The sequence below is a fragment of the Actinosynnema sp. NPDC004786 genome (genome assembly GCF_053601135.1).
Window position 1 is genome coordinate 114,720 of the sequence record NZ_JBSGBG010000009.1, and the last position, 107,726, is coordinate 222,445.

Sequence of the window (107,726 nt, forward strand, 5' to 3'; positions counted from 1 at the left end):
GGTTTCGGCACGCTCGCCGAGGCGATGAGCGGCTTCGCCCACCTCACCGGCCAGCCCGACGGCCCGCCCACGCTGCCCGCGTTCGGCCTCGCCGACAGCATCTGCGGCATCGCGGCGGCCTCCGCGGTCGCCATGGCCCTGTTCGCCCGCGACCGCAACGGCGGCCGGGGCGAGGTCATCGACATCAACCTGCTGGAGCCGATCATGACCGCCGTCGGCCCCGGCCCGATGGTCTACCAGCAACTGGGCGTCGTCGGTCAGCGGCACGGCAACCGGTCCGCCAACAACGCCCCGCGCAACACCTACCGCACCAAGGACGGCCGCTGGGTCGCCGTCTCCACCAGCGCCCAGCGCATCGCCGAGCGCGTGCTGGAGCTGGTCGGGCACCCGGAGGTGATCGACGAGCCGTGGTTCGCCACCGGGCACGGCCGCGCCGCGCACGCCGACCTGCTCGACGCCCACGTCGGCGGCTGGATCGCCGAGCGGACCGAGGCCGAGGTCAGCGCCGCGTTCGCCGAGGCGGGCGCCGCCGTCGCCCCGGTCTACACCGCGCGCGACCTGGTCGAGGACGAGCACGTCCGGCAGACCGGGATGCTCACCACCGTGCCGGACGAGGACTTCGGCGACCTGCTGATGCACAACGTGCTGTGGCGGGCGGCCACCGCGCCCGGCCGCGTCCGGTTCACCGGGCGGCCCCTCGGCGCCGACACCGACGAGATCCTGTCCGAGCTGGGCGTGGACGCCGCCGAGACCGCCCGGCTGCGCGCCGAGCAGGTGGTCGCGTGACCGCCGCCCCGACCACCCGGAGGACTTCCATGACACCGACCGCGACCACCGCGGCGCTGCTCGACGCCGTGGCAGGCGGCCTGGTCGTGCACGACCTGGGCAGACCGCTCACCGTGGGCATGGCCCAGTCGCCCAACCACCCGCCGTACTGGCACGCGCTGCCGCGCCGGCACGGCGACACCGTGCGCGCCGACGGCGGTTCGGCGGCCAACGACATCATCACCATGGGCACCCACGTCGGCACCCACATCGACGCGTTCGCCCACGTCTCGCACGACGGCAAGCTGCTCGACGGCTCCGACGCCGCCGAGGCCGGGCGCGGCGGGCGCTTCGTGGAGCTGGGCGCGCACACCATCGCGCCGATGGTGCGGCGCGGCGTGCTGCTGGACGTGCCCGCCGCGCTCGGCGACCCGACCGGCCTCCCGGCGGGCTACGAGATCACCCCGGACGACCTCGCCGCGGCCGAGCGCGCCCAGGGCACCGAGGTCCGCCCGGGCGACGTGGTGCTGGTGCGCAGCGGCTGGGGGCGGCACTTCGCCGACCGCACCCTCTACCAGGGCCAGGAGTCCGGTGTGCCGGGCGTGGGCGCGGCCGGGGCGACGTGGCTCGCCGACCGGGGCGCGCACGCCGCGGGCGCCGACACCATCGCGTTCGAGTGCCTGCCGCCGGGCAGCGGCCACAGCGTGCTGCCCGCGCACCGGGTGCTGCTGGTCGAGCGCGGCGTCTACATCGTCGAGACCCTGGAGCTGGACGCCCTGGCCGCGGCCGGCGCGCACGAGTTCCTGTTCGTGCTCTCGCCGCTGAAGCTGTTCGGCGCGACCGGTTCCCCGGTGCGCCCGCTGGCGGTGGTCGGCGCATGAGCACCCTGGCCGAAGAGCTGGCCTCCTTCGCCGCCGCCGCGCTGAAGGAGGGCGTGCCCGAGGACGTGTCCGCGTCCGTGCGGCGGCGGGTGCTGGACGTGCTCGGGCTGTGCGTGGCCGCGCACCGGCTGCCGACCAGCGCGGCGGCCGTCGAGCACGTCGCCGACCAGGGCGGGCGGCCGGAGGCGACCGTGATCGGCCTGGCCCGGCAGGTGCCCGCGGCCGCCGCGGCGTTCGCCAACGGCGTGCTCGCGCACTCGCTGGACTACGACGACACCCACCTGCCCTCGGTGCTGCACCCCAGCGCCGGCGTGGTGCCCGCCGCGCTGGCCGCCGGGCAGGCCGCGGGCGCGCACGGCCGCGACGTCGTCGCCGCCATCGCCGTGGGGCTGGAGGTGACCGTCCGGCTCGGCATGGCGGGCTACGACCGCGAGCTGGGCAACTCGGTGTTCTTCGAGCACGGCCAGCACGCCACCTCGATCTGCGGCGCGATGGGTGCGGCCGCGGCCGCCGCCCTGCTGTACGGGCTGGGCGAGCAGGGCGTGCTGGACGCGCTCGGCGTCACCGCGTCGTTCGCGGGCGGCGTGATCGAGGCCAACCGGACCGGCGGGACGGTCAAGCGGCTGCACTGCGGCTGGGCGGCCCAGTCCGGGGTCGCCGCCGCGCAACTGGTGCGGCGCGGCTTCACCGGTCCGCCGACCGTGCTGGAGGGCCGGTTCGGCTTCTTCCAGGCGTTCCTGCGCGGCCAGGCGGACCTCGCCGCCGTCACCGACGGGCTCGGCTCGCGGTGGGCCGCGCCGGGCATCTTCTTCAAGCCCTACCCGGCCAACCACTTCGTGCACACCGCGATCGACGCGGGGGCGCGGCTGCGCGCGGACGGCGCGCCCGCCGACCCCGACCGCATCGCCTCGATCGAGCTGCGCGTGCCCGCCGCGGTGATCCGGACGATCGGCGAGCCGATCGGGGTCAAGCGCGCCCCGGCCACCGGCTACCAGGCGCAGTTCAGCGGGCCGTACGCGGTGGCGACCGGCCTGCTCGGCGGCACGGGGCTGGGCGCGGGACTGGCGGACTTCACCGACGAGCTGGCCGCCGACCCCGTCCGCCGGGCGATCATGGCCAGGGTCGAGGTCGTGCCGGACGCCGCCTGCGACGCGATCTTCCCCCACCAGTTCCCCGCCACCGTCGTGGTGCGCGACGTCGAAGGCCGCGAGTGGCGCGCCGAGGTGACCGCGAACCGGGGCGGCCCGCAACGCCCGCTCACCGACGACGAGCTGGGAGTGAAGTTCACCGACAACACCAGGGGACGGTTGAGCGCCGAGACCGCCGAGGACGTGCGCGCCGCCGCGCTGTCACTCGACGCGCTGACCGACGTCGGCGCACTCCTGCGCCCCCTCGCCGCATTCACCGCCTGACAGGAGCGACCGCGATGGCACTCGACCTGCTAGTCACCAACGTCCGCGTGGTCCGCCACGACCGGCCGGAAGCCGAGCGCGCCGACATCGGCGTGGCGGACGGCCGCATCGTGCGGGTCGCTCCCGGCATCGACCCCGCCGAGGCGACGACGGTGGTGGACGGCGGCGGCAAGCTCGCCTTCCCCGGCGTGGTGGACGCCCACCAGCACTGGGGCATCTACAACCCGCTCACCGTCGACGCGGGCACCGAGAGCCGCGCCTGCGCCCAGGGCGGCGTGACGACCGCGTTGAACTACATCCGCACCGGCCAGTACTACCTGAACCGCGGCGGCGACTACGCCGAGGTGTTCCCGGAGATCCTGGCGGCGACGGAGGGGCGGTCCTACGTGGACTACGCCTACCACCTGGCCCCGATGTCCAAGCGCCACCTGGAGGAGATCCCGCGGCTCGTCACCGAGCACGGCGTGACCTCGTTCAAGGTGTTCATGTTCTACGGCAGCCACGGCCTGCACGGCCGCAGCGCCGACCAGAGCAGGTTCCTCATGATCCCCGAGGACGAGCGCTACGACATCGCCCACTTCGAGTTCGTCATGCGCGCCGTGCAGGCGGTGCGCGAGGAGCACCCCGAGCTGGCCGACGAGATCTCGCTGTCGCTGCACTGCGAGACCGCCGAGATCATGACCGCCTACACCAGGATGGTCGAGGAGGAGGGGAAGCTCACCGGCCTCGCCGCCTACAGCGCCTCCCGGCCGCAGCACTCCGAGGGACTGGCGGTGTCGATCGCGTCCTACCTGGCGCACGAGACCGGGTTGCCCACCATCAACCTGCTGCACCTCAGCTCGGCCAAGGCGATGGACGCCGCGCTGCGGATGGCCAGGGCGTTCCCGCACATCCGGTTCCGGCGCGAGGTCACGGTCGGGCACCTGCTCGCCGACATCGACACCGCCTCCGGCATCGGCGCGAAGGTGAACCCGCCGATCCGGCCGCGGGCCGACGTCGAGGCGCTGTGGGAGCACGTGCTGGCCGGGGAGGTCGACTGGGTCGTCTCCGACCACGCGTGCTGCCGGGACGAGCAGAAGTTCGGCGACCCGCGCGACGACGTGTTCCTGGCGAAGTCGGGCTTCGGCGGCGCGGAGTACCTGCTGCCGGGCATGGTGACCGAGGGCGTCAAGCGCGGCCTGTCGCTGGGCGACATCGCCAAGCTGACGTCGTGGAACCCGGCCACCCGCTACGGCCTGCGCACCAAGGGCGCGATCGGCGTCGGCTTCGACGCGGACTTCTGCCTGGTGGACCCGGACACCACGTGGACCGTGCGCGCGGCGGACTCGGAGTCGACCCAGGAGTACACGCCGTTCGAGGGCTTCGAGCTGACCGCCGCCGTGACCGACACGTTCGTGCGCGGCCACCGGGTGCTCGAAGCGGGCAAGGTCGTCGGCGACCCGGTCGGCCGGTACCTGAAGCGCCCGACCGGCGCATGATCCCGCGCAGCTACCTGTACGTGCCCGGCGACCAACCGGCCAAGCTGGCCAAGGCCGCCGGGCGCGGCGCGGACGCGCTCATCGTGGACCTGGAGGACGCGGTGGCCCTCCGGGCCAAGGGCGCGGCCCGCGAGGCCGCCACCGCGTACCTGGCCGGCGGCCGGGCGTGGGTCCGCGTCAACGCCGACGCCCTGGCCGAGGACGTCGCGGCGGTCGCGGACGCGCCCGGCCTGGCCGGCCTGGTGGTCCCCAAGGCCGAGCCGGCGCTGCTGGCCGAGGTGGACCGGCTGCTGGGCCGGCGGCCCGTGCCGGTGGTGGCGCTGCTGGAGACGGCCCGGGGGATCCGCGACGTGGACGCCGTGGCGAGCGCGCCCCGGGTCGTGCGGCTGGGCGTGGGGGAGGCGGATTTGGCCGCCGAACTGGGCCTGCGGCCGGACGACCGGCGCACCGAGATGTGGCCGTTGCGCTCGGCGATCGTCGTCGCCTCCGCCGCGGCAGGGCTGCCGGCCCCGATCGGGCCGGTGGAGACGGCGGTGCGCGACGAGGCGCGGCTGCGCGCGGGGACGGAACTCCTGCTGCGCCAGGGCTTCCGCGCGCGCACGGTGCTCACCCCGGCCCAGCTGCCGGTCGTCAACGCCGTGTTCAGCCCGTCCCCGGAGGAGGTGGCGGCGGCGCGGCGCGTGGTCGCCCTGCTGGCGGAGGCGGGGTCCGGGGTCGCGGTGGACGAGCACGGCCGTTTCATCGACGCCGCCGTGGCCCGCTCGGCGCGTGAGGTGCTCGACCGCGCGGACGCGTGCCGGCCGGCGGGCTGACCCGGCGGGCTGACTCATCGGGCTGACCCGGCGGGCGCGTCGCGCTCCGCGGCGACGGGGACCGACCGGTGCCGTCCCGCGATGTCCGCGCCGCGGTGTCGCCGGCGGGCTGGTCGGTTGATGCCCCGCGCCCTCGGTGTGAGGCGCCGCGTCCCCGGTGCGGTGCGAGGGCCGGGACGCGGCGGTGTGGTCACGACGGGGTGCGGCCTTGGAGCACCGCGCGGCGGAAGAACTCGTGCAGGCCGTCGAACACCGGACCGGTGATCGCCAGCACCTCGTCGTCGGAGCACACCATGGACAGCCCGCGCAGCACCACGTCCAGGCCCCGCGCCTCGGGCGCGTCGAACAGCTCGTCCTCCAGGTCCGCCTCGTGCACGGCCTCGGCGATGCGCCACAGCACCGGGTCCACCAGGTCGTAGCGCCGCAGGACGGTTTCGAACGTGCAGTCGTCGCCGTGGTGGGTCAGGTCGACGCCGCGCATGTCGAACGGGATCGCGTCGGCGGGCACCTCGGCCGGGTCGTCGACGAAGACGAACTCCGCGTCGGGGTCGATGAACCGCCGGATCAGCCACGCGCAGGCGGCCCGGTCGATGTGCACGCCGCGGCGGGTCGCCCACCTCACGCCGGCTCCCGCGCGTCCTGGTGGCGTTCGCCGGCCAGGTCCGCCACGGCGGCGCGGGCCCGCTCGCGCTCGGGCGGCGGGAAGTAGTCGCGCCGGTGGATGCGGTGCAGCTCCTGGCGCAACCGGCGCGCGGCGGCGCGACGCCCCGCCTGGTCCAGCCCGAGCGATCCCGTCGCCTCCGCGACGACGTCCAGGTACTCCGCGGCACGTGCCGCGGCGAGCGACGCCGCCAGCTCCTCCTCGGCGGACGCCGCCGTCGGCCGGCCCACCCACACCATCGCGGTGCCGCCGGCCTGCACGACCTCCTCCGCCAGCCACTCCAGCTGCTCCCGGGTGCGCGCGTCGTGCGGCAGCGCGGCCAGCCCGTCGCCGAGCTGCGCCACGCCCAGGCGCTTGAGCTTGCGCCACACCGAGATCCGGGGCGTGGACGGCTCGCGGGGCAGCCGGTAGGACAGCAGGACCCAGCCGGAGCCGTGCTCCGACCCCTCGCCGCCGGCCATGCCGGCCATGCTAGCCGCCCACCCCCGCCGACGTGGTCACGCGACCGGGAGCCCGACCAGCGCGGCGACGACGCCGAGGCCCGCGCAGGCGATCAACACGCGCGGCATCGACCAGCGCACGCCCAGGACCAGGACGAGCGCGACCGCGGTGATCACCGCCTGGACCGGGCGGAAGGTCGAGAGGTCGGGCAGCGCCAGGCGGAGGGGCCCGAAGCGGTGGACCGCGGTGGCGTGGAAGAGGGTGTTGAGGGCGAAGTAGAGCGCGAGGTTCGCGATCACGCCGACGACGGCCGCGGTGATGCCGGTCAGCGCGGCGGAGAGGGCGCGGTTGTGCCGCAGGCGTTCGACGTAGGGCGCGCCGAGGAGGATGAACAGGAAGCACGGCACGAAGGTGACCCACGTCGTCAGCAGTGCGCCGAGCACGCCCGCCACCCACGGGTCGAGGCCGCCGGGGTGGTTGTATGCGCCCAGGAACGCGACGAACTGCACCACCATGATCAGCGGGCCCGGCGTGGACTCGGCCAGCGCCAGGCCGCGCACCATGTCGCCCGCGGACAGCCAGCCGTAGACCTCGACCGCGCGTTGGGCGACGTAGGCCAGCACGGCGTACGCCCCGCCGAAGGTGATCACGGCGGTGCCGGAGAAGAACAGGCCCTGGGCGGTGAGGGTGCTGCCGATCCCGGTGAGCAGCGCGACCGCGACGACCGGCGCGGCCCACACGACGAGGCCGACGCCGAGCACGGCCGCCGCCCGACGCGCCGACGGCCCCTCGTGGTGCAAGGCGTCGTCGGCGATCAGCGGGGCGGGCCCGTCGTCGGCCCCGCCGTGCCCGCCGCGCGGCTCCGTGACGCCCGGCGCGAAGCGGCCCAGCACCCACCCGACCGCGGCGGCGGCCGCGATGACGACGGGGAACGGGATCGCGAACAGCGCCAGCGCCGCGAACGCGCCGGCGGCGATGGCCACGAGCGCGGGGTGGTGCAGGGCGCGCTTGCCGACGCGGAACACCGCCTGCGCCACGATGGCCACCACGGCGGGCGCGATCCCGGCGAAGAGGGCGTTGACGGCGGTGGTGTCGCCGAACGCCACGTAGATCGCCGACAGCGCGAGCAGGGCGAGCATGCCGGGGAGCACGAACAGGGTGCCGGCGATCAGCCCGCCGCGGCGGCCGTTGAGCAGCCAGCCGACGTAGATCGCGAGCTGCTGGGCCTCCGGGCCGGGCAGCAGCATGCAGTAGTTCAACGCGTGCAGGAACCGCTGCCTGCCGATCCAGCGCTTCTCCTCCACGAGCGTGCGCTGCATGACCGCGATCTGGCCCGCCGGGCCGCCGAAGGTCTGCAACGAGATCAGGAACCACGCCTTGGTCGCCGTGCGCAGCGGGATCACGTCCCCGCTCCTCGTGTCCGGCATGAGTCGACCTCCCCGACCGTCGTGCACCGGGGGGAATGTAACCACGGTTGCACCGCGAGGGGCGCGCGTCCCGGATGGTGGGCGGTCTAGCAGGGCGAGGTGGCGTGCGCGTTCTGGTCGGACACGCGCAGCACCGCCTGGTCCACGACGAACAGCGACGTGCCCGCGTTGCCGCCCAGCCGCAGGGCGCAGCCCGAGGCCGGCAGCGGTTTCGCCGGGTCCGCCGGCGCCAGCCGCACCGGCGTCACCCGGATCACCGACATGCCCAGGACGCCGAACTCGACCGGGACGCCCGCGCGCACGTCGTCCGCGAAGCGGTCGGCCAGGCGGAACGGCAGCACGGCCAGGAACACCACCGCGAACCCGACCAGCGCGCCCGCCAGGCCGCGCGCCCAGTGCCGCCCGCGCAGGGGCAGCCGCACCACGAGCGACCGCACCCCGGTGCCCACCGACACGACGACGTCCGCCGACCCCGCCGACGCGGCCCGCTCCTGCAACCACCGCACGGCCAGGACCAGGACCAACGCCACGATCCCGACCAGGAACGCCCGCGCGACCAACCACGTGAACGTGATCCCGGCGTCCTCCGGCTCCACCCCCAGCGCCCAGTAGAAGCGCGCCGTCAGCACCCACCCGAACGCGTAGGACAGCCCGGCGACGCCCGTGGTGACCTTCGCCGCCTGCTCGGCCCACTCCGAGAGCCCGGCCAGGGCCGCCCGCATCACACGAACCTCGCCAGCAGGAGGATCGCGACGCACGCGCCCAGCAGCAGCCCCAGCGCGAACGACACCCGGTCGGCCCGGCGCACCGCGGCCGGGTCGCCCGCCGCCTCCGGCTCGACCACCGCGCCCCGGGTCTGCGGCAGCGCCCGGTCCAGCGCCCGGCCCCACTCCGCCAACGACGGCCGGTCGCCCGCGGCGCCCGCGGCCCTGGCGACCAGCGGCGCCAGCGCGGCCGGGAGCCGGTCGGCCGGCAGGTCGTCACCGGGGTGCCAGTAGGGCGAGACGAGGGTCCGCGCGGCCAGCAGCCCCAGCACGTACGACGTGGACGCCCGGTCGGGCCGGCCGACCTCGCCGGACAGCACGCGCGGGTCGGTCCAGTCGACGGTGGTGTAGAGCGGCTGGTCGCCCGGCTCCGCCACCGCCCGCAGCGAGTCGCAGTCCAGCACGAACACCGACGGCGGGTCCAGCGCCCACAGCACGTTGTGCGCGGCCAGGTCCTCGTGCACGAAGCCCCGGTCGTCCAGCCACGACAACGCCTCGACCAGCCGGTCCAGCAGCTCGACCTTCTGCCGGTCGGTGGCCCGGCGCACCCCCAACCGCTCCGCCCGCTTCTCGTACAGCAGGAAGTTCAGGTCCCGGACCCGGGTCCGCCCGTCCGGCAGCGCGACGTGGAACGCCGGACCGGCGCGCACGACCAGCGCGCCGACCACGTCCTCGCCGTCGCGCACCACCGCCACCGGCCACGCCAACCGTTCGCGCACGGAGGCGGCGGCCGCGTCGTCCAGCCCGGCGTAGACCTCCACCAGCCGGTCGAGGTCCGCGCCGCCGTGCCGCTCGTGGTACTTCTTGTAGAGCAGCGACCTGCGCTCGCCGGGCACGGCGAACACCCGGGCGGAGCCGCCCTGCGCCACCTGCTCCCCGTACCCGACCTCGGCTTCGGCGAGCCGCCGGGGCATCGCGGGCCACGGGTTCGCGGTCACCCGTCCTCCGGGCGGACGATCATGCGCGAGGTCGTCAGCGCGTCCAGGTGGTTCGAGAGCAGCGACCGGACCTGCGCGGCCAGCGGCTGGTCCGCCGTGTCGTCGAGCACCCGCACGTCGGAGGCCAGCAGCAGGCCGCCCAGCTCGTGCGCCCGCGCCGGGTCGAGCCCGACGGCGACCAGCAGGGTGCGCGGGTGGCTGCCCTGGTAGAACCGGTCGAACGACCGCTGCCAGCCCCGGTCCAGCGGCACGCCGTCGGTGATCAGGACGACCAGCGGCCGGTCGAACGTGATGCCGGACGCCACGTGCGCCGACGCGTCCGCCCCGATCAGCTTGCCGAGCAGGTCGAACACGGGCGCGAACAGCGTCCTGCGGCCGGCGGTGAGCGGGGGCCGGGGGAAGCCCTCGGTCAGGTCGGACAGCGGCAGCACGCAGCGGGCCGTGTCGGAGAACGTGACCAGGCACAGCCGGACCCGTTCGCCCAGCAGCGGCGAGTACAGCAGCTCGTCGGCCAGGGCGTCGAGCAGCTGCCCGACCTCGGGCAGCCGGCCCGCCATCGACGGCGACGAGTTGACCGCCAGGTAGATCGGCATGACCCTGCGCATGGCGCCTCCCTGCCCGGGTATCTCCGCCTGGACCGCTCCGGCGTTACCGCCGGCAGTCGAGCCGGTCGGGGGGACGGGTGCCCACGTACCGCCGCCACTCGTCGGCGGTGAGGTCGCGCCCGGCCGAGGCGCACGCGGCCCGCACCCAGTCCCGCTCGTCCAGGCTCCAGCGGGTCAGGCGCCCGCCGCCGGGTTCGGCGGTCAGCAGGTGCCGCCCGTCGGTGGTGACGGCGACCGCGGTGAGCTGGGGCATCCCCTGCGTGGCGGGCGCGAGCGGGATCGCGCCCAGCTCGCCGCCGGACTCCAGGTCGGTCAGCACGAGCACGTGGTCGGCGCGGATCCGGGCGGCCAGCCGGCCGTCCGGGGTGGTGGTCAGGCCGGGCGTCCACACCCCGGTGGACGGCACGGACCGGACCAGCCCGGTCCCGTCGCGGTCCCACACCTCGATCGCGGTCCGCCGCTGCACCAGCAGGTGCCCGTCGGTGTGGTGCACCGAGGTCGCGGGGCCGCCCGGCAGCTCGCGGGTCGTGCCCGCGGCGACGTCGACCAGCACCACCGCGTCCGTCCCCGACACCGCGACCCGCAGGCCGTCGGCGCTGATCGAGGCCCGGTCGGCCTGCACGGGCCTGCTGAACAGGGACGTGTCGACACCGGTCGCCACCACCGCCCGCTCCTCGCCGGTGGCCGCGTCCAGCACGTGCACCCGGCCGTCCTGGTCGACCACCACCAGCCGCGTCCCGTCGGCGGACGCGCGGGCGGCCATCACGTCCTCCACCCCCGGCACGGCGGGCCACCGGTCGACCACCTCGTCGCCGTCGTGGACGTGGACGGTCCCGCTCGGCGACGACAGCACCAGCAACCGCGAGCCGTCCGCGCTCCACACCGGCACGGTGTGGTAGTCGTTCACCCGCTCGTCCTCGAACCCGCCGGTGACGCCGTCGTCGGTCTCCACCTGGACGCGTCCCAGCGCGGCGACCGCGACCCGTCCCGGCGCCGTGACCAGCCACGGCGCGCGGCACGCCCGGCAGGTGAAGGGCACCTCGGTGCGCAGCGGCGCGCCGAGCCGGGTGTTGCGGGTCAGGTCCCACAGCACCAGGGCGTCGTCGGTGCCCGACACCAGGTGGTCGGAGTCGCCCGCGAACGCGAGCGCGCCGACCGGGACGCTGTTGCCCGGCAGCCGCCACCGCTCGCCCTGGTCGGCCCCGGAGGTGTCCACGACGTGCACGACGCCCGCGTGGCCGACCGCGACGCGCCCGCCGTCCGGGCTGACGGCGAGCGACTCGGGGTTGGGCTCGCCCACGGCCAGGCTCGCGTCCGCCGTGTCGTAGTCCGCCGCCTGGACGCCCTCGGTGCGCCACTGCCAGGTCTCGCCGTCCCGCATCCAGGCGAAGTGGCCGCCGTCGGGCGAGTAGCCCACGGCGAACCCGCCGTCCGCGGGCATCACCGACACCGGCACGGACCTCCGCACGGCCAGGTCGGCGACCGAGCGGACCTGCCACTCCGTGCTCCCCAGCACCGCGAGTTCGTCGTCGGAGCGCAGCGCGACCTTGTCCGGCCAGTTGTGCGCGACGGACTCGGTGGTCCGCCCGGTGCGCCGGTCGTGCGCGACCAGCCTGCCGCTGGAGTCGCGGGTGTCACCGGGGTCGAGGTGGTGGGTGGTGAACGCGACGACGTCGCCGGACGGCGAGATCGCCGCGCTGCCCCGGTTGTGCCCGGCGGGCACCTCGACGTCGGTGAGGGAGTCCCGGCCGTCCCAGCGCACCGCGCGGCCCTCGGCCAGCACGGCCGCCGTCACGCCGTCGGCGTCCACCGCGACGTCGACCACCGGGTGCTCGACGGAGACCTCGGTCCGGGCGTCGCCGTGCAGGTCCCACCGCACCACGCGGCCGTCCGCGGTGCCCGCCACGGCGACCCGGCCGTCCCGCGAGACCGCGACCGCGGTGACCGGCGACCCGACGTGCAGGTACCGGTCGAGCCGGGGGCTCGCGGCCAGCACCTGGAACAGCACCGACCGGGTCACCGGCTGCGGGTCGGTCCGGTACGCCTCCACGGCGAGCAGCTGCGCGAGGTCCAGCCGGGTGTCGACGTTCGCCAGCGCGGCCGACGCCAGGCCGCGGGCGGTCGCGATCCGCGCCTCGGTGCGGGCGTTGTCCCGCTGCACGACCGCCACCACCGCGCCGACCACGGCGAGCACCGCGAGCAGCGCCAACGCCACCACCGCGGCGCGGGCCAGGCGCAGCGTCGTGCGGTGCCGGCGCACGTCCTCGCCGACGAGGGCGTCCTTGGGCACGCCGCGCACGGCCGCGGCGACGTCGGCGACGCAGTCGCGGAAGCGGGCGTCGGCCTGGTCGACGCGGTCGGCGTCCCGCAGCCACCGCAGGTCCACCCAGCGCGGCTCGACGGCCATCGCGGCGCGCAACGGCGGCGGCAGCGCCGTCCGCTCGTGGTCGGGGTCGGGCTCGCCGTCGGTCACCACCAGCAGGATGCGGTCGGCGGACCGGTGGGTCAGCCACCACTCGACCTCCCGCGCCACCCACACCGAGCGCGCGGCGTCGACGGAGGCCATGAGCACCAGCCACCGCGAGGCCGCCAGCGCCCGTTCGATCGACCCCCACAGGTCCGGGTCGGCCGACAGGCTCGCGTTGTCCAGGAACACGCGCATCGCCCGCAGCCGGTACCAGGGCTTGGCCATGCGCTGGAGCCCGGTGCGCAGCGCGGGACCCGTCAGCCGGTCCTGCCTGTGGCTGTAGCTGATGAACGCGTCGTACTCCGCCCCGTCCGGCAACCCCCCACCCCCGGTCAGTCGACCACGTCCCATGGTCGGGCCGCCGGGGGTGGGGGAGGACGCACTATTGCGGAGAGGGGTCAGCCCCGGAACTCCGGCTGCACCCAGTAGGTGCTGTCGTGCCAGGCGTCGGTCGGGAAGCCGCCGCCGGTCCCGTAGTGGTAGACGCCCGCGCCGTGCGTGCCGTCGTGCGGTGCGGTGAACGGCGCGTGCACCACCGTGCCGGTGAAGTGGTTCTCGGAGGAGGCGTAGCCGCCCTGCGGGGTGTAGTAGGAGACGACGTAGTCGCGGCCGGCCTCGACCGGGACCGGGGCCGGGAAGTCGATCTCGGCCATCCGGCCGGGGTGGTCCCACTCCCGCTCGGCCAGCAGCACGCCGTCGTCGGACCACATGCGCAGGGTGATCGGCCCCCGGTACGCGCCGCGCAGCAGGGACGCGCCCAGGATCACGCCCGGCCGGTCGAGCCGCACCCGCACGCCCACCTCGACCGGCTGCGCGTCGGGGTCGTCCACCTCGGGCGCGTAGGGCGAGGTGAACTCGCAGCGGACCGCGCAGTTCACCGGCTGGGGCGTGGTCGTGCCGCCGACGTGCACCGTCACCGCGGGCCCGGCCGCGCCCGCGCCCGTCCCGGTCACCGCGCGGGCGGCGATGGCGAGGTCGCCCGCGGCCGGCGGCGTGTAGGTGTGCCGCCAGTCCGCGCGCCAACCGGCCAGCACGCGCACCGTCTCCGCGGCGACCCACGTCGCGCCGCCGTCGAAGGTCAGTTCGGTGGTGACGGCTTCGGGGGTGGCGCTGAACGAGCTGCCGGTGATCAGCAGCGGCACGCCGACCTCGACGCCCGCGCCGGTCGTCGGGGTCGTGACGGTGGCCGAGGGCACGTCCTGCGCGTGGGCCGGGACGGCGAGGAGCAGGGCGGCGGCGGCCACCGCCGTGAGCAAGCGGGGTGAACGGGACACGCGGTCCTCCTGGGTGAGCGGGACTCCACCGGCGTGATCGCTCCCACCCGACCGGCCGCTACGCCCGCACAACCGACCACTACGCCCGAACCCCCGCCCCCCACGCCGCTCATGCCCGCCTGCCGCCGCCCGCTCCCGCCCGCTCTCACCGGCCGCTCGCTCCCGCCCGCTCTCGCCCGCCGCTCGCTCCCACCCGCCGCTCGCCGCCGCCCGCTCTCGCCCGCTCCCGCCCGCTCCCGCCTGCCGCCGCCCGCTCCTGCCTGCCGCCTGCCCGCCGCCTGCCGCCCGCTCCCGCCGGCTCCCGCCCGCTGCCGCCGGCTCCCGCCTGCCGCTCGCCGCCGCCCGTTCCCGCCCGCACCGCCGGGCCGCTACCCCCTGCGGCCCCGAGGTGCGCCGTGGCGCGGATCGGCGGGGTCGGCCCCCGCCGATCCGCGTCCCGTCAGGAGCCGTCGCGGTCGAACCGGTCGCCGTTCCGGTCGGGGCGTTGGTCCTCGCGCGGGTCGAGGCGCGTCGACTCGATGGCGCGGATCGGCGCGCGGTGCTCCAGCACCCCCGGATCGCCCTCCGTCCGGGCCCACTCCCGGAGCCTGCGGTCCCGTCGCCTGCGCTCCTCGGTGATCCAGCCCGGCCCCTCGGCCGCCACCGCCTCCAGGATGTACAGCGCCGACGTCACCCCGGACGAGCCGAGCGCCAGCTCCTCCAGGTGGCCCCGGTCCTCGACCTCCTGGTCGCTCAGCCCTTCGAAGTTCTCGATCACCAGGTTGATGTCGTGGCTGTTCTTGAGCGACAGGCACAGCGCCCGGCTCACCACCATCCCCTCCCGGGGGTCCGTGACGGCCGCGATGTCGTTGTCCTTGAACACCACGATGTGCCTGCGCTCGCCCGCGAACCGGATGCCGACCTCGGTCACCTGCGCGAGCACGAGCGCGTCGTACCGGAACGACGCCCGCCGCTCGTTGCGCACCGAGCCGTCCTCGAACCCCAGGTCCACCCGGAACTCGCGGACGCCGTTGTCGGTCAGCAGGAACACCAGCACCAGGTACGACGAGTAGCGCGGCGGCCCGTAGATGTACCTCGCCCGCTTCGCGTGCGGCAGCCCCTCGGTCAGCACGACGTGCGCCACGACGTCGCGGTTGGTCAGCCGGGCCCGCCGCATCGCCTCGATCTTCAGGTGCGCCTTGTCGAAGTCCAGCCACCGCGCCATCTCGGCGTCGGTCGGGCGGTCGGCCAACCGCTCGCGCCACCGCCGGTACTCGGCCCGCTCCTCCTCCAGCACGGCGGCGCGGTCGGCCTCCTCCAGCCGCACCGCGAAGGACGTCCCGAGCACCTGCGCGCCACCCGCGGCCAGCGCCGCCGCGCCCGCGAGCACCAGCAGCACGATCCCGGCGCCCGCCGCCGTGCCGCCGCTCGCCGCGAGCATCCCGTACCCCCCGAGCACGGCGACCGCGCCGGACACCGCGACCAGCCCGCCCCACAGCACCTCCCGGGCGTTCGTGCCGGTGTGCTCGAACAGCGTCCCGGCCTCCCACCGCCGCGCCCAGTCCCGCACGTGCATCCGGATCAGCCACTTGAGCGTGCCCGCGCGGACCTCCCGCTTGACGGCGCGGCGGTACTCGTCCTCGTCGTCGGGCATGGGCGTGCCGTAGGTGCGGACGATGGTCAGGAACAACGCCCAGGACGCCTGCCGGACGGCCTCGTGCCACTCCTGCCGGTCCTTCGACGCCGACGGCTGCCGCCGGCGCACCTCGGCCTCGATCAGCCGGTGGACGGCGTCGCGGAAGTCCGGGCTGCCGGTGCGGGTCAGCTCGTCCCGGCCGGTGACCTGGCCCGGAGCGCCGATCTCGTGGTCCAGCCGCCGCCTGCGGCCCCGCAACGCGGTCCGCCGCGCGCCGCAGTGCACCACCGCGGCGACGCCGGCCAGCAGCAGCACCGCCCACCCGGCGAACCCGCCCCCGGTCACGACGTCGTCCGCGCCGCCGAGCAGCACGAACCCGCCGAGGACGGCCAGCGCGCCCGGCACGGCCTTGAACCAGCCCGGCCCGGTCGGGCGCGGCGTGACGTGCGCCGGCACCAGGCGGGGCTCCTCCGGCTCCGGCTCGAAGAACTTCCACGCCCGGTCCGCGCGGCCGTGCGACGTGCGGGCCTGGGCGATGGCGACGGCGGTGACCTTGTCGAGCTGGTCCTGCACCGCGCCGCCGATGATCATGTCGAGGTGCCGGGTGATCTCCTCGCGCTGCTCGTCGGGCAGCCGGGAGAACTCGGCGAGCACCTGGTCCAGGGCGTCGAAGTCCGGCTCGGGGCGGCGTTCCTGGTCGATCACGGCCTGCATGAGGCCGCCGATGACGTGCAGCGCGTCGCTCCAGGAGTCGCGCGGGAACCGGCCGGCGATGTTCAGCGCGTCCTGGATCTGCCGGTACTCGACCGGCGTCAGCTCGTTGATGGACCGCTCGCTGAGCGTGGCGAGGGCGAAGTGGTAGGCGACCGAGGTGGATAACAGGTCCGACCTGACCACCTCGGCGAGCAGTTCCTCGGCCAACCGCGGCGACCCGCCGGCCAGGTGGTTGCGCGCCACCTCGTACTTGCGCTGCGGCGGGTCCTCGCGCGTGACCTGGTAGAAGCTGGTGTCGCCGTGGAAGACCGCGCCGCCGTTGACCACGCCGACCTGCACGGTGTTGTTGTTGTCGCCCCTGACCTCGTTGTTCATCACGGTGTCGGTCACGCCGCACCCCCGGCGAGGACGGCCGCGACCAGGCCGCGCAGGTCGGGGTGGTCGCGGAACATCACGTCGAGCACGCGGGCGTTCGCGGTGACGGCCGCGGCGTCGCCCTCGGCGGTGGTGCGCAGGTCGTCCAGGCGCAGCATCGCGTGGTCGTAGACCTCCCGGGACAACCGTCCCGCCCGGTGCGCCTCGGCCACGGCGGTGGTGAGCCGGGCCACGGCCTCGCCGCGGTCGGGCCGCCGGTGGCCCTGGCCGCCCAGCCAGAGGCCGCCGTTGATGGTGCCCGCCTGCACGGCCACGTTGGCGTTGCCGGAGAGCGTGTTGTTGACGGTCATGTGCGTCTTCCGTTCCTCGGAGGTGGCGGCTTCGCCGTCGGCGTGCGGTAGCTCGGCGACGAGCGCGGCGGCGAACAGCGCCGCGTTGCGCGCCGCCCGCCGCTGCGACCCGCCCCGGTCGGCGGCGTCCTTCCCGCCGTCCGCGAAGTCGCTGATGGCGCGGACGGTGATGGTCGGCAGTGACTCGTGCATGTGGCCGGACTGCGCCACCCCGGCGCTCTCCGTCTCGATCGCGGCGGCGTCGTTGTAGTGGTGGTCGAGGTGCCGCGCGGTGTAGGACTCGCGGTTGTTCAGCACGACCTCGCCGGACGCGATCGGTTCGAAGTGGACGGTGGGCTCCTCGCCGGGCGGCAGCGCCGCCCGCCACGCCGGGGTCCGCGCGAGCACGCGGGCCGCCGTGGTCAGGGCGTACGACGACTCGTAGGCGCGCGGTCGGGCGTGGTCGCCGTCCCGGTCGCTGCGCACCCCGTGGTAGGCGTACACGCGGGTGGCGACGACGACGTCCCCGATCGCCAGCCACTCGCGCAACCCTCCCGCCACACCCACGAACAGCACGGCGGTCGGCCGGAACGCGCCGATCGCGCGCTCGGTGATGATCGCCGCGGCCCCGGTGCCCGCGCCGGTCAGCCCGACGGCGACCTCCCGGCCGTGCAGCGAGCCGACGTCGAACACCTCCCCGGTGGGCACGCGGCGGGTGCGGACGCCCGTCAAGAGGGCCACGACGGCGGAGCGTTCCACCTCGAGCGCCGTGAGGATCACGATCATCCGTGACTCCTGTTCAGGTGTGCGGAGTTGCCGTCAGAGTGACGGTAATGGTGGGCGATGGTTTTCGTCAACATGACGCTTACTCGTTGTCGTCGCAACGACGAGAAGTTAGGGTGGCGGGATGAACGACTCGTGGACCATCCCGCTGGTGGCTATCGCCGTCGACCTCGCCGTCCTCACCATCAGGGACGGCCGGCTCCAGGTCCTGCTGGTCAACCGGGGCGTCGAGCCGTACCAGGGCCGTCTCGCGCTACCCGGCGGCTTCCTGTCCAGCGAGGACGAGGACATCGACGTCGCCGCGGCGCGGGAGCTGGCCGAGGAGACCGGGCTCGACGCGGGCACCCTGCACCTCGAACAGCTCCGCACCTACGGCGCGCCCGGTCGGGACCCGCGCGGCCGCGTGGTGACCATCTGCTACCTGGCCGTCGTGCCCGACCTGCCCACGCCCACGGCCGGGGGGGACGCGGACAAGGCCAAGTGGGTGCCCGTGGACCGCGTGCTGGGCCGCAAGCGGCTGCTCGCGTTCGACCACGCCCGGATCATCGCCGACGCCGTCGACCGCGCCCGCGCGAAGCTCGAGTACACGACCCTCGCGGCGGCGTTCTGCGGTCCCGAGTTCACCATCTCCGAGCTGCGCCGCGTCTACGAGATCGTGTGGTCCGAGGAGCTGGACCCGCGCAACTTCCACCGCAAGGTGACCGGTGTGGACGGCTTCCTGGTCCCGACGGGGGAGCGGACCACCGGCAACGGCGGCCGCCCGGCGGCCATCTACCGGCGCGGCCCGGCTGTCGTCATGCACCCCCCGATCCTCCGCGGCTGACGCCGCGGTGCTCGTCCGGACTCCCGACTCACCGCGTACATCGCCGGCCGGCCGGACGCCGTGACGGGCGTGTGCCGAATCGTGACCCCAGGGCGTTCTTCGAGCCGTTTTCCATTGGAGCGCAAAGGGAATCCGCTGGGTCAGCGGCGTCGGCCGCCCGTGCGGCCCGGTCGCGCGGCGTCGCGAGCGCGACCGCCGCGCGACGCCGGACGGGCGGCGACCGGCGAGGCGGTCGCACGCGACGGGAGCACCACGGCGTTCCCGACCCGCCGACCGCCCACCCGGCCCTCCGGCGGTCGGGGCCTGCCGCGCGACACCGCGACGCCGACCAGGCACAGCGCGCCGCCCGCCAACGCGATCGGCCCCGGCACCTCGTCCAACACCGCCCACGACAGCAGCACGACGATCGCCGGCACCAGGTACGTGGTCGCACCGAGCTTGCCGGTCGTCATGTGGGACAGCGCGTACGCCCACGTGTAGAACGCCAGCGCGGTCGGCAGCAACCCCAGGTACACCACCGCCAGCGTCGCGCTCGCGGGCGCGGCACGCAGGTCGGCGACGAGCTGCCCGCCGAACGGCAGGCACGCGACCGCGCCGACCACGCAGCCGAACGTCGTGGCCTGCAGGGCGGACGCGTGCCGCAGGGCCGGCTTCTGCGCCACCACCCCGACCGCGTACCCGGCCGCCGCGACCACGCACAGCACCACGCCCAGGGCGGTGGTCGAGCCGCCACCGCCGGCCAGCCCGACCGCCGCGACGCCCGCGAACGCGATCCCGAGCCCGACCAGCAGCCTGACCGGGAACCCCTCGCGCAGCAGCCACCCGGCCAGGAACGCCACCAGGATCGGGCCGACCCCGACCACCAGCGCCGCCGTGCCCGCGTCCGCGTGCCGCTCACCCCAGTTCAACGCCACCATGTAGAGCGCGAACCAGAACACGCCGGAGCCGATGATCCCCGGCCACGCCGCCCGCGGCGGCACCCTCATGCCGCGCGCCGCGGCGACCGCGCCCAGCGCGACCGCGCCGACCAGCAACCGGCCCAGCGCCAGCGAGCCCGGCTGGAAGTGCCCGCCCGCGTACCGGATGCCGACGAACGCCGACGCCCACAGCACCATCGTGACCAGGACCGCCGCGGCGGCCTTCCCGTTGAGCGCGTCCCGTTCCACGGCTCACCCTCCCGCCATCGCGCGGACGTCGCGTCGGCGCAGCTTCCCCGTCGGCGTGCGCGGCAGCTCGGGCGCGAACACCACGTCCTCCGGGACCTTGTACCAGGTCAGGGCCTCGTGAGCGGCGGCGAGCAGCTCGGCCCGCAGCTCCTCCGGCGACGCGCCCTCCGCCGGCACGACCCACGCGCGCAGGGTCGTGACCCCGCTCTCGCGCCGCACCGAGCACACCGCGGCCTCGCGCACCCCCGGGTGCCGCAGCAGCAGGTCCTCGATCTCCGCCGGGTGCACGTTCTGGCCGCCGACGATCTCCACGTCGTCCAACCGGCCGTGCAGCCGCACGTACCCGTCCTCGTCCGCGGTGGCCGCGTCACCGGTGGCGTACCAGGAGTCCCCGGCCCGCGCCGGCGGGTCACCGCCCCGCCGCACGCCGGGCGCGATCGACGGACCCGCCACCTCCAGCGCGCCCGGCACGTGCGGTGGCACCGGAGCGCCCGCCTCGTCCACGATCCGCATCCGGTACGGCGGCAGGATCCGCCCGATCGTGCCGTCACGCCGGTGGCCGACCGCGTTGGCCACCAGCGCGTGCCCGATCTCCGTGGTGCCGAAGATGTTCAGCAGCCGGTCGCCGAGGACGTCCTTGAGCCGCGCCTCCAACGCCTCCGGCAGCACCTCGCCGGCGACCAGCGCCAACCGGAGCCCGGACAGCGGCCGGTGGTCGGGGTGGCGCAGCAACCGCGCGTAGAAGCTCGGCTGGCCGTAGAACACCGTCACGCCGTAGGTCTTGATGATGCGCAACGCGTCGTCCTCGGTCGCGCGCTCGCGCGACAACACCGCCGCGCCGCCCCGGTGCAGCGGGAAGAACAGCGAGTTGCCGAGCCCGTAGGCGAAGTACATCCGCGACACCGAGAACGTGACGTCGTCCGGCGTGATGCCGACGACCGACCCGATGGCCTGCTCGAACACTTCCGGGTCGCCGTGCGTGTGGAAGCACAGCTTGGGCTCGCCCGTGGTGCCCGACGTGAACACCGCGTACGCCGGCGTGCCCGCGGTGGCCGGGGCGTACGGCGCGCCGCCGTCCACTCCCAAGTCTTCCGGCCCGCCGCCGCCCGCCCGCAGCTCCTCCGGCGCGCCGCTGTCCGCCCGCAGGTCTTCCGGCGCGATGCGCTCGACGCGCGGGCCGCCCGGGTCCTCCTCGCACACGACCGCGTGCGGCTCCGCGATCCCGATCGCGCGCCGCACCTCGCCGGGGTGCATGGTCGAGTTCACCGGCACCGCGACCGCGCCGATGCGCACCGCGCCGAGGAACGCCCACACCAGGTCGATGCCGTCCGGCAGCACGAGCGCGATCCGGCTGCCCGCGCCGAGACCTCGCGCGGCGTACGCGGCGGCGGCCCGGCCTGCGCCCTCGTAGACGTCGGCGTACCGGTAGGTCTCCACACCGACGTGGAAGGCGGGCCGGTCCAGCCAGCCCTGCTCGCGCGCGAGGTCGTGGAGTCGTTGGACGAGGTTGCCCGACATGATTCCCCCATCATCACGTCGAAGACGATGGCCACGACTTCCCCCGGTCGTCGCCGTGGTCGAGGGTTGGACGCACCGTCGGGGATGTCAAGGTGCGATGCCCGTGGCCGTGCCTGCAATTCACGCCATCGAGTGAGCCCGACCATCCCCACCCGCCCACGCCCGAACCGCCCGCTCGCTGCCGCCGCCGACGCCCCGCCGCCGACGCCCCGCCACGGACGCCCCGAACCGCCTGGCCCGACCGCTCCGGAACCCGCCGCTCCGGAACCAGCCGGCGACCCCCGGCCCGATCGCTCCGCAACCCGCCGAACCCGTCGGCGACCCCCGGTCCGGCTGCTCCGGACCTGCCGCACACCGCCGGCGACACTCGGCCCGGACACCTTGGTCCGCCTGACCGCGCACGCCGGGGACGTCGGTCGGCCTCCCGCTTAAGGTGACCGGTATGGCGACCTACCTGGTGACCGGTGCCGCGGGCTTCATCGGGGCCAACTACGTGCACTTCCTGGTGGACCGGGAGCCGGGCGCGAGGGTGGTCGCGGTCGACTACCTCGGGTTCGCCGCCAACCTGCCCAACCTGGACCCCGTGCGCGACCGGGTCGAATTCCGTCAGGTCGACATCGCCGACCTGGAGCGGATGGAGGCGTTGTACCGGGAGGTCCGCCCGGACTACGTGGTGAACTTCGCCGCCGAGAGCCACAACGACCGCGCGATCCTCGACCCGACGGCGTTCGTCCACGCCAACGCCCTGGGCGCGCAGGCCCTGCTGGAGTGCAGCCGGCGGGTGGGCGTCACCGCGCACCTGCACGTGTCCACCATCGAGGTGTATGGCGAACTGCCCGCCGACCGCGACGCGTTCACCGAGGCCAGCCCGCTGAACGCCAAGACGCCGTACAGCGCCGCCAAGGCCGCCGGCGACGTGCTGGTGCGCGCCTACATGCAGACGTACCCGGAGATGGACATCCGGATGACGCACTGCGCCAACAACTACGGGCCCTACCAGCTGCCCGAGAAGCTGATCCCGCTGATGATCACCAACGTGCTGCGCGGCCGCAAGGCGCCCGTCTACGGCGACGGCCGGCAACTGCGGGACTGGCTGCACGTCCTGGACCACTGCGAGGCCGTCCACACCGTGCTGCACGCCGACCTCGGCCCGATCCCGGCCGAGGCGGCGACCGACCCGGCGCTGCTGCCGATCTTCGACATCAGCGCCCGGCACGAGGTGTCCAACCTGGCGATCGTCCACGCGGTGCTGCGCCACCTCGACCGCGACCCCGAGGAGTGGGTCGAGCACGTGGCCGACCGCCCGAACCACGACCGCCGCTACCTCATCGACCCGGCCAAGCTGGAACGCGAGCTGGGGTGGAAGCCGAGGATCGACTTCGAGTCCGGGCTGGCCGGGACCGTGCGGTGGTACGTCGAGCACGAGGACTGGTGGCGGACCGTGCTGGCCGAGAAGGGCGAGCTGCGGGTCGACTGGTCGAAGTGACCGCCGGTCGGGCGCGGCGAGCCGGCCGCGGAGTGGTGCCGCCCGCCCGCAGGACGCCTCCTACCTCGCCGTGTGCTCCACCCTCGCCCGGCGGGCAGTCCCGAGCGGGAGCGGTGTGGGCGTCCCCGGTCGGGCGGGGCCCGGAGCGGAGCGTCCCCGCAGCGCCCGACCGCCCGGTGATCCGCCGCGCGGAGGTCAGGCGATGCCCGCCGCGATGAGCTGCCGCCAGATCTCGCCCTGGTCCACCACCTCGACGCCCAGCTTCTCCGCCTTGGTCAGCTTGCTCGCGCCGACGTCGGCCCCGGTGATCAGGTAGTCCGTGTTCGCCGACACCGACGACGCGGTGGTCGCGCCGGCCTTCTCGCACAGCCGCTGGAACGTCGGCCGGGGCACCTTCTCGCCCGAACGCGGGTCGCTGATCGCCCCGGTGACCACGACCGTCTTGCCCGCCAGCGGCGCGTCGGACGCGATCACGGGCGGCAGGTCCTCCTCCCGCACGTCCAGCGACACCCCGTGCTCCCGCAGCCGCTCCAGTTCCGGCCGCAGCCGGGCGAGGTGCTCGGTCAGCGAGGCCGCCACCTTCGGCCCGATGTCCTCGACCGCCACCAGGCGCTCCTCGTCCGCGTCGGCGACCTCCTCCAGCGAGCCGAACCCCGCGCGGCACAGCCGGGCGGCGGTGCCCTCCGATGCCATCGGGATGGCCAGGCCGATCAACGCCCGGCGCAGGCCCACGGCCCGGCTCGCGGCGATCGACTCGATCATGCGGGTGGCCGAGGTCTCGCCGATCCGGTCGAACTCCAGCAACTGCTCCCTGGTCAGCCGGTAGAAGTCCGACGGCCGCTCCAGCAGCCCGGCCTCGGCCAGCCGCTCGATCCACACCGGACCGACCGCCTCGATGTCCGCCGCCGCCCGCGACGCCCAGTGGATCAGCCGGCGCACGGTCTGCGCGGGGCACGACACGTTGGTGCAGAACAACTCCCGGCTGTTGCCCTGCTCGGTCAACGCCTGCCCGCACGACGGGCACGTGGTGGGCGGCACGATCTCCCGCTCCTCGCCCGTGCGCTTCGACTCGTCCAGCACCCCGGCCACGAACGGGATCACGTCACCCGCCCGGCGCACCAGCACCGTGTCGCCGATCCGGATGCCCTTGGCCCGGATCACCTCCTGGTTCGCGAGCGTCGCGCGGGTGACCGTGGTGCCGCCCACGAACACCGGTTCGAGCTGGGCCACCGGGGCGATCTTGCCCGTCTTGCCCACGTCCCACACCACGTCCGCCAGGACGGTCGTCTTCTCCTCGGCCGCGAACTTGAACGCCAGCGCGCCGCGCGGCGAGTTCGACCGGGTGCCCGCCGCGGCGAACGCGTTGCGGTCGGCCAACCGCAGCACCGCGCCGTCCAGGTCGTAGTCCAGGTCGTTGCGGCCCTCCTCGATCGCCCGGATGGCCGCCTGCGCCTGCTCGGCGTCCGAGCAGTGGCGCATGTCGGCGGCGGCGAACCCGAGGGTGCGCAACCCGCGCTCCAGGTCGGCCGCCGCGCCGCCCTCGGAGGTGTCGAGGTCGAAGCCGAAGAACGTCAGCCGCCGCTCCGCGACCGTGGCCGCGTCCTTCGCCCGCAACGTGCCCGCCGCCGCGTTGCGCGGGTTGATCAACGGCTTGTCCGGGTGCGCGGTGTTGTAGGCGGCGAACGTGGACCGCAGCATCACCGCCTCGCCGCGCACCTCCACCCGACCGGGTGCCTCGACCCGCTCCGGCACGCCGTCGACCAGCGCCCGCACCAGCGGCGTCACGTCGTCGCCCGTCGTGCCGTCACCCCGGGTGACCGCCCGCGCCAGCCGGCCCTCCTCGTACACCAGCGCGAGCGAGAGGCCGTCCAGCTTCGGCATGACCACCACCGGCTGGCCCGGGAAGCGGTCGAAGAACGCGGCGACCTGCTCCGGCCTGGTCGCCTTCTCCAGCGACAGCATCGGCCGCGAGTGCCGCACCGGGGCGTGCAGCACCGCCGGCGCGCCCACCTGCTCCAGCGGGTTCGGGTCCGGCGCCAGCTCCGGGTGCGCCTCGACCAGGGCCCGCAGCTCGTCCTCGATCGCGTCGTACTCCGCGTCCGCCACCAGCGGCGAGCCCCGGTAGTAGGCGTCGCGCAGCGACACGACCTGGTCGGCCAGTTCCCGGATCCGCTCCTCAACGTTCACGGTGCGAACGCTACCGGGGAGCACCGACAAAAGCGGGCCACGCGGGCCGCCGGCGGAAAACCGGGTCGCCGGGTCACCCGATCACGCCCTAACTTCTCCGGGTGAGCAGAGGAGAACCGTGGAGCACATCAGCAAGCGACTGGTGAACTGGGCGTCCATCCTGGACGCGGGCGCGCGCGAGCAGGCCGAGAAGACCTCGCGCATGCCGTTCATCCACCCCCACCTGGCGCTCATGCCCGACGCGCACCTCGGGAAGGGGGCGACGGTCGGCAGCGTCATCCCCACCCTGGGCGCGATCATCCCCGCCGCGGTCGGCGTGGACATCGGCTGCGGCATGATCGCCGTGCGCACCCAGTTCACCCGGGACGACTTCGCCTCGCGCCCGCTCGCCCCGCTGCGCCGGGCGATCGAACGCGCCGTGCCGCTGTCGGCGGGCAAGTACAACACCGCGCTGACGGGCACGGCCCGTGAGCGGGTCGAGCGGCTCGCCGAGCGGGCCGCCGAGGCCGGCTTCGACCCCGGCTCGTACGCGGGCAACTGGCAGCTCCAGCTCGGCACGCTCGGCAGCGGCAACCACTTCATCGAGGTCACGCTGGACGAGGCCGACCGGGTGTGGCTGTTCCTGCACTCGGGGTCGCGCGGCGTGGGCAACAAGATCGCCCAGACGCACATCCGGGTGGCGCGCGAGCAGTGCGCGCGGCGGTGGATCGACCTGCCCGACCCGGACCTGGCCTACCTGGTCGAGGGCGAGGACGAGTTCTGGCGCTACATCCGCGAGATGCGCTGGGCCCAGGAGTTCGCGTGGCTCAACCGCGAGGAGATGATGGACCGCGTCGTGTCCTGCGTGGCGGAGTGGACCGGCCACGACGTGGAGCGGCGGGAAGTCGTGAACTGTCACCACAATTACACGGAGCGTGAGACGCACTTCGGCAAGGAGGTCTGGTTGTCCCGCAAGGGGGCGATCAACGCCGAGGCGGGGCGGGCCGGGCTGATCCCCGGCTCGATGGGCACCGCGTCGTACGTCGTGGTCGGCAAGGGCAACCGGATGGCGCTCAACTCCTCGCCGCACGGCGCGGGCCGGGAGTACTCGCGGTCGGCCGCGCGCCGGGCGTTCGGCCGGGAGGACCTGCGCAAGGCGATGGTCGGCATCGAGTACCGCGACACCGACGCGTTCATCGACGAGATCCCGGCGGCCTACAAGGACATCGACGTCGTGATGCGGGACGCGGAGGACCTGGTCGAGGTGCGCCACACGCTGCGGCAGATCGTGAACGTGAAGGGCGACTGACGGCGGCTCGGGTCGGGGGTGCGCGACACCCCCGGCCCGAGCCGCCTGGGCCTCGAAGACCCGCCGCCGGCCTTCCGACCTGCGGTGATGTCATCCGGAGGGGTCGCGCGGGACCACCGTGAAGGAACTTGCCACCCCCGGCTATGCATGGTCATGCAGCGTCGTGCATACTTCTGATGTGTCCAAGGTGCTCACATACCTCCCCGCCGGCGAACACGTCGGCATCGCGTTCTCCGGTGGTCTCGATACGTCCGTGGCGGTCGCCTGGATGCGTGAGAAGGGCGCGGTGCCGTGCACGTACACCGCGGACATCGGGCAGTACGACGAGCCCGACATCGCATCGGTCCCCGGCCGCGCCACGCAGTACGGCGCCGAGATCGCCCGGCTGGTCGACTGCCGGGCCGCCCTGGTGGAGGAAGGTCTCGCGGCGCTGGCCTGCGGGGCGTTCCACATCCGCTCCGGCGGCCGGGCGTACTTCAACACCACGCCGCTCGGGCGGGCCGTGACGGGCACCATGCTCGTGCGCGCCATGCTGGACGACGACGTGCAGATCTGGGGCGACGGCTCCACCTACAAGGGCAACGACATCGAGCGGTTCTACCGCTACGGCCTGCTGGCCAACCCCTCGCTGCGGATCTACAAGCCGTGGCTGGACGCCGAGTTCGTCGGCGAGCTGGGCGGCCGCACGGAGATGTCGGAGTGGTTGCAGGCCCGCGGCCTGCCGTACCGGGCGAGCACGGAGAAGGCGTACTCGACCGACGCGAACATCTGGGGCGCGACGCACGAGGCCAAGGCGCTGGAGCACCTCGACGCGGGCATCGAGATCGTCGAGCCGATCATGGGCGTGCGGTTCTGGGACCCGGCGGTGGAGATCGCCACCGAGGACGTCACGATCGGCTTCGACCAGGGCCGCCCGGTGACGATCAACGGCAAGGAGTTCTCCTCCGCGGTCGACCTCGTGCTGGAGGCCAACGCCATCGGCGGCCGGCACGGCCTGGGCATGTCCGACCAGATCGAGAACCGGGTCATCGAGGCCAAGAGCCGCGGCATCTACGAGGCGCCGGGCATGGCGCTGCTGCACGCCGCCTACGAGCGGCTGGTCAACGCGATCCACAACGAGGACACCCTGGCCGCCTACCACACCGAGGGCCGCAAGCTCGGCCGGCTGCTCTACGAGGGCCGCTGGCTGGACCCGCAGGCGCTGATGGTGCGCGAGTCGCTGCAGCGCTGGGTCGGCATGGCGGTCACCGGCGAGGTGACGCTGCGCCTGCGCCGCGGTGACGACTACTCGATCCTGGACACCACGGGCCCGTCGTTCAGCTACCACCCGGACAAGCTGTCCATGGAGCGGACCGAGGACTCGGCGTTCGGGCCGGTCGACCGCATCGGCCAGCTCACCATGCGCAACCTCGACATCGCCGACTCGCGCGCCAAGCTGGAGCAGTACGCCGGGCTGGGCATGGTCGGCAGCCAGTCGACGCTGATCAGCGCGGCCCGGGTGACCCCGACCGAGCTGATCGGCGCGATGCCCGAGGGCGGCGCGGAGGTCATCGCGTCCCGCGGTCGGGTCGCGGACGACGAGCTGCTCGACCACGCCGCCCTAGAGGCGGGCAACGACTGACCGCTTCGTGCACGCGCGTGCGCCGCTCCCCGTGGGCGGCGCACGCGCGTGGACGTACCCGGCATTCGGGTCGACCCGCCCCCGGACACCCTGAACGGACGTGAACGGCAACGGCGGAGAAGTAGCGGGCCGCGCGCCGGTGTGAGACTCCCTGTACCTCGCAGCCGAGCGGAAGGCAGGGCGGCATGAGCAACTCCACGGTTCTCCTCCTGTTCCCGATCACCGTGGCCGTCATCATGCTCGGGCTCGGCCTCACGCTGACCCTGGAGGACTTCCGCCGCGTGGTGAGGTACCCGCGCGCGATGGTGGTCTGCCTGGTCGGCCAGATGCTGGTGCTGCCGGCGATCTGCCTGGGCCTGGTGGTCGCGTTCGACCTGCGGCCGGAGTTGGCGATCGGCATGATGCTGCTGGCCGCGTCCCCCGGCGGCAGCACGGCGAGCCTCTACAGCCACCTGTTCAAGGGCGACGTGGCGTTGAACATCTCGCTGACCGCGGTCAACTCGGTGCTGGCCATGTTCACCCTGCCGCTGATCGTGAACCTGTCGGTGGCGGGCTTCCTCGGCGCGGACAGCTCGATCGGCCTGCAGTTCGACAAGGTCGTCCAGGTCTTCTCCATCGTGCTGATCCCGATCGCCGTGGGCATGGCGTTGCGGGCGAGGTTCACCTCGTTCGCCGTCCGCATGGAGCGCCCGGTGAAGGTCCTGTCGGTGGTCGTGCTGGTCATGATGATCGCCAGCGTGCTCAGCGGCCTGGGGGAGGAGGTCTTCCGGATCCTGGGGGACATCATCGCGGTGGTCGTGCTGTTCAACCTGTTCGGCATGGCGGTCGGCTACTTCGGCCCGCGCCTGTTCCGGGTCGGCCGGCGCGAGTCGATCGCGTCGGCGTTCGAGATCGGCCTGCACAACGCGCCGCTGTCGATCGCCATCGCGATGAGCCCGACCCTGCTCGACAGCACCGAGATGGCGATGCCCTCGGTGACCTACGGCTTCGTCATGTTCTTCACCGCCCTGGTGTTCGGCTTCGCCGTGGCCCGTCGCGCGCGGGCGTCGGCGGCGGACCCGGCGGTGACGACCACCCGGCCGTGACGGGCCGCGCCTCCCGCACCGGTCCGCGGCCGGTGCGGGAGGCGTCGTGCGGCGGGGTCACAGGCCGTGCCGGCGGTCGCCCGCGACCAGCTCGGCGACGCGGGCCTCGGCGGCGAACGGGTCGCGCCGGGCGGCGACGGCCAGCCGGGTCTCCTCCGCGACCAGGTCGGCGTTGATCTGCGCGCCGGCCGCGGCGCCGGCCGCGGCGGACGCGCCCACCTGCGCGGACAGGTCGGTGACGTTGCCCGCGGCCCACACGCCCGGCACGTCGGTGCGCCCGGTCGCGTCCACGGCGAGGTGCTCGCCCATCCCCGACGGGTGCGGCACGGGCCGCAGGCCCAGCGACGCGAGGAACCCGGCGCGGGCCACCATCCGCGGCGCGACCGCCACCGCCTCGCGGGCGACCGAACGGCCGTCGGCCAGCCGCACGGCGACGATCCGGTCCCCGGCGACCTCCACCGACGCGACCGGGCCCCGCACCACGTCGATGTCGCGCGCGGCCAGCTGCTCGGCCTGCTCGTCGGTCAGCGCCACGTCGCCCGCGAAGACCGTGACGTCGGCGGTCAGCTGCCGGAACAGCAACGCCTGGTGCACGGACATCGGCCCGGTCGCCAGCACGCCGACGGCCCGGTCGCGGACCTCCCACCCGTGGCAGTACGGGCAGTGCAGCACGTCCCGGCCCCAGCGCTCACGCAGCCCCGGCACGTCCGGCAGCTCGTCCACCAGGCCCGTCGTCACGAGCACGCGGCGCGCCCGCACCGCACGGCCGTCGGCCAGGGTCACCACGAACCGGTCGTCGTCCGCGCGCGTCACGGTCGCCACCTCGCCGGTCACCACGTGCCCGCCGTAACCGCGCACCTCGGCCCGCCCGCGGTCGAGCAGTTCGGCGGGCGGCGTGCCCTCCCGGCCCAGCAGACCGTGCACGCCCTCGGCCGGCGCGTTGCGGGGCGACCCGGCGTCGACCACCACGACGGACCGCCGTGACCGGGCGAGCATGAGCGCCCCGTTCAACCCGGCCGCGCCACCGCCGACCACCACCACGTCACAACCGGCACCCAACTCAAAGGTCATCGTGACCACCTCCGCGACCCACCCTGCGCGCGTGCCCGGCGGATTGGCAAAGAACGTTGCCGTTTTGGCAACCCGGTCGCGCCGGGAGAGGCCGGCCCCCGGCTCCCACCGGGCCGGCCTCCCGTCAGGCGGTCGGAACCGCACGAGCCGGTCCTGTCCGGTCCGGTCGCCGTGCGTTGGGCAGGCGGTCAGGACCGCGCGGCCGATCCGGACCTGGTGGCCGTGCCGCGGGCAGGTGATCAGGACCGCGGCGCGGCCGAACCGCGTGCGTTTCGGCAGGCGGTCAGAACCGCACGGTGGCGCAGCCGAGCCTGGGGCCCGCGGTGCCGGCCCTGCCCGGCTCGGTGGCCGTGCGCTCGGCGTGGATCACGACCGAGCCCGCCCGGCGGTCGGCGAACCGCCAGGGCACGACCGTGCCGACGACGGCGCGGCCCCGGTCGTCGGTGGTGAAGTCGAGCCAGATCTCGTTGTCGGGGTTGGCGTACGCCGGGTCGACCGACGGCTGCACGGGGTCCACCACGTGCTGGTGGTGCGCGCCCGCGTCGGTGGGCAGCGCGCCGCACGGCCGCTGGTGGGCGTGCGCGCCGTAGGTGCGGTTGGGCACCAGGCCGTACACGGTGAGCAGGGCCTTGGTGGAGCGCCGCAGCGGGGTGGCCACGACGACCACCGCCGCGCCGGGCGCGATCAGCGCCGGGTCGTAGGTGTACGCCTTGGTCGCGGTGTCGGGGGTGGCGAAGCGGGCCACCGTCACCGCGACCCCGGTGGCGCTCGGGGTGTCGGCCGCCGCCGCGGGCGTCGGCACCGCCGCGCACAGGCCGCCGATGACCAGGGGAACCAGACGTTTCACACTTCTGCCTTTCCGTTCCGGGGAAGGCGGCGGCTGCCACCGAAGCTAGCACCGCCGGCGCGGTCCGGCGTTCACGGTGAAATTCGGGGGCGGTCGGCGGCGGCGCTCCTCCACACTGGCGTCGTGCTGCTCACCCTCACCACGACCCACCGCCCGGCCACCGACCTCGGTCACCTGCTGCACAAACACCCCGACCGGGCGCAGTCGTTCCGCACCTCCTCCGGCACCGCGCACGTGTTCTACCCGCGCGCGGACGAGGAGGAGTGCACGGTCGCCCTCCTGCTGGAGGTCGATCCCGTCGCGCTGGTGCGCGGGCCCGGCAGCACGCTCACCCAGTACGTCAACGACCGCCCGTACGTGGCCGGCTCGCTGCTGACCGTCGCGCTCGGGTCCGTGTTCCGCACCGCGATGAACGGTCGCAGCCGCAGCCGCGCGGAGGTGGCCGCGACCCCGATCCCGCTCACCGTCCGCGTCCCGGTCCTGCCGCACCGGCTGGTCGAGCGCCTGTTCACGCCGCTGGGCTGGACCGCCCGCGTCACCCCGATCCCCTTGGGCGACGGCGAGGACTCCCGGTACGCCGACGTCACGCTCACCGGCACGCTCACGCTCGCCGAGGCGTTGAAGCACCTCTACGTGCTGCTGCCGGTGCTCGACGGCGACAAGCACTACTGGGTCTCCGAGGACGAGGTGGACAAGCTGCTGCGCGCGGGGGAGGGCTGGCTCGGCGCGCACCCGGACCGGGAGCTGATCACCACGCGCTACCTGATGCGCCGCCGGCCCCTGGTGCAGTCGGCGTTGTCGCGCCTGGCCGAGGTGGAGGAGGTCGAGCCGGAGGAGCTGGACAACGCGCTCGCCGAGCCGAAGGTGTCGCTGGCCGTGCAGCGCCGGGACGTGATCGTCGACCAGCTCAAGCAGGTCGGCGCGCGCAGCGTGCTGGACCTGGGCTGCGGTGGCGGCGCGTTGCTGCGCGCCCTGCTGGAGGATCCGGACTTCGCCCGCGTCCAGGGCGTGGACGTGTCGGCGGGCGCCCTGGCGACCGCCGCCCGCCGGCTGCGCCTGGACCGCATGTCGGAGCGGCAGCGGGCCCGGATCACGTTGCGCCAGTCGTCGCTCACCTACGCCGACCCGGAGCTGAAGGGCTACGACGCGGCCGTGCTGATGGAGGTCGTGGAGCACCTCGACCCCGACCGCCTGCCCGCGCTGGAGCACTCGGTGTTCGGCGTCGCCCGTCCCCGCACGGTCCTGGTCACCACGCCGAACGTCGAGTACAACGCCCTGTTCGAGACCCTGCCGGAGGGGCGGCGCCGGCACTCGGACCACCGCTTCGAGTGGACCCGCGCCGAGTTCGCGGAGTGGGCGGCCGGGGTCGCGCGGCGGCGCGGCTACACCGTGCGCCACCTGCCGATCGGGCCGGTGGACGCCGAGCGCGGCGCGCCGACCCAGCTCGCCGCCTTCACCCTGGGGGACGACTGATGGAACTCGGGATCCCGGACCTGTGCCTGGTGGTGCTGGTCGGCGCGTCCGGCTCGGGCAAGTCCACGTTCGCGCGCCGGCACTTCGCGCCGACGCAGGTCTTGTCCGGCGACTTCTTCCGCGGCCTGGTCGCCGACGACGAGAACGACCAGTCCGCGTCGGCCGCCGCGTTCGAGGCGCTGCACTTCGTGGCGGGCAAGCGGCTGGCGGCGGGGCGCACGACCGTCGTGGACGCGACGAACGTGCAGCGGGCCGACCGGGCGCACCTGGTCGAGCTGGCCCGCGCGCACGACGTGCTGCCGGTCGCGATCGTCCTGGACCCTCCGGAGGAGGTCTGCCTCGCCCGCAACGCCGCCCGCCCGGACCGCGACTTCGGCCCGCACGTGGTGCGGCGGCACCGCGCCGCGCTGCGCAAGTCGCTGAAGCACCTGGGCAAGGAGGGCTTCCGCCGGGTGCACGTGCTGCGCTCGCAGTCCGAAGTGGACGAAGCGGTGATCGTGCCCGAGCCGTTGCTCAACGACCGGCGGGGGGAGACCGGGCCGTTCGACGTGATCGGCGACGTGCACGGCTGCCGCGCCGAGCTGGAGGAGCTGCTGGTCGGGCTGGGCTACGCGCTGGTCCGCGACGCCGAGGGCCGTCCGGTGGACGCCGTTCCGCCGGCGGGACGGCGGGCCGCGTTCGTCGGCGACCTGGTCGACCGCGGCCCGGACACGCCCGGCGTGCTGCGCCTGGTCATGGGCATGGTCGAGGCCGGGCACGCGCTCGCCGTGTGCGGCAACCACGAGCAGAAGCTGGCGCGTGCCCTGCGGGGCCGCGACGTGCAGGTCAAGCACGGCCTGGCGGAGTCGCTGGCCCAGCTCGCGGCCGAGCCGGAGGAGTTCCGCGAGCGCGTGGCGCGGTTCTGCGACGGGCTGGTGGCGCACTACGTGCTCGACGGCGGCGACCTGGTCATCGCGCACGCGGGCCTGCCGGAGAAGTTCCACGGCCGCGCGTCGGCGCGGGTGCGCGCCTTCGCGCTGTACGGCGACACCACCGGCGAGACGGACGAGTACGGCCTGCCCGTGCGCTACCCGTGGGCCACCGAGTACCGCGGCCGGGCCACCGTGCTCTACGGGCACACGCCGACGCCCGAGGCGGAGTGGGTGAACAACACCCTGTGCCTGGACACCGGTGTGGTGTTCGGCGGCAAGCTGACCGCGCTGCGCTACCCGGAGCGCGAGATCGTGTCGGTCGCGGCCCACCGGGTCTGGTACGAGCCGGTGCGCCCGCTCGTCGCGCCGGAGGCGGACCGCGAGCCGGACGTGCTCGCGCTGTCCGACGTCACCGGCCGCCGGTTCGTCGAGACGGCCCACCGCGGTCGGATCGGCGTGCGCCCCGAGCAGGCCGCGTCGGCGCTGGAGGTGATGAGCCGCTTCGCGATCGACCCGCGCTCGCTGCTGTACCTGCCGCCGACGATGGCGCCGACCGCGACCTCGCGGCGGCCCGACGTGCTGGAGCACCCGGAGGACGCCTTCGCGGAGTACCGCGCCGCGGGCGTGCGCGAGGTGATCTGCGAGGAGAAGCACATGGGGTCGCGGGCGGTGGTCCTGGTGCGCGCGGACGGCGGAGGGGTGGTCCACACCCGGACCGGGCGGGCGTTCTTCGAGCCGCCGTTGCGCGACGAGCTGCTGGCGCGCGTGCGCGAGGAGGTCACCGCGGCCGGCCTGTGGGACGAGTTCGACACCGACTGGCTGCTGCTGGACGCCGAGCTGCTGCCGTGGAACGCCAAGGCGGCCGGGCTGATCCGGGAGCAGTACGCGTCGGTCGGCGCGGCGGCCACGGTCGCGCTCGGCGTGGCGGTGGACGTGCTGGCGCGCACCGCCGCGCGCGGCGTGGACGTCGGCGGGCTGATGGCCCGCACGGAGAGCCGGCTGGCGAACGCGACCGGCTACCGCGACGCCTACCTGCGGTACGTGCGGCCGACCGACGGGCTGGCCGGCGTGACGCTCGCGCCGTTCCAGCTCCTGGCCGCGCGCGGCCGGACGTTCCACGACCGGGACCACCGGTGGCACCTCGACGTGCTCGGCCGCCTGCGGGGCGGGCTGTTCACCCCGACCCGCCACCTCGTGGTGGACACGGCGGACGACGAGCAGGTCGCCGCGGGCGTGCGCTGGTGGGAGGAGCTGACGGCGGCGGGCGGCGAGGGGATGGTGGTCAAGCCGCTGGCGAACCTGGTGCGCGGCGACCGCGGCCTGGTGCAGCCGGGCGTGAAGGTGCGCGGTCGGGAGTACCTGCGGATCATCTACGGCCCCGACTACACCGAGCCGGAGAACCTGGAGCGGCTGCGCAAGCGCGGTCTGGGCGCGAAGCGCTCGCTCGCGATCCGGGAGTACGCGCTCGGGCTGGAGGCGTTGGAGCGGGCCGTCCGCGGCGAGCCGCTGTGGCGCGTGCACGAGTGCGTGTTCGCGGTGCTGGCGCTGGAGTCCGAGCCGGTGGACCCGCGGCTCTAACGGGGGACCGCGTCGCGCGCCTCGGTGCGCGCGGCGCGGACCACCGGGTACCCGGCCGCGACCAGGAGCGACAGGGCCGGCAGCGGCACGCCGAGCAGCGCCTGGCCGAGCGCGTAGTCGAACGCCGGCACGGCCAGGCACAGCGCGAACGCCCACGGCGGCGCGGTCCTCGGCTTGGTCCGCCCGGCCCACGGCGTGCGCGGGAACGGCTTGGCCACCGACAACCACACCTGGCACGCCAGCGCCGAGGCCATCAGCAGCGAGCCGACGCGCAGCAGCAGCGGCGACCCGTCCGGGTGCAGGTTCGGGCTGAGCACGAAGATCCCCGCGCACAGCTGGCTGACCGTGATCGCGAACTTCGCCACCACCCACCAGTGCCGGAAGTAGCCCCACGCGGTGAGGCCGGACAGCATCAGCCCGCTGAACGCCGACGTGGTGCCCATGAACTGCAACACCTGCACGTCGAGCAGCGTCGCCACCTCGAACACCGACCGGCGTCCCGGCGCGGACAGCGCGTGGTCCACCACCACGAACAGGGCCAGCGCCATGCACATCCAGCCCGTGGACGAGACGACGTGCAACCAGACCAGCAGCTTCCGGCCCATGACCCACCCCTCATAAGTAGCCTCGCTACACATAGTACGGCTACTGCCGAAGTGTCCGCGCCGCGCCTGCCGGGGGCCGGGGGCGACCGGGCCGGTTACCGGCCGGCGAATTGTGCGTGGACAATTCGTCGGGGAATCGGGTCGGCGATTCACCCATTTCCGATCCGGCACCGCCCCAATGGCTCACCGGGGCGTTCCGGTGGGTGACCGGCAACCGCCTCACGTCCCCCGACGGGCGAACCCCTGGCCCCATCCGGGCCGGTCAGACCGGGTGCGTCGTTCACCTCCCGGCCACCCGCGCACCACGGGGAATTCGCCCACCCCGTCACCCAGGTCTCAGTCCGACCACCGTCCTTGACAACCGCGCGCGGCGTCGCGAATCCTCCGCTTGGCCGAACATTCCCGGTCCGCGCGAAGAATTCCGTCACCCCAGGAAGGCCCTCCCGTGAAGCACACCCGAGTCCTGCGGTCGGCGGGCGTCGGCATCACCGCGCTGGCGCTGGTCGCCGCCTGCGGCACGCCGCCGCCCAAGGACGGCGCCGCGAGCGGCACGCCGGCGGCCACCGCCGAGTCCGCCGCCGAGTTCGGCGGGCTGGACCAGCTCGTCGCCGCCGCGAAGGAGGAGGGCCGGCTCAACGTCATCGCGCTGCCGCCGGACTGGGCCAACTACGGCGAGCTGATCTCCGCGTTCGAGGCCGAGTACGGCATCGAGGTCGACAGCGCCCAGCCCGACGCGTCCAGCCAGGACGAGATCAACGCCGCCGAGCAGCTCAAGGGCGGCGACCGCGCGCCCGACGTGTTCGACCTCGGCCTGAACGTGGCCCTGGCCAACACCGACGTGTTCGCCCCGTACCGGGTGCGGACCTGGGCGGACATCCCCGAGGAGTTGAAGGAGCCGTCCGGGCTGTACTACGCCGACTACGGCGGTTTCATGTCCATCGGCTACGACGCCGCCAAGGTGCCCGCGCCGACCTCGGTCAAGGACCTGCTCAAGCCCGAGTACCAGGGCAAGGTCGCGCTCAACGGCGACCCGACCCAGGCCGGCGCGGCGTTCTCCGGCGTGGTCATGGCGTCCCTGGGCAACGGCGGGTCGGCCGACGACATCGCGCCCGGCGTCGAGTTCTTCCGGCAGCTCAAGGCCGCGGGCAACTTCCTGCCGGTCGACCCGTCGCCCGCGACCATCGAGTCCGGCCAGACGCCCGTCGTGATCGACTGGGACTACACCAACGCCGCGCAGACCGCGAAGCTCGCGGGCAAGGTCGACTGGAAGGTCGTCGTCCCGTCCGGCGCGCAGGTCGGCGCGTACTACAACCAGGCGATCAACAAGGACGCGCCGCACCCGGCCGCCGCGCGCCTGTGGCAGGAGTTCCTGTACTCCGACAAGGGCCAGAACCTCTACCTCAAGGGCCTGTCGCGGCCGGTGCGGATGGACGCGATGACCAAGGCGGGCACGATCGACGCGGAGGCGGCGGCGAAGCTGCCCGAGACCTCCGGCGAGCAGGTGTTCCTGACCCAGGAGCAGTCGGACGCGGCCAAGCAGGTGCTGTCCTCGACCTGGGCGCAGGCGGTGGGCTGACCGGTGGTCGCACCCGTCACCACCGCGGTCCTCGGCGCGGACCCGGCGTCGCCGCGCCGGCCGGGCCGCGGACCGTCCTCGACGTCCCTGCTCGCGTGGCTGGTCGTCGCGCCGTTCCTGGCCTACGTCGGCACGTTCCTGGTCTACCCGACGGTGCTCGTGCTCGCCGGGTCGTTCCAGGACCAGGACGGCGCGTTCACGCTCGCCAACCTGGCCGACCTGACCCGCGGCCCGTACCTGCGGGCGTTCCTGCGCAGCGTGGAGCTGTCCGCCCTCACCGCGCTGCTCGGCGCGGTGTTCGGCGGGCTGCTGGCGTGGGCCGTGGCGGCGGGCCGGCCGGACGGGCCGCTGCGCCGCGTGGTGGTGGCGGCTTCCGGTGTGCTGGCCCAGTTCGGCGGCGTGCCGCTGGCGTTCGCGTTCCTCGCCGCGGTCGGCTTCCAGGGTCTGGTCACGCGGTTCCTGCGGGACTCGTTCGGGCTGGACCTGTTCGCCGGCGGCGCGTGGCTGTTCGAGCTGCCCGGCCTCGCGCTGGTCTACACGTTCTTCCAGATCCCGCTGATGGTCATCGTGTTCCTGCCCGCGCTGGACGGCCTGCGCCCGCAGTGGCGGGAGGCGGTGGCGAGCCTCGGCGGCTCGTCGTGGACCTACTGGCGGCACGTCGGCGGCCCGGTGCTGCTGCCCGCGTTCCTCGGGTCGCTGCTGCTGCTGTTCGCCAACGCGTTCTCCGCCTACGCCACGGCGGCGGCGCTGGTGTCGCAGGGCAGCCCGATCGTGCCGTTGCAGATCCGCGGCTTCCTGACCGGCGAGGTGCTGCTGGGCCGGGAGAACCTCGGCAAGGCGCTCGGCCTGGGCATGGTCGTGGTCGTCGGCGTGGCGATGGGCCTGTACGCGTTGGTGCAGCGGAGGTACGCCCGATGGCGGCGGTGACCGGGCGCGGGGTCGCGCGGTCGGCGGTCCTGGTGGTGCTCGGGGTCTACTTCCTGGTGCCGCTGGTGGCGATGGCGGAGTTCTCGACCCGCGGCGCGGGCGGCACGCGCAGCCTCGCGTCGTGGTCGGGGATCGTGGAGGACCGCGACCTGGTCGCGGCGATCCTGGTGTCCGTGCAGCTCGCGGTGCTCAGCTCGCTGCTCGTGCTGCTGCTGTTGGTGCCGACCATGACGTGGACCCGGCTGCGGCTGCCCCGGTTGGGCCGGCTGGTGGAGTTCCTGTGCCTGCTGCCGATCGCGATCCCGGCGATCGTGCTGGTGGTGGGCATGGCCCCGCTGTACGCGTGGGTGAACTACTTCCTCGGCGACTCGCCGTTGACGCTGACGTTCGCCTACGCGGTGCTGGCGCTGCCGTTCGCCTACCGGGCGATCGACGCGGGCCTGTCCTCGATCGACCTCAGGACGCTGGCGGAGGCGGCCCGCGGGCTCGGCGCGTCCTGGGGCACGGTGCTGCTGCGGGTCGTGGTGCCCAACATCCGCACCGCGCTGCTCGGCGCGTCGCTGCTGTCGGTCGCGTTGGTGCTGGGGGAGTTCACCATCGCGTCGCTGCTGAACTTCGACACCCTCCAGGTGCGGGTCAACCTGCTCGGCAAGCGGGACGCGGGCGTGTCGATCGCGGTGTCGCTGCTGAGCCTGCTGTTCGCGTTCGTGCTGTTGTTCCTGCTCTCGTTCATCGGCGGGCGGCGTCGTGGTTCCGCCGCCGAGGAAGGCTGACATGGGTTACCTGCGCCTGGAGGGGCTGCGCAAGGCGTTCGGCGGCCAGACCGCGCTCGACGGGCTCGACCTGGAACTGGCCGAGGGCGAGCTGGTCAGCCTCCTCGGGCCGAGCGGCTGCGGCAAGACGACGGCGTTGCGCATCGTCGCGGGGTTCGAGGCGGCCGACGCGGGCCGGGTGCTGGTGGCCGGCCGCGACATCACCCGCGTGCCCGCGAACAAGCGCGACATGGGCATGGTGTTCCAGGCGTACAGCCTGTTCCCGAACCTGACCGCGAGCCAGAACGTCGCGTTCGGCCTGCGGCTGCGCAAGGCCCCGCACCGGGACCGGCGGGTCGCCGAGCTGCTGGAGCTGGTCGGGCTCGCCCACCTCGGCAAGCGGTACCCGCACCAGCTCTCCGGCGGTCAGCAGCAACGCGTCGCGCTCGCCCGCGCGCTGGCCGTCCAGCCGCGCGTGCTGCTGCTGGACGAGCCGCTGTCCGCGCTGGACGCCAAGGTGCGGGTGGCGCTGCGGGACGAGATCCGGCGCATCCAGACCGAGCTGGGCATGACCACGCTGTTCGTCACGCACGACCAGGAGGAGGCGCTGGCCGTCTCCGACCGGGTCGGCGTGCTGTCGCACGGCCGGTTGGAACAGCTCGACACGCCCGCGGCGGTGTACCGCGAGCCCGCGTCGGCGTTCGTGGCGGAGTTCGTCGGTGTGACGAACGCGGTCTACGGCGTCGCCGAGGCGGGCGGCGTCCGGCTGGGCGCGTTCCGGTTCGACACCGACGCGGCGGCCGGGCTGACCGGCGAGGTCAAGGTGATCGTGCGGCCGGAGGACATCGGCATCGCCCCGCACCGCGGGCCGGCCGACGGCGCGCTGACCGGGAACGTGGTCACGCACAGCTTCCTCGGCCCGGTGACGCGGCTGTCCGTGCGGCTCGACGGCGGCGAGCAGGTGGTGCGGGTCGACCAGCCGTCCTCCCGCGCGGGCGACTTCCCGCCCGGCGCGACCGTGGCGCTGGACCTCGGGGCGGGCCGGGTGATGGTGGTGGAGACCTGACGGCCCGGCCCGGCGGTCGTGGTGGACCTGGACGCGGTCCGGGTGACGGTGGTGAAGACCTGACGATCCGGGGCGACGGCGACGGCGGTGGGGCGGACCTGGACGCGGACCGGGCGGTGGTGTTCGGGCGGTGGTGTTCGGGCGCGACGGCTCGGTGCGGCGTGGGCTTGGTGGTCCGGGTCAGGGTCGGCGCAATTTCGTCAGTTTCACCCGTTCCGCGTCGGACAGCGCCGAATCGACCAAAACGCGTATGCCACGTGCGCCGATCGGCTGACCGTTGACGGACGTCACCCACGTGGTCGGCACGTCGGTGAACAACGTGACTTCCGGCGTGCCCGCGAAATGCCCGTAACCCAATACCGTCGACCGGCTCACGCTCGGCCCGTTCAGCACCACGTAATCCTGGTCTGCCGGTGTCGGGTCGGTCACCCACGGCACCTCCTCGCCCAGGGTCCAGCCGCCCACCCCGCCGTAGCGCAGCAGGAACGTGCGCGCGTGGTGGATGGTGACCACGTAGTGGTGGGCGGACTCCGACCGCACCGGGTCGGGCACGCGGGTGAAGGTCAGGCCGTGTGAGACGCCCGCCGCGCGCAGCGAGCGGGAGAACGCCGCCAGGTCGCCGCCGCCGGTGCTGATCGCGCGGGAGAGCGCGGACCACGCGCCGGTGGCGGTCTGGTTCGGCAGCCGCGCGCCCGGCCAGGGGTCGAGGATCGTCATGCCGCCCCAGATGAGGCGCACCGCCGGGTCCGGCCAGACATTGTGCCGCTCACCCCGGTAGAGGGTCATGTCCGGCATGGGAATACTCCTCGCGAGGAATTCGTGAAGAGGAATCGGGGCCGATACTACGCCGAGTCGGCCCCGGTGCGGACGAATTCACCGCCAAGGAGTACCGGTGAGCGCTATTCCGGTGAACCCGGGGGAAATATGCAATGTTGGCGTTGGTCGGAACGGGTGGAGGGGCCCGCCGCGGGTGCGACGGGCCCCTCCGGGTCCGGACGTGGTCAGGCCGTTCGGGCTAGCGCGGGAACAGGTCCCGGTACGAGCCCTGCGTCTGGACGTTCAGCTCGCCGACGCGGACGAGCTTCGCCGTCGCCGTCCGCGGGTCGCGGATGTCGAGCACGTCGAGGCCCTTGGCCATGTCGGACGAGAAGATGTAGCCGTTGTAGTAGTACGCGGACCACGAGCCGCCGCCGGCGCCGTTGGGCAGCGGACCGCGCTCGAACCAGCCGATCTCCTTGGGGTTGCGGGAGTCGGTGAAGTCCCAGATCGAGATGCCGCCCTGGTACCACGCCTGCACCATGATGTCGCGGCCCTGCACCGGGATCAGCGAACCGTTGTGCGCCACGCAGTTCTCGGTCTCGCCCTGGATCCGGGAGATCTTGTAGTACGAGCGGAACTCCAGCTTGCGCTTGTCGCCGCGGCCGGTGATGTCGTAGATGCCGTCCGCGCCGCGCGTCTTGGCGATCGTCTCGTTGCACGTCGGCGCGCCGCCGCCACCCAGCTCGTCGGTGAAGACGACCTTGGTGCCCTCGTTGTTGAAGGTGGCCGAGTGCCAGAACGCGAAGTTCACGTCGTCCTGCACGCGGCTGATCTCGCGGGGCCGCTCGCGGTCGGAGATGTCCCACAGCACGCCGTCGCCCATGCAGGCGCCGGCCGCGAGGTCCTTGGCCGGGTACACGGTGATGTCGTGGCAACCGGAGGTGGCGCGGACGTAGCCCTCCTCGATCGTGCCGTCACGACCGGGGTTGCCGCCGTCCGGGAACAGCACCGTCTCGGACAGCAGCGAGGCCGCCGCCGGGTTCTTCAGCGGCACCTTCACGATGGAGATCAGGTCGTGCGGCGGCTGGCAGTCGGGGAAGGAGGCGTTCGGCCCGTACGACGAAACGTACAGGTAGACGTCCTTGCCCCGCTTGTCCGGCACCATCGTGTGGGTGTGGGAACCGCACTTGGTCTCGACCGCGGCGACGTACTTCGGGTTCTTCTTGTCGCTGATGTCGAAGATCTTGATGCCCTCCCACGCGTCCTTGTTGGTCGCGGAGAGCGGCGTGCTGGCACAGGAGTTGTCGCTGCGGGACGAGTCGGTGGACAGGAAGAGCAGGTTGTCCTTGACCGAGATGTCGTTCTGCGAGCCGGGGCACCAGACCGTGCTCACGATGGACGGCTTGCGCGGGTTGCGCACGTCGTAGATGACGAAGCCGTCGTAGTTGCCGTCGAACGCGTAACCGTCCTGGAACGCCAGGTCGGTCCACGTCGAGCCGGCGCCGAACGGCGCGGGCTTCGGCAGGTTCGCCAAGTGCTTGACGTTGCGGCTGTTGCGGATCTCGTCGACGCCGGGGATGCCGGCGGCCGGCTGCTCCTGGCTCGACAGTTGGGTCTCGGACAGTCCGGCCAGGTCGGCGTCGTCCGGGGCCGCGGTCGCCTGGGGCGCCCAGGCCACGACCGACAGGCTCAGCGCGAACGCTCCCAGGACCGCGGCCGGCGTTCTGCGCCGGCGGGTCGAATCGCGTACATCCACTTCAGGTTCCCCTTCCAACCCAAGTGCAGGGCCCGCAGTATCACCCGTTCGCAACGCTAAGGACCAGACCCATTCGTCGGGAATTTTCCGCACTTCCGACATGTGGGGTCGCCGGGTACGTTGGCGGCCGACCGGAGGGCTAGGGGGTAGCGGGATGCGAATGGTGTTCGTCGCGGTGCTGGTGGCCGTCCTCGCGGGCTGCACGTCGCAATCGGTCGACCAGCCCCCGATCATCGCGCCACAGGGGCCGGGTGAGCAAGCGCAAACCCTTGCGCCGGAGGACTTCGGCACGGACCGCTGGGTCGCGCCGAGCCAGGCGGACCTGACCTACGTCGCCCGGATGATCGTGCACCACCGGCAGGCGCTGGAGATGACCGCGCTCGCCCCGGAGCGGGCGCGAAACGAGACGGTGCGCGGGCTGGCGTCGCGGATCCACGACACGCAGGGCCCGGAGATCGCCGCCATGGAGCAGTGGCAGCGGCAGTACGCGGAGAACGCGCCCGCGCACGGCCACAGCGCCGACCTGCCCGAGGTGGACCACGACTCGATGCCCGGCATGGCGACCGAGCAGCAGCTGGCCGAGCTGCGCGCGGCCACCGGCTCGGACTTCGACCGGCTGTTCCTGCGGCTGATGATCGCCCACCACGAGGGCGCGATCAGCATGGCGGTCGAGCTGCTGTCCTCGGGCACCGACGTGCGGGTCGAGGACATGGCCAACGACGTGGTCGCCTCCCAGACCGACGAGATCGAACGCATGAAGGCCATCACCATCCCCTGACCCCCGCGCGTGTCCTACGTTCAGAACGCGTGTGTCCTACGTTCAGGACCCGTGAGTCGTACGTTCAGGACCCCTGAATTCAACGCTCGGGCGTGACCCCGGGCCGAAAATCGGGTGCGGCGGACCGCCGCCGCGGTGTGTGATCGGCGGATGGCGATCGTGTTGCGCGAGCCGGCGGTCCACGACCCGGACGAGGCGGTCGCGGTGCTGCGCGAGTGGCAGCACGACGGCGCGCCGATGCAGCTGCACCCCGGTGACCTGGGTTGGTTCCGGCGGTTCGGCGCGGACGCGACGGCCGCGGCGGTCCGGACGTGGAGCCGGGACGGGAGGGTCGTCGCCGTCGGCCTCCTGGACGGCCCCGGCCTGCTCCGGCTGACGACCGCGCCGGACGTCCGGCGCGACGAGGAGCTGGCCCGGCGGCTGGTCGAGGACGCCACCGAGCCGGCACGCGGCCTGCTGCCCGAGGGCACGGCCGGCCTCGACGCCCCGGCGGACGCGCTGCTCCACGACCTGCTGCCCGACGCGGGCTGGACCGCCGACGAGCCGTGGACGCCGCTGATCCGCGACCTGTCCGACCCGGTGCCGGAACCGGGCGTGCGCATCGAGGTCGTCGGACCGGACCGGGCGCACGTGCGGACCGCCGTGCAGCGCGCGGCGTTCGACCGGTCCACGTTCACCGACGAGGCGTGGCGCGCGATGGCCGCCGGGCCGGCCTACGCCGACGCCCGGTGCCTGGTCGCCCACGACCGGGGTGAGGCGGTCGCGGCGGTGACGGTGTGGTCGGCCGGTCCGGGCAGGCCCGGCCTGCTGGAACCGATGGGCGTGCACCGGGACCACCGCGGCCGCGGCCACGGCCGGGCGATCACCCTCGCCGCGGCGGCCGCGCTGCGGGAGATGGGCGCGTCCAGCGCGGTCGTCTGCACCCCGAGCGCCAACGCGGGCGCGGTCGCCACCTACCGGTCGGCCGGCTTCCGGCAGCTCCCCGGGATCCGGGACTGGCGCCGCCGGTCCACCGGCACGCCGCGCACGACCTAGTAGTCCACCCGGTCCGCGTGCTCCAGCCAGGCGCTGAACGGCGCGGTGTCCTCGCCCGTCGGCACGTGGTGCACCGGCAGGCTCCACGTCTCCCGCGGCCGGCCGAACAGGTCGTGGAACTCCCGGTCGTCGAACCCGGCCGCCGCCGCGTCGTGCCGGTCGGCGGCGTAGACGACCCGGTCCACCCGCGCCCACAGCGCGGCGGACAGGCACAGCGGGCACGGCTCGCAGGACGACACCAGCACGCACCCGGTGAGCCGGAAGTCGCCGAGCGCCCGGCAGGCCGCGCGGATGGCGACCACCTCGGCGTGCGCGGTCGGGTCGAGCGTCGGCGTGACCTGGTTCGTGCCGGTCGCGATCACCTCGCCCGCCCGGACGACCACCGCGCCGAACGGGCCGCCGCCCTCGGCGACGTTGCGGGTGGCGAGGTCGATCGACGCGCGCAGCCAGGCGTGGTCGGGCGACACGGACGTGGTCATGGGTGCTCCTCGGTGCGGGGGATCAGACGCCGGTGATGTGCTCGGGGCGCACGGGCACCCGGGTCAGGGCGAGGCCGGTGGCGGCGCGGATGGCCGCGACGATCGCCGGCGTGGACGAGATCGTGGGCGGCTCGCCGACGCCGCGCACCCCGTACGGGGCGTTCGGGTCGGCCAGCTCCAGCACGTCGATGCTCATCGGGGGCATGTCGAGCACGGTCGGGATGAGGTAGTCGGTGAACGACGGGTTGCGCACCCGACCGCCCTCGACCTGGATCTCCTCCATCACCGCGAGGCCGAGGCCCTGCGCCGACCCGCCCTGGATCTGCCCCAGCACGGCCTGCGGGTTGATCGCCTTGCCGACGTCCTGCGCGCAGTCCAGCTCGACCACCTTCACCAGGCCCAGCTCGACGTCCACGTCCACCACGGCGCGGTGCGCGGCGAACCCGTACTGCACGTGCGCGTTGCCCTGCCCGGTCACCGGGTCGACCGGCTCGGTGGCGCGGTGCCGCCACTCCACCGTCTCGTCGACCACCTCGTCGCCCAGCAGCGCGGCCAGGTCCACAGTGGACAGGTCACGGCCGCCGGCGAGCTTGACCAGCTTCTCCCGCACGGCCGCGCACGCGGCCTTCACCGCGCCACCGGTCACGTAGGTCTGGCGGGACGCCGAGGTGGAGCCGCCGTTGCCGATGGAGGTGTCCATGGGCAGGATCGTCACCCGCTCCACACCCAGCTCGGTGCGCACGATCTGCTGCATGACGGTCACCAGGCCCTGGCCGACCTCGACGGCGGCGGTGTGCGCCAGCGCGGCCGGCTCACCGTTGATCACCTGCAACCGCACCCGCGCGGTGGAGTAGTCGTCGTAGCCCTCGGAGAAGCAGATGTTCTTGATCCCCACGGCGTACCCCACGCCGCGCACCACGCCCTCGCCGTGCGTGGTGTTCGAGACACCGCCGGGCAGGTCGCGCAGGTCCGACCCGGCGGGCGGCGGCATCGGCTTGTCCCGCACCAGCTTCAGCAGCTCGGCGACCGGCGCGGCCGAGTCGACCACCTGCCCGGTCGGCATGACCGAGCCCTCGCTCATCGCGTTGGCGATCCGCACGTCCACCGGGTCCATGCCCAGCGCCTCGGCGAGCTTGTCCATCTGCGACTCGTAGGCGAACCCGGCCTGCACCGCGCCGAACCCGCGCATCGCGCCGCACGGCGGGTTGTTGGTGTAGACGCCCCAGCAGTCGACGGTCACGTTGTCCACGTCGTACGGGCCGATGCCGAGCGTGGCCGCGTTCGCGACCACCGCCGGGGTGCTGGAGGCGTACGCGCCGCCGTCGAGGAAGATCCGCGCCTTGACGTACACGAGCTTGCCGGTGCGGTCCGCGCCGTGCTCGTAGTACAGCACCGCCGGGTGCCGGTGCACGTGCCCGTAGAACGACTCCTCGCGGTTGTAGACCATCTTGGTGGGCTTGCCGGTGTGCAGCGCCAGCAGGCACGCGTGCACCTGCATCGACAGGTCCTCGCGCCCGCCGAACGCGCCGCCGACGCCGGACAGCGTGAGCCGCACCCGCTCCAGGGGCAGTCCGAGGGCCGCCGCGACCTGGCCCTGGTCCACGTGCAGCCACTGGGTGGCGATGTAGAGGTCCACGCCGCCGTCCTCGGCGGGCACGGCCAGCCCCGACTCGGGCCCGAGGAACGCCTGGTCCTGCATGCCGACCTCGTACCGGCCGGTGACCACGACCTCGGCCCGCGCGTCCTGGTCGCCCCGCCGCACGGGCACGTGCCGCACCAGGTTGCCGCCGGGGTGCAGCGGCGTGTCGTCGACCGCGGTCTCCATGTCCACGACCGGGGTGAGCACCTCGTACTCGACCTTGATGCGCGCCATCGCGCGCCGCGCCGTCTCCGGGTGGTCCGCGCCGACCAGGGCGACCGGCTCGCCCTGGTAGCGCACGACGTCCTCGGCGAGCACCGGCTGGTCCTTGTGCTCCAGGCCGTACCGGTTGACCCCCGGCACGTCCCGGTGCGTGAGCACGGCGTGCACGCCGGGGACCTTCAACGCCTCGGTGATGTCGACGGACGCGATCCGCGCGTACGGGTGCGGGCTGCGCAGGGTCGCGCCCCAGATCATGTCCTCGTGCCACAGGTCCGAGGCGTAGGCGAACTCGCCGCGCACCTTGAGGTTCCCGTCCGGCCGCTGCGGGCTGGAGCCGATGCCGCCGGCCACGGCGGAGGTCAGTTCGGCGGGGGTGAGGCTCATCGCGTCCCCTTCAGTCGCTCGGCGGCGGCCCGCAGGTCGCGCGCGAGGTCGGTCTCGGAGGCGGTGCGCAGCTCGCCGTCCTCCACCACGGTCCGGCCGCCCACCAGCAGCAGCTTCAGCCGGGGCCGCGGCCCGAGCACGAGGGCGGCCACCGGGTCCTCGATGCCCGCGTGGTCCAGCCCGTCGAGCCGCCACACCGCGAGGTCGGCGAGCTTGCCCGGCTCGATCGAGCCGATCTCGGCCTCCCGGCCCAGGCACCGCGCGCCGCCCATCGTGCCCAGCCACAACGCTTCCCGCGCGGTCAACGCCCGGGGCCCGCCGCGCTGCCGGGCCTGCAGCAACGCCTGGTGCAGCTCCTCGACCAGCCCGCCGGCCTCGTTGGACGCCGCCCCGTCCACGCCGAGGCCCACCGGCGCGCCCGCGTCGAGCAGGTCGCGGACCGGGGCGATGCCGGTGCCCAGCCGGCCGTTGGACGTGGGGCAGTGGGCGCTGCCGGTGCCGGTCGCGCCCACCCGCTTCACCGCTTCGGGCGACAGGTGGACGGTGTGCGCCAACCACACGTCGTCACCGAGCCAGCCGAGGCGTTCGGCGTACTCGGTGGGCGTGCAGCCGTACTCGGCCAGGCACTGCTCCTCCTCGTCCACGGTCTCGGCGAGGTGGGTGTGCAGCCGCACGCCCTTGGCGCGGGCCAGCTCCGCCGCGCCGACCATCAGCTCGGCGCTGACCGAGAACGGCGAGCACGGGCCGACGGCCACCCGGACCAGCGCGTCCGGGGACGTGTCGTGGTGGTCGTTGACCGCCTGCTCGGTGGCGATCAGCGCGGCCTCGGTGTCCTCGACCAGGTTGTCCGGCGGCAGGCCGCCGTGCGACCGGCCGCGGTCCATCGAGCCGCGCACGGCGTGCAGCCGCACGCCGACGCGCCGGCCCGCCTCGACCAGGGCCGCGAACTGGTCGCCGCCCTCACGGGGGAAGACGTAGTGGTGGTCGGCGGCCGTCGTGCAGCCGGTGGTCGCGAGCTTCGCCAGCCCGGCGGAGGCCGCGGCGTGCGTGATCCCGGCGTCCAGGCCGCGCCACACCGGGTAGAGCGTGGTCAGCCACTCGAACAGCGTGGCGTCCTGGGCGAGGCCGCGGGTGGCCCACTGGTAGAGGTGGTGGTGGGTGTTGACCAGGCCCGGCGTGACCAGGCAGCCGCTGCCGTCGACCCAGGTGTGCGGCCCGGCCGGCCGGGGCGCCTGGCCCGGCCCCACGGCGGTGATCCGGCCGTCCTCGATGACGACGTGGCCGACCGCGTGCTCGGTGCCCGCGGCGTCCACGGCGGCCACCGCGACGCCGTCGAGGATGGTCGGCGTCATCCGGACCCGCCCCCGGCGTCGGCCCGGCGGGCGGCGGCGAGGCGGACCGCGTCCAGGATCTTCTCGTAACCCGTGCAGCGGCACAGGTTCCCGGCCAGCGCCTCCCGGATCTCGGGGTCGCTCGGCCTCGGCACCCGGCCGAGCAGGTCGTGCGCGGCGACCACGAGACCGGGCGTGCAGAACCCGCACTGCACCGCGCCCGCCTCCACGAACGCCTCCTGGACGGGGTCGAGCCGGTCGCCGTCGGCCAACCCCTCGACCGTCCGCACCTCGCGGCCCTCCGCCTGGCCCGCGGCCACCAGGCAGGCGCACACCGGCGTGCCGTCCAGGTAGACCGTGCACGAGCCGCACTCGCCCTGCTCGCACGCGTTCTTCGAGCCGGGCAGGCCGAGCCGTTCGCGCAGCACGTACAGCAGGCTCTCGCCCTCCCACACGTCGTCGGCCTGCCTCGGCTCGCCGTTCACCGTCACGTTCACCCGCACGGTCGGGCCACCTCCTCGGTGTAGTCGTGCCAGGCCCAGCCCAGCGCTCGGCGGGCGAGCACGGCGAGCGCGTGCCCGCGGTACGCGGCCGAGCCGCGCACGTCGTCGATGGGGCTCGCGGCCTGCGCCACCAGCTCGCCGAACCGCCGCGTCACCGAGTCCGGCAGGGGCTTCGGCGACGTCCAGCGGTCGGTGTCGGTCAGCTCGGCGGCCAGGAACTCCTCGGCCGCCGACGCCCGGCGCGGCGTGGGCGCGGCACTGCCGACCGCCGCGCCGACCCGCCGGTCCGCCGGGTGCAGGGCGACGGCGAACGAGCACACCGCGATCACCATCGCGTTGCGCGTGCCGACCTTGGAGAACTGCTGCGGGGCGCGGGTGACCGGCACCCGGACCGCCGTGATCAGCTCGTCCGGCTCCAGCGCGTTGCGCTTCACGCCCAGGTAGAAGTCGGTGGCGGGGATGTGCCGGGTGCCCCTGGTGGACGCCACCTCCACGGTCGCGCCCACGGCGAGCAGCACGGGGTGCGCGTCCCCGGCGGGCGAGGCCGCGCCCAGGTTGCCGCCGACCGTGCCGCGGTTGCGGATCTGCGGCGACCCGACCGTGCGGGAGGCCATGGCCAACCCCGGCAGGCGGTCGCCCAGCTCCTCGATGATCCGCGTGTACGGGACGCCCGCGCCGAGGCGCACCGCGTCGCCGTCGTGGTCCCACGACCGGAGTTCGGCGATCCGGGTCAGGTCCAGCAGCGCGGGCGGCCGGCGGTGGTCGAAGTTCAGCTCCACCATCACGTCCGTGCCACCGGCGATGGGCACGGCGTCCGGTCGCTGCGCCTTGAGGGCCAGCGCCTCGGCCAGCGTCTCGGGACGGAGGAAGTCCATCAGCCACCTCGGTGGTGCGGTGCCGGTGCGGGAGTCAGTACACAGACGTCGTGGGGTCGTCGGCTACGGCGACGGCCCACTGAATCCCGGTCCGCTCGTGGCGGGGGATTCGTGCTTTCCTACAAAAACCGTCGGACGATGGTAAACCGCCGGGATGACGGGGAGGGGGTGCGCGCGGTGCGGGTTCGGAGTCTGCTCGGGATGCCGGAGCTGCGACTGCGGACCGTTGTCGGCGCGGAGTTCCTCGACAGGCCCGTGACCAGGCTCTACGGCACGGAGCTGCCGGATCCGGCGCGTTACCTCTCCGGCGGTGAGCTGGTGCTTTCCGGGTTGCTGTGGTATCGCGCGGCGGCCGATTGCGAGCGGTTCGTCGCCGCCCTGGCCGCGGCGGGGGTCGCCGCGCTGGCCGTCAGCCCGCCCGACGCCGGCGAGCTGCCCGGGGCGCTGGTCGAGGCGTGCGAGCGGCACGGGGTGCCGCTGCTGGAGGTGCCGGTCGACCTGTCGTTCGCGGCCATCACCGAGCGCGTGGTGCTGGAGCTGGCCGCCGAGCGGGCGGCCGACGCGGGCGCGCTGCTCGGCCGGCACCGGCGGCTGCTGACCGTGGTCGCCGAGGGCGGCGGGCTGTCCGAGCTGGTCGCGGCCGGCGCGGCGGAGCTGGGCGCGCCGTGCCGGGTGCTGTCGTGCACCGGTCACGTGGTCGCCGGGCCGGAGCTGCCCGGCGCGGCGGCGCTGGTGCGGGAGTTCCTGGTGGCCGACCGGCTGCCCGTCGCGGTGCGGGGCACGACGCTGCTGCCGGTGTCCGTGCGGGGCGGCTCGCGGCTGACGTCGTGGATCCTCGTGGTCGAGGGCGACCGGACGCGGGACGAACTGGCCGTCGAGCTGGCCAGCCTGGTCGGCGTGGAGCGGGCGCGGGTCGTGCAGGGGCGCGAGATCGAGAACCGCGCGGCCGGGCCGCTGCTGCGGGAGGTGCTCGCGGGCGGTGACGTCGCCGCCCGGATCTCGGCCGTCGGGTGGGATCCGGACGTGCCGCTGCGGGTGCTCGCCGCCTCGGCGCCGGGCGGGCGGGCGGAGCAGGCCGCGGCGCTGGTGGAGGAGGTGCTGGCGGCGGTCGCGCCGGCGTTCCTGGTGGCCGCCGTGGACGAGGAGGTGTACGCGCTCGCGCCGTCCGGGACGTGGACCGAAGGGCTCCGGCCGGCGGCGCGGACCCTGGAACCGGGGCTGCGCTCGGCCCGGCTGCTGGTCGGCCTGTCGTCGCCGGTCGGGCACACCGGGCTGCGCGGCGCGGCGCAGGAGGCGTCCCACGCCCGGCGGCTGGGCGAGCGGCGGACGGGGCGGACGTGCGTGGTGGCGGGGGAGGAGATCGCCCTGCACCAGCTCCTGCTCGCCGGGGTGCCGGACGACCTGCGCCGTTCGCTGCGCCGGCGGCTGCTCGGGCCGGTGCTGGACTACGACGCCGAGCACGGCTCGGACCTGGTGGGGACGCTGCGGGTGTTCCTCGACTGCTCCGGCTCCTGGACCGCCGCCGCCGCGCGGCTGCACGTCCACGTGAACACGCTGCGGTACCGGGTGGGCCGGGCCGAGGACCTGCTGGGCGTGGACCTGTCGGAGTTCACCGAACGGGTGAACCTGTACCTGGCGCTCCAAGCCGGCTGACGACCCGGCCGCCCGGTGGATGGGCGGGCCATCCCCGACCCGCCGCCGCGCGGGCCGGGGATGGCGTCCTCCTCACCTCACCCGCGGCCGCGGGGCGTGGGTCCCCCCGCGGCGGTCGCCACGGCGAGGTGGGCGACCGGGAGGTCCCGCGGTGGGCGAGGAAGTCGAGGTCGTCACTCCTGGCACCGGCGGCCGGAGTTCACGCACCGCACCAGGCGGTCCATGATCTCCCCGGACATGACGTTCGCGAAGTCGTCGTGGTCGGAGAGCGGGTTGTGCTCCTCCTGCGGGAAGGCGTCGACCGCGTACTGCCCGGCGACCTGCACGTCCCGGGGGATGTCGTAGGTCAGGCTGATCCGCAGCTGCGGCACGGCCGTGAACCCGCGCGGGCACTGGCCGTCGGCGTCCGGGTAGACGATGTGGTCGCGGTGGTTGGCGCTGTCGGTGTTGCGGCCGTCCCAGCAGCTCGGGAAGTCGTGGATGCGCTTGACCTTGCTGCCCCCCGGGCAGATCGGGTACTTGTCGATCAGCACCTTGTCCTCGAACCCGGTGCACGTCCACGACTTGCGGGCGTTCTTCGGGCCGTTGGTGGAGACCTTCGCGTCGCCGTACAGCACGCGCAGGAACTGCGGCATCGGCTGCACCTTGCCGACGGGGCTGCCGCGGAAGGTGATGTCCACGACCTCGGGGCGCTGGATCTCGCCCTCGTTGCCGGGCAACTCGTTCTCGTCGCTGGGGGTCTTGCCGTCGCCCTTCCCCGGCGCGTCGGGCTCGGCCTCGCGGGCCGCCTCGGCCACCTTGGCGTCGTTGGCGTCGCCGTCCTTCACGGTGCACGGCGCGAGCCTCTTGAGCCCGCGGGGGCGTTGCGCGATCCGGTCGATGGCCTGCACGATGCGGTCGATCGCCGCCGTCCTCTTGTCCCGCAACGGCCCCAGCACGGCGTTGTTGACGAAAGCGGGGTCGTCCACGTTCGCGGCGGCCTTCAGCTTCCGGTTCGCCTCCGCGATCTGGTCCTTCATCGCCTGGAGGTTGCGGTCCACCTCCGCCTTGGCCTGGCGCGGCACGTCGCGCAGCTTCCGCTTCACGTCCGGGCACTCGACCTCGGCGTCGCCCGGCCGGCCGGGCTCCTCGTCCTCGCCCTCGCGGTCGATCCGCACCACGGGCCAGAAGTAGGCCGACTTGTCGCCGTTCTTGCAGGTGGTGTCGGCTTCGAGCAGGCTCTCGTCGGTCGAGTCGGCGTCGGTCGACACGTTGCCGACGTAGTCGTGCAGGTGCTGCGCGCCGTTGCGGACACCGGGCTGCGCGATGAAGTTGTCCGGGTTGAAGTGCCCGTTCTCGTTGCGGCCGCAGTCGACGGTGAACGTCCCGGTGCTCGCCCCGCGCCGGGGCTGGGGTGTGCGCACGTTGCGCTGCTGCTTCGTGATGTCGACGAACAGGGAGATGTCGGCCCCGTCGGCCTGGGCGGTGCCCTGGTCGCCGGTGGTGCTGATCGCGACCGCCAACCCGATCGTGAGTGCCAACCCGGTCACGCCCGCGGTCAACTTCGTGCGCCGTGAAAACCGGTGCCGCCCCTGGTTTCGCGTCATGGATGTGTCACCTCGTCGTAGGTACGCGCATGTGCGTTGAACCCCGACCGCCGGCGGGCGGTGGACACAGTGGCATACGTACCGCACCCGGTCCGCGACCTGACCGTTATCTGTTCGTTATCTGGAACCGACCCCTGTCTTCGAGCCCGCGGTGCGCGATGTGGACGGCCGCGACCGGCGACGCGGACACGGGGTGGGCCGGCTCGGGCAGTCCCAGGAGGTCGTACATGGTGCGACGGAGGACGGCGGCCGCCGCCCCCAAGGCGGGAACTGATCGCCTCGGCCAACCCGGGCACGGGCGTGGCCACGTCGGGCGAAGGCCGGGCGGGGTCGATCAGCGGCGCGGCCCGGTACACCAGGACCCGAGCCGCAGGGGCGAACGGTCCAGCGCCCGCGTCATGGGACGACCACCTGGCCATGGGTGTGGATGAGCCGCACACCTTACCGCCGCGGGTGTCCGACCCGCCGTCGAGCGCTCGATCTTCCGCGCCCCGACCCGTTCCGGCCCGTGGCCGGCGGCCAAACGGTGCCACGAGTCCACCCGACGATCCCCCGACGGCCCATGCCATTTCTGTGGCACTCGAGTCACGCGTAGTGCAGGAGGGGGAGCTGTGAGGCGCAGCAGCGAGAACGTGGTGTCCGGTACGGCCTACGGTCCGGTCGTCCAGGCGGGAAGCGTCGGGGCGGTGCACTTCGGCGTCGATCCTGTCGGTTCCCTGTGGGTGCTTCACCGCGCGGTGATCGCTGCGGAACACTCCGGACGTCTCAGGAGCGCACGCTCACGAGCGAAGGAGGATGTGGTCATGTCTCGCACACTCGGTGCGCTGGCCGCCGTGGTGCTGGGGGTCTCCCTCGTCACCGCCGCGCCCGCCGCCGCCGCGCAAGCGCACCCGTTCCCCGCGCGGTTCCCGCTGCCCGACGGCTTCCTGCCCGAGGGGATCGCCATCGGCTCGGCGCCGGTCGCCTACTTCGGGTCGCGGGCGGACGGCGACCTGTTCCGCGTCGACCTCCGCACGGGTCGCGGCGAGGTGTTCAGCCAGGGGCCCGGGACCGCGTCGGTCGGGTTGAAGGTGGACCGGCGCAAGAGGCTGTTCGTCGCGGGCGGCGCGGGTGGGGACGGGCGGGTGGTCGACGCCCGGACGGGAGCGGTGCTCAAGTCCTACCGGTTCTCGGGCGACTCGGACACTTTCGTCAACGACGTCGTGATCACCGACGACGCCGCCTACTTCACCGACTCGCGCAAGGCGGTGCTGTATCGCGTCGCGTTCGGCCGGCACGGCGCGTTGCCGGACTCGCACACCGCGATTCCGCTGACCGGCGACTTCGTGTTGACGCCGGGCGTGAACAACGCGAACGGCATCGCGGAGACGCCCGACGGCAAAGCCCTGTTGATCGTCCAGAGCAACACCGGCGCGCTGCACGAAGTCGATCCCGACTCCGGTCGCACAACCCGCGTCGACCTGGGCGGCGAGGTGTTGACCAACGGCGACGGGCTGCTGGTCGAGGGCCGCACGCTCTACGTCGTGCAGAACCGGCTCAACACGGTCGCGGTGTTCGCGCTGGCCAGGGACGGGTCGGCCGGGACGCTGGTGACCAAGATCACCGACCCGCGGTTCGACGTGCCGACCACGGTGGCGTCCTTCGCCGGCCGGCTGTACCTGCCGAACGCCCGCTTCACCACTCCGCCCACCCCTACGACGACGTACGACGCGGTTTCGGTGCCGAAGCCGTGAAAGTCGGGGGGCCGGTACTGAGAAGTTCACATCGGCCCCCTGTTCGGGGCATCACTCGACTGGGTAACCTCATCGTCGCGTCGCGCAAGTGATCGCTGTCTCTTCGTAATAATGATCTTAAGGTGTTACCGTTCCGTCGCCGATCAGGTGATGAAGAGGCAGTGTTCCTAGTGCTGCGCCTGACCTGGCACCACGGACGAGGCTGCGGAGCGCTGTGAAGCAGAAGAGCACCACTACGGAGACGAACTACAAGACGATCCGTTCACGTCTCACCGGCGTCGTCGTCGTCCCCAGCATCGTCCTTCTCATCATGTGGGCGCTGTTCTCGTCGTACACCCTGTTCGACGGCTTCTACCTCCGTGCCGTGGCCTCGGGCGTGAAGGACGCCTCGATCCCGGCGGTCCAGACCTTCGCCGCGCTCCAGCGGGAGCGCGAGCTGAGCATGACCGCCCTCAGCCAGCCCGACCGCGGCACCAGCGACCTGGAGGTGCAGCAGGGCGAGACCGACCGGGCGGTCGACGAGATGCGCGCGGCGTTCGACGAGCTGGCCTCGCAGGCGCCGCAGGAGATCGTCGACAAGATCAACGCGCTGAACGTGCTGCTGGACCAGCTGCCGCAGCGCCGCTCCGCGCTCGAGGCGGGCCGCGCCTCCAAGACCGAGATCTACACCTACTACAACAGCCTCCTCGACGCCGGTGACGCGCTGTTCAGCGTGCAGGCCCGCGTGGTGCCCGACCACGAGTCCGTGAAGGGCGCCATCACCTCGACCGAGTACTTCAAGGCGGCCGACTGGATGTCCCGCGCCACGTCGCTCGCGTCGAGCGCCCTGGCCGCCGGGCAGTTCACGCCCGAGGAGCACATCGAGTTCGCGAACCTGGTCGGCGCGTACCACTCGGCCTACGACTCGATCGCGCCCTACGCCCGCCCCGAGGTGCGCGAGCACTACCAGTTCATGATCGAGGGCGACCAGTGGAAGCGGCTGGTCGAGTTCGAGGGCAGGCTGATCCAGAACGGCTCGAAGCCGTCCAACGCCGGGTCGCTGCAGGACTGGCAGAACATCAGCGGCCCGATCTCCGACGAGCTGACCGCGCTGGTCAGCGAGCAGGCGTCCGGCGCGGTGGGCGTCACCATGGCCCGCGGCGAGAGCAAGTTCCGCACCGTGCTGATCGGCAGCCTGGTCGCGCTGCTCGCCGTGATCATCGGCATCCTGATCGCGATCCGCACGTCGAACCGCCTGGTCAACCGGGCCCTGATCACGCGGCTCGCGGCGTTGAAGAAGGACTCGCTGACCCTGGCCCACGAACGGCTGCCCGACATCGTCGACCGGCTCCGCGAGGGCAAGCACGTGGACGTCGAGGTCGAGGTGCCGCCGCTGGACTACGGCAGCGACGAGATCGGCCAGGTGGCCGACGCGTTCAACGCCGCCCAGTACACCGCCGTCGCGGCGGCGGTCAAGGAGAGCCAGGCGCGCGAGGGCGTGAACCGGGTCTTCCTCGACATCGCGCACCGCAACCAGGGCCTGGTGCACCGCCAGCTCAAGATCCTCGACAAGCTGGAGCGCGAGGAGGAGAACCCCGAGCAGCTCGACGCGCTGTTCCAGCTCGACCACCTCGCCACCCGCGCCCGCCGCAACGCCGAGAACCTGATCATCCTCGCGGGCGAGCAGCCGGGCAGGCAGTGGCGCAAGCCGGTGCGCCTGCTCGACGTGCTGCGCGCCGCGGTGGCCGAGACCGAGCAGTACGTCCGCGTGAAGGTGAACCCGGTGCCCGAGACCGCGCTGGTGGGCGCGGCCGTCGCGGACACCATCCACCTGATCGCCGAGCTGGTGGACAACGCCACCGCGTTCTCCTCGCCCCGCTCCCAGGTGCAGGTGCACGCCAGCGAGGTCCCGCAGGGCATCGTGGTCGAGATCGAGGACCACGGCCTGGGCATCAACCCCGAGGACCGCGAGCAGCACAACGCGATGCTGGCCGACCCGCCCGAGTTCGACGCGATGCGCCTGCGCGGCGAGTCGCGGCTGGGCCTGTTCGTGGTCGCCCGGCTGGCCGCCCGCCGCGGCATCCACGTCGAGCTGCGCGAGTCGCCCTACGGCGGCACGCTGGCGCTCGTGCTGATCCCGTCCGCGATCGTCGCGGGCCCCACCACGGCGACGGAGCCCGCCGAGACGCGCCAGCTCCCGCGCCGCACCTTCCACGACATCCCGGAGCAGGGCGACGACTCAGTGCGAGACGCCAGGTTTCCCGACAGTTCCCGAGACCTGGAGGGGTTCTGGGCCCAGGCCGAGGCCGCGGCCAACGAACATCCCCTTCCAGAGGTCGAACGACTGAGCGGCGGGCTGGACCTGTCGCAGCGCAGCGGCGAGTTGGAGTTGCCGCAGCGGAAGCGGACCACCGAGTGGCCCGCGGAGGACCCGGGGCCGGCCGCCGGCGCGGACCGCCCCGAACTGCCACGCAGGCGCCGTCAGCAGAACCTGGCGCCGCAGTTGGTGCGCAACGATTTCCACCCTTCGCCCGAACCGCTCCCCGAGGTCGATTCCCAGCAGTCCGCCGAGAAGGTCCGCAAGGGCCTGTCGGCGTTCCAACGGGGTACACGTGACGCGAGGCGGACACCCGCCGACGACCTCGAACCCTGATCAGCAGTGGCCGGACGACTGGAAACCGGAAAGGCAACCCGATGAACGACATGACCAGCCAGCACAACGAACTGAACTGGTTGTTGGAGGACTTGGTCAGCCGGGTGGTCGGAGCTCGGCACGCGGTGGTCCTCTCGGCCGACGGTCTGCTGCTGGGGCGCTCGCCGGGGCTGTCCAAGGACGACTCCGACCACCTCTCGGCCATGGCGTCGGCGTTCCAGAGCCTGGCCCGGGGCACGGGACGGCACTTCGGCGGCGGCGCGGTGCGGCAGACCATCGTCGAGATGGAGCACGCCTACCTCTTCGTCACCGCGGCCGGCCACGGCGCCTGCCTGGCCGTCCTGGGCGAAGAGGACTCCGACATGGGCATGATCGCCTACGAGATGAACATGCTCGTCAAGCGCGTCGGCACGTACCTGTCGTCGGCGCCGCGCGGCACGGCCGCCGCGAGCCTGCCCGCCGCGCGAAGGTCTTCCTGATGGCCGGCCGCGAGGACTGGTGGTACGACGAGGCCGCGGGCCCGCTGGTCCGCCCCTACGCGATGGTGCGCGGTCGGACGCGCCCGTTGCGGCCGGAGCTGCACCTGGTGACGCAGGTGCGCGCGATGCCCTCCCCGTCGGACCCGGACGCGCTGTCGGTCGAGCACATGGAGATCATGGAGCTGTGCCGGCGGCCGCTGTCCGTGGCGGAGGTCGCCGCGTACCTCGACGTGCCGCTCGTCGTCGTCAAGGTGTTGTTGAGCGATCTCATCCAACGCGGTGACGTCGTGATCCGAGACCCCTCCCGAGTCCCGCAAGTGCCGGACCGGAACCTGCTCCAGGCGGTGTTGGATGGTGTCCGTGGAATCTGAGCGGCCGGGTGGGGAACTCCTCGTCCCCACCCCAGTGAAGATCGTCATCGCCGGTGGCTTCGGCACCGGGAAGACGACGATGGTCAACGCGGTCAGCGAGATACCGCCGCTGCACACCGAGGAGCTGCTGACCGAGGCCGGGGTCGGCGTCGACGACGTGATGGGCCTGGAGGCCAAGGAGACGACCACGGTCGCCCTCGACTTCGGCCGCATCACCATCAACCCGGAGGTGGTGCTGTACCTGTTCGGCACCCCGGGCCAGAACCGGTTCTGGTTCATGTGGGACGAGCTGGCCTACGGCGCCATCGGCGCGGTGATCCTGGTCGACACGCGCCGGCTGGACAGCAGCTTCCCGTCGATCGACTTCTTCGAGCGGCGCGGCATCCCGTTCATCATCGCGGTGAACTGCTTCGAGGGCGCGCACAGCTACGAGGTCGAGGAGGTGCGGCGGGCGCTGGACGTGGACGCCGCAATCCCGCTGGTGCTGTGCGACGCGCGGGACCGCGAGTCGGCCAAGACGGTGCTGGTGAGCCTGATCCAGCACACGATGGACCGGCTCGACGCGATGGCGTGACGCCGCGGCCCGGCGCGACGGGCCCACCGACGCGAGAGGGGGGTGACCGGTTTCCGGTCACCCCCCTCTCGCGCGTCCGACGCCCTACACCACCGGTTCGAGACGGCAGTTGAAGTGCCGCAACAACGCGGGCGCGTGCGTCAACCGGTACCCCGGCACCCGTTCCGGGTCCTTCGCGATCTCCGCCAGCGTCTCGCCGACGTACTCCAGGTGGCTCTGCGTGTAGACCCGGCGCGGGATGGCGAGCCGGACCAGCTCGTACGGCGCGGGCTTGACCAGCTCGCCCGCGTCGTCCAGCTCGCCCAGGTACAGCGAGCCCAGCTCGGCGCACCGGATGCCGCCCGCCAGGTACAGCTCGGTGGCCAGGGCGAACCCCGGGAACCGGTGCGGCGGCAGGTGGCGCAGCAGGCGACCGGCGTTGAGGTACACCGCGTGCACCCCGGTCGGCCGCACGCTGTCCACGCCCGCGGCCTGCGCCAGGTCGGCCACGTACGCGGTGGCGTCGGCCCGCGCCCGCAGGTACTCCGGGTCGGTGACCTCCAGCAGGCCCTGCGCCAGCATCTCCAGGTCGCGGCCGGAGAGGCCGCCGTAGGTGCGGAAGCCCTCGGTCGCGATCAGCAGCAGCTCGCACTTGGCGGCCAGCTCGGGGTCGCGGATCGCGAGCAGCCCTCCCATGTGGACGATGGCGTCCTTCTTCAGGCTCGCCACGCACCCGTCGGCGAGGCGGAACGCCTCCTCCGCGACCTGGCGCGGGGTGTGGTTGGCGTAACCGGGCTCCCGCTGGGTCACCAGCCACGCGTTCTCCGCGAACCGCGCCGCGTCCAGGAAGAACGGCACGCCGTGGCGGCGGGCGAGTTCCGCCGCCGCCTTGATGTTCGCCATCGACACCGGCTGGCCGCCGCCACCGTTGTTGGTGATGGTGATCAGCACCACGGCGACGTCCCGCGGGCCGGACAGGATCGCCTCCAGCGCGTCCAGGTCGATGTCGCCCTTGAACGGCGCGTCGTCGTCGAGGTCCTTGGCGGCCTGGCAGGGCAGGTCCACGGCCTGGCCCCCGAGGATCTCGACGTTCGCGCGCGTGGTGTCGAAGTGCGTGTTGCTGACGCTGACCTGGCCCGGCTTGAGCAGCGCGGTGAACAGGATCCGCTCGGCCGCGCGCCCCTGGTGGACGGGGAAGGCGTGCGGGTAGCCGGTCAGGTCCCGCACCACGTCGCGGAAGCGGTAGTAGGAGCGCGCACCGGCGTAGGTCTCGTCACCGCGCATCCCCGCCGCCTGCTGCTCGGCCGACAGGGCGCCGGTGCCCGAGTCGCTGAGCAGGTCGATCGTCACGTCGGTCGCGGCGAGGTTGAACGGGTTGTAGCCGGCGGCGGCCAGCGCCCGCTCGCGGTGCGCCCGGGTGGTGATCGGGATGGGCTCCACGACCTTGATGCGGTACGGCTCCATCGTGGGCATCGGTGACTCCTAGCCTGCCAAGCTGATCGAACGGGGTGAGGCCATGTCGTACGCCTCGGACGAGAGGTAGACGGTGACGCCGGGACGCGGCCTGCCCATGCGCAGCGAGACGTGCGCGATCAGCCCGACGCCCTCGTCCAGCGGACGTCGGGCGATCGTGCGCAGCGCGTTGTCGAACTGCGTGGGGTCGAGGTCGTACTTGTCCATCACCGCGAGCACGCGGCGACGTGCCTCTTCGTCGTCGGTCACGTAGTCGCGGATCGGCACGTACAGGGAATAGCCGCTGGGCACGTCCGCGTCGCCGTCCAGGAACGTGTAGCTGGAAATGAGGGGTCGCCGGTCGAACGTCCCGGTGCTGCCGCCGGTGAGCAGGCAGAAATCGGGCACCCTGTCCACATCGACTCCGCGCGCGGCCTTGGCCGCACGAGTGACGTCCGTTACATCCGCCGCGTGGTGGGAGATGTAGACCTTCACCCGGGCCCGTCGTTGTTCGACGAGGTCGAGCGCGAAGAACGAATACTTGTCGAGTCCGGGGCGGGTCACCGCGTTGGCGCGCAGGACCGGGAAACCGGCGGCGAAACCGGTCCGCTCCAGCGCTTCCCGCACCACGTCCTCGGCGGCTGCCTCTCCGCGCACTTCCGGGTTGAGGTAAACCTTGACCTCGGGCGTCGCGTCCGGGCGGAACACCAACGAATACCAGAATGTGAAGTCCCGTTCCGGGTCGTCCGGCAGGAACAGGTTCCGCACCGCGTCGAAACGGCGGGTGTCGAGGTTCTCCCGGTGCTTCATCCGGTCCAGCGCGGCGAGCGCCGCCGCGGTGTTGGCGGCCCTGGACGGCCTGGTCGCGGTGGTCTCGACGATCGTCCGGACGGTCGGGGCCTCGCCCGCGGCGAAGGCCGCGGAGAACTCGACCGGGGTGTGGTCGTCGGCCACGTCGGAGGGCCAGGCCGGCCTGGTGGAAATGGGGTGCAGACCGCCGGGGCCGAGCGCGTCCGCGAGCAATCCCACGGGTTTAACGGTGTTTTGCGTGATGCCCAGGGAGTGCAGCAGGGCGCTGAGCTGACGGCCCGTGAAATCGCGAATGGAGACTTTTTGAGGGTCCAAGGCGGGGTTCTCCTCGTGGGGGGCGAGTCGAAAGTTACGCTAGGCGAAGCAATCTTGTCCACCAGGCGGCCGTAGCGTGACGTACGGCACTCTAAAGCCAGGTCACAGGTCCTGTCGATCAGTAGTCGCGTGACCGGGGACGGTAATCAAGACTGCTCCGAACGGCCTCTTGACCTGAGCGCCGTCAGTCTTTCGCACTAATCGGCCGGCGGTGTGCGATGACGGATCGTGGCATTTTGCCCGCGCCTCGCGCTGAGGTACCGTCGGACGTTTGCCCGCTATTGCGCGCGGCCATTCGAGACGCGGTCCGTCGATTTTTCGCCGCGTTCCGGGCGTGACGGCCCCGCCCTCGGTGTGGTAAGCGCAAGGGGCCGCCGACCACCCGGTCAACGGCCCCGCCCGCTGCTCCGACCCCGGTCAGGCCGCGTAGTTGTGGAACCCGCGCCCGCTCTTCTTGCCCAGCAGCCCCGCGTCCACCATGCGCAGCAGCAACGGCGGCGGCGAGTACAGCGGCTCCTTGAACTCCTCGTACATCGACTCGGCGATCGCCTTGGTGGTGTCCAGTCCGATCAGGTCGGTCAGGCGCAGCGGACCCATGGGGTGCGCGCAGCCGAGCACCATGCCGTTGTCGATGTCCTCGGCGCTGGCGAACCCGGACTCCAGCATCCGGATCGCCGACAGCAGGTAGGGGATCAGCAGGGCGTTGACCACGAACCCGGCCCGGTCCTGCGACCGGATGACCTCCTTGTGCAGCACCCCGGTGACGAACTCCTCGGCCCGCGCCTTCGTCCGCTCGCCGGTCAGCAGCGACGGCACCAGCTCGACCAGCTTCAGCACCGGCACGGGGTTGAAGAAGTGCACGCCGATGACCTGCTCGGGACGGCCGGTGGCCATGCCCAGCTTCATGATCGGGATCGACGAGGTGTTCGACGCGAAGATCGCCTCCGGGTCCACGACGACCTTGTCCAGCGCCGCGAACACCTCGGTCTTGACCTGCTCGTTCTCCGCGACGGCTTCCACGACCAGGTTCCGGTCGGCGAAGTCGGCGAGGTCGGTGGTGAACCGCAGGCGCTCCAGTGCGGCGTCGCGGTCCTCGGCGGACAGCTTGCCGCTGCGCACCCCTCGGCCGAGCGAGGAGGCGATCCGCCCCCGCGCGGCCTCCGTGGCGTCCGGGCTGACCTCGGCCACCAGCACGTCCAGCCCGGCCCGCGCGCAGACCTCGGCGATGCCGGAGCCCATCAGGCCCGATCCCACCACTCCAACACGTTGAATGTCACTCACGCCCCGATCCTGCCAGGGGCGTCGGCCGGCGGCACAACCTCCACCTGTAGCCATGTCCGGTGGACCTCATCCGCAACCGCGTCGTGGGCACCGTGGCGCAGGGCGGTTCGGTGAAGCCGCGCGGGCGTGGAGCCGAGGGCTCGAGCCCGACGGCAGCACGGCCGCGTAGCGCCACCGGGACTGCGGTTTTCCACAGCGGACCGGGTGGCGTTCCCCATGGGCCGCCGCCGCGCCGCCGCCTAGCGTCGTCCCCGTGATGATCAACACTGCGATCGCCGGCGTCCTGCTGGCCGTCAGCGGCACGTTCCCCGCGATGGATGGGTGGGTCGGGCAGGGCTGGGCCTCCGGCGCGCTGCTCACCGCCGAGACCCCCGCCGGCACCCGCGCGGACGCGGCCGGCGAGGCGTCGGTCGGCGGGTACTTCCGCATCGGCAGCGCCACCAAGACCTTCGTCGCCACCGTCGTCCTCCAGCTCGTGGACGAGGGCCGCGTCGGGCTGGACGACCCCGTGGACCGGTACGTGGCGGGCGTGCCCGCGGGCCGCAACGGCGACCGGGTCACCGTGCGCCAGGTGCTCAACCACACCAGCGGCCTGTACGACTACGCGCACGAGGCCGGCTACTCGACAAACCGGTGGCGCGGCGCGGACCGCTTCCGCACGTACCGGCCCCGCGACCTGCTCGACGTGGCGTTCGCCCGGCCGTCCCACTTCGACCCGGGCCAGGGGTGGCACTACTCGAACACCAACTACATCGTCGCCGGGATGGTCGTCGAACGCGTGACCGGCCGGACCTACGGCGACGAGGTCCGCGCCCGCGTCCTGCGCCCGCTCGGGCTGAGGCACACCCTCGTGCCGGGCCGGTACCCCGGCCTGCCGCACCCGCACGCCCGCGGCTACGCCGAAGTGGACGGCGCGCTGGTCGACGCCACCCTGATGAACCCCACCCTGGACTGGGCGGCCGGCGAGATGATCTCCACCGCCGACGACCTCAACCGGTTCTTCGACGCCCTGCTGAGCGGCAGGCTGACCAGCGCGGCCTCGCTCGACGCCATGCGGCAGACCCGGGAGGACACCGGGACCGTCTTCGCCTACGGCCTCGGGTTGCAGCGGTTCGACCTGCCGTGCGGCCGGTCGGTGTGGGGGCACGGCGGCGAGCTGCTCGGCTACCGGACGTACGCCACCCGCGCGGACGACGGCACCCGCGCCACGCTGTCCTACAACCCGCTGCCCGCCGACGTGCCGGGCGACGCCGTCGTGGACCTGTTCAGCGCGATCTACTGCTGACCTCCGCACGGGACTTCGCACCCGCCGGCGACGGTGGGTGCGAAGCTGTGCGGCATGGGCATCGAGATGGCTCTGATCCCCTTGGGCGCGTCCGTGGTCCGCAGCGCGCTGAAGCTGTGGCTGGGTGACAAGTCCGTCACGGCCGCCGTCGGCGGCACCGGGGTCGACCTGCTGGAGAAGCAGCTGACCGGCGCGCTGGACCAGCGCCGGCTGCGGCGGATGGGCGACCAGTTCACCGACGCCGTGATCGAACGCGTCCAGCCGATCCTGGAGCACGAGTACCGCCGATTACCGGAGCACGAGCGACTGGCCGCGATCGAGGCCGTGCGCGAGACGTTCGAGCGGGCCGCGCTGGACGACGACGACCTGTTCGCCGCCGACCTCGACGCCCGCCGCCTCGACCGGCACCTGCGCGGACGTGCCGCCGACGCCACCGACGGGCTGTCCGCGGACGGCACGCAGCTCTACGGCCTGCTGCTGCGCGAGTGCGCCGGGTACGTGATCGAGATCGCCCGCCGGCTGCCGCCGTTCGGCCCGAGCGCGTTGACCGAGATCCTGCGCCGCGAGACCGAAATCGTCACCGGCATCCGGGACGTGCTGGCCCGCCTGCCGCAACGGCGCAGCTCCACCGACTTCTCCTACGACTACCGGCAGCTCGTCGCCCGGACCCTCGACCAGGTGGAGATGTTCGGCGCGACGCTGTCGGAGGGCAGCCGCCGCTACCCGCTGTCGGTCGCCTACCTCAGCATCACCGCCGACGCCGTGACCGGGGACTACTTCACGCCCGGCCGCCGGGTGGAGGAGCTGCTGGCGTCCGGCGACCGCGTGTTCGTCCGCGGCGAGGCGGGCCTGGGCAAGACGACCCTGCTCCAGTGGATCGCGGTCCGCGGGGCCCGGCGCGACTTCGCCGAGCCGCTGACCCACTGGAACGACGCGGTGCCGTTCTTCATCCCGCTGCGCCGCTACGCCGACCGCGACCTGCCGTCGGCGGACCGGTTCCTGGACGAGGTCGGCCGCCACATCGCCGACGAGATGCCGCCCGGCTGGGTGCAGCGGCACCTGAGGTCGGGGCGGGGGCTCGTCCTGGTCGACGGCGTGGACGAACTCGCGCCGCACCGCCGCCAGGAGGCCCGGGAGTGGCTGCGCTCGCTGATCCTCGCCTTCCCCGCGGCCAAGTTCGTCGTGACGTCGCGCCCCGGCGCGGTCGACCCGAACTGGCTGGCGGCCGACGACTTCGTGGTGGCCTCCCTGCAACCCATGACGGCGACCGACGTCCGGGTGTTCGTGGAGCGCTGGCACGACGCCATGCGCTCGCAGCTGTCCGACCACCCGGCCCGGGACGAGCTGGCGGGCTACCAGGCGCGGCTGCTCGACCGGTTCCGCGCCCGGCACCACCTGCGCAAGCTCGCCGGGTACCCGCTGCTGTGCGCGTTGCTGTGCGCCCTGCACCGCGACCGGCGCGGCCACCTGCCGGAGAGCCGCATGGAGCTGTACGACACGGCGTTGCAGATGCTGCTCGAACGCCGTGACGCCGAACGGCGCATCGAACCGCTGCCGGGCCTGACCCGGACCCGCAAGGTCATCCTCCTGGGCGACCTGGCCTACTGGTTCATCCGCAACGACCTCACCGACGCGCCCGTCGACCGGGCGATCGGCCAGGTCGAGCGGCGGTTGCGGTCGATGCCGGAGGTCCGGGCGTCCGCCGAGGAGGTCTACCGGCACCTGCTCGAACGCAGCGGCCTGCTGCGCGAGCCGGTCGAGGGCCGGGTGGACTTCGTGCACCGCACCTTCCAGGAGTACCTGGCCGCGGGCGCGGCGATCGACGGGGACGACATCGGCACGCTCGTCGCCCACGCCCACCTCGACCAGTGGCACGAGGTCGTGGTGATGGCCTGCGGCCACGCCTCCCGGGGGCGGCGCGACGAACTGCTCGACCGGATCCTCACCCGCGGCGACGAGACCCGGCGGCACCGGGTCGCCCTGCACCTGCTCGCCGTGGCGTGCCTGGAGACCGCGCCGGAGCTGACCCCCGACCTCCGCGGCCGCATCGAGGACCGGGTCGCCCGCCTGCTGCCCCCGCGCTCGGTCACGGCGGCCAAGTCGTTCGCCTCGGCGGGCGCCTTCGTGCTCGACCTCCTCGCCGCCGCCCGGCCGCGCACCGAGGTGGAGGTGGCGGCGACGGTCCGCGCCGCCGCGGCGACCGGGCTGGACGACGCGCTGCCGCTGCTGGCGGCGCACGGGCGGGACACCCGGGAACGGGTGAAGCAGGAGCTGGTCGCCGCGTGGGGCAAGTTCGACCCCGAGACCTACGCCGCGACGGTGCTCGCCGACCTGCCGGTGCCGGCCGTCAGCCTCACCGACCCCGCCATGGCGCGCGGGCTGCGCCACCTCAAGCACGTGCAGCGGGTGTCGTGCCCCGCGCCGCCCGGTCCGCTCGACTTCGTGCCCCCTCAGGTCCGGGTCCTCACGCTGACCCTGCGCGACGAGCCGGACCTCGGCACGCTGCGCACACCGGAGCTGAGGCACCTGCGGGTCGTGCACCCCGGCAGGCTGGACGTCGCGCCGCTCGGCGCGCTGCCCGCGCTGCACGCCGTCCGGGTCACGGCGGGGGAGATCACCGGTCTGGCCGGCCTGCGCCGGGCGCCGCGGCTGCGGCACGTGAACCTGATCGGCGGGTGGGACGCGGCCGAGCTGGCCGGGCTCGGCCGGTGGCGGCTCGACGTGCTGAAGCTCACCGGCGCGCGCCGGCTCAACTCGCTGGACGTGCTCGCCTTCCTGGTCGAACCCCGGGACCTGCGGCTCGAGGACGTGCGTCCGGCGAACGTGCACGCCGTCGAGCGGTGGGCGGCCACCCTGGAGACCCTGGCGCTGCGGCGGTGCGGCACGGTCGACCTCGGCCCGCTCGCCGCGCTGGGCGCGCTGCGCACCCTCGACCTGTCGCACACCACGGTGTTCGACCTGCGACCGCTGTCCGGGTTGCGCGGCCTGGAGCGGTTGAAGCTCACCTCCACCCGGGACGCGCGGTCGCTCGCGCCGCTGGCCGGCGCGACCGGCCTGAAGGAGGTCACCTTCACCGAGGGCACCCCGGTGAACCTGGCCGCGTTCGCCGGGAGGCGGGGGCTCGTGGTGAAGGTCGAGGGCTTGTTGACCAAGGTGGTCGGGGCCGAGCTGCTCGGCGAGGGCAGCGCGGTCGAGGTCGTCTCGACCGTGCGGGTCGGCCCGTGACGCCGGTCAGCCCGCCGCGCCGAAGTCCTGCGTCCAGTAGACCTTGTTGTTGCCGTCCACGGCGTGGGCGACGCCCAGGTCGCGCAGCTCGCAGTTCACGATGTTGGCCCGGTGGCCCTCGCTGTTCATCCACGCGCGCACGACCTCCTCGGCGGACGCCTGGCCGGCGGCGATGTTCTCGGCCATCGCCCGGAAGTGATACCCCGCATCGGTGACCCGTTGGGCGGCTGTGCTGCCGTCCGAGCCGGTATGCGAGAAGTTGCCGGTCCGCGCCATGTCGTCGCTGTGCCGCTTGGCGGCGGCCGCGAGCTGGGCGTTGGCGGTGAGCGCCGGGCAGCCCGCCGCCGACCGTTCCCCGTTCGTCAGAGCCAAAACCTGGTCTTCGAACGTCGGTGCGGCAAGTGCCGGCGCGGACGTGAACAGCAAACCCGCGAGAGCCGCACCGGCCGTGAACGCCTGCGTCTTCATGTCTCTTGTCCTCCTCGTAGACGGAGCCTTGTTGTCAAGGGATTCCCGCCTACGGAAAGACTTGCTGTACACGATCGGTTGAACGTGGTCACGTCGGGTGGCGGCACGCCACCGCCACCCGACGCGCCGCCGGTCAGTCCTTCAGCTCCTCCTCGGCCTGCGCGATGGCGGCGAACTCCTCCTCCGGCGCGGCGGCCACCAGGTGGTGGCGGCTGTAGAACCAGAAGTACGCCAACGCCACCACGACGATGCCCGCGGTGATCCCGGCGGCCAGCTCGTCCACGAAGAACGTCGCCACGACCGCCGCCACCGCGAGCACCAGCGCCACCCCGGTGGTCACGACGCCGCCCGGCGTCCGGTATGGACGGTCCAGTTCGGGCTCGCGGACGCGCAGCACGATGTGCGACACCATCATCAGCACGTACGACAGCGCCGCGCCGAACACCGCGACGTTGATCAGCGTCGCCCCGCTCTCGAGGATCGCCGCGAGCGCGAACCCGACGGTGCCGGGCACGATCAGCGCGAGGTACGGCGTCTTGCGCCTGCCGGTCTTCGACAGCCACCGCGGCAGGTACCCGGCCCGCGACAGCGCGAACAGCTGCCGCGAGTACGCGAAGATGATCGAGAAGAACGACGCCACCAACCCGGCCAGGCCCACGTAGTTCACCACCTGCGCCAGCGCGTTGTCGCCGCCGTAGGCCGCGCGCACCGCCTCGGGCAGCGGGTTGCCCGACGCCATCAACGCCGCCGAGCCCGCGCCGCCGGGCGCGAACACCAGGATCGCCGCCGCGAACACCAGCAGCGCCACCATCGCGCCGATGATCCCGCGCGGCATGTCCCTCTTCGGGTCGCGCGCCTCCTCCGCCGCGAGCGGCACGCCCTCGACCGCCAGGAAGAACCAGATCGCGTACACCAACGCGCCCAGCGCGCCCGCGAACCCGAACGGCAGGAAGCTCCCGTCGCCGACGTCGAACAGCTTGGCGGAGTCGAACTTCGGCGCCATCCCGGCCACGAACGCGATCAGCGCGACCACCGCGACACCGGTGATCACGAACATCAGCCGCAGCGCCTCGCCCACCCCGTACAGGTGCACGCCGACGAAGATCGCGTAGCAGACCAGGTACACCGGCCACGAGCTGGTGAGCCCGAACAGCCCGAGCGCCTGCACGTAGTCGCCGATGAACACCACGATCGCGGCGGGCGCGATCGCGTACTCGACCAGGATCGCGACGCCCGTCGCGAAACCGCCCAGCGGTCCGAGCGCCCGGCGCGCGAACCCGTACCCGGCCCCCGCCACGGGCAGCGCGGCGGCCAGCTCCGCCAGGCCGAACACCATGCACGTGTACATGGCGCCCATCAGGACCGTCGCGACCAGCAGCCCGCCCCACCCGCCCTGGGCGAGCCCGAAGTTCCACCCGGCGAAGTCGCCGGAGATGACGTACGAGACCCCGAGGCCGGCCAGCAGCACCCAGCCCGCGGCGCCGCGCTTGAGCTGCCGGTGCTCCAGGTAGTCGTGGCCCACCTTCTCGTACTCGACGTGTTTGGCCATCTGCGCTCCCTAATGGGTCAGTCGCGCTCCTTTGCACGGAGAGTGGCGTGCGTCACCTGACGGTGTCAACAGGCGATTGTCCGAAGAGTCGTCCGAAAGGGATGTGGCGGCGTTCACTCGAAGGTGTCAGGATGAAGCGTCCAATGGCTCGCTGTCATACCTTTGGAGGTACTGCGGATGCTCGCCGTGGAGGAGTTGCGCGTGCTCGTGGACACCGGGGAGATCGACACGGTGCTGGTCGCCGTCGTCGACATGCAGGGCCGGCTCCAGGGCAAGCGCTGCGCCGCGCGCTACTTCCTGGACGAAGTCCTCCAGCACGCCGCCGAGGGCTGCGACTACCTCCTGGCCGTGGACGTGGAGATGAACACGGTCGGCGGCTACGCCATGTCGTCGTGGGACAGCGGCTACGGCGACTTCGTGATGAAGCCGGACCTGTCCACGCTGCGCCGCGTGCCGTGGCACGAGGGCACCGCGCTCGTCCTGTGCGACCTGGTCTGGGAGGACGGCACGCCCGTCGTGGCCTCGCCCCGGCAGATCCTCCGCCGCCAGCTCGACCGGCTCGCCGAGCGCGGGCTGCGCGCGTTCGTCGGCACCGAGCTGGAGTTCATCGTCTTCGACAACACCTACGAGGACGCGTGGAACCGCGGCTACCGCGACCTCACCCCGGCCAACCAGTACAACGTGGACTACTCGCTGCTGGGCACCGCCCGCATCGAGCCGCTGCTGCGCGCGATCCGCAACCACATGGCGGGCGCGGGCCTGGTGGTCGAGTCGGCCAAGGGCGAGTGCAACCCCGGCCAGCACGAGATCGCGTTCCGCTACACCGAGGCGCTGGCGACCTGCGACAACCACAGCGTCTACAAGACCGGGGCCAAGGAGATCGCGGCGCAGCAGGGCAAGGCGATCACGTTCATGGCCAAGTACAACGAGCGCGAGGGCAGCTCGTGCCACGTCCACCTGAGCCTGCGGTCGGCCGACGGCGAGCCGGTGTTCGCCGAGGGGAGCGGCCGATCGAAGCTCATGGACCACTTCCTGGCCGGTCAGCTCGCCGCGCTGCGCGAGCTGACCTACTTCCTCGCCCCGAACGTCAACTCCTACAAGCGGTTCGCGCCGGGCAGCTTCGCGCCGACCGCGGTGGCGTGGGGCCGGGACAACCGGACGTGCGCGCTGCGCGTCGTCGGCCACGGCCAGTCGCTGCGGTTCGAGAACCGGGTGCCCGGCGCGGACGTGAACCCGTACCTGGCGGTCGCCGCGCTGATCGCGGCCGGGCTGCACGGGCTGGACAACGAGCTGCCGCTGGAGGAGGAGTTCGTCGGCAACGCCTACGGCTCCGACAAGCCGACCGTGCCCGCCACGCTGCGGGACGCCGCGTCGCTGCTGGCCAAGAGCGAGCTGGCGCGCGAGGCGTTCGGCCAGGACGTGGTGGAGCACTACCTCAACGCGGCCCGGGTGGAGCTGGCCGCGTTCGACTCGTCGGTGACGGACTGGGAGCGCATCCGTGGTTTCGAACGGCTCTAGGGCACGACCGCTGATCGGCGTCAGCACCTACCTGGAACGGGTGCGGTTCGGCGTCTGGGACGTGGAGGCGGCCGTGCTGCACCGCGACTACCTCGACTCGGTGGTGCGCGCGGGCGGCAACCCGGTGCTGCTCCCGCCGGTCGGCTCCTGGGACGCCGACAGCGTCGGCTTCCTCGACGGCCTGGTGCTGGCGGGCGGCGCGGACGTGGACCCGGCGCTGTACGGCCGGCCGCGCGACCCGCGCACCGGGCCGGCGCGGCCCGAGCGGGACGCGGTCGAGCTGGGCCTGGCCCGCGCGGCGCTGAAGCTCGACCTGCCGCTGCTCGCGGTGTGCCGGGGCATGCAGGTGCTCAACGTGGCGTTGGGCGGCACGCTGGTCCAGCACGTGGACGGGCACAACCCCGCGCCCGCCGTGTTCCAGCACACCGGCATCGCGGTCGCGCCCGGCTCGGTGCTGGCCGGGATCGTCGGCCTGGCCACCACCGTGTTCTGCCACCACCACCAGGCGCTGGACGTCCTCGGCGACGGCCTGCGGGTGGTCGCCGGCGCGCCGGACGGCACCCCGGAGGCGGTGGAGCTGCCGGGCTCCCGCTTCGTGCTCGGCGTGCAGTCGCACCCGGAGGCCGACACCGAGGACGACCGCTTGTTCGCCGCGCTCGTCGGCGCCGCGCGAGACAGGGGAGTGAAGTGACCACCACGTTCGACGTCATCAACCCGGCCACCGAGGAGGTGGTCCGCTCGGTGCCGCTGGCGACGCTGGAGGAGACCGACGCGGCGATCGCCCGCGCGTCGGCGGCCCTGCCCGCGTGGCGCGCGGTCGCCCCGGGCGACCGGGCCCGGCTGCTGCGGCGGTTCGCCGAGGCGGTGGACGGCGCGATCGAGGAGCTGGCCGCGCTGGAGGTGCTCAACGCCGGGCACACCATCGGCAACGCGCGGTGGGAGGCCGGGAACGTGCGCGACGTGCTGCACTACTACTCGGCCGCGCCGGAGCGGCTGTTCGGCCGGCAGATCCCGGTGCCCGGCGGGCTGGACGTGACCTTCCACGAGCCGCTGGGCGTGGTCGGCGTCATCGTGCCGTGGAACTTCCCGATGCCGATCGCCGCGTGGGGGTTCGCGCCCGCGCTGGCAGCGGGCAACACGGTGGTGCTGAAGCCCGCCGAGCTGACGCCGCTGACGGCGCTGCGGCTGGCGTCGCTGGCGCTGGAGGCCGGCCTCCCGCCGGACGTGTTCCAGGTCCTGCCCGGCGCGGGGCCGGTGGTGGGGCAGCGGTTCGTCACGCACCCCGACGTGCGCAAGGTCGTGTTCACCGGGTCCACCCGGGTCGGCAGGCAGGTCATGGCCGGGTGCGCCGAGCAGGTCAAGCGCGTGACGCTGGAACTGGGCGGCAAGTCGGCCAACATCGTGTTCGCCGACGCCGACCTGGAGCGCGCCGCGGCGACCGCGCCGTACGGGGTGTTCGACAACGCGGGCCAGGACTGCTGCGCCCGGTCCCGGATCCTGGTGCAGGCGTCGGTGTACGACCGGTTCATGGAGCTGCTGGAACCCGCGGTCAAGGGCGTGGTGGTCGGCGCGCCGGAGGACGAGGCCACCGAGATGGGGCCGCTGATCTCGGCCGCGCACCGGGAGCGGGTCGCCTCCTACGTGCCGTCCGACGCGCCGGTGGCGTTCCGCGGCTCCGCGCCGACCGGGGCCGGCTTCTGGTTCCCGCCCACGGTGCTCGCGCCCGTCGCGCCGGACGACCGCGCGGCCGTGGAGGAGATCTTCGGGCCGGTGGTGGCCGTGCTGCCGTTCACCGACGAGGAGGACGCCGTCCGGTTGGCCAACGACAGCCGGTTCGGGCTGTCGGGGTCGATCTGGACCCGCGACGTGGGACGCGCGCTGCGCGTGTCGCGTGCGGTGGAGGCCGGGAACCTGTCGGTCAACTCCCACTCGTCGGTGCGGTACTGGACCCCGTTCGGCGGGTTCAAGCAGTCCGGGTTGGGGCGGGAGCTGGGGCCCGACGCGCTCGACTCGTTCACCGAGACCAAGAACGTCTTCATCGCTCACTGATTGGGAGAGACATGGTTGTGCGACTCGAGGGCCGGGTGGCCGTGGTCACCGGCGGCGGCAGCGGCATCGGGCTGGCCTCGGTGCGGCGGCTGGCGTCCGAGGGGGCCAAGGTCGTCGTCGCGGACGTCGACGCGGAGACCGGCAAGGCCGCGGCCGACGAGGTGGGCGGGCTGTTCGTGCAGGTCGACGTGACCGACGAGGAGCAGGTGTCGGCGCTGTACCGGACGGCGGTCGACACCTACGGCTCGCTGGACGTCGCGTTCAACAACGCGGGCATCTCGCCGCCGGAAGACGACTCGATCCTGACGACGGGCATCGAGGCGTGGGACCGCGTGCAGAAGGTCAACCTCACGTCGGTGTACCTGTGCTGCAAGCACGCGATCCCGCACATGCTGGAGCGGGGTCGGGGCTCGGTGATCAACACGGCGTCGTTCGTGGCGACGATGGGCGCGGCGACGTCCCAGATCTCCTACACGGCGTCCAAGGGCGGGGTGCTGGCGATGAGCCGCGAGCTGGGCGTCCAGTTCGCCCGGCAGGGCGTGCGGGTGAACGCCCTGTCACCCGGACCGGTGAACACGCCGTTGCTGCGGGAGCTGTTCGCGAAGGACCCGGAGCGGGCCGCGCGGCGGTTGGTGCACGTGCCGCTCGGCCGGTTCGCCGAGCCGGAGGAGATCGCGGCGGCGGTGGCGTTCCTGGCCAGCGACGACTCGTCGTTCATCACCGCGTCGAACTTCCTGGTGGACGGCGGTATCGCCGGTGCCTACGTGACACCGCTGTGATGCCGTTGCAGGACGCGTTGTTCCGCCCCGTGCGGGCGGGCAACGCGTTCGAGGAGACCGTGGAGCGGCTGGTGCAGGCGATCCGGCTCGGCGTGGTCGGGCCGGGGGAGCGGCTGCCGGCCGAGCGCGACCTGGCGACCCGGTTGGGTGTCAGCCGGGTGACACTGCGGGAGGCGATCCGGTCGCTCCAGGACGCGGGCTACGTCGAGTCCCGGCGCGGCCGGTACGGCGGCACGTTCGTCAACTCGCCGTTGCCGCCGGTCGCGCCGGACCGGTGGGTGGACCCCGGCGAGCTGGCGGACGTGCTGACGTTGCGCACGGCGGTGGAGACGGGCGCGGCGGAGTGCGCGGCGGGCCGGGCGCTGGGGCCGGTCGAGCGGCGGAACCTGCTCACGCGGTTGGCCGAGTGCCGGGACGCGCCGGTGGACGCCTACCGGCGCAAGGACTCGCGGCTGCACCTGGCGATCGCCGAGGCGACCGGCTCCCCGTCGCTGACGGCGGCGGTCGCGGACGCCCGGACGAGGGTCAACGCGCTGCTCGACCGGATACCGCTGCTGCCGCCGAACCTGGCGCACTCGAACGAGCAGCACGAGCTGATCGTCACGCACATCGTGGCGGGCGACCCGGAGGCCGCGCGGCGGGCGATGGCCGAGCACCTCGACGGCACGGCCCTGCTGCTGCGCGGCTTCCTGGCGTGACCCCGGGCGCTCAGCGCTCGAAGTCGCGCTGCGGCACCCGCTCCGGCCCGCGCGGCCCCCAGTCGCCGCGCTTGTCGAACCGCTCCTCGAACCGCCCGTGACCGGGCCGGTCATGGCCGACGCCGTAGTGCGGGCGGCGGTCGTGGTCGACCAGCGCCACGATCCCGCCGCCGAGGACCAGCCCGAGCAGCCCGACGGCGACGAGCTGCGTGGCCCGGTGCCGGACCACCCGCCCGACCGCGCCCCTGCCCGACCTCGGCGGCCCGGCCGGCGGCATCTGCGCTGCGTGCCCGGTCGGTCCTGCCTGCCCTGCCTGCTCTGCCTGCCCGGTCGGCGCGGCGTGCCCGGTCGGCCCGGCGTGCCCGGCAGGCGCTGCCTGTCCCACCCGGTCGGGCGCGGGGTGCCCGGCAGGGCCGGTCGCGGCTGCGCCAGGTTGCGCGGTGGTGTGGTCGGCCGGGGTCGCCGCGGGCTGTCCGACAGCCGGATCGGCCGCGGCGGCTCCTCCGGCGGGTGCGGCGGGGCCGGCAGGTTGCCCGGCGTCCGGGTCGGTGGCCGCGGTGGGGGTGCCCGGGACCGGTGCGGATGGGGTCGCCGGGTCGGTGGCCGGCCCGGTCGGGGTCCGGTCCGCCGCCGGGTCCGGGTCGGGGTGCTGTGGTTGTCGGGGGTCTGACATGGCGGAACTCCTGCTCTCCCGTGCGGTCGACCGCCATGGTGCGCGCGTGACCTGAGGGGATGCTGATGGGCGGCTGTCGATCACCTGTGAGCCCGGGGCGTCAGCATGTGTTGACGACCACGCGACCGTCAGCATATGCTGACGACATGTCCGCCATCGCCGACCTCGACCCCGACGCGCACGGCGACGACCCGGACGCCGGGCTGCGGGCCGTGGCACGCCTGCGCCGCCTCGTGGAGCAACTGGAAGCCGAGCACGTCGCCGCCGCGCGCCGGGCGGGCTGGTCGTGGCGCGACATCGCGACCCGCCTCGGCGTGACCAAGCAGACCGTCCACCGCAAGTACGGCCGAGAGGACTGACCGGTGTTCCGAGGCGACCACCCCGACCTGGACCGCGCCCTGGGCCGCGCGTTCGCGCTCGCGCTCGACCTGCGCCACCCCCGCACCGGCAGCGAGCACCTCCTCGCCGCCCTCGCCGAAGGCCCGCGCGGCACGCTTGCCGACGTCCTCGCCCGCCACGGCGCGACACCGGCCGCGATCCGCGACGCCGCGCGGCTGGCCGCGCCGCTCGGCGCGGGCGGTGCGGCGGACCGGTTCGTCCTGGCGCCCCTCGGCGTCGACCCTCGACCGCCTGCTCGGCGACCGCGGCGCGCCCGCCCTCGACCGGCCCGCCCGCCGCGAGCCGCTGCTCCCGCTGGGCGCGGCGAAGGCACGCAGGCGCCGCGCCGCGCTCACCCCGCCGCTCGGCCTGGACGCCCGGGCGTCCTACGCGGCCTCGCTGCGCCTCGCCCTGGCCCGTCGCGAGCGCGAGCACCGGCCCGAACACCTGGCCCTGGCCCTCACCGCGCTGGACCCGGGCGTCGCGTGGGTGCTCGAAACCGCCGGGGTCGGCCGGGCGGCGCTGCTGGCCGACCTCGCCTCGACCTACCCGCCACCACGCCGCAACGCCCTGCTCGCCGCCGAGCGCAGGCTCGCCCACCGCGTCCGCCGCCGCGACCTCGTCCGCCGCTACCAGCGCACCACCGGGCGTGCCGTGACCTCGGCGGACGCGCTGCCGGCCCTGATCCGCGGCTGAACGGCGGCCCGACCGGCGGCCGACCCGGTGCGCCGGAAAAGCGGTCGGTGAGCACCGATAACATCTCGGGGGAAGGACCGAACACACACCGAGGAGTCACCGTGTCCGAACCGCGCCCCGCAGCCGCCCCGAACCCACCACGCGTGGTGGTGACGGCGGGGACCACGGCGGGGACGGCGGTGCGGGAAGCGGGGCTGCCCGGCAAGGGGCCGGACGCCGTCGTGGTCGTGCGCGACCCCGAGGGCCACCTGCGCGACCTCTCCTGGACCCCGCAGGTCGACGTCGAGGTCGAGCCGGTCGCCGCCGACACCGAGGCCGGCCGCAGCGTGATCCGGCACTCCGCCGCCCACGTGCTGGCGCAGGCCGTGCAGCAGCAGTTCCCCGAGGCCAAGCTGGGCATCGGACCGCCGGTCAAGGACGGCTTCTACTACGACTTCCAGGTCGACAGGCCGTTCACGATGGACGACCTCCAGGCGCTGGAGAAGCGCATGAAGTCGATCATCAAGGGCGCGCAGCGGTTCACCCGGCGCGTGGTCGAGTCGGTGGACGCGGCCAAGGCCGAGCTGGCCGCCGAGCCGTTCAAGCTGGAGCTGGTCGACATCAAGAGCGATGTCGACACCGCCGAGGTGATGGAGGTCGGCGGCGGCGAGCTGACGATCTACGACAACCTCGACCCGCGGTCCGGCGAGCGCGTGTGGGGCGACCTGTGCCGCGGCCCGCACGTGCCGACGACCAAGCACATCCCGGCGTTCAAGCTGACCCGCGTGGCCGCCGCCTACTGGCGCGGCAACGAGAAGAACCCGCAGTTGCAGCGCATCTACGGCACGGCGTGGGAGTCGCAGGAGGCGCTGGACGCCCACCTGGAGCTGCTGGCCGAGGCCGAGCGGCGCGATCACCGCAAGCTCGGCGTGGAGCTGGACCTGTTCAGCTTCCCGGACGAGATCGGCTCGGGCCTGGCGGTGTTCCACCCGCGCGGCGGGATCATCCGCAAGGCCATGGAGGACTACTCGCGCGCCCGCCACACCGAAGAGGGCTACGAGTTCGTCTACTCGCCGCACATCACCAAGGGCAACCTGTTCGAGACCTCCGGTCACCTGGACTGGTACCGCGACGGCATGTACCCGGCGATGCACCTGGACGCCGAGTACAACGAGGACGGCACGGTCCGCAAGCCCGGCCAGGACTACTACCTCAAGCCGATGAACTGCCCGTTCCACGACCTGATCTTCAAGTCGCGCGGGCGGTCCTACCGCGAGCTGCCGCTGCGCATGTTCGAGTTCGGCTCGGTCTACCGGTACGAGAAGTCCGGCGTGATCCACGGCCTGACCCGCGTGCGCGGCATGACGCAGGACGACGCGCACATCTTCTGCACCCCCGACCAGGTGCAGGACGAGCTGAAGTCGCTGCTGCGCTTCGTGCTGGGGCTGCTGCGCGACTACGGCCTGGACGACTTCTACCTGGAGCTGTCCACCCGCAACGAGGAGAAGTACGTCGGCTCGGACGAGGTCTGGGAGACGGCGACCGAGGCGTTGCGCGTCGCGGCCGAGGACTCCGGCCTGGAGCTGGTGCCCGACCCGGGCGGCGCGGCGTTCTACGGGCCGAAGATCTCCGTGCAGGCCAAGGACGCGCTGGGCCGCACCTGGCAGATGTCCACCATCCAGGTGGACTTCAACCTGCCCGAGCGGTTCGAGCTGGAGTACACCGGGCCGGACGGCAGCCGGCAGCGGCCGGTGATGATCCACCGCGCGTTGTTCGGGTCGGTGGAGCGGTTCTTCGGCGTGCTGACCGAGCACTACGCGGGCGCGTTCCCGGCGTGGCTCGCGCCGGTGCAGGTGGTGGGCATCCCGATCGCGGACGAGCACGTCGACCACCTGTTGGACGTGGTGCGGCGGCTCAAGGCGCGCGGCATCCGGGCCGAGGTGGACGCCTCGGACGACCGGATGCAGAAGAAGATCCGCAACCACACCACGCAGAAGGTGCCGTTCATGCTGCTCGCGGGCGGCAAGGACGTGGAGCAGGGCGCGGTGTCGTTCCGGTTCCGCGACGGCACGCAGATCAACGGGGTGCCGGTCGAGCGGGCGGTCGAGACGGTCGTGGACTGGGTCGCGCGGCGCGAGAACGCCTCGCCCACGGCGGAACTCGTCCAGTGACGGACCGGTACGAGGAGCAGGACGGGGTCGGGGTCCACGACGGGTTGCAGCGGTTGTGGACCCCGCACCGCCTGTCGTACGTGCGGGGCGAGGGCAAGGCCGTGGGCGACGAGCCCGAGGGGTGCCCGTTCTGCCGGGTGACCGGGCTGGACGACGCCGAGGGGCTGATCCTGGCGCGCGGCGAGCTGGTGTTCGCGGTGCTGAACCTGTACCCGTACAACCCCGGTCACCTGATGGTGCTGCCGTACCGGCACGTGCCCGACTACACGGACCTGACGGTGGACGAGACGGCGGAGTTCGCCGCGTTCACCCAGCGGGCGATGCGGGTGATCCGTTCGGCCTCCGGGCCGCACGGGTTCAACATCGGCATGAACCAGGGCGTGGTGGCCGGCGCGGGGATCGCGGCGCACCTGCACCAGCACGTCGTGCCGCGCTGGGGCGGCGACGCGAACTTCATGCCGGTGATCGGCCACACCAAGGTCCTGCCGCAGCTGCTCGGCGAAACGAGACAGCTCCTGGCCGACGCCTGGACCGCCCTCGACTGACCCGTGTGTCGAACACCCAAACCCCGTGAGTCCTACGTTCGCGTCGCGTGAGTCCTACGTCCGCGACCCCCGAGTTCAACGCTCGCGTCCCAGGTAGCCGGACCTGAGCGTTGAATTCACGGGTCCTGGGCGTAGGACTCTCGGGTCCTGGGCGTAGGACTCTCGCGTCCTGGGCGTAGGACTCTCGGGGGCTGGGGGTTCGACACACGCGGTGGTGCGGGTTGGCGAATCTTCAAATATTTTTGCCGGTCCCCTTGAACGGACCGCGGGGCTGTCTCGTTCAGACCGGGTGACCACGCCCGGCTGACGAGAGGCGCACACCCCGTGACAGCCATGACCGAGCCACCCGCCGTGCCAGGACCGCCCCCGGACGACCGCCCGCTCTTCCGACGATTCGGCCACGGCCCCGCCGTCACGCCGCCGTTCCACCGCATCCACCACGCCTTCGAAGCCCACGCCGCACGGTCGCCGCACGCCCGCGCCGTCGAGCACGAGGGCTCCTGCCTGACCTACGGCGAACTGGACCACCGCGCCAACGTCGTCGCCGCCGCGCTCCTCGACGCCGGCGTCCGGCCCGGCGACCACGTCGGCGTGTTCCTCACCCGCTCCACCCACATGGTCGTCGGCATCCTGGCCGTGCTGAAGGTCGGCGCGGCCTACGTGCCGCAGGACGTCCGCATCACCCCGCGCCCGCACCTCGACCACGTGATCCGCACCGCCGCCATCGAGGTCGTCCTCACCACCAGCGAGCACGCCCCCGCGCTCGACGCGCCCACCGTCCTGGCCCTCGACACCCTCCCGGACCGCCGCGTCACCGCACCGGGAGCGGAAAGCGGCGACATCGCCGTCGTCATCTTCACCTCCGGCACCACCGGCGTCCCCAACGGCGTCCGCGTCACCCACGCCAACCTGTGCAACGTCCTGCTCACCGAGCCGGGCGACCTGGGCATCCGCCCCGGCGACCGGGTCGCCCAACTGCTCAACATCGCGTTCGACATGGCCGTGTGGGAGGTCTTCGGCGCGCTCACGCACGGCGCGACGTCCGTCATCCGCGGCCGCGACATCGCCCGCACGGCCGAAACCGCCACCGTCCTCATCGCCACCCCCGGCGTGCTGTCCACACTGGACCCCCGGCGGTGCCCCGACGTGCGCGTCGTCGCCGTGGCCGGCGAGCGCTGCCCCCGAGCCCTGGCCGACGCCTGGTCCGCCCGCGCGACCTTCCACAACGCCTGCGGCCCCACGGAAGTCACGATCGTCAACACGGTGCAGCGCTACGACCCCCGCGTCGGCCGGCTGACCATCGGCCGCCCGGTGCCCAACACCACGGTCTACGTGTTGGACGACGACCTGCGGCCGTGCCCGATCGGCGAGGTCGGCGAGATGTGGGCGGGCGGCGCCTGCGTCACGGCCGGCTACCTCGGCAACGACGTGCTGACCGCCCAGCGCTACCGCCCCGACCCGTTCCTGGGCGGCGACCACCTGATGTTCCGCACCCGCGACCTGGGCCGCTGGACGCCTGAAGGCGAGCTGGAGCACCACGGCCGCACCGACGACCAGGTCAAGGTCCGCGGCTTCCGGGTCGAGCTGGACGCGGTGACCTCGGCCCTGGAGACCGCGCCCGGCTGCGTCCGCGCCACGACCGTCCTGCACGACGGCAGGCTCGTCGGTGTCGTCAGCCCCGCCTCGGTCGCGCCGGACGACGCCAAGGACGCCGTGGCGCGCGTCCTGCCGTACTACTGCGTGCCGGCCGAGGTCGTCGCCGTGGACGACCTGCCGCTGACCGACCGCGGCAAGGTGGACCGCGCCGCGCTGTCGTTACTGGTGGCCGCGTCATGACCACCACGCGCACCGACCCGCCGTCGGTCCGGCTGCGGCTCCGCCGACGCCCGTTCACCCACCACAACCGCCTCGCCGCCGCGGTCCTCCTGGCCAACACCGCGGTCGCGTTCGGCGTGGACTCCGCGCAGGCGATCGCCGACCTGGTCGTGGTCAACGTCGCGCTGGCCGTGCTGGTCCGCCAGCAGCACGTGATCAACCTGCTGTTCCGGCTCGCCACCAGCGCGCCGACCACGTGGCCGCTCAAGGTCCGCTGGGCGCTCGGCAAGGTCTACCACTTCGGCGGCCTGCACGTGGGCGCGGCGGTGTCCGCCACGGCCTGGTTCGCCGCCCTGGCCTGGACCCTGAACGACCCCCTGACGTGGACGATCCTCGCCCTGATGGCCGGCATGGTCGTGTTCGCCCTGCCGCGCCTGCGCGCGAGCCGGCACGACCTCTTCGAGCGGGTGCACCGGTTCGCGGGCTGGACGGTGCTCGCGCTGTTCGCGGTGCACGCGTCCCGGCAGCCGGGTTTCGCCGGCTCGCTCCAGTTCTGGCTGCTCCTGCTGGTGGTGGCGAGCGTCGTCCTGCCGTGGGTCCGGCTGCGCCGCGTGCCGGTGCGGATCACCCGGCCGTCGCGGCACGTCGCGCTGGTCTCGTTCGACTACGGCGTGACGCCGTTCGCGGGCTCGTCCACCGCGATCAGCCGCAACCCGCTGCTGGAGTGGCACTCGTTCGCGAACGTGCCGACGCCCGGCCGCACCGGGTTCCGGCTCACCGTGTCCCGCGCCGGCGACTGGACGGGCTCGCTGATCGACGACCTGCCGACCCACCTGTGGGTCAAGGGCGTGCCGACGGCCGGCGTCGGCAACATCGACAAGCTGTTCACCAGGGTGGTGTGGGTCGCCACGGGCAGCGGCATCGGGCCGTGCCTGCCGCACCTGCTGTCGCGGGAGACCCCGTCGCGCCTGGTGTGGTCCACCCGCACGCCCCGCGAGACCTACGGCGACGCGCTGGTGGACGAGATCGAGGCCGTGCAGCCGGAGGCGCTGGTCTGGGACACCGTCCGCGACGGCAAGCCCGACCTGGTCGAGCTGGCCCTGCGCGCGCACCGGGAGTTCGACGCCGAGGCGGTGATCTGCATCTCCAACAAGAAGACGACCTGGCACGTCGTGGAGGAGCTGGAAGCCCGGGGCGTGCCGGCCTTCGGCGCCATCTGGGACTCGTGAGGAGACTCCGTGGACTACTCGACCTTGCTCATCGACGAACAGGACGGCGTCACGACGGTCACCGTCTCACGGCCACCGGCGCGCAACGCCCTGTCGGGCCGCGTGCTGGCCGAACTCGACCACTTCTTCTCCGGCGTCCTCGCCGGCCCGGCGCCCCGCGGCGTCATCCTCACCGGCGCGCCCGGCCCGGCGTTCGTCGCGGGCGCGGACATCCGCGAGATGGCCGCCATGACCCCCGACGAGGGCGAGCGGTTCGGCCGGCTCGGCCAACGCGTCACCCGGCTGCTGGAGGAGGTGCCGTGCCCGGTCGTCGCGTGCGTGGACGGGTACGCGCTCGGCGGCGGCTGCGAGCTGGTGCTGGCCTGCGACTTCGCCTACGCGACCCGGCGCGCCGTGTTCGGCCAGCCGGAGGTCGTGCTCGGCCTGATCCCCGGCTTCGGCGGCTGCGTCCGGCTGCAACGCCTGGTCGGCCCCGCGCTCGCCCGTGAGCTGATCTACACCGGCAGGCACATCGACGCGGCCGAGGCGCTGCGCCTCGGCCTGGTCACCGCGGTGTTCGACGACCGGGGTGGGATGCTGGCCGCCGCACGCGCCGTGCTCGACCGGATCGCGGGCAACTCGGCCACGGCGGTCTCGCTGGCCAAGGCGGCGGTGAACGCCTCCGCCGGGACGACGGTGGCCGCCGGGCTGGCCGTCGAGCTGGACGCGTTCCGCGAGGCGTTCACCACCGACGACATGCGCGAGGGCACGGCGGCGTTCCTCGCCAAGCGCCGACCGGACTTCCGCGCCGCCACCCGGGAACCGCTGCTCCACGACTAGCCCAGGAGGTGCGCGATCAACGACACCCACATCGACCTGCTGCGCTCCCTCCACGACGAGCACGCGCCCGCGCTGTGGCGGTACGTGCGCCGGCTGACCGGCGACGACGAGCTGTCCCGCGACGTGGTGCAGGAGGCCCTGCTGCGCGCGTGGCGCAACCCGAAGGTGCTGGAACAGGGCGCGGCGGCGGCCCGCGCGTGGCTCTACACGGTGGCGCGCAACGTGGTGATCGACGAGCGCCGCAGCGCCCGCGCCCGCTGGGAGATCGGCTCGGCACGGCCGCCGGAGCGGGCCAGGTCCGACCCCAGCGACTCGGCCCTGGACGCGTGGCTGGTGGCCGACGTGCTCACCCAGTTGACGCCGGAGCACCGCACGGTGATCGTGCGTGCGTACTACATGGGCCAGTCCGTCGCCGAGCTGGCCGTCGCACTGGACCTGCCGGAGGGCACCGTGAAGTCGCGGTTGCACTACGGTCTGCGGGCGCTGCGGCTGGCGCTGGAGGAGAAGGGGGTCACCGGACGTTGAGCTCGCCAGTCGATCCGTACCGGGACTGGGGTGCCGCGTACGTCCTGGGTTCGCTGTCGCCCGGCGAACGGCGGGAGTTCGAGGGGCACCTGGCCGGGTGCCCGGAGTGCTCGGGTGACGTGGCCGCCTTCGCGGGCGTGCCCGGCATCCTCTCGGCGGTGCCCCGCGACCGGGCGGTCGACCTGCTCGAACCGGGGGCGGTGCCCGACGAGCCGCCCGCGGCGCTGCTGTCGGACCTGGCCGCCGCCGAGCGGTCGCGCCGGCGGCGGGCCCGGCTGTGGGTCGCCGCGGCGCTGGTCTGCGCGGCGTTGACGGGGGCGGCGGTCGCGACGGCCGTGCGACCGGCCGCCCCCGCCGCGACCCCCACCGCCGACCCCGCGCCGACGCCTGCGCCCGACGTGCCGATGCAGCAGGCCCTGCCCAGCCCGGTGACGGCCAGCGTGCGGCTGGTGGACGAGCCGTGGGGCACCCGGATCGACGTGCTGTGCTCCTACGCCGTGCCGGACGGACCCCCTACGCCCACCTTCGCCTACGCCCTGCACGTGCTCTCCGCCGACGGCCGGTCGGAGCGCGTTGCGACGTGGACGGCCGGTCCCGGGTCCACCACGCGGCCGACCGCGACGACGGAGCTGGCGCGGTCCGACATCACCGGGGTCGAGATCAGGCTGGTGGACAACGACCTGGTCCTGCTGCGGGTGACCTTCTGAGGACGCGTCACGGTCGGGCGGACGGGCCGCCCCGGAACCCCTGACCGGCGCAACCGCCCTAGCACAGAGGTACCTGCACGATCGGGTGCACGTGCAGGTGGCGCGAGCGTGCCGGAGATCACCTCGCAGCGACGGTCGGCCGACCCTCAGACACCTTCCTGGCCGATCGTCAAGAGGGGTGAGGCGTCGATACGGTGCGTTGCATGACCGCACCTGAGCGTTCGCGGCTGGCCCGAGAACGGCTCTCGCGCGAGTTACGAAGGCTGCGCACCGAGGCCAAGATGACCGGAACGGCCACGGCGCGCGCTACCGGGATGAGCCAGTCCAAGCTGTCGAAGATCGAGAACGGCATGCTCCTCCCGTCCGTGACCGACGTGGAGCGCCTGGTCGCCGAGCTGTCCGCGACCAGGGAGACCAGGGTCGAGCTGGTCGAGTTGGCCCGCCAGTTGCACGCCGAGGCGGAGACCCGCCGGGTGGTGCTGCACCGGGGGGCCCACCGCCACCAGCAGACCGTGGCCCGTATCGAGGCCCGTGCCACCACCAGCCGCTTCTTCCAGAACGCGGGCGTGCCCGCGCTGCTGCAGAGCGAGAACTACTTGCGCGTCGTGCACAACACGATGCCCCCGCACGAGCAGGACAGCGCGATCGCCACCCTGCGCAGCCGCCGTGCCCGCATGGACGACCTGGGCAAGCGGTTCGTCTTCCTGCTCGCGGAGAGCGCGCTGCGCTGGCGCATGGGGTCCGCCGACCTCATGTGCGAGCAGATCGACCACCTCGTGCAGATCATGCGAAGACCGAACGTCCAACTCGGGGTCGTGCCGTGGACCGCGGACGCCAACATGGTCGCCCTGCACGGGTTCCAGGTCTACGACGAACGGGTGGTGACGCTGAGCGTGCTGACCGGCAACGCGACCATCACCGACCCGCACGACGTGCGCGAGTACCTGTCCCTGTTCAGCCGGCTCGAACGGCTCGCGGTGCGCGGCGACGCGCTGGAAGACCTGCTGGAGCAGATCTCCAGGGACCACCGCAAGCTCGGCTGAGCTGGGTGGTTAGGCTGCGCGGGACACGTCGTCCCCGTCGGTAGGTGCCCCGCCGCCCCATGCTGAACATCTTCGCCCGCGCGTCGGTCTCGCGCGTCACCGATCCGGTCGGGGCGTGGCTGCTGCGCCGCGGCCTCACCCCGAACGCCGTCACGGTGCTGGGCACCGTCGGCTCCGTCGCCGCCGCGCTGTGGTTCATCCCGCGCGGGCAGCTGTTCACGGGCGCGGCCCTGGTGACCGCTTTCGTGCTGTTCGACCTGATCGACGGCGCGATGGCACGCGCCCAGGGCGGCGGCACGAAGTTCGGCGCCGTGCTGGACGCGACCTGCGACCGGATCGCCGACGGCGCGCTGTTCGCCGCCGTCGCGTGGTGGGCGTTCGGCGAGGGCGAGCACGGGCTGGCCGCGGCCACCCTGGTCTCGCTGGTCGGCGCGCAGGTCACCTCGTACGTGAAGGCGCGGGCGGAGGCGTCCGGGCTGTCCGCCGACGGCGGCCTGGCCGAGCGGGCCGAGCGGTTCATCGTCGCGCTGGTCGGCGTGGGCCTGCACGGGCTCGGCGTGCCCTACGTCCTGCCGGTGGCGTTGTACCTGCTCGCCGCGCTGGTCACCATCACGGTGGCGCAGCGGGTGCTGGCCGTGAGCCGGTCGGCGAAGGAGCAGGGGTCGTGACCGGGCGGGCGGTCAGGGAGCGCCTGGTCGACCTCGGCTACGCGGCCGGGTGGCGGCTGGTGCGGCTGCTGCCGGAGCGGGCCGCGGGGGCGCTGTTCGACCTGGGCGCGGACCGGGCCGCGCGCCGCGGCGGTGGCGGGGTGAGCCAGTTGCGGGCCAACCTGCGCCGGGTCGTGCCCCGGGCGGGCGAGGCGGAGCTGGACGAGCTGGTCCGGCTGGCGGTGCGCTCGTACGCGCGGTACTGGCGCGAGGCGTTCCGGCTGCCCTCGATGGACCTCGACCAGGTCTACGCGGAGCTGGACCGCACGCTGAGCGGCGCGGAGAACCTCGACGCCGCGCTGGCCGAGGGCCGCGGCGCGGTGGTCGCGCTGCCGCACTGCGGCAACTGGGACATGGCGGGCGTCTGGCTGGTCCGCCACTGCGGCACGTTCACCACCGTCGCCGAGCGGCTCAAGCCCGAGTCGGTGTACCGGCGGTTCATCGCGTTCCGGGAGGGCCTCGGCTTCGAGGTGGTGCCGCTGACCGGCGGCGACCGCAACCCGGCGGTCGTGCTCGCCGAGCGGCTGCGCGCCAACCAGGTCGTCTGCCTGCTCGCCGACCGCGACCTCACCGCGGGCGGCGTGCCCGTCACGTTCTTCGGCGAGCGCACCCTGATGCCCGCCGGTCCCGCGCACCTGGCCGCGACCACCGGCGCGGCGCTCATCCCGGCCGGCCTGTGGTTCACCGAGGACGGCTGGGGCATCCGGATGCACCCCCCGATCCGGGTGTCGGGCACGGCGGGCGTGGCCGCGGCGACCCAGCAGGTCGCCGACGTGTTCGCCGCCGACATCGCCGCCCACCCCACCGACTGGCACATGATGCAGCGGCTGTGGTTGGCCGACCTGCCCGAGAGCAGGCAGAAGGCGCTGCGGCGGGTGCTGGCGCGCCGCGGGGAGCACGCGTGAAGGTCGGCATCGTCTGCCCGTACTCCTTCGAGGTGCCCGGAGGGGTGCAGGCGCACGTGGTCGACCTGGCCCGCGCCCTGCGCCGCCTCGGGCACGAGGTGGAGGTGCTCGCGCCCGCCGACGACGACACGCCGGTGCCGGAGTTCGTCACCCCGGCCGGCCGCGCGGTCGGCATCCCGTACAACGGCTCGGTGGCGCGCCTGTCGTTCGGTCCGGTGTCGTTCGCCCGCGTCCGGCGCTGGATCGCCGAGCACGACTTCGACGTGCTGCACCTGCACGAGCCCACCGCGCCGTCGCTGTCGATGCTGGCGCTGATGGTGGCCGACGGCCCGATCGTGGCCACGTTCCACACCTCCACGCCCCGGTCGAAGATGCTGTCGGCGTTCCAGGCCGTGCTCCAGCCGTTCCTGGAGAAGGTCACCGCCCGGATCGCGGTGTCCGCGCTGGCCCGCCGCGTGCAGGTGGAGCACCTGGGCGGCGACGCGGTGGAGATCCCCAACGGCGTGGACGTCGGGTTCTTCGCCGACGCCACCCCGCTGCCCGGCTACCCGCGCCCCGGCGGCACGGTCGGGTTCGTCGGCCGGTACACCGAGCCGCGCAAGGGCATGCCGGTGCTGCTCGACGCGTTCCGCGAGCTGGACCTGCCGGAGGTGCGGCTGCTCGTGGTCGGGCGCGGCGACGAGGACGAGCTGCGCGAGCAGGCCGGGCCGGAGCTGGCGTCGCGGGTGGTGTTCCTCGGCATGGTGGACGACGAGACCAAGGCGCGGGCCCTGCGCAGCGTGGACGTCTACTGCGCGCCCAACACCGGCGGCGAGAGCTTCGGGATCATCCTCACCGAGGCGATGTCGGCGGGCGCGGCGGTGGTGGCCAGCGACCTCGACGCGTTCCGGCGGGTGCTCGACGACGGCAAGGCGGGCGTGCTGACCCCGGTCGGCGACCCGTCCGCCCTGGCCGCCGCGTTGCGCGAGGTGCTGACCGACCCGGCGCGGCGGGCCGACTACGTCGACGCGGCGCGGCACCGCGTCATGATGTTCGACTGGTCGGTGGTCGCGAACCAGGTCCTGCGGGTGTATGAGAGCGCCATGGCGGCAGATCCCCGTCGGGTGGGTGAGGCGTGACCAGTTCCGGCGTCGCGACGACGTTCCTGGTGCTGCTGGCGGTGGCCGTGCTGGTCGGTCCGTGGACGCTCGGCACGGCCAACCGGCTGGACCGGCTGCACGTGCGCACGGACGCCGCCTGGGCGGCGCTGGACGCGGCCCTGGCGCGGCGGGCGGTGGTGACCAGGGCGGTGGCGGCGGTGTGCGACAAGCCGGAGCTGCGGGCGGCGGCGGACCGGGCCGAGCAGGCCGCGCGGTCGGAGCGGGAGGCGGCGGAGAACCGGCTGTCGGCGTTGCTCGAAGGGCTCGACCGGTCCGTGCTGGAGCCCGCGCTGGCGGCCGAGCTGTCCGACGCCGAGCAGCGGGTCGTGCTGGCCCGGCGGGTGCACAACGACGCCGTGCGGGACACGCTGGCGCTGCGCCGGCGGCGGTCCGTGCGGTGGCTGCGGCTCGCGGGCACCGCGCCCACGCCGTCGTACTTCGAGATCGCCGAACCCGGCGGCGACACCGAGGCGCCGGCCCTCACGCCGCGCGTGGCGGCGCGGGTGGTGCTGCTGGACGCCGAGGACCGGGTGCTGCTGTTCGAGGGCTTCCTCCCGAGCCGGCCGGACGAGCTGTTCTGGTTCACGGTCGGCGGCGGCGTCGAACCGGGGGAGGACCTCCGGGCGGCGGCCGTGCGGGAGGTGTACGAGGAGACCGGCGCGCGGGTGTCCGGCGACGAGCTGATCGGGCCGGTGTGGAAGCGGCACGCCGCGTTCGCCCTCGACGGCTTGAGCTACGCGGCGGTCGAGTGGTTCTTCGTCGGAAAGGTGGACGGGATCGACGTGGACACTTCACGGTTCAACGAGGTCGAGCGGCGGACCATCCGCCGGCACCGGTGGTGGTCGCTGGAGGAGCTGGCGTCCACCGACGCGACGGTGTACCCGGTGCAACTGGCCGAGGTCCTGCCCGGCGCGCTGGCCGAGTGGGACGGCACGACCCGTTCGGTCCGATGATCGGGATCTCGAGCCGGATGGACGACGTCGTCGCCTGGTACCGCGCGCTGGAGCAGTCGAACCGGCCGCGCCTGTACTTCGAGTTCGTCGACGTCGAGGGCTGGGTGGACGAGGGCGCGCGGGCGCTCTACGAGGCCGTGGAGTACGAGGGCGAGCTGATCGCGATCCGGCAGGTCGAGCTGCCCTCGGCCGGCGGGGTGCACCGCTACTCGTGGCGGCGGATGGAGGACGTCTACGGCGGTCTCACCGACGAGCCGCTCGACCCGCACGACGACCCCATCAAGCCGATCACCCGGGAAACCTTCGAAGCGGCCTGGAACTCCCTTTCGCCGGAGTGACGGGCGGGGTTCGACCGCGTTCGGTGCCGCCCGAGGGACGGGTTCGGGCGGCCGGGACCGGGGCGTGCCGGGACGCGCGGGCCGCCTGTGGTCGGCACGGGGTGCGGGTCGCGGGCGGGTGGTTGGCGCGGGTGCGGGCCGTTCGCGACCCCGCAGCCGCCTGACTTCCGGCACCGTCCGACTTCCGGCACCGCCTGACCTCCGACATCGTCCGGCTTCCGGCACCGGCCGGCTTCCGGCACCGGCCGGCTTCCGGCACCGCTCGGCATCCGGCACCGCTCGGCATCCGGCACCGTCCGGCCTCCGGCACCGCCCGCGCGCTGCGCCGCATCCCGGCCCGCGCCCGCGTCGGTGCGCCGTCGCGGGCGGCGTCCGGCGGGAGTCGGCCGGGTTCGGTGGTGCTGGGTGGCAGGTCGGCTTCGCCGGCCGGCGCGGATGCGCGTCGTGGGCGCGCGGTCGTGGGCCGCGTGCGGTCGGGCGTGCAGGGGTCGCGGGCGTCCCGGCGTTCGTGCGGTGGCCCGTGCGCGGTCCCGGCGGTCAGAGCACGAACGTCGCGATCATCTGCCCCAGCAGCCGCACGTCGGCGTGCCCCTTGAACTCCAGCCGCACCTGCCCCAGGCCGCTGAACCACAGGTCCAGCTCGGCGTCCATGTCGAAGGTGCCGGCGGTCTCGATGGAGAACGCCTGCACCCGGCTGTAGGGCAGCGACGTGAAGTCCTTCTTCCGGCCGGTCATGCCCTGGACGTTCACCGCGATCACCCGCTTGTTGGTGAACACCACGAAGTCCCGCACCGTCTTGAAGCTCGACACGATCTGCTCGCCCTGGATCAGGATCGGCGACACCTGCGACGCGATGTCCTCCGGCCGGCACGGGGCCAGCTTGAAGACGGACTGCTTCTCGAAGTCGATCACGCGTTCGACGGTACCCGCTACACCGCCCACCCCGCCGGGTTCGACCCCGATTCCCGGGAGATCCCCGACCCCGTCTCCGGGAAACCCCCGAACCGGCGGTCGTGCAAGTGGGCAAAGAAGTAGCAGAACTCCTCGCACTCGGCGTCCACCACCGCCACCCCCGGGTCGCGGACCACGGCCTCGTAGAACTCCCGGCCCAGCGCGAGGATGAACCCGCGCGCGTAGAGGAAACCGTCGTCCGAGCCGTCGGTGACCTCCTGGACGTCGGCCCGGTCGATCTCGTACAGCTTGCGCTCGGCCACCCGGTCCAGCGCGGTCAACTCCTCGGCGGAGAGGTCGGCCGACGCCGCCGCGAGCGCCCGCAGCACCGCCGGCAGGTGCTCCTCCAGCTCGGCGGCCTCCTCGAAGGCGTCCTCGGACACGTCGCGCTTGGCCAACGCGCGCCGCACCTCGTTCGGACCGGGGCCGAGGCCGGTCCACGCGTCTTCCAACATCGCCCAGAAACGGGCCTCTTCGGTCTCAGTGGGGAGGATCATGCGGCGAACGTAGCAACGGGGTCCGACAATTCCGGGTGCTCCAGCGCCGGCGACGACCCCCGAACGGGTCAATCGTGGCCCGCCGGTACCGCGCTGACCTCTTGGGCTGAAACCACGCGTTCAGGCTGGAACCGGCTGGTCAGACGCCCTAGCGTGCCCGCATGGAGTCACGCGCGTCGAATGCGCTCAGCCGCGAGCTGGGCGATGCCCTCCGCCAAGCCCGCCGCCGGTCGACCGTCAAGTTCGGGGACCTGGCCGAGGAGCTGGGTTGGTCCCAAGCCCGGATATCGAAGGTGGAGCGCGGACTGCGCGGCACGAGCCCGCTGGACATCGCCCGCTACGTCGGCCACCTCCGGTCCGACCAGGCGACCTACGAGCACATCATGGACCTGGCCGAGGAGCGGAACACGGGCCACCTCGTCCGGCCGCACGAGATCGCGGTGCCCGACAGCCTGCGCGCGCTCCTCCTGCACGAGCAGACCGCCGAGGTCATCTGGTCGTACCAACTCGTCACCATCCCAGGGTTGCTCCAAACCGCCGACTACGCCGCCGCACTGATCGACCCGACCGACGGTGAGCACCGCGTGGCTGAGCGGATGGCCCGGCAGAGGATTTTCGACCGGCCCAAGCCGCCCGCGGGGCACTTCTTCCTGCTCGAATCCGTGCTGCACCACGTGGTGGGCGGTCCGCAGGTGATGTACGAGCAGTTGTTGCAACTGCTGTTCCGCGGTGGCGTGCGGCTGGTGACTTTCGAAGATCAACTGCCCCGGACGCTGACTGCGGCGGCGTTCAGCTTCATGACCTTCGCCGATCACCCTCCCGTGTCGTACGTCGAGGCCGGGCCGCTGTCCGTGCTCTCGGACGCACCCGAGACCACCGCCCAGTTCGAGCAAGCCTGCAATGACCTCGACCGGGTGGCGCTGAGTGAGGAACAATCGCGGTTGGTGTTCGCAGCATGGGCGGACCGTTACGACCGACTGCGGGAGGAACAGCGTGGGGCCGGAGACGAGGCAGTGGCGTAAGAGCAGCTACAGCCAGGGGGCGAACACGGAGTGCGTGGAGGTGGCGTTCGCCCCGGAGGTCGTCGGCGTGCGGGACTCCAAGAACACCGCGCCGCGCCTGGCCTTCACGCCTACCGCCTGGCGCGCGTTCCTCGGCGGACCGCCGCGACGGTGATCGACGCCGGTCCCGGGACCGCGCCCGGGAACCGGCGTCGGGGTTTCACACCCGGCCGATCACCTCGTTGCCGTACGACGTGAGCGTCTTGTCCTTGTCGTCGTGCATCAGGTACAGCGCGAAGTTGTCCACGCCGACCTCGCGCAACTCCTGCAACCGGTCCACGTGCGCGGACGCCGGGCCGAGCAGGCAGAACCGGTCCACGATCGAGTCCGGCACGAAGTCCGTCGACCGGTTGCCCGCCCGGCCGTGGTGGCTGTAGTCGTAGCCCTCCCGGCCCTTGATGTAGTCGGTCAGCGCGGTCGGCACCGCGCCCGAGTCGCCGTACCGCGCGACCAGGTCGGCCACGTGGTTGCCGACCATGCCGCCGAACCAGCGGAGTTGGTCGCGCTGGTGCGCCAAGTCCGTGCCGACGTACGCGGGCGCGGCCACGCACATGGTGATCGACGCCGGGTCGCGGCCCGCCGCGACGGCCGCCTCGCGCACGGTCCCGATGGTCCACCGGGCGATGTCCGGGTCCGCGGTCTGGAGGATGAACCCGTCGGCCTGCTCGCCGACCATCCGCAGCGCCTTCGGCCCGTACGCGGCCATCCACACCTCCAGCCTGCCGTCGCGCACCCACGGGATGCGCACGGGTGTGCCGTGGTGCTCGACCTCCCGCCCCTCGGCCAGCTCCTTGATCACCGTCATGGCCCGGCCGAGGGTGGCCAGCGACGCGGGTTTCTGCCCGATCACCCGGCGCGCCGAGTCGCCGCGCCCGATGCCGCACACCGTGCGGTTGCCGAACATGTCGTTGAGCGTGGCGAACAGCGACGCCGTGACCGACCAGTCCCGCGTGCTCGGGTTGGTCACCATCGGGCCGACGACCAGGTCCTTCGTCGCCGCCAACACCTGCGAGTAGATGACGAACGGCTCCTGCCACAGCACGACCGAGTCGAACGTCCAGCCGTAGCGGAAGCCGTTGTCCTCCGCGGCCCTCATCCCGGCCACCACGTCCCGCGCCGGCGGGTCGGTCTGGAGCACCACCCCGAAGTCCACGTCGCCCCCTACACCAGGTACTGGTTCAGCTCGCGGGACAGGAACCGGCCGTGACCGGCCGCGCCGTGGAAACCGCCGGCGTCCACGACCACCCGACCGCGCGAGAGCACGGTGTCCACCTTGCCGGTGATCTCCATGCCCTCGTACGCCGAGTAGTCGACGTTCATGTGGTGCGTGGCCGCCGAGATCACCTGCCGCGCGGTCGGGTCGTACACCACCACGTCGGCGTCCGCGCCGGGCGCGATGACACCCTTGCGCGGGTGCAGGCCGAACATGCGGGCCGGCGTGGTGGAGGCGATCTCCACCCACCGCTCCAGCGTGATCTCGCCCTTGACCACGCCCTGGTGCAGCAGGTCCACCCGGTGCTCGACGCCCGGCATCCCGTTGGGGATCTTGGAGAAGTCGCCGCGCCCCAGCTCCTTCTGGTCCTTGAAGCAGAACGGGCAGTGGTCGGTCGACACCACCGACAGGTCGTTGGTGCGCAGGCCGCGCCACAGCTCGGACTGGTGCTCCTTGGGCCGCAGCGGGGGAGAGGCCACGTACTTCGAGCCCTCGAAGTCCGTTTTCGCCAGGTCCTCCAGCGACAGGTAGAGGTACTGCGGGCAGGTCTCGGCGAACACGTTCTGCCCGGTGTCGCGGGCCTTGGTCACCGCGTCCAGCGCCTGGGCGGCGGACAGGTGCACGATGTAGAGCGGCGACCCGGTCACCTTGGCCAGCGTGATGGCGCGCGAGGTGGCCTCGCCCTCCAGCTCAGCGGGCCGGGTCAGGCCGTGCTCGACCGGGTCGGTGCGGCCCTGCGCGAGCGCTTGCGCGACCAGTTGGTCGATCGCGATGCCGTTCTCCGCGTGCATCATGATCGTCGCGCCGGTCTCCCGCGCCTTCTGCATGGCGCGCAGGATCTCGCCGTCGGTGGCGTAGAAGACGCCGGGGTAGGCCATGAACATCTTGAACGTGTTCACGCCCGCGTCGATGCAGGACTCCATCTCCTTCAACGACGTGTCCGTGACGTCGGAGACGATCATGTGGAACCCGTAGTCCACGGCGCACCGGCCGTCCGCCTTGGCGTGCCACTTGTCCAACGTGGACAGCAGCGAGGTGCCCTTGGCCTGCACGGCGAAGTCGATGATCGTCGTGGTGCCGCCCCACGCGGCGGCGATCGTGCCCGTCTCGAACGTGTCCGCGGAGAACGTGCCGCCGAACGGCATCTCCATGTGGGTGTGCGCGTCGATGCCCCCGGGGATCACGTACTTGCCGCCGGCGTCGATCGTCTCGTCCGCCTGCACCGGGAAACCGGGCGCGAGCAGCGCGACGATCTTCTCGCCGTCCACCAGCACGTCGGCGGCGACCGCGCCGGTGGCGTTGACCACCGTGCCGCCCTTGATGAGGATGCTCACGGCCGGACCAGCCCTTCGTAGGTGTCGGGACGGCGGTCGCGGTAGAACGCCCACAGGTTGCGGACCTCGGCGAGCAGGTCCATGTCCAGGTCGCGGACGACGACCTCCTCCTCGGTGTCCGACGCCGCCTCGCCCACCAACTGGCCGCGCGGGTCGGCGAAGTACGACTGGCCGTAGAACTCGTTGTCGCCCAGCGGTTCCACGCCCACACGGTTGATCGTGCCGACGTAGTACTCGTTCGCCACGGCCGCCGCGGTCTGCTCCAGCCGCCACAGGTACTCCGACAGGCCCCGGCTCGTCGCCGAGGGGTTGAACACGATCTGCGCGCCGTTCAGGCCCAGCGCGCGCCAGCCCTCGGGGAAGTGCCGCTCGTAGCAGATGTAGACGCCGACCTTGCCCACGGCGGTGTCGAACACCGGGTAGCCGAGGTTGCCCGGCTTGAAGTAGAACTTCTCCCAGAACCCCTTGACCTGCGGGATGTGGTTCTTGCGGTGCTTGCCGAGGTACTTGCCGTCCGCGTCGATCACGGCCGCGGTGTTGTAGTAGATCCCCGGCTGCTCCTCCTCGTACATCGGCACGACGAGCACCACGCCCAGCTGTTCGGCCAGCTCGCACATCAGCTCGGTGGTCGGGCCGTCGGGGATGCCCTCGGTGTAGGAGTAGTAGTCCGCGTCCTGCACCTGGCAGAAGTACGGCCCGTAGAACAACTCCTGCAGGCACACCACCTGCGCGCCCTGCGACGCGGCGGAGCGGACCGCCTCGACCGCGTTCGCGATCATCGTGTCCTTGTCGCCGGTCCACTTCTGCTGCACCAGACCCGCTCGGATGATGTTGCTCACGCGTTCTCCCTCCGTGGCGCCAGCGCCAGGTAGACGAGCATGCCGCCGACCAGGCCGACGACCCAGTTGTAGTCGTAGAGCGGTTTGAGGAACGGGATCAGGCCGTCGGCCGGGAACGGCCCGTTGTATGCGCCGCCGACCGCGAGCACCGAGCCCACCAGCGTGGCGACGACCGCCCGCCAGTTCCAGCCCGCCTTGAACCAGTACGCGCCCCGCCCGGCCAGGTAGAGGTCCGGCAGCTCCAGCCGGGTCTTGGCCAGGATCCAGTAGCCGGCCACGAACACGCCCGCCACGGACGCCAGCAGGCCGCCGTAGAAGCCGAGCCAGGCGAAGATGTAGATGCCGGGGTCGGAGATGAGCCGCCACGGCTGGATCACGATGCCGATCACGCCCGTGACCAGGCCGCCCACCGCGAAGGTGATCTTCTTCGGGAACGCGTTGGAGAAGTCGTACGACGGGCTCACCACGTTCGCCGCGAGGTTCGCCGACACCGTCGCCAGCACCAGCGCCACCAACGCCACCAGCACCACGGCGGTGCTGTCGAACCGGCTGGCCAGCTCCGCCGGGTCCCAGATCGCCTCGCCGTACAGGGCCATCGCGCCGGACGTGGTCAGGATCGCCACGATCGCGATGAACGACATCGTGGTGGGCAGGCCGAGGACCTGCCCGACGGCCTGCTTGCGCTGGCTGCCGCCGAACCGGGTGAAGTCGGGCATGTTCAGCGAGAGCGTGGACCAGAACGCGATCATGCCCATGAGCGCCGGGAAGAACACCTTCCAGAAGTCCGCGCCCCAGCCGAGCTTCGACGGCTCGGACAGGATCGGGCCGAACCCGCCCGCCTTGACCGCCACGTACCCGAGCAGCACCAGGAAACCGACGCTGACCAGCGGCGCGGTCCAGTTCTCGAACCGGCGGATCGCCTCCATGCCGCGCCAGATGATCACCATCTGGACCACCCAGAACGCCAGGAAGCACAGCCACAGCGTCCACACCTGGCCCAGCACGACGGGCGCGTGCACCCACCCGTCGCCCGCCAACCGGCCCACGATCACGTGCAGCGCCTTGCCGCCCACCCACGTCTGGATGCCGAACCACGCGCACGCGATGAACGCCCGCAGCAACGCCACCAGGTTCGCGCCCCGGATCCCGTAGAACGCGCGGGCGAACACCGGGAACGGGATGCCGTACTTCGTGCCCGCGTGGCTGTTGAGCAGCATCGGGACCAGCACGATGAGGTTGCCGAGGGTGATGGTCAGGAACGCCTGCACCCAGTCCATCCCCAGCGCCACCAGCGACGCGGCCAGCGTGTAGCTCGGGATGTTGTGCGCCATGCCCATCCACAGCGCGAAGAAGTTGTACGTGGACCAGGTGCGCCGCTCCAGCGGCACCGGCGCGAGGTCGTGGTTGTAGTGCGGGCTGTCCGCGATCGCGGAGTGGTCGGGCAGCTCGACGCGGCCGTCGGGATCGGCTGTGACCTGGGTTGCGGAGTCAAGGGCCATCGGTCACTTCCCTGTTACGCTCGTGAAACACCCTTCGTGCGGGCGGTTCGGCGCGATTTCCATCCCGGCATCCTCCGGTCGGCCCGCGTGCGTGGGCAGCGGCGAAGTGTCCACGCTTGCCATGATCAGCGCACACTGTGTCCATTGCCAACCGGGGGCCGCGCCAGGCGCTCCCGCAACGCCAGGTGGCGGAACTGGTAGGTCGTGCCGAACTGGCGCAGCACCTCCAGCCGGTGCGCGTCGGCCAGGAACGCGCCCAGCCGCCACGGCAGGTCGCGCCGCAGCGCGAGCCACACCCGGGCCGGCACGTAGGCCGCCCACGCGGTGAACACGACCACCGCCGCCGGACCGCCCGCGACCGCGCCGCCCACCGCCGCCCACGCGCCCGCGCCGAGGTCGCCCGCGGCGATCCCGACCGCGCCCCCGGTGATCACCCCGACCACGACGGCGAACATCGTGCCGACCACGACCGTGGACACCCGGTCGCGCCGCAGGGTCGCGTCCGGCGTGCGGGCCCGGACCGTGGCCACGCGCGCGTCCAGGCCCTCCGCGCCGCGCAGCAGCGCGCCCGCCACGACCCCGACCACGAGACCCGCCAGCAGCGCGGCCGACAGGCCGGCGATCGCCCCCGCGACCGGCGCGCCCGCCGGGCGACCCGCCGACGCGCGACCCCCGGTGACGCCCGCCGCGACCACCCACGCCACGGCGATGGCCAACGCCCCGTGCCGCAGCCGCCACGCCACGTCCGCCCAGGTGGGCAGGCCGCGGAAGCCGCCGTCACCGGAACCGCCCCGGTGCGGCGGAGCGCCCGTGCGGACCGCCGCGTACCCCACGCAGAACGCCGCGCCGAACAGCAGGCCCACCACCGGGCCGACCCCCAGGCCGATCGCCCTCGGCCCGAGCGGTGCCGCCACCCCCGCCCACACCAGGCCGGCCAGGACGCCCACGCCGACCTCCAGCCGCCCGACCGGGAGCGCGCCCCGCAGCTCCCACCACGCGAAGTTGGGCGTGCCCCGGCGTTCGAGGTGCCGGGCGAGGAAGCCGAGCCAGCGCCGCGGACCGGGGCCGCGGTGGCGCGGTCTGCGGGCCGCGCCCGCCGGCCGCGCCCGGTCGGAGTAGGTCTCCGCGATGAACGACTCCAGCAGGAACACCCGCACCGACGCCTCGTCGGGCAGGTCGAGCAGGTCGTCCGGGCGCGGGACGGACCGGGCCAGGGACACCATGAGCGGCGACGTCAGCGCCGCCGCCACCGGCGGGTGCGCCGCCACCCGCCGCCAGCCCCCGCCCAGGTGCGCCACCGCGTCCGTGACGTCCACGCCGGCCAGCTCGAACGTCGTCACCCCCGCCAGCCCCGCCAACGCCGGGTCCGGCCTGCTGGTCAGCACGACGGGGTCGGTCGGGCCGAGTTGGGCGTTCACCGCCTCCACCGCCACCGCCCGCAGCGGCTCGGCCACCTCGTCCAGGCCGTCCAGCACCGGCAGCACCGCCCCGGCCGCCACCAGCTCCGCGCCCCCGGTGATCCCGTAGTCGGCTTCCAGCCGCCCGGCGATCCAGTCCCGCAGCACCTGCCGCTCCGGGTCCCACAGCGCCAGGGCCAGCGGCACCGGCACCGGCTCGTCCGCCCGGCGGTGCGCGAGCAGGTCCAGGGTCAGCCGCACGGCGAGCACCGTCTTGCCCGACCCTCCCGGACCGACCACGACCAGCCGCCGCACGGGCAGCAGCCGGGCCGCCGTCACCGGCCCGTCGAGGTCCGACCGCTCCGCGCGGCCCCGAGCCGACCACGCCACCGGCAGCGGCGGCGAGCGCAGCATGCCCCGGCCGACCCACTCGCCGTGCCACTGCGTCGACACCGCCGCGGCCAGCCGGGTCCGCGCCTCGCCGACGTCCACCGCGGGCCGGCGATCACGCCTGCCGAGCACGACCGCGAGCAGGACCAGCGCCACCACCGCCGCGACGACCGCGCACCCGCTCAGCACGCCCTCGACGCCGCCCACCGTGCGATGGACCGAAAGCCACACCGAGGACGCCGTCACGCTCGACAACGCCGCCGCCACCACCCACAGCCACCGCCCGTCGCGCGGCGCGGAGTGGAAGTGGACCGCGTCGATGCGCCCGGCCTGGACGACCGGTCCGGCGACCGCGCCCCCGGTCACCTGGTTGACCGTGCGGCCGTCCTCGATCACCGGGCCGGCGGCTCACCGGTGCCGAAGCGCTCCCGGAGCAGCCTGCCCCGCTCCGCCACCCGTCCCGGCGCCTGCTGGGCGAGCTGCCAGGCGTGGGAGTTCTGCAGCGCGGCCAACCGCGCGGCCCAGTCGACCGGCTGCACGACGGTGCGGCTGCGGCGGTCGTGCCAGCACGTCGGCCCGCGCAACGACAGGCACTCGACCACGGACAGGACCACCAGCACGAACCCGAGCAGCAGCAGCGGGACGTCGAGCCGCAGCAACCCGACGATCCACGCGACCCAGGCCAGGGCGGGCAGCAGCACGGTGAACGCCGTGCGCTTCACCGCCTGCCCGAACCGCATCCGCCTGCCACCGCCCACGGGGACGACGACCAGCGAGGTGACCACCTTGCCGACCGTCCGCCCGAACCACACGTGCATGCCCACGTCATAGGCCGCGACGACGAGCACCTGCGCCAGCACCGTGGCGGCGACCGAGGACGTGACCGTGCCCCAGACCTCGGCCAGGCCCGACGAGGCGCTGTCGCCCATGTCGCCGAACCGGAGCGACAGCAGCCCGGTCACGCCGTCGCCCGCGACGGAGGCCGTCTCCAGCGCGGCGCTGTGCTTGACGTGCCCCAGCGTCAGCAGCCAGACCGGCGAGGTGACCGCCAGCACCAGGACCCAGTCGACCAGTCGCGCGGTCCAGCGGCGGCCGAGGTGGCGCGGCACGGGCGGGTGGAAGGTCATCACGTGCTCCTGCCTGTCCACGAAGAGTGCCGAAGGTACTACCGGCAGTGGTCGGGCGGGCACGTAAAACTGCGGGCACCGCAGTCACGATCGGGTGCTGTTCGGTGAGTGGTCGACTGGACCGGGAGCGTGACCTAACGTCCGACGGATGAAGCTCGAACTGCGGCACCTGCGGGTCGTCTGCGCGATCGCAGACGCGGGCAGCCTGTCGAAGGCGTCCTCCGTCCTGGGGCTCGCCCAGCCCGCCCTGACGGCCCAGCTCCACCGGATCGAAGGACTGCTCGGCGGCAAGCTGTTCGAGCGCGACCACAAGGGGGCCCGGCCGACCGCGCTGGGCGAGCTGGTGCTGGAACGGGCGCGCGTGCTGCTGCCCGCGTTCTCCCGGTTGCAGGAGGACGCGCTGCGGCTCGTGGACGACGACGCGCCCGCCGAGCGCTACCGGGTGGGCGCGGTGAACGGCCCGATGCTGGGCGGGCTGGTGCACCGGCTCACCGAGGCCCACCCCGGCTCGCACGTGTCCACGCAGGTGTCGTGGTCGGGCTCGGAGCTGTCCGCCATGGTGGCCGCCGGACGGCTGGACTACGTGCTGGTGGGCGTGTGCGGCGACGCCCCACCGCCGTCGGAGCACGGGCTGACGTGGCAGGTGATCGCGGTCGACCCGGTGTTCGTGCTGATGCCCGAGGACCACCCGTTCACGTTGCTGGAGGAGGTGGAACTCGGGGCGCTGAAGGACATGCAGTGGGCGGTGACGCCCGGCGACGGGTGCTTCGGCGACTGCTTCGTGGCCGCGTGCAGCCGAGCCGGCTTCACCCCGCGCACGATGTACGAAGTGGACGTCAACAGCTGCGTCGACCTGGCCGCGTCGGGCGACGCGGTGGCGCTGTGCCAGCCGACCTTCCGCCGCACGCCGGGCCTGGTCGCGATGCCGCTCGCCGGCGCGCCCCTGCGGTGGCGGCACCTGATCGGCTGGGACCCGGAGGGCCCGGCCGCCGCGTTCGGCCCGCAGGTGCTGCGGTACGCCGCCGAGGCGTACCGGGAGACGGCCGAGCGCAACCCGCGCTACGCGGGCTGGCTGCCCGGACACCCGGAGTACGGCGCGGTGCCGCACCTCGCGGCCGGCTGACGGGGGAACCGCGGTGGAGCCCGACCGCCACTGCCGCCGGATCGCGCTCGTCGATCGCGCTGCTGCTGGATCGGGCTGCCGCCGGGCCGCTCTCGCGGATCACCCTGCCGCTTGATTGCCCTGCCGCTTGATCGCGCTGCGCCGGGCCGCGCCTCCGCCCGGCCGGCGCGGGCGGTGGCGGTTCGAAGCCGCGCGACGGCGAGGGGTTTCGGCCGGCGGCGATGGGGGTGGCCGTGGCGGGCGGGCGTGGCGGGCGGTTGCGGCTGGTGGCTGCGGGTGGTGCGCGCTGCGGGTGACGGCGGTGGGTGCCCGCAGGCGCGGGGCTGCGTGGGCGGCGGCTGGTGGGCGGGCGTGGCGGGCGGTTGCGGCCGGCGGCTGGGGGTGGTGCGCGCTGCGGGTGACGGCGGTGGGTGCCCGCAGGCGCGGGGCTGCGTGGGCGGCGGCTGGTGGGCGGGCGTGGCGGGTGGCGCGGGTGGTGGCGGACGGGCGTGGTTGGGGGCGGGCGTGGTTGGCGGTGGTCCGGTGCGGTGGTGGGTGGTCGTCGTGGCGTGTCGGTGGTGGGGCCATCAACCGGTCTTATGACCGAAGCGGTATTACCGCGAGCGGACCCGCCGACCTAGCTTTCACGGGGAATCCCTGCCCTCCCTCGAGGAGAATTCCCCATGTCACCACGTTTGAGACCACTGGCGCTGACCGCGGCGCTCGTGGCGGCCACCGCCCTGACCACGGTGGCCGCCCCGACCGCCCAGGCCGCGCCCGCCGGCCAGGAAGCCGAGATCCTCTCCGCGCTCCAGCGCGACCTCGGGCTCGACGCCGACCAGGCCCGCGCCCGCCTCGCCGCCGACGAGCGCTCCGCCGGCACGGCGCACGCCCTGCGCAAGCGCCTGGACGGCCGGTTCGGCGGCGCGTGGATCGACTCCTCCGGCACGCTGACCGTGGGCGTGACCCGGGCCGCCGACACCGACCAGGGCGGCGTGCGCACGAAGCTGGTGCAGCGCAGCGAGAACGACCTGGACGCGGTCAAGGCGGCACTGGACGCGCACGTCGCCGCCGCGCCGCGCTCCGTCCCCGGCTGGTACGTCGACCTGCCCACCAACACCGTCGTGGTCAAGTCCCAGCCCGGCCGGCTGGCCGCCGCGCGGGCCTTCGTCGCGTCGTCCGGCGTCGCCGCCTCGGCCGTCCGGTACGTCACGACCACCGAAGCGCCCCGCCCGCTGATCGACGTGATCGGCGGCAACGCCTACACCATCGGCAGCGGCACCCGGTGCTCGGTCGGCTTCTCCGTCAACGGCGGGTTCGTCACCGCCGGGCACTGCGGCTCGACCGGCGCGTCCACCGCCAACCCGAGCGGCACGTTCCGGGGGTCCAGCTTCCCCGGCAACGACTACGCGTGGGTCCAGGTCGCGGCGGGCAACACGCCGCGCGGGCTGGTCAACAACTACTCCGGCGGCACGGTCTCGGTCGCCGGCTCGCAGGACGCGCCCGTCGGCGCGACGGTGTGCCGGTCCGGGTCGACCACCGGCTGGCACTGCGGCACCATCCAGGCCCGCAACTCCTCGGTGACCTACCCGCAGGGCACGGTCACCGGCCTGATCCAGACCACGGTCTGCGCCGAGCCCGGCGACTCGGGCGGCTCGCTGCTGGCCGGCACGCAGGCGCAGGGCGTCACCTCCGGCGGCTCCGGCAACTGCCGCTCCGGCGGCACCACGTACTTCCAGCCGGTCAACGAGATCCTGCAGACCTACGGCCTCACCCTGGTCACCGGCGGCGGCGGCAACCCCGACCCGCCGACCGGCTGCCAGAACGCGGAGACCACCTACACCGGCTCCCTGGCGGCGGGCGGGCAGGCGTACCAGCCCAACAACAGCTACTACCAGTCCACGGTGTCCGGCGCGCACGTCGGCTGCCTGGCCGGTCCGGGCGGGGCCGACTACGACCTGTACCTGGAGAAGTGGAACGGCAGCTCGTGGGCCGTGGTGGCCAAGGGCGACAGCCCTGCCGCGAGCGAGACCGTGAACTACAACGGCACACCGGGCTACTACCGCTACCGCGTGCACGCGTACAGCGGGTCCGGCGCCTACACGCTCGGGGTCACGAACCCCTAGCGCCGGGTGAAGACCGTCGCGGGCCCGTGTCGTTCCACCGTCTCCCCGACACGGGCTCGCGACGCCACGATCCGCCATCGGGGGCGGGCGGCCCCGCGGGTTCCCGGAGCCCCGAACCCGGACCCGCGGGGCCCTCCCCGGGATCACCCTTTCGGTTTGACCTGATCGAGTGGGCGCGGCACGGAGCGTCAGTCACCCGATCGAGTTGTCAAGGAACCGGTGCGGCCTGGTCGATGCGGAGGGGGTAACTGTGCAGGTCCCCAACCAGGTTAGGAAAACCGTGTCCGGAAATCGCACGCGCGGCCTCCTGCGTGCCGCCGCCCTGCTCGCCGTCGGTACCTCCCCGCTGCTCGCGTCCGCCGCGTCGGCCAGCGAGGCCCCCACCGACATCATGGACGGCAAGCTCGGCACCGCCCCCGAGGTGGGCGCGGACGCCGCCAAGCCCGTCGCCGACGTGCTCGGCGGCCAGCCCGTGAAGCTGCCCGCGCCGCTGCCGGGCGGCACGTCGGACGTCCAGGTGCCGCACGTCGCGGCCCCCGCCGCGGTGCAGGCGCCCGCCGTCCCGGCCGTGCCGCAGCTGGACCAGGCGCTCGCCGGGCAGCCCCGCGCCCTGCCCGCCACCCCGGAGCTGCCGCTGCTCGCCCCGCCCATCTCGGGCCCGGCCGAGGCGCCCGACCTCTCCGACCTGAGCAAGCTGCCGCTGCCGCTCGGCTAGGCCGGCGTCGTGGGCGGGCGGGGCAGCTGAGGGTCCCGCTCGCCCATTTCCTGCACCAGCAGCGCCACGTACAGCGAGAGCACCGACTCCGGGTCCTCCAGGGACACCCCGAGCACCTGCTCGATCCGGCTCAACTGCTGGTAGTACGCGGTCCGGGAGAGGTGCGCGGCGGCTGCGGCGGCGGACTTGTTGCCGCCGTGCTCGCAGAAGCTCCGCAGCAGTTCCACCAGCCGGGTGCCCTGGTTGGCGTCTCGCGCCAGCAGCGGGCCCAGCTCGCGGTCGGCGAACGCCAGCACCCGCTCGTCCTCGCGCAGCAGGTGCAGCAACCCGCGCAACCGCACGTCGTCCAGCCGGTGGTAGAGCCGGCTGCCGGAGGAGCGCAGCGCCGCGCCCGCCACGTGCGCCGCCTCGCCCAACGACCGCCGCACCTCCGGCACCGCGGTCACGGTCGTGCCGACGGCCACCACCACGGGCAGCGCGTGCTGCGTCGCCGCCGCCCGGCGGTGCACCTCCCGGGCCAGCCGCCGCAGCACGCCGTCCAGCCCCGCCTGCGGCGGCAGGGAGAGCAGCGCCCGCACGCTCGTGTCGTCCACCACGCCGACCAGCGCGGGCACCGTCACCCGCCGGGCCGCCAGCGCCGTTGCCTCGGCGAGGTCCCGCAGCACCTCCTGCGACGCCAACGCCTGCGCGGGCGCGGTCGAGGTGCCGGGCCGGATCGCCACCCCGACGAGCTGCCGCCGGTCCAGCGGAACGCCGAGCGCAGCCGCCCGCGCCGGCAGGTCGTGCGGCGGCTGCCCGAGCAGCTGGGTGAGCAGCGTCCGGTGGGTCTGCCGCTCCAGCGACTCGCGGTCCCGCGCCACGAGCCGGTGCACGGCCAACGCCGACGCGGCCCGCTCGGCCACCACGACGTGCCGGTGCGGCGGCGCTTCCGGCGTCACCAGCACCAGCCGCCCCCAGTCCGCGCCCCGCGCGCCGACCACCGTCACCAGCCACCCGGCCCGCTCGTCGTAGGCCGTGCGCTCGGACACGGCCACCGCGCGCGACCGCTGACCCCAGTCGGCGAGCAGCGCGGTCGGGTCCTGCCCCGCCGCGTCGTAGGCCAGCACCTCGTGCCCCAACGTCTCCAGCACCACCGGCAACCCCGACGTCCGGGCCACCTCGCGCAGCACCTCGGCGGGCTCCGCGCCGGCCACGGTGAGCGCGGTGAACGCCTCGTGCACCTGCTCGGCCGCCCGCAGCTCGGCCAGCTGCGCGTCCACGATCAGCGACACCACGGCCTCGGTCACGGACACGAACCGGGTCTCGCGGGCCAGCGTGATCAACGGCAGCTCGTGCCGCTCGGCGGCGGCCACCAGCGCGCCCGGCACCTCGTCGCTCCACCGCCGCACCAGCTCCACGACCAGGCCGGCCGCGCCCACGGCGGCGAGGTCGGCGACGTAGCGGGCCAGGCCGTCGGGGTCGTCGGGCAGCGCGATGCCGGTGGTCAGCACCAGCTCGCCCCCGCGCAGCAGGTGCGCGATGTCGGCGACCTCGGCGGCGTGCACCCACCGCACCCGGCGACCCATCCCGGCCGCGCCCGCGACCACGGCCGGCTCGCCGCGCCGGACCACGGGGAGGGCGAGCGCTTCGGCGACCGTGGGGTACATGGACACAACGTAATGCGCGACGCCGGAAAGGGGTACAGGTTGTCCATGGCGGCCCCCGGCACCGCCGACCACACTCCTCCTTCAGGGACCTACGACCGGAGGACGCGATGGCACACGAGGAGCTGCTGGCCCGGCACCGCGCGGTGATGCCCCACTGGATGGCCCTCTACTACGAGCAGCCGATCGAGCTGGCCAGCGCGAGCGGACGCCGCGTCACCGACCGCGAGGGCCGCACCTACCTGGACTTCTTCGCCGGCATCCTGACCAACGCGGTCGGCTACGACGTGGCCGAGATCTCCGACGCGATCCGGTCCCAGCTCGCGACCGGCGTGCTGCACAGCTCCACGCTCTACCTGATCCGCTCGCAGGTCGAGCTGGCGGAGAAGATCGCCGAGCTGTCCGGCATCCCGGACGCGAAGGTGTTCTTCACCAACTCCGGCACCGAGGCCAACGAGACGGCGCTCATGCTGGCCACCCAGTACCGCCGCAGCGACCAGGTCCTCGCGCTGCGCAACTCCTACCACGGTCGCGCGTTCGCCACCGTCGCCATCACCGGCAACCGGGGCTGGTCGGCGTCCTCGCTCAGCCCGGTCAAGGTGAGCTGGGTGCACGGCGGCTACCGGTACCGCAGCCCGTTCCGCGACCTGTCCGACGCCGACTACGTCAAGGCGTGCGTGGCGGACCTGCGCGAGGTGATCGAGACGGCGACCGCCGGCGACGTGGCGTGCCTGATCGCCGAGCCGATCCAGGGCGTCGGCGGGTTCTCCTCGCCGCCGGACGGGCTGTTCGCCGCGTTCAAGGAGGTGCTGGACGAGTACGGCATCCTGCTGATCTCCGACGAGGTGCAGACCGGGTGGGGCCGCACCGGCGAGCACTTCTGGGGCATCCAGGCGCACGGCGTGACGCCGGACGCGATGACGTTCGCCAAGGGCCTGGGCAACGGCCTGGCCATCGGCGGGGTGGTCGCGCGGGGCGACCTGATGGACTGCCTCACGGCCAACTCGCTGTCCACGTTCGGCGGCAACCCGGTGGCCACCACCGGCGCGCTGGCCACGTTGAACTACCTGCTCGACCACGACCTCCAGGCCAACGCGGCCAAGCTCGGCGAACGGCTGATCGACGGGCTGCGCGACATCGCGGCGGACCGGCCCGCGGTGGGCGACGTGCGCGGCAAGGGGCTGATGGTCGGCATCGAGCTGGTCGGCCCGGACGGCGCGCCGGACGCGGCCAAGGCGGTCGAGGTGCTGGAGGGCACGCGGGAGCGCGGGCTGCTGGTGGGCAAGGGCGGCCTGTACGGGAACGTGATCCGCCTCGCGCCGCCCATGACGTTGACCGAGGACGAGGTCGAAGAGGCGCTGGGCATCCTGGAGGACGTGCTGTGAACGGGGACGCGGTGGACGGGGACGCGGTGGACGCGGGCGTGGTGAGCGGGGGCGCGGTGGGCGCGGGCGTCGTGGACGGGGGCGCGGTGGGCGCGGTGGGCGCTGCCGGGCCGAAGCGGATCGGGCACTGGATCGGCGGCAAGCCGTGGAGCGGGGAGAGCGCGCGTTCCGGGGACGTGTACGACCCGGCGACCGGGCGGGTGGCCGCTCGGGTGGACTTCGCCGACGAGGCCACCGTGGACGAGGCGGTGGCCGCCGCGCGGGAGGCGTTCGCGTCGTGGCGCAACGCCTCGCTGGCGCAGCGGTCGACCGTGATGTTCGCGTTCCGGGAGCTGCTGAACGCGCGCAAGGGCGAGCTGGCCGCGATCGTCACCGCCGAGCACGGGAAGGTGCTGTCCGACGCGGCGGGGGAGGTGCAGCGCGCGTTGGAGGCGGTCGAGTTCGCGTGCGGCATCCCGCACCTGCTCAAGGGCGGGTTCAGCGAGAACGCGTCCACGCGGGTGGACGTGTACTCGATCCAGCAGCCGCTGGGCGTGGTCGGCGTGATCTCGCCGTTCAACTTCCCGGCCATGGTGCCGCTGTGGTTCGTGCCCAACGCGATCGCGTGCGGCAACGCGGTGGTGCTCAAGCCGTCGGAGAAGGACCCCTCGGCGGCGAACTTCATCGCGGAGCTGTTCGCCGAGGCCGGGTTGCCCGACGGCGTGCTGAACGTGGTGCACGGCGACAAGGTCGCGGTCGACCGGGTGCTGGAGCACCCGGACGTGAAGGCGGTGTCGTTCGTGGGCTCGACACCGATCGCGCGGTACGTCTACGAGACCGGCACGCGGCACGGCAAGCGCGTGCAGGCGTTGGGCGGCGCGAAGAACCACATGGTCGTGCTGCCCGACGCCGACCTGGACCTGGCGGCGGACGCGGCGGTGTCGGCCGGGTTCGGTTCGGCGGGGGAGCGGTGCATGGCGATCTCGGTCGTGGTCGCGGTGGACCCGGTGGGCGACGAACTGGTGTCGAAGATCGTGGACCGGATGCGGGACCTCCACGTCGGTGACGGTCGTCGTCCCGGCTGCGAGATGGGGCCGTTGGTGACGGGGGCGCACCGGGACCGGGTGTTGTCCTATGTGGATGGTGGAGCGGCGGAGGGCGCGTCGCTGGTCGTGGACGGCCGGTCGCACGCGATCGACGGTGACGCGGCGGGGTTCTGGCTCGGGCCGACGTTGTTCGACCACGTGGGGACGGACATGGCGCTGTACCGGGACGAGATCTTCGGGCCGGTGCTGTCGGTGCTGCGGGTGGGGACGTACGACGACGCGTTGGAGGTGGTGAACGCGAACCCGTACGGGAACGGCACGGCGATCTTCACCAACGACGGCGGGGCGGCGCGGCGGTTCCAGAACGAGGTCGAGGTCGGGATGGTCGGGGTGAACGTGCCCATCCCGGTGCCGGTGGCGTACTACTCGTTCGGCGGGTGGAAGGACTCGCTGTTCGGCGACTCGCACGCTTATGGGCCCGAGGGGGTGCACTTCTTCACCCGGACCAAGGTGGTGACGGGTCGGTGGCTGGACCCGTCGCACGGCGGCGTGAACCTGGGCTTCCCCCAAAACACCTGACCTCGGCGTGTCCTACGTTCGCGTCACCCGTGTCCTACGTTCAGAACGCGCGTGTCGAACGTTCAGGACTCGTGTGTCGAACGTTGAGAGCGCGAGAGTCCTACGTTCGGAGCGTGTGAGTCCTACGTTGAGGGTGCGAGAGTCCTACGTTCGGGGGCGGTGAGTTCAGCGCTCGGGTCCGGCTCGATTTGACATGGGGCCCTTACGGGTACCCGGGGCAGGCCAAAGCCGGCAGGCCCGGCGGCGGCCGCCGAGACCGCGCCGCACTTGGCGTGCCCGAGCACGACCACCAGCGGCACCGCC

At 73.3% G+C, this 107,726-nt stretch carries 92 protein-coding genes and 1 pseudogene (1 of these 93 only partly in view); 54 read left to right on the forward strand and 39 right to left on the reverse strand.

What is annotated here, in order from left to right; translation table 11 throughout:
- The 5 genes in view from ACWEFJ_RS10355 to ACWEFJ_RS10375 are tightly spaced (at most 29 nt apart) and all read left to right on the forward strand, a layout consistent with a single transcriptional unit that may run on beyond the window.
- Positions 1 to 786, forward strand: partial view of a CaiB/BaiF CoA transferase family protein gene (locus ACWEFJ_RS10355; RefSeq protein WP_378095841.1) — the 3' portion only. It extends 411 nt beyond the left edge of the window; the window shows 786 of its 1,197 coding nt (coding positions 412–1,197); the start codon falls outside the window, past its left edge; it ends in the stop codon at positions 784 to 786.
- A 29-nt stretch (positions 787 to 815) separates the two neighbouring features.
- The gene (locus tag ACWEFJ_RS10360) at positions 816 to 1,646 is read left to right on the forward strand and encodes a cyclase family protein (protein ID WP_378095839.1); all 831 of its coding nucleotides are present in this window, start codon (positions 816 to 818) and stop codon (positions 1,644 to 1,646) included.
- A complete protein-coding gene (locus tag ACWEFJ_RS10365) occupies positions 1,643 to 3,058 on the forward strand; it encodes an MmgE/PrpD family protein (protein WP_449713568.1) in 1,416 nt (471 codons plus the stop codon). The genes ACWEFJ_RS10360 and ACWEFJ_RS10365 overlap by 4 nt, the downstream gene beginning before the upstream one ends.
- Positions 3,059 to 3,072: 14 nt before the next feature.
- The gene (locus tag ACWEFJ_RS10370) at positions 3,073 to 4,536 is read left to right on the forward strand and encodes a dihydroorotase (protein ID WP_449713569.1); all 1,464 of its coding nucleotides are present in this window, start codon (positions 3,073 to 3,075) and stop codon (positions 4,534 to 4,536) included.
- Positions 4,533 to 5,348, forward strand: a complete 816-nt coding sequence (locus ACWEFJ_RS10375; RefSeq protein WP_449713570.1) for an HpcH/HpaI aldolase/citrate lyase family protein — start codon at positions 4,533 to 4,535, stop codon at positions 5,346 to 5,348. Before ACWEFJ_RS10370 ends, ACWEFJ_RS10375 begins: the two co-directional genes overlap by 4 nt.
- 190 nt (positions 5,349 to 5,538) lie before the next feature.
- Here the strand turns inward: ACWEFJ_RS10375 and ACWEFJ_RS10380 are convergent, their stop codons facing one another.
- From ACWEFJ_RS10380 to ACWEFJ_RS10425, 10 genes are all read right to left on the reverse strand, one after another.
- Positions 5,539 to 5,970, reverse strand: coding sequence for a chromate resistance protein ChrB domain-containing protein (locus ACWEFJ_RS10380; RefSeq protein ID WP_378095827.1), 432 nt, complete (start codon positions 5,968 to 5,970; stop codon positions 5,539 to 5,541).
- Positions 5,967 to 6,470, reverse strand: coding sequence for a Chromate resistance protein ChrB (locus ACWEFJ_RS10385; protein ID WP_449713571.1), 504 nt, complete (start codon positions 6,468 to 6,470; stop codon positions 5,967 to 5,969). The genes ACWEFJ_RS10380 and ACWEFJ_RS10385 overlap by 4 nt, the downstream gene beginning before the upstream one ends.
- 36 nt (positions 6,471 to 6,506) lie before the next feature.
- Positions 6,507 to 7,877, reverse strand: a complete 1,371-nt coding sequence (gene chrA / locus ACWEFJ_RS10390) for a chromate efflux transporter (protein WP_449713572.1) — start codon at positions 7,875 to 7,877, stop codon at positions 6,507 to 6,509.
- An 86-nt stretch (positions 7,878 to 7,963) separates the two neighbouring features.
- Complete coding sequence (locus ACWEFJ_RS10395) at positions 7,964 to 8,599, reverse strand: hypothetical protein (RefSeq protein WP_378095818.1); 636 nt, start codon at positions 8,597 to 8,599, stop codon at positions 7,964 to 7,966.
- The gene (locus tag ACWEFJ_RS10400; RefSeq protein ID WP_378095815.1) at positions 8,599 to 9,579 is read right to left on the reverse strand and encodes a hypothetical protein; all 981 of its coding nucleotides are present in this window, start codon (positions 9,577 to 9,579) and stop codon (positions 8,599 to 8,601) included. The genes ACWEFJ_RS10395 and ACWEFJ_RS10400 overlap by 1 nt, the downstream gene beginning before the upstream one ends.
- Positions 9,576 to 10,184: a vWA domain-containing protein gene (locus ACWEFJ_RS10405; RefSeq protein WP_378095812.1), complete on the reverse strand. Its 609-nt coding sequence runs from the start codon at positions 10,182 to 10,184 to the stop codon at positions 9,576 to 9,578. The genes ACWEFJ_RS10400 and ACWEFJ_RS10405 overlap by 4 nt, the downstream gene beginning before the upstream one ends.
- A gap of 43 nt (positions 10,185 to 10,227) precedes the next feature.
- Positions 10,228 to 12,969 (reverse strand): hypothetical protein, encoded by a 2,742-nt coding sequence (locus tag ACWEFJ_RS10410; protein WP_449713573.1) that lies wholly within the window; start codon positions 12,967 to 12,969, stop codon positions 10,228 to 10,230.
- A gap of 80 nt (positions 12,970 to 13,049) precedes the next feature.
- The gene (locus tag ACWEFJ_RS10415) at positions 13,050 to 13,925 is read right to left on the reverse strand and encodes a DUF4082 domain-containing protein (protein WP_449713574.1); all 876 of its coding nucleotides are present in this window, start codon (positions 13,923 to 13,925) and stop codon (positions 13,050 to 13,052) included.
- A gap of 439 nt (positions 13,926 to 14,364) precedes the next feature.
- Entirely contained in the window at positions 14,365 to 16,644 is a 2,280-nt protein-coding gene (locus ACWEFJ_RS10420; RefSeq protein ID WP_449713575.1) for a hypothetical protein, read from the reverse strand.
- The gene (locus ACWEFJ_RS10425) at positions 16,641 to 17,744 is read right to left on the reverse strand and encodes a 5'-methylthioadenosine/S-adenosylhomocysteine nucleosidase family protein (RefSeq protein WP_449713576.1); all 1,104 of its coding nucleotides are present in this window, start codon (positions 17,742 to 17,744) and stop codon (positions 16,641 to 16,643) included. Before ACWEFJ_RS10425 ends, ACWEFJ_RS10420 begins: the two co-directional genes overlap by 4 nt.
- 121 nt (positions 17,745 to 17,865) lie before the next feature.
- Here ACWEFJ_RS10425 and ACWEFJ_RS10430 point away from each other — a divergent pair, with 121 nt between their 5' ends.
- Positions 17,866 to 18,564 carry an NUDIX hydrolase gene (locus ACWEFJ_RS10430; RefSeq protein ID WP_378096416.1) on the forward strand — a complete coding sequence of 233 codons (699 nt, stop codon included), beginning with the start codon at positions 17,866 to 17,868 and terminating at the stop codon, positions 18,562 to 18,564.
- Positions 18,565 to 18,704: 140 nt separating this feature from the next.
- On the opposite strand, the gene ACWEFJ_RS10435 is transcribed toward ACWEFJ_RS10430, so the two are convergent.
- Positions 18,705 to 19,730: a DMT family transporter gene (locus ACWEFJ_RS10435; protein WP_449713577.1), complete on the reverse strand. Its 1,026-nt coding sequence runs from the start codon at positions 19,728 to 19,730 to the stop codon at positions 18,705 to 18,707.
- A gap of 3 nt (positions 19,731 to 19,733) precedes the next feature.
- On the reverse strand, positions 19,734 to 21,248 hold the full coding sequence (locus ACWEFJ_RS10440; RefSeq protein WP_449713578.1) for a class I adenylate-forming enzyme family protein: 1,515 nt from the start codon (positions 21,246 to 21,248) through the stop codon (positions 19,734 to 19,736).
- Between the two features lie 442 nt (positions 21,249 to 21,690).
- Here ACWEFJ_RS10440 and rfbB point away from each other — a divergent pair, with 442 nt between their 5' ends.
- Entirely contained in the window at positions 21,691 to 22,734 is a 1,044-nt protein-coding gene (gene rfbB, locus ACWEFJ_RS10445) for a dTDP-glucose 4,6-dehydratase (protein WP_449713579.1), read from the forward strand.
- Positions 22,735 to 22,929: 195 nt separating this feature from the next.
- On the opposite strand, the gene ligA is transcribed toward rfbB, so the two are convergent.
- Positions 22,930 to 24,921 (reverse strand): NAD-dependent DNA ligase LigA, encoded by a 1,992-nt coding sequence (gene ligA / locus ACWEFJ_RS10450; RefSeq protein WP_449713580.1) that lies wholly within the window; start codon positions 24,919 to 24,921, stop codon positions 22,930 to 22,932.
- A gap of 118 nt (positions 24,922 to 25,039) precedes the next feature.
- On the opposite strand from ligA, the gene ACWEFJ_RS10455 reads away from it, so the two are divergent.
- The 3 genes from ACWEFJ_RS10455 (at position 25,040) to ACWEFJ_RS10465 (ending at position 28,915) form a co-directional block, all read left to right on the forward strand.
- On the forward strand, positions 25,040 to 26,209 hold the full coding sequence (locus ACWEFJ_RS10455; RefSeq protein ID WP_449713581.1) for an RtcB family protein: 1,170 nt from the start codon (positions 25,040 to 25,042) through the stop codon (positions 26,207 to 26,209).
- Between the two features lie 178 nt (positions 26,210 to 26,387).
- Entirely contained in the window at positions 26,388 to 27,830 is a 1,443-nt protein-coding gene (gene argG / locus ACWEFJ_RS10460) for an argininosuccinate synthase (RefSeq protein WP_378096434.1), read from the forward strand.
- A 185-nt stretch (positions 27,831 to 28,015) separates the two neighbouring features.
- Positions 28,016 to 28,915, forward strand: coding sequence for a bile acid:sodium symporter family protein (locus ACWEFJ_RS10465; RefSeq protein ID WP_449713582.1), 900 nt, complete (start codon positions 28,016 to 28,018; stop codon positions 28,913 to 28,915).
- A 57-nt stretch (positions 28,916 to 28,972) separates the two neighbouring features.
- Here the strand turns inward: ACWEFJ_RS10465 and ACWEFJ_RS10470 are convergent, their stop codons facing one another.
- Together ACWEFJ_RS10470 and ACWEFJ_RS10475 are read right to left on the reverse strand one after the other, a co-directional pair.
- The gene (locus ACWEFJ_RS10470; RefSeq protein ID WP_378085238.1) at positions 28,973 to 29,986 is read right to left on the reverse strand and encodes an NAD(P)/FAD-dependent oxidoreductase; all 1,014 of its coding nucleotides are present in this window, start codon (positions 29,984 to 29,986) and stop codon (positions 28,973 to 28,975) included.
- Positions 29,987 to 30,269: 283 nt separating this feature from the next.
- Positions 30,270 to 30,833, reverse strand: a complete 564-nt coding sequence (locus ACWEFJ_RS10475; RefSeq protein WP_449713583.1) for a superoxide dismutase — start codon at positions 30,831 to 30,833, stop codon at positions 30,270 to 30,272.
- Between the two features lie 123 nt (positions 30,834 to 30,956).
- On the opposite strand from ACWEFJ_RS10475, the gene ACWEFJ_RS10480 reads away from it, so the two are divergent.
- Positions 30,957 to 32,306: a 3' terminal RNA ribose 2'-O-methyltransferase Hen1 gene (locus tag ACWEFJ_RS10480; RefSeq protein ID WP_449713584.1), complete on the forward strand. Its 1,350-nt coding sequence runs from the start codon at positions 30,957 to 30,959 to the stop codon at positions 32,304 to 32,306.
- Complete coding sequence (locus ACWEFJ_RS10485) at positions 32,306 to 34,795, forward strand: polynucleotide kinase-phosphatase (RefSeq protein ID WP_449713585.1); 2,490 nt, start codon at positions 32,306 to 32,308, stop codon at positions 34,793 to 34,795. Before ACWEFJ_RS10480 ends, ACWEFJ_RS10485 begins: the two co-directional genes overlap by 1 nt.
- On the opposite strand, the gene ACWEFJ_RS10490 is transcribed toward ACWEFJ_RS10485, so the two are convergent.
- Positions 34,792 to 35,400 carry a hypothetical protein gene (locus tag ACWEFJ_RS10490; protein WP_449713586.1) on the reverse strand — a complete coding sequence of 203 codons (609 nt, stop codon included), beginning with the start codon at positions 35,398 to 35,400 and terminating at the stop codon, positions 34,792 to 34,794. The two genes, ACWEFJ_RS10485 and ACWEFJ_RS10490, sit on opposite strands and share 4 nt — an antisense overlap.
- 445 nt (positions 35,401 to 35,845) lie before the next feature.
- Here ACWEFJ_RS10490 and ACWEFJ_RS10495 point away from each other — a divergent pair, with 445 nt between their 5' ends.
- Genes ACWEFJ_RS10495 through ACWEFJ_RS10510 form a run of 4 tightly spaced genes read left to right on the forward strand, consistent with a single transcriptional unit; the run spans position 35,846 to position 39,721 of the window.
- Positions 35,846 to 36,976, forward strand: a complete 1,131-nt coding sequence (locus ACWEFJ_RS10495) for an ABC transporter substrate-binding protein (RefSeq protein ID WP_378085227.1) — start codon at positions 35,846 to 35,848, stop codon at positions 36,974 to 36,976.
- Between the two features lie 3 nt (positions 36,977 to 36,979).
- On the forward strand, positions 36,980 to 37,903 hold the full coding sequence (locus tag ACWEFJ_RS10500) for an ABC transporter permease (RefSeq protein WP_449713587.1): 924 nt from the start codon (positions 36,980 to 36,982) through the stop codon (positions 37,901 to 37,903).
- The gene (locus tag ACWEFJ_RS10505; RefSeq protein ID WP_378085223.1) at positions 37,891 to 38,676 is read left to right on the forward strand and encodes an ABC transporter permease; all 786 of its coding nucleotides are present in this window, start codon (positions 37,891 to 37,893) and stop codon (positions 38,674 to 38,676) included. The genes ACWEFJ_RS10500 and ACWEFJ_RS10505 overlap by 13 nt, the downstream gene beginning before the upstream one ends.
- 1 nt (position 38,677) lies before the next feature.
- Positions 38,678 to 39,721 carry an ABC transporter ATP-binding protein gene (locus ACWEFJ_RS10510; RefSeq protein WP_449713588.1) on the forward strand — a complete coding sequence of 348 codons (1,044 nt, stop codon included), beginning with the start codon at positions 38,678 to 38,680 and terminating at the stop codon, positions 39,719 to 39,721.
- 180 nt (positions 39,722 to 39,901) lie between these two features.
- Here ACWEFJ_RS10510 and ACWEFJ_RS10515 read toward each other — a convergent pair whose 3' ends face one another.
- Together ACWEFJ_RS10515 and ACWEFJ_RS10520 are read right to left on the reverse strand one after the other, a co-directional pair.
- The gene (locus tag ACWEFJ_RS10515) at positions 39,902 to 40,516 is read right to left on the reverse strand and encodes a hypothetical protein (RefSeq protein ID WP_449713589.1); all 615 of its coding nucleotides are present in this window, start codon (positions 40,514 to 40,516) and stop codon (positions 39,902 to 39,904) included.
- Between the two features lie 220 nt (positions 40,517 to 40,736).
- Complete coding sequence (locus ACWEFJ_RS10520) at positions 40,737 to 42,167, reverse strand: LVIVD repeat-containing protein (protein ID WP_378085246.1); 1,431 nt, start codon at positions 42,165 to 42,167, stop codon at positions 40,737 to 40,739.
- Positions 42,168 to 42,390: 223 nt separating this feature from the next.
- Here ACWEFJ_RS10520 and ACWEFJ_RS10525 point away from each other — a divergent pair, with 223 nt between their 5' ends.
- Positions 42,391 to 43,014, forward strand: a complete 624-nt coding sequence (locus ACWEFJ_RS10525; RefSeq protein ID WP_378085217.1) for a DUF305 domain-containing protein — start codon at positions 42,391 to 42,393, stop codon at positions 43,012 to 43,014.
- 150 nt (positions 43,015 to 43,164) lie between these two features.
- Positions 43,165 to 44,049: an N-acetyltransferase family protein gene (locus tag ACWEFJ_RS10530; RefSeq protein ID WP_449713590.1), complete on the forward strand. Its 885-nt coding sequence runs from the start codon at positions 43,165 to 43,167 to the stop codon at positions 44,047 to 44,049.
- Here ACWEFJ_RS10530 and ACWEFJ_RS10535 read toward each other — a convergent pair.
- The 5 genes from ACWEFJ_RS10535 to ACWEFJ_RS10555 are packed head-to-tail and all read right to left on the reverse strand — an operon-like array spanning position 44,046 to position 49,482.
- The gene (locus tag ACWEFJ_RS10535) at positions 44,046 to 44,528 is read right to left on the reverse strand and encodes a nucleoside deaminase (protein WP_449713591.1); all 483 of its coding nucleotides are present in this window, start codon (positions 44,526 to 44,528) and stop codon (positions 44,046 to 44,048) included. The two genes, ACWEFJ_RS10530 and ACWEFJ_RS10535, sit on opposite strands and share 4 nt — an antisense overlap.
- Positions 44,529 to 44,550: 22 nt before the next feature.
- Entirely contained in the window at positions 44,551 to 46,773 is a 2,223-nt protein-coding gene (locus ACWEFJ_RS10540; RefSeq protein WP_378085211.1) for a xanthine dehydrogenase family protein molybdopterin-binding subunit, read from the reverse strand.
- On the reverse strand, positions 46,770 to 48,125 hold the full coding sequence (locus tag ACWEFJ_RS10545; RefSeq protein ID WP_449713592.1) for an 8-oxoguanine deaminase: 1,356 nt from the start codon (positions 48,123 to 48,125) through the stop codon (positions 46,770 to 46,772). The genes ACWEFJ_RS10540 and ACWEFJ_RS10545 overlap by 4 nt, the downstream gene beginning before the upstream one ends.
- Positions 48,122 to 48,607, reverse strand: a complete 486-nt coding sequence (locus tag ACWEFJ_RS10550) for a (2Fe-2S)-binding protein (RefSeq protein ID WP_378085207.1) — start codon at positions 48,605 to 48,607, stop codon at positions 48,122 to 48,124. Before ACWEFJ_RS10550 ends, ACWEFJ_RS10545 begins: the two co-directional genes overlap by 4 nt.
- The gene (locus tag ACWEFJ_RS10555) at positions 48,598 to 49,482 is read right to left on the reverse strand and encodes an FAD binding domain-containing protein (RefSeq protein ID WP_449713593.1); all 885 of its coding nucleotides are present in this window, start codon (positions 49,480 to 49,482) and stop codon (positions 48,598 to 48,600) included. The genes ACWEFJ_RS10550 and ACWEFJ_RS10555 overlap by 10 nt, the downstream gene beginning before the upstream one ends.
- Positions 49,483 to 49,683: 201 nt before the next feature.
- On the opposite strand from ACWEFJ_RS10555, the gene ACWEFJ_RS10560 reads away from it, so the two are divergent.
- On the forward strand, positions 49,684 to 51,135 hold the full coding sequence (locus ACWEFJ_RS10560; protein WP_449713594.1) for a PucR family transcriptional regulator: 1,452 nt from the start codon (positions 49,684 to 49,686) through the stop codon (positions 51,133 to 51,135).
- A gap of 173 nt (positions 51,136 to 51,308) precedes the next feature.
- On the opposite strand, the gene ACWEFJ_RS10565 is transcribed toward ACWEFJ_RS10560, so the two are convergent.
- Positions 51,309 to 52,721, reverse strand: coding sequence for a DUF1996 domain-containing protein (locus ACWEFJ_RS10565; protein ID WP_449713595.1), 1,413 nt, complete (start codon positions 52,719 to 52,721; stop codon positions 51,309 to 51,311).
- Between the two features lie 803 nt (positions 52,722 to 53,524).
- Between ACWEFJ_RS10565 and ACWEFJ_RS10570 the strand changes: the two genes are divergently transcribed.
- The 5 genes from ACWEFJ_RS10570 (at position 53,525) to ACWEFJ_RS10590 (ending at position 58,510) form a co-directional block, all read left to right on the forward strand.
- The gene (locus ACWEFJ_RS10570; RefSeq protein WP_378085199.1) at positions 53,525 to 54,454 is read left to right on the forward strand and encodes an SMP-30/gluconolactonase/LRE family protein; all 930 of its coding nucleotides are present in this window, start codon (positions 53,525 to 53,527) and stop codon (positions 54,452 to 54,454) included.
- 214 nt (positions 54,455 to 54,668) lie between these two features.
- Positions 54,669 to 57,086: a sensor histidine kinase gene (locus tag ACWEFJ_RS10575; protein ID WP_378085197.1), complete on the forward strand. Its 2,418-nt coding sequence runs from the start codon at positions 54,669 to 54,671 to the stop codon at positions 57,084 to 57,086.
- A gap of 41 nt (positions 57,087 to 57,127) precedes the next feature.
- On the forward strand, positions 57,128 to 57,565 hold the full coding sequence (locus tag ACWEFJ_RS10580) for a roadblock/LC7 domain-containing protein (protein ID WP_033440408.1): 438 nt from the start codon (positions 57,128 to 57,130) through the stop codon (positions 57,563 to 57,565).
- Complete coding sequence (locus tag ACWEFJ_RS10585) at positions 57,565 to 57,936, forward strand: DUF742 domain-containing protein (protein ID WP_053718070.1); 372 nt, start codon at positions 57,565 to 57,567, stop codon at positions 57,934 to 57,936. The genes ACWEFJ_RS10580 and ACWEFJ_RS10585 overlap by 1 nt, the downstream gene beginning before the upstream one ends.
- Complete coding sequence (locus ACWEFJ_RS10590) at positions 57,917 to 58,510, forward strand: GTP-binding protein (protein ID WP_378085194.1); 594 nt, start codon at positions 57,917 to 57,919, stop codon at positions 58,508 to 58,510. Before ACWEFJ_RS10585 ends, ACWEFJ_RS10590 begins: the two co-directional genes overlap by 20 nt.
- 84 nt (positions 58,511 to 58,594) lie before the next feature.
- On the opposite strand, the gene ACWEFJ_RS10595 is transcribed toward ACWEFJ_RS10590, so the two are convergent.
- The 3 genes from ACWEFJ_RS10595 to ACWEFJ_RS10605 all read right to left on the reverse strand — a co-directional run bounded on the left by ACWEFJ_RS10595 (position 58,595) and on the right by ACWEFJ_RS10605 (position 62,347).
- Positions 58,595 to 59,962: a tryptophanase gene (locus tag ACWEFJ_RS10595; protein WP_378085192.1), complete on the reverse strand. Its 1,368-nt coding sequence runs from the start codon at positions 59,960 to 59,962 to the stop codon at positions 58,595 to 58,597.
- 9 nt (positions 59,963 to 59,971) lie between these two features.
- Positions 59,972 to 61,066, reverse strand: coding sequence for a tryptophan dimethylallyltransferase family protein (locus ACWEFJ_RS10600; protein ID WP_449713596.1), 1,095 nt, complete (start codon positions 61,064 to 61,066; stop codon positions 59,972 to 59,974).
- Between the two features lie 417 nt (positions 61,067 to 61,483).
- Complete coding sequence (locus ACWEFJ_RS10605) at positions 61,484 to 62,347, reverse strand: 3-hydroxybutyryl-CoA dehydrogenase (RefSeq protein ID WP_378085188.1); 864 nt, start codon at positions 62,345 to 62,347, stop codon at positions 61,484 to 61,486.
- 256 nt (positions 62,348 to 62,603) lie between these two features.
- Here ACWEFJ_RS10605 and ACWEFJ_RS10610 point away from each other — a divergent pair, with 256 nt between their 5' ends.
- Together ACWEFJ_RS10610 and ACWEFJ_RS10615 are read left to right on the forward strand one after the other, a co-directional pair.
- Entirely contained in the window at positions 62,604 to 63,632 is a 1,029-nt protein-coding gene (locus ACWEFJ_RS10610) for a serine hydrolase domain-containing protein (protein ID WP_449713618.1), read from the forward strand.
- Between the two features lie 54 nt (positions 63,633 to 63,686).
- The gene (locus tag ACWEFJ_RS10615; protein ID WP_449713597.1) at positions 63,687 to 66,857 is read left to right on the forward strand and encodes an NACHT domain-containing protein; all 3,171 of its coding nucleotides are present in this window, start codon (positions 63,687 to 63,689) and stop codon (positions 66,855 to 66,857) included.
- Between the two features lie 6 nt (positions 66,858 to 66,863).
- Here the strand turns inward: ACWEFJ_RS10615 and ACWEFJ_RS10620 are convergent, their stop codons facing one another.
- Both ACWEFJ_RS10620 and eat read right to left on the reverse strand, forming a co-directional pair.
- Positions 66,864 to 67,325, reverse strand: coding sequence for a CAP domain-containing protein (locus ACWEFJ_RS10620; RefSeq protein WP_449713598.1), 462 nt, complete (start codon positions 67,323 to 67,325; stop codon positions 66,864 to 66,866).
- A gap of 133 nt (positions 67,326 to 67,458) precedes the next feature.
- Positions 67,459 to 68,874, reverse strand: a complete 1,416-nt coding sequence (eat, locus tag ACWEFJ_RS10625; protein WP_378085182.1) for an ethanolamine permease — start codon at positions 68,872 to 68,874, stop codon at positions 67,459 to 67,461.
- Between the two features lie 177 nt (positions 68,875 to 69,051).
- Here eat and ACWEFJ_RS10630 point away from each other — a divergent pair, with 177 nt between their 5' ends.
- The 5 genes from ACWEFJ_RS10630 to ACWEFJ_RS10650 are packed head-to-tail and all read left to right on the forward strand — an operon-like array spanning position 69,052 to position 73,918.
- The gene (locus tag ACWEFJ_RS10630) at positions 69,052 to 70,392 is read left to right on the forward strand and encodes a glutamine synthetase family protein (protein WP_449713599.1); all 1,341 of its coding nucleotides are present in this window, start codon (positions 69,052 to 69,054) and stop codon (positions 70,390 to 70,392) included.
- Positions 70,373 to 71,083, forward strand: coding sequence for a gamma-glutamyl-gamma-aminobutyrate hydrolase family protein (locus ACWEFJ_RS10635; RefSeq protein WP_378085180.1), 711 nt, complete (start codon positions 70,373 to 70,375; stop codon positions 71,081 to 71,083). The genes ACWEFJ_RS10630 and ACWEFJ_RS10635 overlap by 20 nt, the downstream gene beginning before the upstream one ends.
- Complete coding sequence (locus ACWEFJ_RS10640; protein ID WP_378085178.1) at positions 71,080 to 72,441, forward strand: aldehyde dehydrogenase family protein; 1,362 nt, start codon at positions 71,080 to 71,082, stop codon at positions 72,439 to 72,441. Before ACWEFJ_RS10635 ends, ACWEFJ_RS10640 begins: the two co-directional genes overlap by 4 nt.
- 11 nt (positions 72,442 to 72,452) lie before the next feature.
- Complete coding sequence (locus tag ACWEFJ_RS10645; protein WP_449713600.1) at positions 72,453 to 73,220, forward strand: 3-oxoacyl-ACP reductase; 768 nt, start codon at positions 72,453 to 72,455, stop codon at positions 73,218 to 73,220.
- A complete protein-coding gene (locus tag ACWEFJ_RS10650; protein WP_378085173.1) occupies positions 73,220 to 73,918 on the forward strand; it encodes a FadR/GntR family transcriptional regulator in 699 nt (232 codons plus the stop codon). The genes ACWEFJ_RS10645 and ACWEFJ_RS10650 overlap by 1 nt, the downstream gene beginning before the upstream one ends.
- A 10-nt stretch (positions 73,919 to 73,928) precedes the next feature.
- Here the strand turns inward: ACWEFJ_RS10650 and ACWEFJ_RS10655 are convergent, their stop codons facing one another.
- A complete protein-coding gene (locus ACWEFJ_RS10655) occupies positions 73,929 to 74,195 on the reverse strand; it encodes a hypothetical protein (protein WP_449713601.1) in 267 nt (88 codons plus the stop codon).
- Positions 74,196 to 74,737: 542 nt separating this feature from the next.
- Here ACWEFJ_RS10655 and ACWEFJ_RS10660 point away from each other — a divergent pair.
- From ACWEFJ_RS10660 to ACWEFJ_RS10735, 16 genes and pseudogenes are all read left to right on the forward strand, one after another.
- Positions 74,738 to 74,950, forward strand: coding sequence for a helix-turn-helix domain-containing protein (locus ACWEFJ_RS10660; protein WP_378085169.1), 213 nt, complete (start codon positions 74,738 to 74,740; stop codon positions 74,948 to 74,950).
- A gap of 3 nt (positions 74,951 to 74,953) precedes the next feature.
- Positions 74,954 to 75,079: pseudogene (locus ACWEFJ_RS10665) on the forward strand (Clp protease N-terminal domain-containing protein); the annotation flags it as partial.
- A 91-nt stretch (positions 75,080 to 75,170) separates the two neighbouring features.
- Complete coding sequence (locus ACWEFJ_RS10670; protein WP_449713620.1) at positions 75,171 to 75,665, forward strand: Clp protease N-terminal domain-containing protein; 495 nt, start codon at positions 75,171 to 75,173, stop codon at positions 75,663 to 75,665.
- 101 nt (positions 75,666 to 75,766) lie between these two features.
- Positions 75,767 to 77,815: a threonine--tRNA ligase gene (gene thrS, locus ACWEFJ_RS10675; protein ID WP_449713619.1), complete on the forward strand. Its 2,049-nt coding sequence runs from the start codon at positions 75,767 to 75,769 to the stop codon at positions 77,813 to 77,815.
- Positions 77,812 to 78,360, forward strand: coding sequence for an HIT family protein (locus ACWEFJ_RS10680; protein ID WP_378085163.1), 549 nt, complete (start codon positions 77,812 to 77,814; stop codon positions 78,358 to 78,360). Before thrS ends, ACWEFJ_RS10680 begins: the two co-directional genes overlap by 4 nt.
- Before the next feature lie 333 nt (positions 78,361 to 78,693).
- The gene (locus tag ACWEFJ_RS10685; protein WP_449713602.1) at positions 78,694 to 80,196 is read left to right on the forward strand and encodes an amino acid adenylation domain-containing protein; all 1,503 of its coding nucleotides are present in this window, start codon (positions 78,694 to 78,696) and stop codon (positions 80,194 to 80,196) included.
- The gene (locus tag ACWEFJ_RS10690; protein WP_378085159.1) at positions 80,193 to 81,404 is read left to right on the forward strand and encodes a ferredoxin reductase domain-containing protein; all 1,212 of its coding nucleotides are present in this window, start codon (positions 80,193 to 80,195) and stop codon (positions 81,402 to 81,404) included. The genes ACWEFJ_RS10685 and ACWEFJ_RS10690 overlap by 4 nt, the downstream gene beginning before the upstream one ends.
- A gap of 9 nt (positions 81,405 to 81,413) precedes the next feature.
- On the forward strand, positions 81,414 to 82,223 hold the full coding sequence (locus tag ACWEFJ_RS10695; protein ID WP_449713603.1) for an enoyl-CoA hydratase/isomerase family protein: 810 nt from the start codon (positions 81,414 to 81,416) through the stop codon (positions 82,221 to 82,223).
- 15 nt (positions 82,224 to 82,238) lie between these two features.
- Positions 82,239 to 82,748 (forward strand): sigma-70 family RNA polymerase sigma factor, encoded by a 510-nt coding sequence (locus ACWEFJ_RS10700; protein WP_378085242.1) that lies wholly within the window; start codon positions 82,239 to 82,241, stop codon positions 82,746 to 82,748.
- Positions 82,745 to 83,455, forward strand: a complete 711-nt coding sequence (locus ACWEFJ_RS10705) for a zf-HC2 domain-containing protein (RefSeq protein ID WP_449713604.1) — start codon at positions 82,745 to 82,747, stop codon at positions 83,453 to 83,455. Before ACWEFJ_RS10700 ends, ACWEFJ_RS10705 begins: the two co-directional genes overlap by 4 nt.
- 203 nt (positions 83,456 to 83,658) lie before the next feature.
- The gene (locus ACWEFJ_RS10710; RefSeq protein ID WP_378085153.1) at positions 83,659 to 84,498 is read left to right on the forward strand and encodes a helix-turn-helix domain-containing protein; all 840 of its coding nucleotides are present in this window, start codon (positions 83,659 to 83,661) and stop codon (positions 84,496 to 84,498) included.
- Positions 84,499 to 84,557: 59 nt separating this feature from the next.
- Complete coding sequence (gene pgsA / locus ACWEFJ_RS10715; RefSeq protein ID WP_378085151.1) at positions 84,558 to 85,166, forward strand: phosphatidylinositol phosphate synthase; 609 nt, start codon at positions 84,558 to 84,560, stop codon at positions 85,164 to 85,166.
- The gene (locus tag ACWEFJ_RS10720) at positions 85,163 to 86,110 is read left to right on the forward strand and encodes a phosphatidylinositol mannoside acyltransferase (RefSeq protein WP_449713605.1); all 948 of its coding nucleotides are present in this window, start codon (positions 85,163 to 85,165) and stop codon (positions 86,108 to 86,110) included. Before pgsA ends, ACWEFJ_RS10720 begins: the two co-directional genes overlap by 4 nt.
- Entirely contained in the window at positions 86,107 to 87,228 is a 1,122-nt protein-coding gene (locus ACWEFJ_RS10725) for a glycosyltransferase family 4 protein (RefSeq protein ID WP_449713606.1), read from the forward strand. Before ACWEFJ_RS10720 ends, ACWEFJ_RS10725 begins: the two co-directional genes overlap by 4 nt.
- A complete protein-coding gene (locus ACWEFJ_RS10730; protein ID WP_378085145.1) occupies positions 87,225 to 88,202 on the forward strand; it encodes an NUDIX hydrolase in 978 nt (325 codons plus the stop codon). The genes ACWEFJ_RS10725 and ACWEFJ_RS10730 overlap by 4 nt, the downstream gene beginning before the upstream one ends.
- Positions 88,199 to 88,540, forward strand: coding sequence for a hypothetical protein (locus tag ACWEFJ_RS10735; RefSeq protein ID WP_378085143.1), 342 nt, complete (start codon positions 88,199 to 88,201; stop codon positions 88,538 to 88,540). The genes ACWEFJ_RS10730 and ACWEFJ_RS10735 overlap by 4 nt, the downstream gene beginning before the upstream one ends.
- 537 nt (positions 88,541 to 89,077) lie before the next feature.
- Here the strand turns inward: ACWEFJ_RS10735 and ACWEFJ_RS10740 are convergent.
- A complete protein-coding gene (locus tag ACWEFJ_RS10740) occupies positions 89,078 to 89,452 on the reverse strand; it encodes a PH domain-containing protein (protein ID WP_378085141.1) in 375 nt (124 codons plus the stop codon).
- 17 nt (positions 89,453 to 89,469) lie between these two features.
- Entirely contained in the window at positions 89,470 to 89,988 is a 519-nt protein-coding gene (locus tag ACWEFJ_RS10745; RefSeq protein WP_449713607.1) for a DUF4240 domain-containing protein, read from the reverse strand.
- A 161-nt stretch (positions 89,989 to 90,149) separates the two neighbouring features.
- On the opposite strand from ACWEFJ_RS10745, the gene ACWEFJ_RS10750 reads away from it, so the two are divergent.
- Both ACWEFJ_RS10750 and ACWEFJ_RS10755 read left to right on the forward strand, forming a co-directional pair.
- Positions 90,150 to 91,010, forward strand: a complete 861-nt coding sequence (locus tag ACWEFJ_RS10750) for a helix-turn-helix domain-containing protein (protein ID WP_449713608.1) — start codon at positions 90,150 to 90,152, stop codon at positions 91,008 to 91,010.
- Positions 90,982 to 91,164, forward strand: a complete 183-nt coding sequence (locus tag ACWEFJ_RS10755; RefSeq protein WP_449713609.1) for a DUF397 domain-containing protein — start codon at positions 90,982 to 90,984, stop codon at positions 91,162 to 91,164. Before ACWEFJ_RS10750 ends, ACWEFJ_RS10755 begins: the two co-directional genes overlap by 29 nt.
- Before the next feature lie 45 nt (positions 91,165 to 91,209).
- Here the strand turns inward: ACWEFJ_RS10755 and ACWEFJ_RS10760 are convergent, their stop codons facing one another.
- The 6 genes from ACWEFJ_RS10760 to ACWEFJ_RS10785 form a co-directional block, all read right to left on the reverse strand.
- Positions 91,210 to 92,202 carry a TIGR03842 family LLM class F420-dependent oxidoreductase gene (locus ACWEFJ_RS10760; protein ID WP_378085132.1) on the reverse strand — a complete coding sequence of 331 codons (993 nt, stop codon included), beginning with the start codon at positions 92,200 to 92,202 and terminating at the stop codon, positions 91,210 to 91,212.
- Between the two features lie 8 nt (positions 92,203 to 92,210).
- Positions 92,211 to 93,596, reverse strand: a complete 1,386-nt coding sequence (hydA, locus tag ACWEFJ_RS10765) for a dihydropyrimidinase (protein ID WP_449713610.1) — start codon at positions 93,594 to 93,596, stop codon at positions 92,211 to 92,213.
- Positions 93,593 to 94,435: a nitrilase-related carbon-nitrogen hydrolase gene (locus ACWEFJ_RS10770; protein ID WP_449713611.1), complete on the reverse strand. Its 843-nt coding sequence runs from the start codon at positions 94,433 to 94,435 to the stop codon at positions 93,593 to 93,595. The genes hydA and ACWEFJ_RS10770 overlap by 4 nt, the downstream gene beginning before the upstream one ends.
- The gene (locus ACWEFJ_RS10775) at positions 94,432 to 95,934 is read right to left on the reverse strand and encodes an NCS1 family nucleobase:cation symporter-1 (protein ID WP_378085125.1); all 1,503 of its coding nucleotides are present in this window, start codon (positions 95,932 to 95,934) and stop codon (positions 94,432 to 94,434) included. Before ACWEFJ_RS10775 ends, ACWEFJ_RS10770 begins: the two co-directional genes overlap by 4 nt.
- A 125-nt stretch (positions 95,935 to 96,059) precedes the next feature.
- Entirely contained in the window at positions 96,060 to 98,117 is a 2,058-nt protein-coding gene (locus ACWEFJ_RS10780; protein ID WP_449713612.1) for a hypothetical protein, read from the reverse strand.
- On the reverse strand, positions 98,114 to 98,848 hold the full coding sequence (locus ACWEFJ_RS10785; RefSeq protein ID WP_449713613.1) for an RDD family protein: 735 nt from the start codon (positions 98,846 to 98,848) through the stop codon (positions 98,114 to 98,116). The genes ACWEFJ_RS10780 and ACWEFJ_RS10785 overlap by 4 nt, the downstream gene beginning before the upstream one ends.
- Positions 98,849 to 98,996: 148 nt before the next feature.
- Between ACWEFJ_RS10785 and ACWEFJ_RS10790 the strand changes: the two genes are divergently transcribed.
- From ACWEFJ_RS10790 to ACWEFJ_RS10800, 3 genes are all read left to right on the forward strand, one after another.
- Positions 98,997 to 99,971, forward strand: a complete 975-nt coding sequence (locus ACWEFJ_RS10790) for a LysR family transcriptional regulator (RefSeq protein WP_378085119.1) — start codon at positions 98,997 to 98,999, stop codon at positions 99,969 to 99,971.
- Positions 99,972 to 100,633: 662 nt separating this feature from the next.
- Positions 100,634 to 102,076 (forward strand): S1 family peptidase, encoded by a 1,443-nt coding sequence (locus ACWEFJ_RS10795; RefSeq protein WP_449713614.1) that lies wholly within the window; start codon positions 100,634 to 100,636, stop codon positions 102,074 to 102,076.
- A 280-nt stretch (positions 102,077 to 102,356) separates the two neighbouring features.
- Complete coding sequence (locus ACWEFJ_RS10800) at positions 102,357 to 102,791, forward strand: hypothetical protein (RefSeq protein WP_449713615.1); 435 nt, start codon at positions 102,357 to 102,359, stop codon at positions 102,789 to 102,791.
- Here ACWEFJ_RS10800 and ACWEFJ_RS10805 read toward each other — a convergent pair.
- Positions 102,788 to 104,437 carry a PucR family transcriptional regulator gene (locus tag ACWEFJ_RS10805; protein ID WP_378085113.1) on the reverse strand — a complete coding sequence of 550 codons (1,650 nt, stop codon included), beginning with the start codon at positions 104,435 to 104,437 and terminating at the stop codon, positions 102,788 to 102,790. The two genes, ACWEFJ_RS10800 and ACWEFJ_RS10805, sit on opposite strands and share 4 nt — an antisense overlap.
- Positions 104,438 to 104,544: 107 nt before the next feature.
- Between ACWEFJ_RS10805 and ACWEFJ_RS10810 the strand changes: the two genes are divergently transcribed.
- On the forward strand, positions 104,545 to 105,819 hold the full coding sequence (locus ACWEFJ_RS10810; protein ID WP_449713616.1) for an aspartate aminotransferase family protein: 1,275 nt from the start codon (positions 104,545 to 104,547) through the stop codon (positions 105,817 to 105,819).
- A 95-nt stretch (positions 105,820 to 105,914) separates the two neighbouring features.
- Complete coding sequence (locus tag ACWEFJ_RS10815; RefSeq protein ID WP_378085240.1) at positions 105,915 to 107,423, forward strand: CoA-acylating methylmalonate-semialdehyde dehydrogenase; 1,509 nt, start codon at positions 105,915 to 105,917, stop codon at positions 107,421 to 107,423.
- The last annotated feature ends 303 nt before the right edge of the window (positions 107,424 to 107,726 follow it).

Coding starts and splice junctions, on each gene's coding strand:
- ACWEFJ_RS10655 (WP_449713601.1), bottom strand. CDS start 74,195: ATGCCGCCGGCCGGGCCGCCGAGGTCGGGCAGGGGCGCGGTCGGGCGG.
- ACWEFJ_RS10425 (WP_449713576.1), bottom strand. CDS start 17,744: ATGATCGTGATCCTCACGGCGCTCGAGGTGGAACGCTCCGCCGTCGTG.
- ACWEFJ_RS10515 (WP_449713589.1), bottom strand. CDS start 40,516: ATGCCGGACATGACCCTCTACCGGGGTGAGCGGCACAATGTCTGGCCG.
- ACWEFJ_RS10750 (WP_449713608.1), top strand. CDS start 90,150: ATGGAGTCACGCGCGTCGAATGCGCTCAGCCGCGAGCTGGGCGATGCC.
- ACWEFJ_RS10490 (WP_449713586.1), bottom strand. CDS start 35,400: ATGGGCCGGAAGCTGCTGGTCTGGTTGCACGTCGTCTCGTCCACGGGC.
- ACWEFJ_RS10560 (WP_449713594.1), top strand. CDS start 49,684: ATGCCGGAGCTGCGACTGCGGACCGTTGTCGGCGCGGAGTTCCTCGAC.
- ACWEFJ_RS10810 (WP_449713616.1), top strand. CDS start 104,545: ATGGCACACGAGGAGCTGCTGGCCCGGCACCGCGCGGTGATGCCCCAC.
- ACWEFJ_RS10795 (WP_449713614.1), top strand. CDS start 100,634: ATGTCACCACGTTTGAGACCACTGGCGCTGACCGCGGCGCTCGTGGCG.
- ACWEFJ_RS10370 (WP_449713569.1), top strand. CDS start 3,073: ATGGCACTCGACCTGCTAGTCACCAACGTCCGCGTGGTCCGCCACGAC.
- ACWEFJ_RS10690 (WP_378085159.1), top strand. CDS start 80,193: ATGACCACCACGCGCACCGACCCGCCGTCGGTCCGGCTGCGGCTCCGC.
- ACWEFJ_RS10785 (WP_449713613.1), bottom strand. CDS start 98,848: ATGACCTTCCACCCGCCCGTGCCGCGCCACCTCGGCCGCCGCTGGACC.
- ACWEFJ_RS10485 (WP_449713585.1), top strand. CDS start 32,306: ATGGAACTCGGGATCCCGGACCTGTGCCTGGTGGTGCTGGTCGGCGCG.
- ACWEFJ_RS10710 (WP_378085153.1), top strand. CDS start 83,659: ATGACCGCACCTGAGCGTTCGCGGCTGGCCCGAGAACGGCTCTCGCGC.
- ACWEFJ_RS10535 (WP_449713591.1), bottom strand. CDS start 44,528: ATGACCACGTCCGTGTCGCCCGACCACGCCTGGCTGCGCGCGTCGATC.
- ACWEFJ_RS10470 (WP_378085238.1), bottom strand. CDS start 29,986: ATGACCTTTGAGTTGGGTGCCGGTTGTGACGTGGTGGTGGTCGGCGGT.
- ACWEFJ_RS10645 (WP_449713600.1), top strand. CDS start 72,453: ATGGTTGTGCGACTCGAGGGCCGGGTGGCCGTGGTCACCGGCGGCGGC.
- ACWEFJ_RS10505 (WP_378085223.1), top strand. CDS start 37,891: ATGGCGGCGGTGACCGGGCGCGGGGTCGCGCGGTCGGCGGTCCTGGTG.
- ACWEFJ_RS10570 (WP_378085199.1), top strand. CDS start 53,525: ATGTCTCGCACACTCGGTGCGCTGGCCGCCGTGGTGCTGGGGGTCTCC.
- ACWEFJ_RS10775 (WP_378085125.1), bottom strand. CDS start 95,934: ATGGCCCTTGACTCCGCAACCCAGGTCACAGCCGATCCCGACGGCCGC.
- ACWEFJ_RS10745 (WP_449713607.1), bottom strand. CDS start 89,988: ATGATCCTCCCCACTGAGACCGAAGAGGCCCGTTTCTGGGCGATGTTG.
- ACWEFJ_RS10805 (WP_378085113.1), bottom strand. CDS start 104,437: ATGTACCCCACGGTCGCCGAAGCGCTCGCCCTCCCCGTGGTCCGGCGC.
- ACWEFJ_RS10525 (WP_378085217.1), top strand. CDS start 42,391: ATGCGAATGGTGTTCGTCGCGGTGCTGGTGGCCGTCCTCGCGGGCTGC.
- ACWEFJ_RS10385 (WP_449713571.1), bottom strand. CDS start 6,470: ATGGCCGGCGGCGAGGGGTCGGAGCACGGCTCCGGCTGGGTCCTGCTG.
- ACWEFJ_RS10565 (WP_449713595.1), bottom strand. CDS start 52,721: ATGACGCGAAACCAGGGGCGGCACCGGTTTTCACGGCGCACGAAGTTG.
- eat (WP_378085182.1), bottom strand. CDS start 68,874: ATGGCCAAACACGTCGAGTACGAGAAGGTGGGCCACGACTACCTGGAG.
- ACWEFJ_RS10610 (WP_449713618.1), top strand. CDS start 62,604: ATGATCAACACTGCGATCGCCGGCGTCCTGCTGGCCGTCAGCGGCACG.
- ACWEFJ_RS10660 (WP_378085169.1), top strand. CDS start 74,738: ATGTCCGCCATCGCCGACCTCGACCCCGACGCGCACGGCGACGACCCG.
- ACWEFJ_RS10375 (WP_449713570.1), top strand. CDS start 4,533: ATGATCCCGCGCAGCTACCTGTACGTGCCCGGCGACCAACCGGCCAAG.
- ACWEFJ_RS10580 (WP_033440408.1), top strand. CDS start 57,128: ATGAACGACATGACCAGCCAGCACAACGAACTGAACTGGTTGTTGGAG.
- ACWEFJ_RS10650 (WP_378085173.1), top strand. CDS start 73,220: ATGCCGTTGCAGGACGCGTTGTTCCGCCCCGTGCGGGCGGGCAACGCG.
- ACWEFJ_RS10630 (WP_449713599.1), top strand. CDS start 69,052: ATGCTCGCCGTGGAGGAGTTGCGCGTGCTCGTGGACACCGGGGAGATC.
- ACWEFJ_RS10590 (WP_378085194.1), top strand. CDS start 57,917: ATGGTGTCCGTGGAATCTGAGCGGCCGGGTGGGGAACTCCTCGTCCCC.
- ACWEFJ_RS10790 (WP_378085119.1), top strand. CDS start 98,997: ATGAAGCTCGAACTGCGGCACCTGCGGGTCGTCTGCGCGATCGCAGAC.
- ACWEFJ_RS10545 (WP_449713592.1), bottom strand. CDS start 48,125: ATGACGCCGACCATCCTCGACGGCGTCGCGGTGGCCGCCGTGGACGCC.
- ACWEFJ_RS10585 (WP_053718070.1), top strand. CDS start 57,565: ATGGCCGGCCGCGAGGACTGGTGGTACGACGAGGCCGCGGGCCCGCTG.
- ACWEFJ_RS10430 (WP_378096416.1), top strand. CDS start 17,866: ATGAACGACTCGTGGACCATCCCGCTGGTGGCTATCGCCGTCGACCTC.
- pgsA (WP_378085151.1), top strand. CDS start 84,558: ATGCTGAACATCTTCGCCCGCGCGTCGGTCTCGCGCGTCACCGATCCG.
- rfbB (WP_449713579.1), top strand. CDS start 21,691: ATGGCGACCTACCTGGTGACCGGTGCCGCGGGCTTCATCGGGGCCAAC.
- ACWEFJ_RS10615 (WP_449713597.1), top strand. CDS start 63,687: ATGGGCATCGAGATGGCTCTGATCCCCTTGGGCGCGTCCGTGGTCCGC.
- ACWEFJ_RS10510 (WP_449713588.1), top strand. CDS start 38,678: ATGGGTTACCTGCGCCTGGAGGGGCTGCGCAAGGCGTTCGGCGGCCAG.
- ACWEFJ_RS10465 (WP_449713582.1), top strand. CDS start 28,016: ATGAGCAACTCCACGGTTCTCCTCCTGTTCCCGATCACCGTGGCCGTC.
- ACWEFJ_RS10685 (WP_449713602.1), top strand. CDS start 78,694: ATGACCGAGCCACCCGCCGTGCCAGGACCGCCCCCGGACGACCGCCCG.
- ACWEFJ_RS10395 (WP_378095818.1), bottom strand. CDS start 8,599: ATGCGGGCGGCCCTGGCCGGGCTCTCGGAGTGGGCCGAGCAGGCGGCG.
- ACWEFJ_RS10365 (WP_449713568.1), top strand. CDS start 1,643: ATGAGCACCCTGGCCGAAGAGCTGGCCTCCTTCGCCGCCGCCGCGCTG.
- ACWEFJ_RS10555 (WP_449713593.1), bottom strand. CDS start 49,482: ATGGACTTCCTCCGTCCCGAGACGCTGGCCGAGGCGCTGGCCCTCAAG.
- ACWEFJ_RS10620 (WP_449713598.1), bottom strand. CDS start 67,325: ATGAAGACGCAGGCGTTCACGGCCGGTGCGGCTCTCGCGGGTTTGCTG.
- ACWEFJ_RS10735 (WP_378085143.1), top strand. CDS start 88,199: ATGATCGGGATCTCGAGCCGGATGGACGACGTCGTCGCCTGGTACCGC.
- ACWEFJ_RS10440 (WP_449713578.1), bottom strand. CDS start 21,248: ATGTCGGGCAACCTCGTCCAACGACTCCACGACCTCGCGCGCGAGCAG.
- ACWEFJ_RS10405 (WP_378095812.1), bottom strand. CDS start 10,184: ATGCGCAGGGTCATGCCGATCTACCTGGCGGTCAACTCGTCGCCGTCG.
- ACWEFJ_RS10530 (WP_449713590.1), top strand. CDS start 43,165: ATGGCGATCGTGTTGCGCGAGCCGGCGGTCCACGACCCGGACGAGGCG.
- chrA (WP_449713572.1), bottom strand. CDS start 7,877: ATGCCGGACACGAGGAGCGGGGACGTGATCCCGCTGCGCACGGCGACC.
- ACWEFJ_RS10360 (WP_378095839.1), top strand. CDS start 816: ATGACACCGACCGCGACCACCGCGGCGCTGCTCGACGCCGTGGCAGGC.
- ACWEFJ_RS10540 (WP_378085211.1), bottom strand. CDS start 46,773: ATGAGCCTCACCCCCGCCGAACTGACCTCCGCCGTGGCCGGCGGCATC.
- ACWEFJ_RS10595 (WP_378085192.1), bottom strand. CDS start 59,962: ATGCCCACGATGGAGCCGTACCGCATCAAGGTCGTGGAGCCCATCCCG.